The following is a 94,811-nucleotide window of genomic DNA, read 5'->3' on the forward strand; positions in this document are numbered from 1 at the left end:
TTTCTGAAATATTTAAAATATACGTAAATGCAAAATAGCGGGACAGAAATGTACCAAAAAAGCGACGACTAAGACATAAAAAACTGCAAACCCTATCAATCACATACTTATCACTAAAGCAAGCAGCAAGTCGTCCATCTTTAGCGCCTCCGTTGTATAAATTTAGTAAATTTTAGATGTAATTATAAAAAATCTCGTATTAAAAATCGGTTTTACGTAAAATTGCGGCGAAATTTCAAATTTTACCCGTCAAATTTGCTAAAATACCCGCAAAAATCACGCAAGGAGAGCAAATGAAATACGATTTTGATACGCCTGTAGAGCGAGGCGGGACGTATTCGTCAAAGTGGAAAACGAGTGGCGACGAGCTACCGATGTGGGTGGCGGATATGGATTTTAAGGTCGCGCCGGAGATTTTAGAGGCATTGCAAAAACGGCTGGATAACGGAGTTTTTGGATATTCGTACGTGCCGCAGGAGTGGAGCGAGGCCATCTGCTCGTGGTGGAGCAGGCGTCACGACGTCAAATTTGACCCAAGCTGGCTGATTTTTTGCACGGGCGTGATCCCGATCATCAGCTCTGCCGTGCGCAAATTTACGAGCGTGGGCGATAAAATCGTGATCCAAAGCCCCGTCTATCACGTCTTTTACCGCAGTATCGAAAACAACGGCAGGATCGCGCTTACAAACGAGCTAGCATACGACGGGCGCGGCTACGATATCGACTTTGCAGACCTCGAAGAAAAACTCGCCGACCCGCTAACGACGATGTTTATCCTTTGTAACCCGCACAATCCAGTCGGCAAAATTTGGAGCAAGGAAAAGCTAGCCAAAATCGGCGAACTATGCGCTAAACACGGCGTTTTGGTGATCTCCGACGAGATTCATTGCGACATCACGAGCCCCGGCAAAAGCTACATACCCTTTATCCGCGCGAGCGAGACTTGCAAAAACATCTCGATCACCTGCGTTTCGCCGACTAAAGCCTTTAACATCGCCGGCTTGCAAAGCTCCGCCGCTGTGGTGCCAAACCCAAAACTGCGCGCTAAAATGGCAAAAGCCATCAACGACGACGAGGTCGGCGAGGGCAACGCATTTTCTTGTATCGCGGCGATCGCGGCGTTTGAGCGAGGCGAAGCGTGGCTCGAGCAGATGCGTGAATACCTAGAGCAAAACCGCAAAATCGTAAGCGAGTTTTTGCAAAACGAACTGCCGCAGATTAGGCTTGCAGAGCAGGACGCCACGTATCTGCTATGGCTTGACTGCCGCGAAATTTGCGACGACGCGAGCGATTTTCATAAATTTTTACGCCAAAAAGCGGGTCTTTGGCTAAACGACGGCAACGCGTATAGAGGCGAGGAAAAATGCTTCTTGCGCCTCAATATCGCCACGCAAAGATCGCGCGTGCTAGAGGGGCTAAAACGCCTAAAATCAGGCGCTCTGGCCTACGCGAAAAGTAGGGAATAATATATTTACGAAAAATTGGGATAAAATTTAGACCTTTTTGGTATGATTTGCGCGTCCGACAAGAAAACCTCCTTTTTGTAACGGCGCCTCGGCTCCCCCTGCCGGGGCGTTTTTGTCTTATTCATTAAGCTTTTTTAGTTATAATCCTTCTCATAAATTTACCACGCCTAGCTCAAATTTAAGCAAATTTAGCGTTTCAGGCGAAAGGACGAAAATGCTAACTCACATAGACGAAAACAACCGCCCAAAAATGGTCGACGTAAGCGACAAGGGCGTAACTACGCGCATAGCCGTAGCAAGCGGCATCATAAAAATGTCGCGCGAAGCCTTTGACGCGATCAAAAACAACACCGGCAAAAAGGGCCCGGTTTTGCAAACCGCCGTCGTAGGCGCGATAATGGGCGCGAAAAAGACGAGCGAACTCATCCCGATGTGCCATCCGCTGCTAATCAGCGGCATAAACTGCGACATCGAGGAGCTAACCCAAATCTGCGCCTACAAGCTAACCGTTAGCGTTAAGATAGACGGCAAAACAGGCGTCGAGATGGAGGCGCTAACAGGCGTTAGCGTCGGGCTACTAACGATCTACGATATGATAAAAGCGATAGATAAAACCATGCAGATAACAGATATCGCGCTAGAAAGCAAGAGTGGAGGCAAAAGTGGCGACTACGTGCGATCTAAATAAAGAACCAGAAATCATCTATCCAAATTTCTGGGAATACAAAATCATCGTGCTTGATAGTGAAAACGCGCAAGCTATCGTGCAGGGCGTCGTAGGCGAGAGGCAACACAAGATAACGCCGTCAAAATCGAGCAAAGAGGGCAAATACAAAGGCTACAATCTAAGCGTTTTGGTTAATTCTAACCAGGAGCGATTAGAAATTTTTTCCGCGCTAAGACGCGTTTGCAAATACGTACTATAAGGACTTTCATGCAAAATTTAGTCTTCATTCAAACCATAAAAGAGAACAAAAACGACCCGCAAATTTCCGTTTTGATCAGGGAATTTGCGCTAAGCGAGTTTAGAAAAAGCGTCAAAGGCGCAAAAAACGGCGACGAAAACGCGGCTCTAGCTGAAGAGTTTGAGCAAATTTGCGAGGCGCTAAAGGGCGAGGATCTGCTAAACCGCCAAAACGTCGCCAACCTCATCCAAAGCGCGGGCGACGCGCTCAGCGAGGCAAAAGAGCAGTATATCCACCGCCTGATCTACGAAAAAGAGCAGATCGAGCGGCAAATTTACGCGCAAAAAGACGAGATCAAAAATGACGTTCGCGCGCTGCTTGAAAATATGGAAAATTTCATAAAAAGCAGCGACCTGGCGGATAAAGATGAAATTTTAACCGCGATAGACGAAAAAATGCTCTGTGAGCTACAAATGCTGGGAATCCTAAAAGAAACCACCGAGGCGGCGTTTCTAACTGCGATCGAAAAGGGCGACGACGTAAAAGACACGGTCGAGCAAATCGCCAAAAACGTCGTGCTTAGCGCGATAAACGAGGGCGAAGCGAGCAAGGAGCGCATCCTGGAGATCGCAAGGACGGTCTGCGAGGCGGCGAGCGAGATAGCCGACGTCGATCAGGCCTTTGCCAAAGAGCTAATAAGCGGCGCGATCGGCGGCGTAAAAGAGGCGCTTGGCAAGAGGACGGAGAAGTTTATCGAGGAGATCAAATTTGCCCCGGACGGCCAGACGCTGCTTGGCGAGGCTAGAGAATTTGTAAGGCTCGAGGAGAGATTTGTAGCGATGCTGCGCGATATGGCGCGCTCAGATGAGCCGTCTGCCGCCGTGATAAACGAAATCCTAGACGAGTCCATAGATAGCTACTTCGCCAAATTTAAGCGCCTGCAAAACGACGTTTCGCGCCAAATCGAGCTTCAGCTAGAGGAGCTAAAATTTAACGAAAATATCGATAAATTCGCTAGCCTTGCGGGAGCTAAATTTGAGGAGCTAAAGCGCGAGGTCGGTCAAGCCGGCGATAAGCTTAAAGAAAATTTTAACGCCAAAGAACGCATCGAAGCGCTAAAAAAAGAGATAAACGACTTTGAAAAGCGAACCGAGGAGAAGCTAACCGAGATAAGTGCTAGCGAGATCGGCGAAAACCTCAAAGCAAAATCAAAAGAACTAGGCGAAAAGCTCTACAAAGCCGCCGAAAATCTCATAAAAACCGCTAAAGAAAAGATCGGCAAAAAAGAGGATGAGAAAAAGGACGAGTAAGCTAAGCTTGGGCGCGTATGCTTAAATTTGCGCCCGGATTTTACTTACCTGCTACAAACGGCGGCAAATTTGACGCGGTAAATTTGCGCTCAAATTTGACTCCGTCAAAACGCCGCGAAAGTCAAATTTAACCCCAAAGGATCAAAAGTGAGTATCACCTTTTTTGTTAAAAATAAAAAGAAGTTTCTAGTCGGCCTTGCGCCCGTGATGAGCGTGGAGGAGGCGCTGCGGTTGGTGCCAAATTTATCACAGTTTAACGCCGATGAAGACGACGAGGAGTTTGACGCAGATAGCTTTTATGGCGCGAAGCTTGACGAGTTTGACTGCCTCGTTGCCGGCACGGACGGGCTTAGCGGGCGCGGCTTTGAGATCGGATACGAAGACGGCGCCTACAACGTCCGCATCGGCACGCCAAGCACCCGCACGGACTGGAAAATCGCGCTAGAATATCTAAAAAACCTAGCCATAAAAATGGACGGCGAAATCGTGAGCGAGGACGGCGAGAAATTTAGCGCGCAAAATATCGAAAGCTTTAACTATGAGCACGACATACGCGCGGGGCTAGAGGTGATAGAGCAAAATTTGCAAAAAGAGGCGCAAATCAGCACTATTTACGGCATAAGAAACGAAGTGTCGTTTGATAAAAAGATCATGGCTCGCATACTAGGTGCGAAGGATCCAGCGGACGAATTTGGCAAATTTGTAACCGGTATCCAAAATTTGAATGCGTATTTTGCAAATCAGATGTTTTATCGCAGGAACGATAGCGGCGAGATCAGCGGAGATTACGTCCTGTCGCAAGACGTCGTTACCGTGCTGCCGTATGAACCTAGCGTGGAGTATAAAAATTTGCAAATGCTAGGCGATGAGAAAGTCGCGCGGTGGAAGATCGCGATATTTGGCGGAGAGGGCGACGATGAGGAAAAATACGAAATCCTAGCGACGCTGAAATATGAAAGTTTCATCCAAAATTTGCCAAAAGATAAATACAAATTTATCGATGCGAAAAATATCGTCGTAAGCGCGTTTAGCAAGGCAGAATTTGACGAGCTAATCGCAAAATGCGGCGAAGATGGGCTAGCGGACTAAGCGGCTTTTTGCTGGCAGATATCCGACTCCTCGCTTTTAAAAGAGGTACAGTGCAGGGCAAATTTAAGCCGGCCGCTCGATTTAAATTTGCCGATTTCATTTAAAAACGCTCGATACATCGACTGTTAAAGCAAAAGATAAAACATGGCAGTTTTGGGCTAGGCTAATTTATTTTATTCGCAAGCAAGTCCGGTAAAATCAGCTACGGGTTTTGATTTTATACAGTCGTTTCAAATTTGCTCCCCATATTTTGCTTCGCCGACCTTGTCCGTTTTCACCCAAGCCGCGATATAGATGAAAAACGAAGCCACGAGCAAAAAGAAACCAAATACCGCCAAAACACCGCTCGCCCACAGTAGCTCGCCCGCAAAAAACGTGCAAACGTAGATGCGAAAAAGCCCGTTTCTAGTTAGCCTCGCAAGCTCGAAAAAGACCCTCCCCCACACGAACGCGACGTAGCCTAGTAGCAGTAGCGCGATGACGGCGACTAGCTTAGCTAGCGGATGAGCCGCGTCCGCCATATAGGACGCCAGCGTCGCCGTGACGTGAGCGACGAACATCACGATCATCGCCTTGCCGTAGTTTATGTGCAGATCCTCGCTGTGAGCGAGCTTGGCGACTCCGCCTAGCGCCGCGTAGGTTAGCAGTGCGGCTGCTATGACGGCGAGATTGTCCGCGATCTGCAGCGCCAGTCCCGAGTAACTAGCGATAAAGTACGCGTAGATCTTGATCACGGCCGGTACGATGCCCGATGCGATACCCAGCATCCTAGCCCGCTCAAACGCCGCGCTCTCTTTTAACGCAGCCTTCGTCTCCTCGCTTCTGACGTTTTTCGTCGAGCGCTTTTCGCCCTCGTCTGCGATCACAAATACATCTCTCGCAAACGCCCCATCAGGCCGAAACGCCGCTCGCTCGCCGCCGCTAGGTCGCCCCGAGCGCACGTCCTCGAAGCTAAATTTATAGTATTTGCCGTCATCGCCGATTATCGTCGTTTCGTTGATCGCTACGCCCTTCACCAACTCTCCTTTTTGCATTTTTGCCGCCCTGTTTTAGATTAGCCCGCTTGTTTGCGTTTTTAGGGTGCGGGTTATGCCGCCTGTCAAATTTGACGCCAAAGTCCCTAGTCCAGCCAAATTTTACGGTTTAGCCGCAGCTCCTCGACGATACGAAGGAAGCCTCCGATCTCGTCTTTGTAAAATCTATTTGCCCCTTTGCCCACGAGCGGACGGCGCAGATCGGGCTCGAAGTTATCGCGTCCCGTGCGGATCGCCATGCAGATTTTATCGCCGACTAGCACGATATTTATAGGGCGGTGAAATCTCGTTTTTAGCAGTTTTAGATTTTCCATCAGACTAGGCGTGAGCGCATATCTAGCCTCGATCTGATCAGTCGTATAGACGCGAAATAGCCGCTCAAACTCAGCGTCGTCCATCCTCGCACGCTTGCCGCCGTAGTCCTTAAAATCATCCATCCCGCTGCAAATTTGAGTGACGCCCTTTAGCCGTTTAGGAAAATCGGCGACGAACAAAATCCCCGCAAAAAGCACTCTATGCGTCTTGTTTCCGTGTAGATCCTCTTTGATGCTTATCGCCTCTACGTCGCTAAATTTGACCCGCACTCCCTCTATCTGCCCGAAAATCAGGTCGTTGCCCGAGTATTTGTCGATGTCAAAATCATAAATCATATAAAGATAATCGCTCTCTACGCACTCGCCCGGATAATACGCCAGACCGCAGCTCTCCACGATGCTCCTCACGACTTTTCGCTTAAATTTAAAGGTAAAGCTACCCGTGAAAATACTCTCGAAAAAATAGTACATCGCAGCCCCGCAGACCACAAACGCGACCGCGCTAAGGACGGCGTTTTGCGCGGCTAAATAAAGTAGCCAAGCTAGCGCGGCGGCGACAAAGACGCAGGTGAGCTTTAGCCTAAAAAGCGAACGCAAAACCTTTTGCCGCTCAAGCTCTAGCAAGGCCAGATCGTCCATTTTTGCTCCTGTTTTTAATCTAACGCCTTTTGCAAATTTGGCTATTTTGCGGGCTTTAGCCTTTAAATTTGCGTTTTAAACCGCTTAAATTTAAGCTCTTTTCTGTGGGCGGCGACGCTCAAATTTGGATCAAATTTGGCTCAAATTTACCGCCCGCGCCGCTTTTGTGCTCAAATTTAACGAGCCGACGAAGCCCGCTCGTGTTTTCAAGGACGCAGTTAAAGCGCTCAAATTTAACGTCAAATTTGACGAAACGAGCGCAAATTTAGCGGTTAAAAAGCTCGTGCACGTCGTGCGGGTCGTCTTGACCTTTCGGCACCTCGAAAAATGCCGCCTTGTGAAACCTCGCCCAGCTAGCGACGATGTTTGACGGAAACATCTCCACGGCGTTGTTATAATCAGTCACTGCGGCGTTGTAGGCGCGGCGCGCGGCGGAGATCTGCTCCTCAACATCGTTTAGCGTCTTTTGCAGGTGCATGACGTTTTCGTTGGCTTTGAGCTCGGGGTAGTTCTCGACGACGACGTTGAGCTTTGAGATGAGGTTTGACAGCTCGCCGTTTAGCGCAAATCTCTGCTCGTCGCCCGCGGCCTTTTGAATACCGCTTCTAAGCGCGGAGATGTTTTCTAGCAGCTCGCGCTCGTGCGTGATGTACTGCTTGACGGTGGCGACGAGGTTTGGGATGAGGTCAAAGCGCTTTTTTAGCTGCGTATCGACGCCGGATCTGATGTTTGAGACTTGGTTGCGCTTGCCCACCAGCGAGTTGTAGACTGAGATGACTATGAGCGCGAGGACGGCAATGATGCCTAAAACGATGTACATTTTTGCTCCTTTTTTGGGTGCAATTATAGCCAAACGGGGCTAAAATTCGTAAATTTAGGCTTGATTTTGGGCTTTTGGACGGCTGTTTGGGGCTGCTCTTGTGCGGGGTTTTTGATTGTTTGCGCGGTTTGTTTGCACTAGCTCGGCTTGACGGCGGATGCTTTTGTTGTCACTGCTTGCGAGATCAAATCGGCCCTCAAATTTATGCGCTCCGCAAAGCTGCCAATTTAACCATAGCCAAATTTAACGGTAAATTTTAAAAGAGAAAGCAAATTTCATTGCGTTGTTATTACGGTCTTTGCGGCATTGCGTTCGATTTAACGGCCGGCTTTATTGCGGACGAGGATAAGATGTAAATTTGATAAAAATAGAGTTGCGACAAATGGTTTTGGATTTTACGTCAACGCGCTTAACTGTTTGCTTGCAAGCAGTTTTTCTAGTTTGCGATTTTTAAAGAATTTGACGACGTCAAACGCGATCTTGGCAGCCAGAAGCGCCAAAAAAACGTGTCTAAAAGCATAAAATTTGCCTAGATATTTATGCTTTTTCATGAGCTTTAGCGCGAGTGTTTTTATCGCTTCTATCGGTTTTTTGATTGCTTCGCCGATCATTTTGTCCTTTATCTCGTGGACAACGAGAGCGGTAACGGTTTTTAGGTATTTTTTCGTTTTGGGGGCGGGTAAATTTTGCGTCGCAGTTTTGCCGTAAACGCCGTCAACCCAATCCTCAAAATTTTGCCGCGCGTTTTTGCTTTTTAGGAGTTTTTCGCCGGCTTTGCTTATCTCGTAAATCCCTCGCGAGGTCTTTAAAACGATCCTTTTTTCTTGCGGTAAAGCTTGAATTTTGGGGCTATTTGCTATGACGCTTAAAAGCGCGTCCGCTTTACTCTGGCTTGCACCAGTTTCGCGCGATAAAAACTCCGCTATCTCCTTACGACTTGCCTTTTTTCTCTCGTTTAAAAACTGCGCCAACAAAAATAATCCTTGATAATCCATCGCAAAAACTCTCATTATTATATTAAATTGAGAATTATACTTAAAATATCTCAAAATAAAATAAAAGCCAGTATCATTTTGATTTTGGCGCGTTGAGCTATAAACCAAAATTTGAGCTTTTTACGACATTTTTGGCATAAAACAAAGGACTTGAATTTCAAATTTGGGATTAATCTACATAAAAGCGACGGTATTTACGGTAAATTTTACCAAATCGCGCAGAGTAGTCCAGCTAACGCTGGTCGGTAAAATTACAAAAGATAGCAAATTTACCGACTAATCATACGCACAAAAAGTGCGAAATTTAGTTGCCCGTCAGTCTAAATTTGAAGCTTGGGCTTTAGCAAATCAAGCAAATTTAAGCCCAAAGTAGCCAGAAATTGGTGCCAAATTTATCTCGCGAGCAAATCCAAATTTGAGATGGCAAAGGATATATCGCTAAATTTTAGCCATCAAAATTTACTGCGAAAGCAATCTCAAATTCGGCGTCAAATTTATTTTGCTGGCGAGCTTTTTAAGGTAAATTTAACTAACAAAAAACTCCTGCGCAGCCTGCTTGCTCTCAAAAGGTTTCACGCAAATCTCGCGCTCGCCGATCCTAGCTCGCACCGCCGTATCTTTGTCTGCTCTTGTATAGGCAAGCGCCAGCCGCACGGCTAACTCGAGGTCGGCTTCGTTAAATTTAGCATCCACGAAGCTCACCGCGCCCACGATATCGCCGTCAAATTTGATCTGCGTAAATTTTGGATTATTTAGAGCTAGCAGTTTGGCGTTGTCGTTTTCGTCGCGGCCGATGACCATTTTGGTGCCGTTTGTTAGGCGCAGATGTCGTCCGAGGCGCAGTAGCTGCATATCAGCGCTCGTCATATCCGGGTCAAATTTGATGAAATCTTTGATTTTATTCGCAAAGCTCTCGATCGTGAGCAGGCACCCGCCGCCGGGCGTCTCGTACTCGCTAAAGCCAAACTCTTTCGCAAGCGCGAGCTGTCTCTTGCGGTCGCGTCCGCTGATGGCGAGCAGCTTGCTGCGATCGACCCAACCCTCGCGCTCGGGCTTCGTGGGCTTCATCAGCTGCGCAGACATCGGACGCAGGATGAGGTCCTCCTCGTCGCCTGCGGCGTTTTTGACCTGCGCCATCGCGTCGCGCCTCTGGCTCATCGGACGCTGACCGATCACTTCGCCCGTCGCGATAAAGTCCGCACCCTCCGAGCGCATCATCGCAAGCGCCGTTTTAAACATATACCCGTGGCAGTCGATGCATGGGTTAAAGTGCTTGCCGTAGCCGTATTTTGGCGTGAAAAGCACGTCGCGTAGGTATTCGTTTCTGATATCGACCATCTTAAAATCGGCTCCGGCTTCGTTTGCGCGGCGGCGTAAAATTTCCGCCTTTTTCTCGTCGCCGCTAAAGCCGATGTCGATGTGGATCGCAGTGACATCGATGCCTTGAGCTGTTAGCAGCTTGATGGCGATCATGCTGTCCAGCCCGCCGCTAAATAAAACTAACGCTTTCATTTTTTAAGTTCCTCGATAATTTTTTTTATTTTTGATAGTATTTGTTTTTTTTCCTCTAAAGGAATTTGTTTTGCCGAATATTCTTTGTGCAAATTCTCGTAAAATCTCACTTTTAAAATAACTATATTTTTTAAAATTTCATCCTCGTCTTTAAAGGCATCGTAGTTTTCAAACATCAGCTCGCGCACGGCGGGATCGTCCGCGCTGGCCCCCTGCGCGACCGCTTCGTAAATATCTCTGTGACGGACGAAATACTCCGTTTTTAAATTTTCTAAAACAATTTTTTTAAAATTTGGATTTTCGATCATCGTTTTTAAAAACCGAATTTCAAGTATATCTTTACGCCCGCGCTGATTTTTGCCCAAATTTTGCATTTCGTAGGCCTGCATGCGCTCTTTGGCGGCTTGCGTATTTGCGCCTCTAGTTAGCCAAAACGACCCCTCGGCTATCTTTAAAATTTTAGCCACGAGCGGGATGTAGGAGTTTGCGACGATGGGCTTTAGGCTCGCGGTAAAGGCCTGGATCGCTTCTAGCGCTTTTTGCTTTTGCACGGGGCGCGAGAGGTCAAAGCCGCTAGCTAAATGCCTGATGTAAAATTCGCCAATCTCCATGCCGCTTTCAAAAATTTGCCGCAGATACTCTATCTTGCCGGCTACCACCATATCGGCCGGATCTGCGCCACCTTCTATGATGACGACGCTACCGTCGATTTCGTTTTGCGCGAGCAGTAGGGCGGACTTCGTCGCGGCGTTTATACCCGCCTCATCGCCGTCAAAGCACAAGATAACGCTAATCTCGCCGCGTTTTAAAAGCGGCAGGTGCTTGGTCGTGAGCGCAGTTCCAAGCACGGCTACGACGTTGTTAAAGCCCGCCTTGTGCAGCATGATGACGTCCATGTAGCCTTCGGTGATGATGATCTGATTTTTGGTGAAAATTTCTCGCTTTGCTAGGTGGTAGCCGTAAAAAAGAGTCGATTTGTCAAAAACCGCGGACTGGGGCGAATTTACGTATTTAGCGGGGTTGCCGCTGATCGTGCGTCCGCCAAATCCCACCAGCCGCCCCGCATGCGTGTAGATAGGAAAGGTGATTCGGTTTATGAAACTCGCGTAAATGCCGTTTTCGTTTTGCTTTACGATGCCGACTTCTAGGGCTTCTTTGGGTTCGATTTGCTCGTTTTGCAGTAGCCTTATCGTCTGCGCGCTCTCGGGTGCGAAACCCAGCTCAAATTTATCTATCAGCTCGTCTGTTACACCGCGCGAGTACAGATAACTGGCGGCCGCGGGAGTTTTGTAAAGCAGCGAGCGGTAAAAGGCATTCGCGTTTTCTAGGATGTGCTTGTTTTCCTTCGCCGGTTCGCCGCCTCGCACGTAGTTTAGTGTGAAATTTTGCAAACTAGCGATCTTTTCGACGGCTTCGGGGTAGCTTAGCTTTTCGTAGTCCATCACGAATTTGATCGCGTCGCCGCCGGCTTTGCACGAAAAGCAGTGAAATATCCCGCGCGACGGGCTCACGCTCATGCTCGGGTTTTTATCGTCGTGAAACGGGCAGACGCACACGAAGTTCGCGCCACTTTTTTTCAGCGGCAGATAGTGCCCGACGACATCGACGATATCGGTTTGCGCTTTTAGTCTTTCTATTGATTTTGGATCGATCATAAGCGAGATTATACAATCGTTTTGCTATAATCGGCGTTAAATTTGACTTTAGAAAGCGGCATTTTGGATATATTTTTTATCGAATTTAGAGACCCGATTTTCGGTCTCGTGGTGCTAGTCGCCGCGGTGCTCGTGATCGCCGTTTTTAGCTACGCATGGGGCGTTTTTAAGAACAAAGACGAAAAGGCGGAGATCGCGGGATTTTTGAAAAAATTCGGCAAATCTCAGGGTCTGAGCGACGAAAACAAACAGCTTTTGATAAACTCGGGTGCAGATACGGCTACGATGTGCTTTTTGGCGGGGACGTTTTCAAAAAGCGGGTATTTTGAAAAGGCTATCAACGTCTATGCCGTGGCTTTGGAGCGGGCTAAAAACCGCACGGCAAAGGAGCAAATTTTCACCGATCTTGGTCAAACTTATTTTAAGGCGGGCTTTTTGGAGCGCGCAAAGAGCGTATTTTTAGAGGCGCTAAAAATCTCCCCGCGAAATCAAATCGCGCTAAAATCTCTAACGATAATTTTCGAAAAACTAAAAGACTACGAGGGCGCATTGCAGACCCTGGATGCTTTGCAGGAGCTTGGCAGTGACGTGAGAGCGCAGACGGCGTATATCAAGGCGCTGCAAATTTTAGCGGATAAAAGCAAAGATGAAACCGCTAAAATCGGCGAAATTTTAGCCCTAAAGGACGAATTTGCGCTCGTGCGCCGAATGGCGATGGAGAGGCTAAATTTAAGCGGCTCGGCTCTTAAAGATTTTGCCGATTTCCCGCCGCTTGAGGATGTTTTGGATTTGGTTTATTATCAAAACTCGCCCGTAAATTTAACCGATCCCGAGTATAAGAGCCTGTTTTTCGTAAAAGGCATGAGCGACGAGGACGGCGCACCGCTAGGCTTTGAGCTAGAGGTTTTAAAGAAGCTAAAAGCGGCAAACTACGACAAAGCCGCGCTTAGCTTTAACTACGTTTGCAAGAGCTGTAAAAACGCCTTTCCGATGCATTTTTACCGCTGTCCGATGTGTAGCGAGCTAGGCAGCGTGCAAATTTTGCCTCACATCACGGAAAAATCCGATGAAAACAGTATGCCTTTTTAGCGACGGCTCGTGTCTGGATAACCCAGGTCCTGGCGGCTGGGCATACACCCTAGAGTACGGAGAGCACAAAAAAACGGCAAGCGGCGGCGAGGCGCACACGACAAATAATCAAATGGAACTACGCGCTGCGATCGAGGGGCTAAAGGCGCTAAAACAGCCCTGCCGCGTAAAGCTCTACACCGATAGCTCATACGTCGCAAACGCCGTAAATGCGTGGCTAGAGGGCTGGGTCAAAAAAAACTTTAAAAACGTAAAAAACGTCCCTCTGTGGCAGGAGTATCTGGCTGCTAGCGAGCGGCACGAGGTCGAGGCGATCTGGGTCAAAGGCCACGCCGGACACCCGCAAAACGAGCTTTGCGACGAGATGGCGCGCGAACAAGCCGTAAAGATAAAAAATAACTTAAAAGGCGAATAATGCGAAATTTGGAAGAAAAATTAGGATATAAATTTAAAGACGAAAAGCTGCTAAAAACTGCGCTCACGCATAAAAGCGTAAAAGGCGGCGCAAACAACGAGAGGCTCGAGTTTTTGGGCGATGCGGTGATGGATCTAGTGATCGGGGATTATCTTTTTCACAAATTTTCGCGCCTAAGCGAAGGCGATCTAAGCAAACTGCGCGCCGCGCTCGTAAATGAAAAAAGCTTCGCCGAGCTGGCTAAATATCTAAATTTAGGCCAACTCATCAATATCTCGCCCGCCGAGGAGCACAACGGCGGACGGGCAAAAGCCTCGATCTTATCAGACGCCTTTGAGGCGCTGATGGGCGCGATCTACCTAGAAAGCGGCTTTGACGCCGTACGCGCGGCTAGCCTAAAGGCCTTTGAGAGATGCTACCCCGATATAAATTTCGACCGCATGGTAAAAGACTACAAAACCGCGCTGCAAGAGCTCACTCAAGCGCGCTTCGCCGAGATACCAAAATACGTGCTGGTGGGCTCAAAAGGCCCCGATCACAAGAAGGAATTTGAGATCGCGCTGATGCTAAACGAGCGCGAGATCTCGCGAGCCGCGGGCAAGAGCAAAAAAGAAGCCGAGCAAAAAGCCGCTAAAACCGCGCTTGAGATTTTAGGAGAGGGCAAGTGAATACCTTTGGGCGCAAACTAACGCTAACGACGTTTGGCGAGAGTCACGGATCGGCGATCGGCGGCGTGCTAGACGGCTTTCCTGCAGGCGTGCGTATTGATTTAAATTTTATCCAAAGCGAGCTTGATAAGCGAAAGCCGGGCGGCTCTAAATTTGCCACGGCAAGGAATGAGGGCGACCGCGTGGAGATTTTAAGCGGCGTGTTTGAAGGTGTCAGCACTGGCACTCCGATCGGTTTCATCATCCGAAACGAAAATCAAAAATCGGGCGATTATGAAAATTTACGCGAGCTCTTTCGTCCCGGGCACGCCGACTACGCCTACTACCGCAAATACGGCATCCGCGACCACCGAGGCGGCGGACGCAGCTCGGCTAGAGAGACGGCCGTGCGCGTGGCTGGCGGTGCGATAGCTCAAATTTTGCTGGACGAATTTGGCATGAGCGTACAAAGCGGCGTGGCTAGCGTGGGCAAAATTTCGTGCGGCGAGCGGTTAGACTTTGATCTCGCGGCGCGCTCGGAGATATTTTCGCTAGGCAACGAAGAAGCGATGAAAGAAGAAATCCTAAAAGCTAAGCAGGAGCACGACAGCGTCGGAGCTAGCGTCGTTACGGTTATCCACGGCGCGCCGGCTGGGCTTGGCGAGGGGTTATACTATAAATTTGACGCGGCAATTGCGGCTGCGATGATGGGCATAAACGGCGTCAAAGCCGTAGAGATCGGCGAGGGCGTGAGTGCTAGCAAGATGCGCGGCAGCGAAAATAACGACTCGATGGGCGCAAAATATGCGCACGTAAATTCGGGAGGCTCGGCTCGCGGCGTAAATTTGAGTAGCTCGGACGACTCTGCTCTTGACGGTGCGGGTGAGCGGTCAAATTTAAACGGAGACAAATTTGACGAATTTAAAAGCGCTTGCCGCGACTCAAATTCAAACGAGAAATTCGGTTTTACCTCAAATCACGCGGGCGGAACACTGGGCGGCATGACGAGCGGACAAGAGATCGTGATAAAGACGCATTTTAAGCCGACTCCGTCGATATTTTTATCACAGCCGACGCAAAACGTGCGCGGCGAGGACGCCATCTGCGAGCTGCGCGGACGGCATGACCCGTGTATCGGAGTGCGCGGCAGCGTCGTAGCAACTGCGATGGCTAGACTAGTAACGGCTGATATGCTACTTTTAAATTTGAGCGCAAATCTAGCAAATTTAAAGAGAATTTACGGCTAACTCCAAGATAACCGCGCCCTAAACGAAGCGTAGCAAAACAGACGCTACGCGCGTGAAATTTGCGAGGATTTTTACGCATAGCAAAGATGTTTGGCGAATTTATATTTATGATATAAATGGCGAGAAAAACGGCTAACGGACGCATTTGATATAAAAATGTCTCACACGGCGGCTTAGGAAATTTGCTCGCAGGCGCCGTAAAATATCTAAAATTTATGCAATAAATCATAGAAAAATAGGGCACAGCGAGGGGCTAGAAGCGCGTAAATTTAGACTTTTTAATCCTAACGCCAAGCGCAAATACGCCCTCAAAAAATCGCGACAATCAGGCTACGAAGCGCGAAAATCTAAGCCTTAGCACGATATTTACGCGAACAAGTCGGTTGCTAGCATTTACGAGAAATTTTGTAGTTTTTAAAAATATCTTGCGCGAAATAAGCCAAATTTGCTTCATTTTTGTGTTTAAATTTGCGGTATTTTTAACTAAAATTTAGAGTTTTACTGCTACGCCAAGCGGTGGTCGCCCTGAGGTCAACGGCATTGCGACAAGCGTGTGTAAATATCAAATTTACTCTTGTTTTCTTGTAAAATCAAATTTGGCAATTAGGCCGTATCGCGTAACTCGGTCACTCATAAGGTCGCCGATAATACAGTTAAATTTAAAGACATTCCAGTTTTAGTTTTTTGACGTTTATGCGTAAAATTCGTATAATTTATCGTCGCGCAAATGTTCAATCTATTTTACGAAAACAAGGCTACGCAAAGTCAATTTTACTCATCAAACAGTCCGCGCTCAAAGCTTTTTACGCGAAAGCTGCGCCTTTGAAGCGGCGAGTCGCCAAGCCTCGCGATCGCGTCTAGATGCGCTTTTGTGCCGTATCCTTTGTGCGTGGCGTATCCGTAGCCCGCATGCACGCCGTCCCACGCCCTCATCAGCGCGTCGCGGCTTACCTTGGCTAGGATGCTTGCGGCGCTCACTTGTGCTACTTTACCGTCGGCTCCGACCATTGTTTTTATGCCAGTGCCGTAGTTTGCATTGCCGTCGTAGAGCAGCTCGCAGTTCGTAAAATGCGTCATAAATAGCCGCAGCGCACGTCTAAGGCACTCGCTAAGGCCTAGCTCGTCGATTTGCTCGTTTGAAAAATATACGATAAGAAAGTCCGAGTTTTTGATGATCTCGCGAAACAGCCGCTCGCGCCGCTTTTTAGTTAGTTTTTTTGAGTCGTTTAGGCCCGCTATCTCGCGCTTTAGTACGCATGCAGCCACCGCCAAAGGTCCAGCCAGCGCGCCGCGACCCGCTTCGTCGATACCGCAGATTTGGGCGTCAAATTTGTTTTTCATCGGCATGCTTTCAAATAAATTTTGTAAAATTTAAGCTATCAAATTTTGTCTTGCATGTTTCAAGGTTTCCTTTTCTGGCGGAAAAGTTGGCTAAAACAGCCCGAAATTTTGTTTTAAATGCTCTTTGATGGGCTCAAGCGGTAGCGAGATCTCGTTATTTTTACCGCCGGCCGTGCCGTCATAAAAGGTAATGCCGCTTGGCGAAAGCGTAAAATTTTCGCTCGGAGTTATCTTTTCTTTTGCAAAGAGTGCCGTCAAATTTGCATCGTTTGGATCCTTAAAAACGTCACTCAAATTTACCTTTTTTAGGTTTTTGAGCCAGACGGTTTTGCAGATTTTTCCGCTTGCGCCTAGTTCACATATGCTTCTTATTTTACCGTTTTGATACTCGAGGTTATTTAGCGCGTTTGCGGCGTTTTTTGATGGGTCTTTGAGCCATGCCGACTTAAAATTTTCAAGCTTTGCGGCGAGGGATTTTTTGTTATTTTGTGCAAATTTTGGCGAGTAAAAGTCGCTTGCTACGGCTTCAAATCGCGCTGCGTCTCGCCCGATCTCTTGCAGTCCGAGCGCGGCAAAATCATAGCTTGCGACCTGCTTTATCGCGGCTTTTCGCGCCTTGCCTCTGATAGCTAGTTTGCCCGTCAGTTCGCCGTTATCCGCTTTTACGCTTAGATTTAGCCACTCGGTGACCGCGTTTACGGCCATTATATCGGCACCCGATTTGTCGATGCTACCTTTACTAAAGTCGTATCTGGCACCCTCAAAAAATGCGTGACCTTGAAATTTGGGCGGCAAAACGGCGCCCTTGTCGCTAAAATTTTCAAACTCGGCCTCAAGCTCGCTGATGTAGAGCTCAAATTTACTCCCGTCCGCCTCGCCTGCAAATTTATAAATTTTGCCCTCATTTTCGTGCCTGATCTCGTAGCCTAGCGCCAAAACGCAGGCTAAAAATATCGCCGCAACCGCTCTCATAATCACTCCTTTTTATATGCCTAGCGCCCAGCGAGAAAACGGCGCGACCTCGCATTTTATGCCCTCTATGCTCGTCTTTCCCGAGTTTGCCACGCTGATTGCTTGTAGCCTATTTATACCTAAAATTTTTAAATTTGCGTGCAGTTTTTTAAATTTTAAAAAGACCAAATCCGCATCGCTAAACGGCGAGCAAATGATCGCAAGTTTCCTTTTTGGCAGGAAAAAATTAAGCTCTTTTGTATAAAAAATCCGTTCGTTAAATTTGGCCAGCTCGCAAAAAACCGTGTTGTTAAAGTTTTTAGCGAAGTCCTTTTTTAGGCTTAGCGCGCTTTTAAACGCAAAGTCGTTAAAATAAAGCCTTTTTGCGGCGTTTGGTTCGTTAAATTTCTCTACCAGGCTAACCGCGCTCATGTTTTCTAGCTCGCTAAGTGCGCCGTAAACGCTATCTTTTGAGATTTTTCTCGTGGATTTTAACGTGCTAAAAATCTCAAAGACGCTCACATTTTGCGCCTGAGCTTTCGCGCACTCTTTTAGTACGGCTAGCTGTGTGGCAGAGAGTGAGGATTTTAGCGCGGTTTGTAGATTTGCCGCGACGTTTTCGGCGTCGCCAAAGGCCGACGCTGGGCTTCTGCCGTGAAGTAAAAAGTGGCTAAAAAGCGTCTCTGGATCGATCTTTTTCGAAAAAAATGCGATAAACTCCTCGTAGTCTAAAAAATCCAAATTTAGCTCGCTAAAACCGCTCAAATTTGCATCTTTAAACCGCGAAGCGACGATAAAATTTGATAAATTTAGCTCCAAAATCGGTTCAAGTTTTTCCTGAAATCTCTGCTCGAAATCATCGATCGCTAGAATTTTTATCTGCGGATTTTGGCGTAAAAAATCTGGCAAATTTGACAAAATCTCATCCGCATCTATGCGCAGATCGCCTAAATTTATGTACAAAAACTCTTTGCTCTCAAATGCCGACAAAAAGCCCGCGATCAGCGAGGTTTTGCCGCTTCCTATGCCGCCTTTTATCAGCGTTTTTGGCGCTGTGATCTCAAATTTTCTATTTATAAATTTGATGTTTTTTGGTGAATTTTGGTAGAGCGCGGTTAGAGTTTGCATTTTTTGCCTTTTAAATTTGGAAAATTATAGCAAAGTTTCCTTGTAAAGAGGAAGATAGTTAAAATTTGATGTCAAAAAACAAGGGTAAATTTAACGATTTTTAAAAAAAGGGGGGGGTATAGAATGCGTTAAATTTTTATTTGAAAGGCGGATATTATGAAAAAAATTACGGTTTTTGGCCTAATGTTAATAAGCGCTTTGGCGATAGACAATCCGATGGCAAATATACTAAAGGACTATGAAAACAAGTGTAATGCCGGGGACGAGATGGCATGCGGCGTGGCGGGCGGAGTTTATGATTTTGCCTTCGAGGCGTACGGGGTAAAGCAGGACTACGGCAAGGCGATGAAATTTTATAAAAAGGGCTGCGATAATGGAAACTACAGGTCGTGCAATAATCTAGGCTTTATGTACGAAAATGAAAAAGGCGTAAAGAGGGACTACAAAAAAGCGTTTGAGTTATATACTAAGTCTTGCGACATCGGAAACGACGCGCTCGGTTGTAGAAATCTCGGATTTTTGTATATCAATAAGCATGTTTCAGGCATAAATGAGAAGCAAGCGTTTTGGGAAGGAATTGGGCGTGTTGAAAAAAGTTGCGACATCACGCCGGATTTTACTGCTTGCAGCTTTTTGGGCGATGTATACTTAAGAATAAATGAAAAAAACGACGCAATGAAATATTATCAAAGAGGATGTACTACTGGGGCTACCGATAATGTTGTTCAATCTTTTGAAGAAGGCGTTAAACTTTGGCAACTAACCTGCGCAATGTACGAGCTTTTAAAACAAGGCTCAAGGTAATTTTAAAATTTGGACATGGTTTTAATCTGTCCAAATTCTCCCAAAATCAAATCTAAATTTCCAGCATCAAATTTTCAGCCAAATTTACAAAAGCTTCCTTATAAAAAGGAAATAATTTTATTAAATTTCATCAAATTCGCTCAAAATATTGACATTAAAAAGCCATTTGGATAAAATCCGAGTCTCTTACACAAGTAAGAAGTGTCGTATGTTTGCGACAAGTTCTATTCAAAGGAAAGAAAATGGAAAGAATCAGGCTTAAGCTTAAAGCTTATGACCATAGAGTTCTCGACCGCACAGTTGCAGCCATAGTAGAAGCTGTCAAACGAACGGGCGCCGACGTCAGAGGTCCGGTGCCGATGCCTACGAAGATCAAACGCTACACGGTCTTAAAATCACCACACATCAACAAAGACTCACGCGAGCAGTTTGAAATGAGAATTCACGCTAGAATGCTAGATATCGTAGCGGCTACGCCCGATACCGTCGACTCGCTAACAAAGCTTGACTTAGCCCCTGAGGTTAACGTCGAAGTCCGCGCGATGGGCAAATAAAGGCGAGGTGAAAGATGGAATATATCGTAGAAAAAATAGGCATGAGCAGAACGGTTAATAACCCGAGCATCCCTGTTACGCTTCTAAAGGTCGTAAACGCTAAAGTTTGCGAAGTGAGCGAATGCGGCAGCGCGATAGTAGCTTATGCTAAAGGTAAAGCAAAAAATAAAGCCATAGAGGGTCAGCAAAAAAAATATAGCCTAACGGCGGAATTTAATAAATTCGCAACCCTACAAGTCGCCAATAAAGAGGCGGGCGATCTTGATTTTAGTCCGCTTAGCTCGGCTAAAATTTTAAAAGTTAGCTTTAGCTCAAAAGGTAAAGGCTATCAAGGCGTCGTGAAAAGACACGGCTTTGCCGGAGGTCCGAAAAGTCACGGTTCTCGCTTCCACAAAAGACACGGCTCTATCGGTAACCGCGAGTGGCCGGGACGCGTTCAGCCTGGTATGAAGATGGCCGGACACACCGGAAATGAAAAAGTTACCGTTAAAAATGAGATCGTAAGCTTTGATGTCGAAAACGGAATTTTGGTTTTAAAAGGCAGCGTCGCTGGCTATAACGGTGCAATGGGCAGAATAAGGATAGTAAAATGAGTAAAGTTTGCGTATTAAACGAAAAATTTGAAAAAGCTAGCGAGCTTGATCTACCGGCTAATTACGCCCAGATCAATCCGCACAACCTATATCTTTACGTTAAGTCTTATTTGTCCGGTATGCGTTCAAATTCGGCTCACACTAAAACCAGAGCTTTCGTAAGCGGCGGCGGTAAAAAACCGTGGAGACAAAAAGGTCGCGGCGGTGCTAGAGCGGGCTCAACCAGAACTAACGTCTGGGTAGGCGGCGCGGTGGCGTTTGGTCCGAGCAACGAGCGAAACTACTTCCAAAAGGTCAATAAAAAGCAAAAAAGATTGGCGCTTGAGTTCGCGCTAAACGAAAAAGCTAACGCGGGTAAAATTTTCGCGGTAGATAGCATAGAGATCGCAAGCGGTAAAACTAAAGACGCGGCTAAAATAATCAGCGCGTTAAATTTGAGAGACGCTTTGGTTGTAAAAGATCTGCTTGACGACAACACGCTATTGGCGTTTAGAAATCTATCAAACTGCTATCTAATCGATGCGAGCGAGATAAACGCTTACTTAGTGGCGACTTACGGTGCCGTCGTTATCGAGAAGGCCGCACTTGAAACTATAATAAAAGAGGGCTGAAATGGCAGATATAACTGATATCAAAACGATTTTATATACGGAAAAAACTCTCGGTCTTCAAGAGCAAGGCGTAGTTGTTATACAAACTTCGCCTAAGATGACTAAAAATAGGCTGAAAGAAATTTTGAAAGAATATTTTGGGGTAACGCCGCTTCGCGTAAATTCGCTTAGAATCGACGGAAAAGTTAAGCGTTTCAAAGGAAGAGAAGGACAACGCAACGAGATAAAGAAATTTTACGTTCAGTTGCCTGAAGGCTCAAGCCTAGAAAACACGGAGGCGTAAGATGGCGATAAAAACCTATAAACCTTATACACCTAGCCGCAGATTTATGACGGGCCTATCAAGCGAAGATATCACTGCTAAACCTAGCGTGAGAAGCTTGCTTGTAAAGATCCCTGTAAGCGGCGGTAGAAATAGCAACGGAAGAATAACTTCTAGACATAAAGAAGGCGGAGCGAAGAAACTTTATAGAATCATTGACTTTAAACGCCGCAAATTCGGTATCGAAGGTAAAGTCGAAGCTATCGAGTACGATCCGAACAGAAACTGCCGAATTGCGCTTATCGCTTATAAAGACGGCGAAAAACGCTACATCATCAGACCAAACGGACTAAATGTTGGCGATATCGTAGCAGCAGCCGAGACAGGTCTAGACATAAAACCTGGCAACGCGATGAAACTAAGAAATATTCCGGTTGGTACTATCGTGCACAACGTGGAGTTAAAACCGGGCAAGGGCGCTCAGATGGCTCGTTCAGCCGGCGGCTACGCTCAGCTAATGGGTAAAGAGGAAAAATACGTAATGCTTCGCTTGCCAAGCGGCGAGATGAGACAAGTACTCGCAGAGTGCATGGCTAGTATCGGCGTAGTAGGTAACGAAGATTGGGCGAACGTAACTATCGGTAAAGCCGGACGTAATCGCCATAGAGGTATCCGTCCTCAAACTCGCGGTTCTGCGATGAACCCAGTAGATCACCCGCACGGCGGTGGTGAGGGCAAGAAAAACTCAGGCCGTCATCCTGTTACTCCATGGGGTAAACCGACTAAAGGTGCTAAGACTCGCCGCAAGAAGGCTAGCGATAAGCTTATAATTTCAAGAAGGAAAGGTAAATAGAGATGGCAAGATCACTCAAAAAAGGACCTTTTGTCGATGAGCATGTAATGAAAAAAGTCGTTGCCGCTAAAAAGTCTAACGACAACAAGCCGATAAAAACATGGTCTAGACGCAGCACGATAGTGCCTGAAATGATAGGCCTAACGTTTAACGTTCATAACGGCAAGAGTTTCATTCCAGTATACGTTACGGAAAACCACATCGGATATAAACTAGGCGAATTTGCTCCTACGCGCACATTTAAGGGTCACAAAGGCTCAGTGCAAAAGAAAATCGGTAAGTAAGGGGATAAGATGAGCAAATCAATTATTAAATTCGTAAGACTATCTCCGACTAAAGCCAGACTAATCGCAAGAGAAGTACAAGGCATGAACGCCGAATTTGCACTAGCTAGCCTTAGCTTTATGCCAAACCGCGGCGCCAAATTTATCGCTACGGCTATCAGCTCAGCGGTAGCTAACGGTGGATTCGAGCCTGAAGAGGTTATCGTGACAAGCTGCCGTGTAGATGCGGGCCCAGTATTAAAAAGATTTAGACCGCGAGCGAGAGGAAGCGCAAGCAGAATCCGCAAACCGACTTCTCATATCTTAGTAGAAGTATCTAAACCTGAAAAGAAGGAAGCGTAATATGGGTCAGAAAGTAAATCCGATAGGTCTAAGACTAGGAATAAACCGCAACTGGGAGTCAAGATGGTTTCCTGCTAAAGGAACTTTGGCTGAAAATATCGGCGAAGATTACAAAATTCGCGCTTTCTTGAAAAAGAAACTTTACTACGCGGGCGTTTCTCAAATTTTGATCGAGAGAACCGCTAAGAAAATCCGCGTAACCGTCGTAGCAGCTCGCCCTGGTATTATCATCGGCAAAAAAGGCTCTGACGTAGAGAAGCTTAAAGAGGATATCCAAAAGCTGATCAACAAAGAAGTAAACGTAAATATCAAAGAAGAAAGAAAAGCTCAAGCTTCGGCTCAACTAGCTGCGGAAAACGTAGCTATGCAGCTTGAAAAACGCGTTGCATTTAGACGTGCAATGAAAAAAGTTATCCAAGGCGCTCAAAAATCAGGCGCTAAAGGTATCAAAATTTCAGTTGCTGGACGTCTTGGCGGTGCAGAAATCGCTAGAACAGAGTGGTACTTAGAGGGTCGCGTTCCGCTTCACACCCTAAGAGCCAAGATCGATTACGGCGTTGCTGAAGCGCATACGACTTATGGAAACATAGGTATAAAAGTGTGGATATTTAAAGGCGAGGTTCTTCAAAAAGGCGTTCAACCTGAAAAGAACGAAGAAGAAAAAGCCGATAAAAAACCGCGCAGAGCAAGAAGAGGTAAATAATCATGTTGATGCCAAAACGAACTAAATTTCGCAAACAGATGAAAGGCAGAAACCGCGGTAAAGCTACTCGCGGCGCTGATCTTGCTATGGGCGAGATCGGAATCAAAGCCGTAGAAGCAGGCCGCGTAAATTCGCGCCAGATCGAAGCGGCTCGTGTGGCTCTAACTCGCCACGTAAAACGCCAGGCTAAAACTTGGATCAGAGTTTTCCCAGATAAGCCGCTAACCAAAAAACCTCTACAAACTCGTATGGGTAAAGGTAAAGCCGGAGTCGAAGAGTGGGTTATGAACATAAAACCAGGTCGTATAATAGTCGAAATGGCGGGTGTAGATGAGGAATTAGCGCGTGAAGCTCTAACTCTAGCTATCCACAAACTTCCGTTTAAGACTAAAATCGTAACGCGAGAGAGTGAAAATGAAATATACTGATATTAAAGACAAAAGCGTTGCAGAACTTAACGCGTTATTGAAAGAGAAAAAGGTGCTTTTATTTACTTTAAGACAAAAGCTAAAAACTATGCAGCTAAGCAACCCTAACGAGATTAGCGCCGTCCGCAAGGAAATAGCGCAAATCAACACTGCAATTAGCGCTTCAAAGTAAGGGGTGAGAAATGGCATTAAAAAGAGAAATTCAAGGTGTCGTTTTACAAAAGGCCGGCGATAAGACGGCTACGATTTTGGTTGAGAGACGCGTTATGCACCCAAGATACCACAAATTCGTAAAACGCTTTAAAAAATATATGATTCACGACGAAAAGAACGAAACAAAAGCGGGCGATACGGTCGTAGCTATCGAATGCAGACCGCTAAGCGCGAGAAAATCTTTCCGATTAAAGACTATTTTAGCGACGGGGGTTGAGTAATGATACAATCTTTTACGAGGCTTACAGTCGCCGACAATAGCGGCGCGAAAGAGCTAATGTGTATTAAGGTTTTGGGCGGCAGCAAGAGAAGATACGCGACGCTTGGCGACGTTATCATCTGCTCAGTTAAAAAGGCGCTTCCAAACGGCAAGATCAAAAAGGGTCAAGTGGTAAAAGCGGTCGTCGTTAGAACTAAAAAAGAGGTTCAAAGAGATAACGGCTCGCTAATCCGCTTTGACGAAAACGCAGCCGTCATCCTAGATAACAAACGCGAGCCTATCGGTACTCGTATCTTTGGACCGGTCGGCCGTGAGGTTAGATACGCTAACTTTATGAAAATCGTTTCGCTTGCTCCGGAGGTGTTATAATGGCTAACGTTAAATTTAAAGTAAAAAAAGGCGATACCGTTAAGATCATCGCAGGCGACGACAAAGGTAAAACAGGTAAAATTTTATCCGTCCTAGCCAAAAAAGGACAAGTCATCGTCGAGGGCTGCAAGGTAGCTAAAAAAGCTATAAAACCTAGCGAAAAGACCCCAAACGGCGGCTTTATCAATAAAGAGATGCCTATTGATATCTCAAACGTTGCAAAAGTTGAGGGCTGAAAATGAATAGATTAAAAGCTAAATATAACGAGGTCGTAAAGCCTGCTTTGGCTAAAGAATTCGACATCAAAAATCCTATGCTAATCCCTGCGATCGAAAAGATCGTGATAAGCGTAGGCGCTGGCGAATCTGCTAAAGATCAAAAGCAACTTCAAAACATCGCCGATACTATTTCGCTAATCGCCGGACAAAAAGCTGTTGTTACCGACGCTAAAAAATCGGTTGCGGGCTTTAAAGTGCGCGAGGGTTTCCCTGTCGGTGTAAAAGTAACGCTTAGAAAAGAGAATATGTTTGCGTTTTTGGACAAGTTAATCTCTATCGCGCTACCGAGAGTTAAGGACTTTAGAGGCCTTCCAAAAGACGGTTTTGATGGACGTGGAAACTACAACTTCGGTCTTGACGAGCAGCTAATGTTCCCAGAGGTCGAGTATGATAAGATTTTACGCACTCATGGTATGAATATAGTTATAGTCACGACGACAAACAGCGACAAAGAGGCATTCAAATTGCTTGAGCTATTTGGTTTGCCGTTTGCGAAAGGAAAGTAATATGGCGAAAAAATCAATGATAGCAAAGGCTGCCAGAAAGCCTAAATTTGCGGTTCGCGGCTATACGAGATGCCAAATTTGCGGACGTCCGCATTCGGTTTATAAAGATTTTGGAATTTGCCGCGTATGCCTAAGAAAAATGGCTAACGAGGGACTAATCCCGGGTCTAAAAAAAGCAAGCTGGTAAGGAAGAGAAATGTTAAATGACTTAATTTCAGACGGACTAACTCGCATTAGAAACGCCGCAATGAGAAGACTTGAAACTACAAAGCTTCTTCATTCAAACGTCGTCGAGGCTACTTTATCTATCCTTGCGGCTAAAGGCTATATCGAGAGCTACAACGTTGTAGAAGAAGATAAAAAGAAATTTATAAACGTAGTTCTAAAATACGACGAGCACGGCAGAAGCGTGATTAACGAGCTTAAGCGCGTATCAAGCCCGGGTCGCCGCGTTTATAAGGGAAAAGACGAGATCAAGAGATTTAAAAACGGCTACGGAACGATCATCGTTAGCACCAGCAAAGGCGTTTTGAGTAACGAAGAAGCTCACAAAGCTGGCGTAGGCGGCGAAATACTCTGCTCTGTGTGGTAATGGACAACAACGATGCGGGACATCGTTGTTGCATCCTTGAAAATGTAATCTAATTCGGTAGGCTTGTCGTGTTTGCGACGGGGTAGCGTTTTGGATTACCTTGAAATAAAGTTTGAATTGATGGGCTTATTTTTGTAGCAAGACGTCAATTCGACATCATTAAAATGTAGTCTGATTCGGTAGGCTTGTCGCATTTATGACGGGGTAGCGTTTTAGATTACCTTAAAAAGAAGCTTGAAGCGGTGAGCTTGCTGGATTTACAGCAGGGGCATCGTTTTTGAATCTTTAAAATGAAATTTGACTAGGCATCTTTTTGTAGTTTATAAAATTTACGAAAAACTTCCGCCGTCAAATTTATAAAATTTAAAAATGGAAGCTCAAATTTAAAAAGCTTCCCAAATTTAGCTCGATATGCAAATTTATCCAAATTTGCCAAAGCTAAATTTAAAAACGACGATGTCAAATTTGACGCCAAATTTTAGGAAGTAGATCCAAAAAAAGCAAGTCAAATTTGACGAGAAAATTAAAGTGTTTGAAGCGGTTTTTATCGCTTCGATTCATTTCTATTTTTATGGTATTGCGGTATCCATTCGTAAAAGTAGACATACCCTAGACAAGTAAAAAGGAAAAAAATGTCACGTATAGGAAAACAGCCGATAGCTATTCCAAGCGGAGTAGAGGTCAGCGTAGAAGGCAACGTCCTTAAATTTAAAAAAGGCGCTCATTTAAAAGAGCTTGACACAAAAGGGCACGTAGACGTTAAAGTCGAGGATGCTCACATAGTATTTTCTCCAAAGAGCGACGAGAGACAAGATAGAGCCTACTGGGGCACTTATAGAGCGCTTGCAAACAATATCGTCATCGGCATTACAAAAGGCTTTACTCGCCAGCTTGAGATCAACGGCGTTGGTTACAAAGCCGCTGCTAAAGGCCAAGTGCTTGAGCTTACTTTAGGATTTTCTCACCCGATAAATCACGAAGTGCCAAAAGGCGTTGAAATCAGCGTAGAGAAAAACATCATAACTATCAAAGGCGACGATAAGCAAGTTGTTGGCCAGATCGCGGCGCAAGTCAGAGCGTACAGACCGCCTGAACCGTATAAGGGCAAAGGCGTTAAATACGTAGAAGAGCGCATCATCCGCAAAGCCGGTAAGACATCTAAGAAGTAAGGGATAGATAATGACAGCAAATGTATTAAAAAGAAAACTCACTCTTAGAATCAAGAGAAAAAGAAGAATCAGAGCCAAAATTTCCGGCACTGCGGTATTGCCTAGAATTTCTATCTTCAAATCAAACAGAACTCTTTACGTTCAAGCTATCGACGACGTAGCGGCCGTAACTATAGCGGCAGCCGACGGCAGAAAACTAGGCATAAAAGCAAACAAAGAAGGTGCCGTAACTTTGGCTAAAGAATTTGCAAAAACTCTAAAAGCTAAAAAAGTAGAAACGGCATTATTCGACAGAAACGGCTATTTGTATCACGGAGTCGTAGCGGCTTTTGCAGACGCATTACGTGAAAACGGTATCAAACTATAAGGAAAATCGCTATGGAAAAATATAACAGAGAAGAATTCGAAGAAGTAATGGTTGATATCGGCCGCGTTACAAAGGTCGTAAAAGGCGGTCGTAGATTTAGATTTACGGCTCTTGTCGTAGTAGGAAACAGGAACGGCCTAGTAGGCTTTGGCTTCGGTAAAGCAAAAGAGGTGCCGGACGCTATGAGAAAAGCCGTCGACGACGCGTTTAAAAACATCATCGAGGTAAAAAGAAAAGGCTCGACTATACCTCACGACGTAGAAGTTAAATTTAACGCTAGCCGCGTTTTACTTCGCCCTGCTAGCGAAGGTACGGGCGTGATCGCGGGCGGTAGTGCTCGTCCTATTCTAGAGCTTGCGGGCATCAAGGACATCCTAACAAAATCGCTTGGCTCAAACAACTCGGCAAACGTCGTTCGCGCTACTTTAAAAGCGCTAAGTATGCTTAAAGGCTAAGGAGAAGATATGGGACTAGAAAATTTAAAACCTGCCGAGGGCTCGACTAGACAAATCAAAAGACTAGGTCGCGGTCAAGGTAGCGGTCAAGGTAAAACCGCTGGTAAAGGACACAAAGGTCAAAGAGCTAGAAAAGGCTACAATGAGAAAAGAGGCTTCGAGGGCGGTCAGCAACCGCTTCAAAGACGCCTTCCAAAAGTAGGCTTTACTTCTAAATTTGAGAAACCTTACGTAATCAACGTAGAAAAAATCGTTGCGGTAAAAGAGCTAAGCGAGATCACTATCGCTACTATCGCTACCGTGCATAAAATTTCAAGCAGCGTCAAGAAAATCAAATTGATCGGAGTGAGTGCGAAAGATTTGGCTTCGAAAATCAAAGACGAGAACGTAACCGTTAGCGGACGTGCGTAATGAATAAGACATTGACCAACAAGATTTTAATCACGTTGGCATTTTTATTTGCTTACAGGATACTGGCATACGTGCCGGTTCCTGGCGTAAACGTCAATGTTATTAAAGAGTTTTTCGATTCGAATTCCTCAAATGCACTGGGACTATTTAATATGTTCAGCGGTAAGGCCGCAGAGCGCCTCAGTATCATCTCTCTAGGCATTATGCCATACATCACGGCATCGATTATTATGGAGCTTTTAGCGGCTACTTTCCCAAATTTGGGCAAGATGAAAAAAGACCGCGACGGCATGCAAAAATATATGCAGATCATCCGCTATGCCACTATCGGTATCACGCTTGTTCAAGCAGTAGGCGTTAGTATGGGGCTTCAGAGCCTTCACGGTAGAGGTGGAGAGGACGCGATAATGATAGATATGAATTTATTTATCGCGATTGCGGCAGCTTCGATGTTAACTGGAACTATGCTTTTGATGTGGATAGGCGAGCAGATCACTCAGCGCGGTATCGGCAACGGTATCAGCCTTATTATCTTCGCGGGTATCGTTAGCGGCATACCTTCAGCCATCGGCGGAACGGTAAATTTGGTAAATACGGGCGAGATGAACTTTCTTGTAGTTATCGTAATTTTGCTTGTTATCTTGGTCACGGTAGGTATAGTTATCTACGTCGAGATGGGCGAGAGACGCGTACCGGTGAGCTATTCGCGTAAGGTAGTGATGGAAAATCAAAACAAACGCATTATGAACTATATACCTATCAAGGTAAATTTAAGCGGCGTTATTCCTCCGATTTTCGCCAGTGCGATTTTGATGTTCCCAAGTACCATTTTGCAGGCCAGTACAAATCCTTATATCCAAGCTATTCACGATTTTTTAAATCCAAATAGCTATTTTTTCAACTTTTTGACGTTCTTGCTGGTCGTATTTTTTGCATATTTTTACGCTTCGATCGCGTTTAATGCAAAAGATATCAGCGAAAATTTAAAAAGGCAGGGCGGCTTTATTCCGGGCATTAGACCGGGCGAGGGCACTGCGGGTTATCTAAACGAGGTCGCATCAAGGCTAACATTTAGCGGCGCGATTTACCTCGGTCTTATCTCGACGCTTCCTTGGGTGCTCGTTAAAATTATGGGCGTTCCGTTTTATTTCGGTGGCACGTCGGTACTGATCGTAGTTTCTGTTGCGCTTGATACGATGCGAAGGATAGAAGCTCAAATTTATATGAACAAATATCAAACTCTAAGCGCGGTAGGCTTGTGATGGCTATAACCATTATGCAGCCAAACGACATAGAGAAAATGCGAGCGGCGAATAAAATCGTCGCTCAAACCCTCGATTACGTAGAAAGTGTGATCAAGCCTGGTATTTCACTGCTCGAAATAGATAAAATTTGCGACGATATGATAAGGGCTGCGGGCGCAAAGCCAGCGTTTAAGGGGCTTTACGGTTTTCCAAACGCAGCTTGCATAAGCGTAAATGAAGTAGTCATCCACGGTATCCCAAATGAGTACAAACTACAAGAAGGCGACATAGTAAGCGTTGATATCGGCTCAAATTTGAACGGATATTTCGGCGACTCGGCTAGAACTTGGGGCGTGGGTCAAATTTCGCGTGAAGACGAAAAGCTGATCGCTTGCGCCAAAGACGCGTTATACTTTGCGATAGATACCGTAAAAGCGGGAATGCACTTTAAAGAGCTTAGTTTTGAAATCGAGAAATTTATAAGAGCTCGCGGATTTGTTCCGCTAACGGGGTTTTGCGGTCACGGCATCGGTAGACGCCCGCATGAAGATCCGCAAATTTTAAATTATTTAGAAGGCGGGAGCCCAAAATCGGGACCAAAAATCAAAAACGGAATGGTATTTTGCGTGGAGCCGATGATTTGTCAAAAAGACGGCACTCCGGTGATCGGTCCCGACAAATGGAAAGTAACTAGCAAAGACGGGCTAAGAACCAGCCACTACGAGCACTGTATGGCTGTCGTGAACGGACGAGCAGAGATTTTAAGCCTGGCGTAAAATTTTAAATTTTACAAATCGCTTGCGCGACTTGTAAATTTTAAAATTTTAATTTGTGGTGAGTTAAAATTTTAATTTCAAACTTCCGCCGAGTGGCGAAAGTAAATTTAACAAAAAGGAGTTAAGTGGCAAAAGACGACGTCATAGAGATCGACGGCAACGTTATCGAGGCGCTGCCAAACGCGACGTTTAAGGTCGAGCTCGACAACAAACATGTGATTTTGTGTCACATTGCGGGCAAGATGAGGATGCATTATATAAAAATAATGCCTGGAGACCGCGTAAAGGTGGAACTAACGCCTTACAGTCTGGATAAGGGTAGGATAATTTACCGCCATAAGTAAATTAAAAGCTAAATTTGGCTATACTCAGCCCTTTGCGACAAATTGCTGTATGAAGAATTGTTTTCAAAGCCCACCACTTGTTTTGAAAATAGTTGGTTTAAAATTTCGTTAAACCTGATGCAGCCTAAAAGTGGAATAAATTTTTAGGAGACAAGAATGAAAGTTCGTCCTTCTGTAAAGAAGATGTGTGACAAGTGCAAAATTGTCAAGCGCCAAGGCGTAGTTCGCATAATCTGCGAAAATCCAAAACATAAACAAAGACAAGGATAAAGCATGGCACGTATCGCAGGTGTGGATTTACCAAAGAAAAAGAGAATCGAATACGGTTTGACCTATATTTACGGTATCGGTCTTTACAAATCTCGTCAAATTTTAGACGCTACTAAAATTTCTTACGATAAAAGAGTAAATGATCTAACCGAAGACGAAGCCGCAGCTATCCGCAAAGAGATCCAAGAGAATCACGTGGTGGAAGGTGACCTTAGAAAAAGCGTCGCTATGGATATCAAGGCTCTTATGGACTTAGGAAGCTACCGCGGTCTAAGACACAGAAAAGGTCTTCCGGTGCGCGGTCAAAAGACTAAAACAAACGCTAGAACTAGAAAAGGCAAGCGCAAAACAGTCGGCGCTGCGACTAAATAAGGATAAGCGATGGCAAAAAGAAAAGTAGTTAAAAAGAAAATTGTAAGAAAAAGTATAGCTAAAGGTATCGTTTATATAAGCGCGACTTTTAACAATACGATGGTAACGGTTACCGATGAGATGGGAAATGCTATCGCTTGGAGCAGTGCCGGTGGACTAGGCTTCAAAGGAAGTAAAAAATCAACTCCTTACGCAGCCCAACAAGCAGTCGAGGACGCTCTAACTAAAGCAAAAGAGCACGGTATAAAAGAAGTAGGCATCAAAGTACAAGGTCCTGGCAGCGGCAGAGAGACCGCAGTCAAGAGCGTAGGTGCGGTAGAGGGCATAAAAGTAACGTTTTTAAAAGATATAACCCCGCTTCCGCATAACGGTTGCAGACCGCCGAAACGCCGCCGCGTATAATTAGAAATTTAGGAGAATTATTATGGCTAGATATAGAGGACCCGTTGAAAAATTAGAAAGACGTCTTGGTGTGTCTCTTGCGTTAAAAGGCGAAAGAAGACTTGCCGGTAAAAGCGCTTTAGAAAAAAGAAATTATGCACCAGGTCAACACGGACAAAGAAGAAGCAAGATAAGCGAATACGGCTTACAGCTTCGTGAAAAACAAAAAGCTAAATTTATGTACGGCATTAGCGAAAAGCAATTCCGCCGCCTATTCCAAGAGGCTGCTCGCCGCGAGGGAAATACCGGTGCGCTTTTGGTGCAGCTTTTGGAGCAAAGACTAGATAACGTAGTTTACAGAATGGGCTTTGCGACTACTCGCCGTTTTGCTCGTCAGCTAGTTACTCACGGACATATTTTGGTAAACGGCAAGAGAGTAGATATTCCTTCTTACAGAGTTCAAGCGGGTTCTAAAGTAGAAGTTATCGAAAAATCTAAAAACAATCCGCAAATTGTTCGCGCGATCGATCTTACGGCGCAAACCGGCATCGTAGCTTGGGTCGACGTCGAAAAAGATAAAAAATTCGGAATTTTCACAAGAACTCCGGAAAGGGAAGAAGTCGTCATTCCTGTCGAGGAAAGATTCATAGTAGAGCTTTATTCGAAATAATAAGGGGTATAACGATGAGAAAAATTACCACATCAGCTTATATGCCTACCGAAATTTCAGTAGAGAGTATAAGTGAGAATGTCGCCAAAATAACCGCGTATCCGTTTGAGACGGGCTATGCAGTTACTTTGGCTCATCCTCTAAGACGACTTTTATATAGTAGTACGGTTGGATTTGCGGCTACGGGCGTCAAGATAGAGGGCGTATCTCACGAATTTGATTCGATGAGGGGCATGCTCGAGGACGTAGCGCAGTTTATTATAAATTTAAAAAATATCCGCTTTAAACTAAAAAATGAGTCTGAGCGCGAAGTGGTTGAGTATTCGTTTAAAGGTCCAAAAGAGATAAAAGCCGGCGATCTAAAAAACGATGTCGTAGATGTCGTAAATCCAGACGCTTATCTCGCGACCATAAACGAGGATGCGGAGCTTAAATTTTCGGTAATCATCCAAAAAGGTATCGGATACGTCCCAAGCGAGGAGATAAGAGATAATACTGAAGAGGGCTACATAGCCCTTGATGCTTTCTTTACGCCTGTTAAAAAAGCAGTTTACGAGCTAGTAAATGTCCTTGTTGAGGATAATCCTGACTACGAGAAGATTATTTTCACGGTTACGACAGATGGACAAGTGGGCGCGATCGAGGCGTTTAAACATGCTATCGAGGCGATGTATCAGCAGATGTCGGTGTTTAAAGGTGTTTTAAATATCGACGTTTCAGCAGGTCTAAATGCTCAAGCTTCTGGTAGCGAGCATGCAAAGTTGCTTCAAAGCATAGAAGAGTTAAATTTGAGTGCTAGAAGCTCCAACTGCCTTGATAAAGCCGAGATTAGATTTATCGGCGAGCTTGCTTTGATGGATGAAAACGAGCTAAAAGAACTTAAAAATTTAGGTAAAAAATCTCTTGATGAGATCAAAGCCGTTATGCAAGAGATTGGATATCCGGTTGGCGGCGACCTAGGCGGCGGTAAAGAGCAACTCAAGAAAAAAATCGCCGACCTAAAATCACAAATGAGTGCAAAAGAGTAAAAGGAACATAAATGAGACACGGTCACGGATACAGAAAACTAGGTAGGACGTCGGCTCACCGCTCGGCTCTACTTAAAAACTTAGCTATCGCTATCATCAAAAGCGAAAAGATAGAGACGACCTTGCCTAAGGCAAAAGAGTTGAGAAGCTATATCGAAAAACTAATCACTAGAGCTAGAAAAGGCGACAGCAACGCTCACAGAGCAGTTTTTGCTAGCTTGCAGGATAAAGAAACTACGAACAAGTTGGTAAGTGAGCTTGCTCCAAAATTCGTAGGTAAAAACGGTGGATATACGCGCATCGTTAAGACTCGCGTTCGCCGAGGCGATGCCGCTGAGATGGCTTATATTGAGCTAATCAAAGAATAATTTTTAGAGAGCTTCGGCTCTCTTTTATTTTCAAATTTACTCACCATAATTACTTCAAAATCTACTTTTTCTTTTTAATTAAATTTATTTGCTTGCCTATTATTGACGGTTTTTCATATATACTAAAATATTAAAATTCACAGCAAGTTTAAAATAATGTATAGAGTTCTAATCTTCGTCGTAGTTTTACTGATAAATTTGCTTTTAAAAGATTTGCTTACAAATAAGCGCTCGGCATGCCAAATCCAAAAATATCTTAAAGGTTTTGTATATATGACCGCACTTGTATGACTTTTACTTATTATGCTTTTTTGTACTTAAACGGCCACTGTGCTTTTTTAAATTTGTTTTTATACCAGCACCCTATGGCCTTAATATCAAAATTTAACCAAGTTAAAAATAACCGCAAAAACGCCAAACTCATTGCGTATTTAAAATTTTATCTGCTATAATATCTCAAAAATTTAAAAGGTTAAAAATGATCCCATTTACCGACGAAGAGCTACTAAAGCCCGTAAAAGCGAGCTTACAAAAGGTTTTGCCTATGCTTGAAAACGACGGCGGAGGCATAGAGCTGCTAGGCATCAAAAACGGCAAAATTTACGTCCGCCTCACCGGCCACTGCCACGGGTGCGCAGCCAGTTCGACCACGCTAAAATACGGCGTCGAGCGTCAACTGCGCATAGATATCCATCCTCAGCTAGAGGTCGTAAACATCCCTATCGGCGAGGAAGTTAAATTTGATTGATTACAAAAAGGCGGGCCTAAAAGCGTTTAACAAGGGCGAATTTGAGGCCGCCGCGAGCTATTTTTCGCTTGCATACGATAAAAAGCCAGACAAAAAGCTGCTTTTCCTCATTATGCTTTGCTCGCTTGCTAAGATTCGCCGCGATGAGGCAATGACGCTTTTTGAGATATTTAAGCTAAAAGACAAGCTCGGCATGAGTCCGGACGAGCTAGAGGAAATTTTAGGCGCGCTTGAGGCAAAATTTAGCGACGACGAGAGTCTTGAGGAGCAAAATGCGATCAGCTACGCCGATTTTATGGAAGCTGTTAGGCGCGGCGGATTTAAAAGCACCTTCGAGGACATCATGTTTTCCACGCGCGTGATGATCGATAACCGCGACGATTTCCTCGAGTTCTTGCAAAATCTTATCAAAAACGACTTCATCGAAATGGGGCTAAACTACATCGAGACCGCAGCTGTGATGTTTGCCGGCGACGAACGACTAATCGCACTAGCTCGCGAAATCAACAAAAAGGCCGAAAGTGAAAATTTACGTTAAAGAAGGTTTTGTTACCGACAACTCAAACGAATGCGAAGCGGGTTGCTATTTCGTTAAAACGGCGACGAACGCCAAATTTGAAGCAGGCGCCCTGGCGAAGGGTGCAAAAATCATAAATTTGAGCGAATGCAAGCAGCTACTAGGTATCGACGAGAGTATCAAAATCATCGGCATCACGGGCACGAACGGCAAAACCACGACCGCGGCGGTTATCTATGCTACGCTACTAAATTTAGGCTACGGATGCGGCCTGTGCGGCACTCGCGGCGCCTTTATAAACGGTGAACGCATAGATGATAAGGCGCTAACGACGAGCGAAATTTTACGCACGCTTAGCTACCTAAAATCCGCTAGCGAGCGCGGTTGCGAGTACTTCGTGATGGAGGCTAGCTCGCACGCCATCGCGCAAAAACGTATCGAGAGTCTGGAATTTGCGATGAAAATTTTTACGAATTTGACTCAAGACCATCTCGACTACCACGGCACGTTTGAGGAGTATGCGCGCGTAAAGAGCGAGTTTTTCGCAGATGACGCGCCAAAGCTCATAAACATAGACGACCGCGGCGGGATCAAATTTAACCCAGCAAATGCCCTAACTTACGCGCTTCATGCGGACGCGGACTTTGCGCCAGGCGAGTATTCGCTAGAGGGCGGTATCCATGGGGTACTAAAGACTCCTCGCGGACAGATGGCGCTAAGCTCAAATTTGCACGGCGAATTTAACCTTTGTAACCTCATCGCGGCCGTCGCTTGCGTCGCAACGCTGACTGATAGGCCGCTAGAGCAGATCGCACGCGCTGCGTCGAAATTTGACGGCGTCGAGGGGCGTATGGAGGTCGTTAGTCGCGACCCGCTCGTGATTGTGGACTTTGCGCACACTCCAGATGGCATCGAAAAGGTGCTAAACGCATTGCGCCATCGCAAGATCGTCGCCGTTTTTGGCGCGGGCGGCGATAGAGACCGCACCAAACGCCCAAAAATGGGTGCGATAGCGCAAAAATACGCGCACAGACTCGTCGTCACCAGCGACAATCCCCGCAGCGAAGAGCCTGAAAGCATCATCGCCGAGATCTGTGGCGGCCTAGAGATGAACGAGCGCGTAAAATGCATCGCAAACCGCAAGGAGGCGATCAAATATGCACTTGAAAGCCTCGCGCAAGACGAAATTTTAGTAATTTTAGGCAAGGGCGACGAGACATATCAAGAGATCAAAGGCGTAAAGTACCCGTTTAGCGATAAGCAAGTAGTGCGTGAGATTTTGGATGAGCGTACCTAAATCTACGGATAAAACGGCGACGAAACAAAGGCAAATTTGAGTAAAATCGCCTTTGTTTGCACCAAAAATCTGCTTATTTGCTGAGCGGCGTCAAATTTGCCGCTCATCTAAACGCTGCTAATTTCAAATTTAATCACAAATTTAACGCCGGATTTTATCGTAGCGAGCAAGCAAAAATGAATCGCCGCGGCCAAATTTATAGTATAATTTTTCTAAAAAATACAAAGGATAGCCGATGAGAATCGAAATTTTATCAAGCAAAATCCACCGCGCGCGCGTGACGGACGCCAATCTAAACTACGTGGGCTCGGTCACGATCGGACCCGAGCTTATCGAGGCTGCAGGGCTTTGCGAATACCAAAAAGTCGAAATCCTAAACGTCAATAACGGCGAGCGCTTCGCTACATATGTGATCCGTGGCGAGAAAAAGGGTGAGATCTGCCTAAACGGCGCGGCCGCGCGCAAAGTCTGCGTCGGCGACATCGTCATCATTGTGGCCTACGCACTTCTTAGCGCCAAAAAAGCGAGAGATTTCGAACCAAAAATCGTGCAGGTAAACGCGCAAAACGAGATCGTAAAATAGCATGGTATCGCGCCTTGAGGGGGCTTTTCGCCTCGCCGCATCACTACGAAAAATATAAAGCGCAGCTGGGTAAAATAGCTTAGTTTGCTTCGGCTTTATGAGGGACGCAAAATGGCGCAAGACCTTTTTGGCGATCTGCGCCAAAGGTTCGCCCGCGAGGCAGTGCGAGATCTATGAAATCCTTGGCTCCTGCGTGAATGAGATCAGATTCGCCTTGCCCGCCGCAGACTATGGGCAAGGCATTTGCGACGGCTACATCTCGCAGAGCCTCAGAGCGGGCGAAAAGCCCACCCTGAGGCTCAGATAGAATACATAGAATTTGCGAAATTTTACGACTTCGTAAGCCGCGGCGCGCTGCTACCGCCTGAGCACAAAAGCCAGGGCCTTGATGCCATAGCGCGCTATTTAGAGCGCCTCGGTAAATTTGAGATGGAGCCTGGCGAGCAAAGTTTAGAAATTTACGGCCACAAACGCTAGATTTTATACTGAATTTCTTTTGACCTGGTTAAATTTGCCTTATGCGACGCCTGGTAAAATTTGGGCAAAGCACGCGGCAGATATTTTGCAAACGAGCGAATTATTCAAAATTTTGCCAGCTTTTGGCGTTAAATTTGCCGCGGTCGGTAAAATTTGGCGAAAATGGGCAAAACTTGCGCCTAAATTTAAAAGGATTCGCAAAATGATAGCGATTTATTTTGCTCTACGGGCAACACGAAGTATTGCGTGTAGAGATTTATAGAGCGTCTGGGCGGCGATATCCTCGCAGTTTCTATCGAGGATGAAGCCTGCGGCGAGCTATTAAAACACCATGACGACGTCATTCTCGCCTATCCAGTTTACTTTAGCGACCTGCCGCAGATCGTGCGCGAGTTTATTTGCAAAAACAGCGCGAATTTCCGCGGCAAAAACGTCTTTATCATCACTACGATGGAGATTTTTGGTGGCGATGGAGCGGGCTGCGCGGCTAGGATCTTAGGGCGGGCGGGCGCGAAGATAACGGGTGGCACACACGTGAAAATGCCCGCGTTTATCCTCGATGTGGCGATTTTTAGCTATTTGGCGCAGAAAAACGAGCGCCTTATAAATGATGCAAACGCCAAGCTGCAGCGCGTCGCGCGGGCATCTGCCGCAGGCAACCCGCCGCAAGAAGGTCTAGGCGTGCTTGCCGTATTGCGGGGCTTTTGGGACAGCGGCTGTGGATGAAAATTTGGGACAAAACGCCCTTTGCTAGGCGCAAACCGAGCCTCGATACGGCGCGGTGCAGTGGGTGTGGCGAGTGCGTAAAATCCTGTCCGATGCAAAATATAAAAATCGCGCACGGCAAGGCGAGATTTGGCGAGCGCTGCACGCTTTGTTACAGATGCGTGAACAAGTGCAGGCAAAAGGCGATAACGATCCTTGGCAAGGCGGTAAATCTGGAAAAATCGGTCGCGGCGGGGTTCAAAGATATCTGAGACGCATTCGTTTGCATGGGTCTCAGCTCCGCGATAGTTTATTTTGTCTCGCTTTACGTGTGGCTTTTAAAATTTGCCGAAATGATCTAAATTTAGCGCCCGCCGCGCCCACGCTACCTTAAATGCTTTTTTAGCTCCGTGATTTGCCACTTAACTTCGTCTATTATCTATGGCAAATTTCTCAAATTTGCAGAAAAGTCCACGCTAGAAAACTACGCAGGCACGCTTGCAGTAAATCAAAACAGATCAAAACGCGTGCAGGCTATTAAAATAAAATCCTATCATCAAATTTGACGGCTTTTCTAGCTCAAATTTACTCACTCGCACCCGTATCCGCCGCAAATTTCAAGGCGGGAACAAAACTTGCATTGCAGGCTTTAAATAAAGTAAATTTAGCTTAAATTGGCTAAAATAACGCGAAATTTGAAAGGATGTTTATGTTTGAGGGGATAGATTTTTCAAAAATGGGGCAGATGCTCGAGGAGGCTCAAAAAAAAGCGCAAGAAATCGAGCAGGAGAGCCAAAAGCGCGAATTTAGCGTAAAAAGCGGCGGCGGACTCATCAGCGTCAGGGCAAACGGCAAGGGCGAGGTGCTCGATATCAGCATCGACGATAGCTTGCTAGAAGACAAGGAGAGCTTGCAGATCTTGCTCATCAGCGCCGTAAACGATGTGCTAAAGATGATCGAGGACGACCGTAAAAACGCCGCGTCAAGGATGCTGGGCGGCTTTGCCGGCATGGGGCTAGGGCAATGAAACGCGCAGCTATCTCGCGCCGTTTGGACGCGGTTTTGGGGCTCGCGCGGTTAAATTATAGCGGCGCGCTGGGCGATAAGGCGGTAAATTTAAGCGCAAATTTGAACTCAAATTTAGCCCGCAAAATTTACTCTCCGGTTTTTGCGGTTTTTATGATTTGCGCATTTGCCGCGTCGCTTAGAGCCGAGCCGCGCCCGACGCAGGATGATTTTAACGCCTGCTTCGAGAAAAACTTGCCCGCCATGGTAAACGTCGCGGGTAACGGCGGCATCGCGATCACGCCAAATCTAATCGCCGTACCTAAAGGCGAAATTCCCGTAAAAAACTACGTCAAATTTGACCCGTATCTGGGCCTCTATCTGGTCGCCTCGGACGTTAAACTCGAGCCTGTGAAGATGTCTGACGATAACACAACGAAAAAAAGCGACTGGGTCAGCGTCACGCGCGATCTAAACGCGACCGTCTACGGCCACGTAAAGGCGCAGGCACAGGCGTTAGGCGAGCTGGATGTGCTCACGTTTGACGTAAATGGCACGGGCGCCGTGCTAAGTCCGTGCTGCAAGCTACGCGGTATCGCAGTGGGTGGGGATAAATTCGTCCCGAGCCGCTATCTAAGGCACTTTGCGGCATATAAAGACGTGTACTACGGCGACGTCGGCGCTGTATTTGAGGAAAAAGACGGCAAACTCTACGTAAAGAGTGTCGATCCGCTCGGACGCGGTGCGGCGCTGATGGTAGGGGATGAGATTTTGAGCGTAAACGGCGAGAAATTTGAGAGTTTGCGCGAGCTAAACGAGAGGATTTTGTTTGCTAAAAAAGGCGAGCGGCTCAAATTTGAGATCAAGCGCGGCGATGAGGTTTTGAAATTTGGCGTGGCGGTCTCTGACGACGCGGCCAAAAAAGAGCAAAAAGCGCCGATGAAGGCGGATAAAAAGGCCGTCTCTAGCGACGCAAAATCGCAGTCAATACCGCGAAGCAACGATGCTGCGAGCGTGCAAAAGCTCTACGGAATAACATTTGACGAGAAGCTAACGGTAAAAAGCGTGGACGCAAGCTCGGGCGCGGCGAAATTTGGCGTCAGGGTCGGCGATAAGCTGATACAAGTGGGGCAAAAGGCGGTCTCAAGCCGCAAAGAAGCGCTCGGCCTGCTCGCTAAAGGCGGCGGTCAAAATTTGCTATTTAGACGCAACGGCTTTGACTTTTTTTACAACGCGCGGTAGTCGCGGACGGCAAATTTGACGCCTTTGTGGGCTAAATTTTAGAAATTTAGCCTGCGCTTGGAGCCATCAAAAATAAAACGGAGAATAGATGCAAAATCAAAATTTAGCGGTAAAATCAAAAACTAGCGGCAATGATCAAATTTGCCTTCAAAGCGCGGCGAAATCGTCAAATTTGAACGAGTCGCAGGCGCTGCCGAATGATCAAATTTTAGCTCGTAGTTCGCGCGCGAGCTCGTCTCAAAATCGCTCTCAAATTTTAAACTCGACCAAAGCCAAAACTAGCTCCGAAAATCCGACTCAAAGCCCGAAAAACCGATCAAATTTGATCTCGTTAAATGCGGCAAAAGGCTCATGTTTTAGCTCGGGCGCAAATTTACAGCCAAATGCAAACCAAACCGCTCTTAGCGCCATCGATCAGGATGCGCTTTTGGACGAGTTTAAGGCGTTTTTGAGCGCGCATTTGCCAAGCTCGCCTAGCTTTCATCCGTGCTTTGACGAGGCGCTCTCATACACGCTAAAATCTGGCGGCAAGCATTTTCGTGCGATGCTAGTCGCAGGCGTCGTAGTGGCGGTGCGTCCCGAGCGCAAGGAGGCGGCGTTTCACGTCGCACTGGCATTTGAGACGATGCACAGCTACTCGCTCATCCACGACGATCTGCCGGCGATGGACGACTCGGATCTGCGCCGCGGACAGCCTAGCCTGCATGTCAAATTTGACGAAGTGACGGCGATCCTAGCGGGCGACGCGCTAAACACCCACGCCTTTTATCAGATAGCAAGGGCCCCGCTAGATGCGGACGCGCGCATAAAATGCGTCGAGATTCTAAGCCGCAACGCCGGTATCTACGGCATGGCGCTTGGGCAGGCTGTGGATTGCTATTTCGAAAATCAAAAGCTAGGGCTTGAGGAGCTAAAATTTCTGCACATCCACAAGACCGCGCGCCTCATCGCGGCAAGCTTGCAGGCAGGCTGCGTCGTGGCGGGACTAGATAAGGTGGAGGCTGCGCGTATCTACGACATCGGGCTTGATCTGGGGCTGGCGTTTCAGATCGCAGACGACATCATCGACGCAACTCAAAGCGCCGAAACGGCGGGCAAGCCGACGCATAACGACGGCGCGAAAAACTCCTTTACCAACCTGCTTGGCGTGGAGGGCGCAGTGCGGGCTAAAAACGAGCTCATCGCAAAGATAGAGCGCGAACTAGGCGGCGTGCATGCGGGTATCCGCGCTATCGTGACGGGCCTCATCGACAAGCACCTGCGGTAAATTTAGCTTAAATTTGCATTTTAGGCGGTCAAATTTAAGCCGTCAAATTTCGCAAATTTTATCCTTGACTACAAAACGCTATCCAAGCGCCATAAATAAACAACCTCATAAACCGTGCCGATCCCGCCGTAAATTCGGCGTGCGTTTTGTGCTATAATCTTTTAAATTCATCAAAAGGAGAGATGATGAAAAAAATAGCCTTATCGCTTGCGTTTTTGTGTGCGGCGGCGTTTGCCAAAGAGTACGACTACATGCTAGCTAGCACTGCGCAAAAGACTTTTGAGGAGCCGACTTCTAGCTACGAAACCAAGCAAAGCTACGACGCCAAGGCTCGCCGCCTAGAGCTAGTGAGCAGCTCCGAGCTCGCAGACGGCCTAAAGGGCAAACACAAAGAGATCAGCTACTACAACAAAGCCGGCGAGATGACGAAATTTGAAGCCTACAGCTATGATTTTGCCGCGAAAAAATGGATCAAAGTAACCGAATACAAAGCCGATTATAAAAAAGGCGTTCTCACGCAGGAGTCTAGCTCGTTTATCAGAGGCGTGCCGGAAAATGCTAGCAAAATCATCACAAAGTACCTAAAAAACGCTAGCGAGGAGATCAGATACGAGCTGGTAAAGGGCAAATGGCAAAAAGCCGCGCTAACTAAAACCGTTAAGAACGCATACGGCGAGTACGAGCTCATCGTGCTTAGCGTCTGGGACGGCAAAAGATGGCAGCCTAAGTCAAAAACGCAGCTACTCTACGGCGCAGACGGACAAACTCGCGGCTACGAGAGCTGGGACTACGAAAACGGCGCATGGCAAAACCGCGAAAGAAGCACTGTTGCGGGCGACGTGAAGGGCAAATACGAGCAGGTAAGAAGCGTGTTTGAGGACGGCGCGTGGCGCTACGCCGAGATGTCTAGACACGACTACGACGCCTCTAGTGGCAAAGACGTGACGATAAATCTCATCTGGAACGCCGAGCAAAACGCGTGGGAGAACAACGGCAAAAGCGTCTCGGTCGTAGAGGGCGCGGACTTTGAGATGGCGGCGTTTTTGTGGGATAAAGAGCGCAAAGAGTGGAGGCAGGAGTACTCCAACCGCAGCATCTACGACAAGACCGGCGAGCGTCTGCTAACGCAGCGATACGACACGATGGACGGCAGCGAGAAGTTTGTTTATAGCTACAACGAGCGCGGCAATAACGTGAGCGTGGATATCTACGAGCTAGTTAGCGACGAAAACGGCAAAAGATGGGTACAAAATAAGCGCCTGGAAACGACCTTTGAGCCGCACATATTAGCCGACGACGTCGGACACGGCGGCTCGCTGATGTCCTTTGAGGTGCCTAGCAGATACGCGGTGACTAGCTTTAAGCAATTCGTCGCCGCGGATGGTAAATTTAAGCTCGCCTCAGAGCAGACGTGGAAGTATAAAAAGGTCAAATGATCTTTTGCTAGCGGCCCAACTGCGGTAAATTTGACGCTTTGGATTTGGTCAAATTTAACAAGCGCCCGAGCGTCAAATTTAACTCGTTAAATTTTGCTTTCGCATCAAATTTGACGCCGTTTGGGCGGCTAAATTTAAAAAGGAGCGAACGTGAGATTTTTTTGGAAAGCGGCGGCGATGGCGGCGATTTGGATCTTGCCGCTAGCTGCGTCGGGCGAATTTTGCCTAAAAAAGACGAGCTACAAGACGGAGGGCGACGCCGTGCCGCGCTACAAATACGAAACGAGCCAAGCTTACGACGCGAAGACTCGACTGCTAGAAAAAATCTACGACGAAATCAGCGATGAGGGCAAGCGCAGGACGAAAAGCATTGTTAAATTTGACGAAAGAGGCGAGCGCGAGATAGGCAGCGTTGAGTACGATTGGGACTTTGGCGCCGGCAAATGGCGCAAAGCAGGGTTTTCAAAAACAGAGAGGACAAAAGACGGCGCGTTTGTTTATATTGATACGCGCAAGCTAAACCAAGGTCAAAAAACCGTCGAAAAGCGAACGGGCGCGACGGAAATCTCTCAAAATTTCACTCTAAAAAACGGCAAATGGACGCCGACGTATCTAATCAAAAGACTTTATGACGAAAATCACAAAACCACGCTCGTAGCGACCTTTGAGTGGAGTGCCAAGGCCAAAAAATGGACTCCGTACGAAAAATTGATATATCGCTACAAGGGCGATGTTTATGCTAGCTCAGAGGGCTATAAGTGGCAGGGCAAATGGGTGCCGCAGACAAAGCATGTGGCCTTTACGGCTGCGGACGGAGCACGCACCGAGATAAATTTTACGTGGAGCAAGGACGCGTGGCAGCCGCAGGAGAGGACGGTGCAGAAAATAGAGCCCAAGTTTAGGCGCTTTACCGATCTTAGATGCCACTGGGACGCCACAAAGAGCGAGTGGAACGGCTGCTACAAAAACGTGCGCGAGGAGACGGAGCAAGGTCGGCCAAAGTACTCCGCATCGTCGTTTTGGCAGGGGGAGTCGCAGCGCTGGGAGATAGTGTTTGAAAACGAGTTTAGCTACGACGCACGTGGTAACCTGATAAAAAATCGCGAGATGTCAGACGGCGAACGGCGCGAGTATGTCTACGCCTACGACGAGGCGGGAAATAACGTATCCTCAGCGCTTCGCGAGCCCGATGAGAGCGGCAAATGGCGCGAAACGCAAAAGACGGTAAACGTCTTTGAATCGGACATCTTGGCGCGCGACGTCATAGACCGCGGCTTCATCGGCGACTACGTAGCCGCGGGCGAAAACGCGATCAAAAGTAGCAAGCAGTATTTTTTAGACGGCGACGAGTTTAAGCTAAACGAAACGCTTGAGTGGTTTTACGAAAAATGCGAGCCGTCTCGAGAATGAGCCATATATCGTTCAAATTTCGTGTAGTGACGCGATGACGGATTTTGGCGTCTAAATTTGACGCGCGGCGGAGTATGGTTTTTAAATAAAATTTAGGAGAAAACGTGAAAAATTTGGATGAAATTTTACTCTCTTTTGACGAAAATACGCAAAATGTTTTATTTCTAAACGGCAAGAGCGCTAAACACCCCGTTTGGGACGATGCGGACGAGGTTTTCGCAAAGGCGGTGGAGCAAATTTTAGATAAAAGCCTAGGGTTGCAAAAGGGCGTGGACTATAGCAAAACGCCTAAATTTTATGGCGCCCGGCCGCTTGCGTTTATCGGCGTGCATGCGCAGATGATCGGGCGAAAAAGTATAGGATTTTTGCTCACGAGTCGTCATCTTTTGGTTAAATTTGACGCGTCGGCTACAAATGCCGATGAGGTAGCGGCGGCGTTTAGGCTCGGTAAGTATCTGCAAAACGAGCTGGAAAGTCTCGCTTGGCAAGAGCTGGAAAAATGCGAATTTGAAATCGACGGCGAAGTGAAATCAGCTATGAAAAGGGCGCTAAAAGCCGTTTTAAACGCTATTTTTGAGGACGGAGTCCAAAACGACGAGACGAAAATTTCCGATAAACTTTTAGAGCTAGGCCTCGGCGAAGCGCTAAAAACGCCGCTTGACGAGAGCAAGCTATTGTCTAAATCCCTCGGCATTTTTAAGCCTAGTTCGCCGATTTTTCATAGCTTAGATAGCGCGCTTTTTGGATTCAGTAAGCCTTTTGGCGCGATTTTGGACGAGCGCGGGCTCATTAGCCGCGACCTTATGGAAGAGCCCGTTTTTAGCTCGTGGCACGAGATCGCGGGCGCGTCCATAACGGTAAAAGATAGCGAAGAAGACGTCATAATAATCGGCAAAAAAGAGCACCAGATACCTCCCGAGCTAAAGGACAAAAAGGAAAATTTCGCCGAGTTTTTAAAATTTATGGCGGCGCTAAAAGCGTAAAATTTAAGCCGAATTTTCGTATAATCGCATAAAAACTAAGGAGAAAAAATGCTAAAAAAGATGGCTGATACGATAAGGTTTTTGTGCGCGGATATGGTGCAGCAAGCAAACAGCGGGCACCCGGGCGCGCCGATGGGGCTAGCAGACGTCATGGTCGTGCTGGCTAAATTTCTAAATCACAATCCTAAAAATCCAAACTGGCTAAACCGCGACAGGCTCGTGTTTAGCGGCGGTCACGCAAGCTCGCTTGTGTATAGTTTTTTGCATCTTAGCGGCTATGATCTTAGCCTTGAGGATCTAAAAAACTTCCGCCAGCTAGGCTCTAAAACTCCGGGCCATCCAGAGATCCACACAAAAGGCGTCGAGGTCGCGACCGGACCGCTAGGGCAGGGCGTGGCAAACGCGGTGGGCTTTGCTATGGCGGCAAAATACGCGGCCAATCTACTAAACGAGCCTGAAAACGTCGTCATCGATCATAAAATTTACTGCCTCTGCGGCGACGGAGATTTGCAGGAGGGCATCAGCTACGAGGCCTGTGCGGTCGCGGGCAACCTACACCTAGACAACCTCGTGCTGATCTACGACTCCAACAACATCACGATCGAGGGCGACACGAGCATAGCTTGGAGTGAGGACGTGAAGGCGAGGTTTGAGGCGCAGGGCTGGGACGTCGCGCGCATCGACGGCCATGACTACGATCAGATCGAGTTTGCACTAGAGCAAGCCGCCGAAAAAGAGCGCCCGTACCTCATCATCGCAAACACCCGTATCGCAAAGGGCGCGGGCGAGCTAGAGGGCAGCCACCACAGCCACGGCGCGCCGCTTGGCGAGGAGATCATAAAAGCCGCTAAAATCGCAGCCGGCTTTGATCCTGAGCGCAAATTTGCCACCCCCGAGGACGTGCTGATCCGCTTCCGCGCCGCGCTAGAAAAGGGCGACCTAGCCGAAGCTCAGTGGAACAAAAAGGTAGAAAATCTAAGCAGCGAGAGCAAAAATATGCTAAACGCGCTGCTAAATCCTGATTTTAGCAAGATAGATTTCCCCGATTTTACCGGCAAAAAGCTAGCCACGCGCGACAGTAACGGCATCATCATGAACGAGATCGCGCGGGCTCTACCTGGCTTTATCGGTGGTAGTGCGGATCTGGCGCCGTCAAACAAAACCGAGCTAAAAGGCATGGGCGACTTCCCTAACGGCCGCAACATCCACTACGGCATCCGCGAGCACGCTATGGCCGCGATAAACAACGCGGTCGCTAGATACGGGCTTTTCTTGCCGTTTAGTGCGACGTTTTTTATCTTTAGCGACTACCTAAAGCCGTCCGCGCGTATCGCCTCGCTGATGAGCATTAGACACTTTTTTATCTTTACGCACGACAGCATAGGCGTTGGCGAGGACGGCCCGACGCACCAGCCTATCGAGCAGCTTAGCACGCTGCGCGCGATGCCAAATTTCTACACATTCCGCCCAGCCGACGGCAACGAAAACGCGCTTTGCTGGAAAGCGGCGCTAAATTTACGCGCTCCAAGCGCCTTCGTGCTTAGCCGCCAAGGCCTAGCTCCGCTTGAAAAGGGCGAACTAGGCGGCGTAGAAAACGGCGCGTATCTGCTAAAACGCGCGCAAAACGCCAAAATCACGCTAATAGCTAGCGGCAGCGAAGTGGAGCTTTGCGTTAAAGCGGCTGAAATTTTAGCCGCTCGCGGTGTCGGCGCAAACGTCGTCTCCGCACCGTGCTTTGACCTGCTTTGCGAACAGCAGCGCGAGTACGTAGAGCAGATCATAGATCCAGCGACCAAGGTCATCGCCGTCGAAGCCGCAAGCGCGCTGGAGTGGTATAAATTTGCCGATGAGATATACTCGATGAAGAGCTTTGGCGAGAGCGGCAAGGCGGGGGCATTGTTCGAATACTTCGGCTTCACGCCTGAAAAGATCGCGGAATTCGCGCAAGGGTCGGCGAAGTAAAATTGAGCTTTAAATTTGACGGTTTTGGCTTGGGCTAGAGCCGTCAAATTTGAGAACTTTTGAGAACTCATGCCGGGCGAGACCCGCATCAAATTTACGCGGTTTGCTCACGGTAAAATCAAATTTAAAAAAGGGAAAAGATTGCAAAAATACAGGCAAAAAACAGGGCGATTCGCCGACGAAAATTTCATCTTAAATTTAGCTCGCGGCGCGGGTAAATTTGACGCGCAAAAAGGCGCGATCGAGCAAATTTGCGCTAAAGATAAAATCAAATTTAGCGCGAAAAATTCGTTTAAATTTAACCAAAAGGCCGCGTGATGGAGCTTTCGCATATCATCGTTTTGGCCCTAGTTCAGGGCATTAGCGAGTTTTTACCGATCTCTAGCTCGGCTCACCTCGTGCTGGTGCCAAAACTACTTGGCTGGGCGGATCAGGGGCTTGCCTTTGATGTGGCCGTTCACGTAGGCACGCTAGCGGCGATACTTTTTTATTTCAAGGACAGGCTGGCTGGGCTCATGCGTGATTTTTTCGCGTCTATCGCGCGGCGCGAAAAGGTCGGCGATAGCACGCTCGTATGGTCGGTCGGCTTTGCGACCGTGCCGGTGGGGCTTTTTGGCCTGGCGTTTAACGACGCCATCGAGCAGTACACTAGAAACGGGCTCGTGATCGCGGCGATGACGATAATCTTTGGTGTCGTGCTCTACGTCGCGGATAAAAAATCAGGCCTAAAAACCGAATACGAAATGACGATCAAGCTCGCTCTCATCATAGGTCTAGCGCAGGCGATCGCGCTGATACCCGGCGTTTCGCGCTCGGGCGTGACGATGACGGCGGCGCTGATGCTTGGCTTTAGTCACAGCGCAAGCGCAAATTTCTCGTTTTTGCTCTCGATCCCGGTTATCGTGCTAGCAGGCGGCCTTGAGGCGGTAAAGCTGCTAAAAACCCCCGACGCGCTGCCTTGGAGCGACCTTGCTATCGGGGCGGCTATTAGCGGCCTTAGCGCGTATCTGTGCGTGCGGCTGTTTATGGCGCTGATCGCGCGTGTGAGCATGCTGCCGTTTGTGATCTACCGCATGATTTTAGGCGTGTTTTTGTTTGTGATGTTTTTATAAAGATAACTAAATTTGGGCTCAAATTTAAGGTTTGCGGCCCAAATTTGTTTTTAAATTTAAAGCGCAAATTTGACTAAGGTCAGTCAAAATTTAGCTTTTCCAAAACCTCTTTTATCCTTGTGCTTCTACTCTCTACACTATCTTCTTCGCTAAACATCCTATGTTTGCTATGTTCAAACGGCGGCAGGTCTTTGACGAAATCATAAATTTCCTCAAAGCTCAAAATCTTGCCGTGCAGGTCGTAGCTGGCGTTTAAAGCCTTACCTTTTACGTTTGCGATATTTGCGTGGATATGGCCGTAGAGCTGGATCGCGCCGTGGTGACCTGCGTTCCACTCGGCTAGCGGATAGTAAAAGAGCACGAGGCGAAATTTATCCTGCCCGTGCTGCACCGTGATCTCTTTGTATTCGCAAATTTCATCAAAAAGTGCGTTGCCATCTTGTTTTTTCATAGCTAGCAGTTCGTCTTTATGCTTTTTTATCGCTTCATCGTGATTGCCTAGCACTAGGACGTGCTTGCCGTTTAGCTTGCTAAAGATGGATATATTGGTCTCCATATCCTTGTGAAAGCTAATATCGCCTATGTTATAAACCGTGTCGCAGGGATTTACTCTCTCGTTCCAATGGCGAATGAGTGCGTTATCCATCGCCTCTACGCTAGAAAAAGGCCTAAAACACGGATGAAATCTCATGATATTGCTATGTCCGAAATGCAAATCGGAGGTAAAATAAATCATTTTTGCCCCCTTAAATCCACTTCAAATTTCTCGCCGCTTTTTATCTCCATTATCTCTAGCCTTTTAAAAAACACGGCTCCCACGTCCATTGAAAAGACGTTGTTTGCGCGCCTGGTTATTCTATTTTCCTCACTTGCGACGTGCCCGTGAAATATCCTCTTGCCTGTATTATTACTCTCCCAAAATGGCTCTATACTCCACAGCACGTAGTCCTCGTCTTGCTCCTCTTCGCTTTTGTCGCCGTCAAAGGCTGCGTGGACGAATATGCTTTTCTCCGAGCTCACGACGTGAGGCATATTGCCGATAAAATCCTTTAGCCACGAGAGCGCGAAGCTGTTTAAATTTCGCTTGTAGATCGATCTTTTGGTTTTATCGCCGCCGTTTCTAAGCCAAATTTGATGATCTAGCGAGTCGCCGCCAAAATACCCATCCATCATCATTTTTTCGTGATTTCCTAGCACGTGGATCAGCGCGTATCCGTTTCTAACGAGCTCGGCGTATCTTTTGTATAGTCCGATCGTATCCTCGCCGCGGTCGCAGCTATCGCCTAAAATAATAACCAAATCCTTTTTGGTCAAATTTATCTCTTTAATCATCAAATTAAAAAGCCCGAGGCAGCCATGCATATCGCCGAATACGAAAATCCGCGCGTAGTCGTTTTCGTTTATGTGTTTTATCTTTATCATTTTTGGTTCTTGTGCGTAAATTTGTGGAAAATTTTTTGGTTAAGTTTTATAAGATTATGGCAGATGGGAAGGGATTCGAACCCTCGAAAGCTTGCACTTTACACGCGTTCCAGGCGTGCTCCTTCAACCGCTCGGACACCCATCTATGAAGCCTGGATTATAGCTAAAATTTAATAAGCGCAAACTTATATTTGAGATTGATGGAGCTTGCGTATTTGATTTATGCGCGTTTGCCCAGAGCGAAAAACATCCTGCGCGCCTTGCGAATTAAATTGTGCGTTTAACGCGTCGTTAATGCAATGTCGTTTATAATACGGCTTTTAAAAACGAAAAAAGGCAAAAAATGAAAAAAATCCTCATCATCGCAGGCTCATGCAGCAACGGCGGCGCTGGACTACAAGCCGATATAAAAGCGTGCGCGCACTTTTGCTGCTATAGCGCGACCGCGGTCACGGCGCTAACGGCCGAAAACACGGACAAGATCAAAAGCATCGTATCGCTCGATCCGTCCTTCGTTGCCGACCAGCTAGAGATGCTCTCTGCCGAGTTTAGCTTTGACGCCGTTAAGATCGGCATGCTATTTAACGAACCTATCATGGACGTCGTGCAGGGTTTTTTAGAAAAAAACTCTGCCCCCGTGGTGCTAGATCCCGTCTGCGTCTCGAAAATGGGACACAAACTCATCAAAGATAGCGCCATCGAGCGACTAAAAGAACTGATGAAATTTGCCGCCGTCACGACGCCGAACCTGCGCGAAGCAGACGTGCTTTTCGGCGATGATTTTACGAATTTGCCGTGTGACGTGATTGTGAAAAAACACATCGTCGCCGGTAAGAGCATCGATACGCTCTACCGCAAGGACGGCAGCGTGCAAAACTTCGAAACGCCGCTAGCCGACCCGCTAGTCATCATCGGCGCGGGCTGCACGTTTTCTAGCTCGCTAGCTTGCCTACTCGCGCGCGGCCAAAGCCTAGAAAGCGCCATCCAGCAAGCCAAAGAATACATCTATAACGCTATAATCAACGGCATCGATACCAATCTGGGCGTAAGAAAACTGCTAAATCACGGGGTTAAATTTTAAATTTAGCTTGCTTGACGCCGTAAATTAGAGTAAGAATAAAAGAATTTGCGAGGATTTATGAGTATAAGCTACAAAGCGTCTTTTATTATTATTTTTCTAATCGCGGCGACGGCCGTCTACTTAAATTTATACAACGGACGAGAGTTAGCGCGAAACTACGAAAAAAATCGTATCGAGATTTTAGCATTGCGCGATTTTGCGCGTGAGATTAGGCCTCGCGGAGTTTGGTTTGACCTGCGCTTAGACGGAGCCCTGGTTGAGACGTTTAGAGCAGAGAGTGCCGATAAAAACCAAACCGCGGACTTCATCCGCGTAGATAAGCAAACGAGCGTGCAGGAACCACTGCGGATACTTGGCTGGGACGAACAGACTTTTGGCGAACTAAAAGCCAAACTAAAAAGCGCAAACGTCATAGGCGTAAGAATCTGGGACAACGAGGCGTTTGGAGGCGAGCGCAAGACGACGATTTATTATCGCGATGATGGCTTTGGAGTCGCGTATTACGAGATTTTTGACGACGCTTCGGACGAGATACTGCGAGGCGACAAAGAGGCGGGCTGCGACGATAGATTTCATTCAGACGGCGTAGCTTTGCTTTATGGCGGCGGGGCTACCGTGGGTTTTATGTGCGTAAATAAAGACGGCAAAAATATAAAACGTAGATAAAAATCTAAATTTTAGATTTACGCTTTAAATTTGGGGTTTGGTTTGGCGGTTAAATTTGACCCGAAACAAGGATAGATAAATTTACGAGCGGTTTTGTTAAATTTGACTACCAGCAAGAGCCTTTTCGTCTGATGTGATATTTTTGTCATAAACGTCATATTTTTGACCGTCTATCCATATAGTTGTTTGCATCTTTATCTCTCCTTAATTAACTTTATCTCGAGGTATTATGAAATTTATTTGCCTTTCTATCTCGTCTGCTTGTTTGGATGTTAAGCTTTCTATCGCATAAACTCTATAGAAAAAATATTTTCTCTTTTTTGCTATCCATACTTGATTGGGGGCAAATGGAAAATAATAAGTTCTACAATACGCCAAATCCTCGCTTTTGATGATCGTATCGCCGAAAATATATCTGTTTATGACGATCCTGTCGCTGTAAATTTCGATGTAGTTGAAAAATATGAGTTTGTATAAAAGCCTACCCAAAAACAAAGAACCCAGAATGCCCAGCATCTGCATCCAGCCTCTATAATATATCGCGGTCAGCAGGCCTGGCACAAGCAGTAAAAAGCTATAACCAATAAAGTCGATCAGCACCATGAGTGGATTTCGTTTGCCTAGCCTGTAAAGTAGCTCCGACTCTTTATTTTCTTTGCCCGGACTTTCGTTCATATCCTCCGCCTAAAGTCAAATTTTAAATTTATCCAGCCTAGTTTTATGCAAACGGCGAGCGGTTAAAATCGTCAAGTTACGCTACCGTTTAAATTTACGCCGTCTTCCAAATTTGACCCAAATTTGCTCGCTTTTTCAGTCAAATTTAATTCGCAAGCCCCGTCGGCTGCCGTCAAATTTACCTAAAGCTTACCTGCGCGTCGTCCGTGCCGTCTTCTAGCGAGATGTTGTAGCCGCCGGTATTTGGCGGGCGTTTATAGATATCTTGCGGACGGATACCTAGCACCTCGTCGCTGAAAAACACGCACTCACGCTCGCCAGTATCGACGTCGCGCACCCAGATTTTGCCGTCGTCGACGATCTCCTCGTCAAACTCTATCACGCGGTTTTCGTAAATTTTGCCCAGCAGTCGCTCGTGCAGGCGATTCTCGCGCTCAAACTCCAGCTGTGCTTGCAAACACTCCGCCTCATCGATGAAAATCGGCTCCAGCGCGATCTTGTCGCCGTCCAGCACACACTCGAATTTCTCCAGCGTCGAGCAGTCCACCTCGCTGCCGCCCAGCCTCACGACGTCCTTGTTGCGCATGAAGTAGCGGTTGGTGAGGTTGCCCATCAGCGCCTCGTACGCCGTGCCGCCGATCGCGCGTTTGAGTAAAAACTCGTTTTGAAACGCCAGCACCAGCTCCACCTCGCACTCGCGTAGGATCTCCTCGTTTAGCTCGGTGTTTTCGCTCAGCAGCTTTGCCGATTCGTCGAGAAATAGGCTAATGGGCCTTTTTTGCTTCATCGTTACGCGCTTTAAAAGCTCAGGCAAGAAGCTGTTTAGCAGGAAGCTCAGCGCACTTTTGTCGCAGCTTGCGGCGTTAAAGATCACGATCTTGCCGTTATTTAGCAGTCCTGCGATACTCGCGTCGCCCGCAGTGCCCTCGCTCTCGCCGTTTAGCGAGTCGTCGTTCATGAGGCCTAGAAACGGCGACATCATCATCGAGTAGTTGCGAAAATCATCTCTCGTGCGCTCGTCGCCGATGTCCTTGTAGCGGCTCGTCGCGTCCAAAAACTCGTCCGCGGTCGCTATAAACGCGCGGTTTATCATTATCGTTTCGCGGGTGAAATTTAGCGTCGAGGAGTCGAGATTGTCGCAGATGAGGCTCAGCGTGTCTTTAAACTCGAGCATCTTTTCTAGGTCTTGCGAGAGGCGCAGTATCGTAGCGACGTCAAAGGTAAAATCCCGCGCGAGCGTGCGTACGTCGGCGTAAAACGCGTCCGTGTAGCATTCGCTTAGCGGAGTGATTTTTTTGGCAAAAATTTTAAGCGCTTTTAGCACCTTAAAAAACTCCGTCGCGATGCTCGAGCCAAACTCCTCCCAAAACTTCTCTCTTGATTCCATCGGCTTTTTCACGCAGTTTTTAAAGTCTCGCGGCTTCATCGAGGCGATGAGGTTTATCGGCGCGTCTAGCCTGGCACCCACGCTCACGACGTCTTTTAGACGGCCCGCTCTGCGCGCTAGAGCCTTTATTTTGGCGCTCTCGCCGCCTTTATAATCCACGGCAAACACCGTGTAGCCGTTTTGCATGCGGTCGAGTAAATTTGGATATATCATCGCAGTCGTCTTGCCGCTGCCAGTCTCTCCGATGATGGCCGCGTGCGTGAAGTCGCTAGGTATCAGCGCGCCTTTTTTCTCCGCGTTTTCCCGCTTTCTCGTAAAACCCATAATTTTTTGCATATTTTTCCTTGTCGGGGGCGATTGTAACGAAATTTGGTTTAAAGATTTAAATTTGACGGGGCGGCGAGCGGGTTAAATTTGCCGCGGGACAGGATGAGAATCTAGCCCGCAAAACCCGCACCGCAAAAACGCTAGATCAAATTTGAGCTTTAGTGGAGCAGGGCGGGTCGCACTGAAATTTGGCTCAAATTTGCCGCAAGCGGGCGAAACTACTCCGCTTTTTTGCAAACGGCGGCCGAGTGCGTGAGTAGATCGTGCAAATTTAGCGCGTCCTTGCGAAAAAAACAGAGGCAAAGTCCGACCACGCTAACGCCTGAGAGCAAAAAGCAGATGTAACGGAGCAAAACGCGCGCAAAGCCGAGCTTGCGGCTGCTGCGTAGGTCGATGAGGTAGATATTTTGCGAGCGGTAGCCGGGCGTCTGGGCTTTGATCGCAAAAAAGGCGCAGCAGATGAGAGCGACTGCGAAATTTGCCCCAAATATCGCGGTTTGGTTGTGCAAAAAGTCGTCTTTGCCGTCCAAAAAAACATAGGTCGTGAGGTAATATATCGGCATCCCGATCAAAAAAAGATCGGTGATAAAGGCCTTTACTCGCGCGCCGATGGTGGCTAGTTGCGCTTTTTGTTTTGCCAAATTTACTCCTTTTTATTTTCGGGCGCATGTTTTGGATTTGAGCGTCAAAGTTGATCGCGATTGCCCAAATTTACGTGCTTCTACTTTGTTGTGGTAAATTTACGTCTGCTTATGCTGCCGCTTCGGTGCAGTAAATTTGCGGCTCGTTTCCGCGTGTCCGCCGCTTGCGCCGTCTTATCCAGCTGGTCTTGCTCGGTTCTTAAACGGCGCTTTGTCTGCTGCCAGATTATACGTTTTGCCTAGCGTAATCTTTACGATGTCTGCCGTCTTTGTTTGTTTTTGGCGGCATACCAGTTTGCGATGATCAATAATTTTCGACTCGCACATTTTTTCATTAAACCCGCTTGCGTTTGATTTATCGTAGGCTCCGTAAAATTTATAAAGTGCGGATTTTAAATTTAAGGCGTTTATCTCGCGCCAAATTTTAAATTCGTAAATTTAAAGACGCTCTTTCGCGGGGGTAAATTTACCTAAATATAAATTTGACAGCCGCCGCTAAATGTACACGGCAACAACGCAAATTTAACTCTGTCCGCAACCTGCAATATGTATCGACGGGCTTCGTTTTATCGTTCAATATACCGCACAACCAAGTCAAATTTGATTCTCGATCGGTTTGCTTTGATTGACTCCTGCAAAGTCCGTCCAAATTTGCACGACTAATCAAACATGTCCGCGAAATTTGAAAATTTAGTTACCTCTGCTGCCTGGCTTTATCGCCTTGCTTCCATCGGCGCAGAGCGGACAGCTTGCGGGATCAAAAATCTCAAACTCAAAGTTTCCAAGCGCAAAAAACGGCTTGTCGGCGGGTAGTTTGGCGCTTGGTTTTGCGACGCTGCCCGCTAAATTTGCGACCTTGCAAAAGCCGCGATTAGCAAGCGCGGCAAACGCCACCACCTTGCCGCCTAGGCTCTCGATCACGCGAGCGGCCTCCATCGCCGAGCCGCCCGTAGTGATGATGTCCTCGCAAACGATAAATTTCTCGCCTTTTTTCACCTCAAAACCGCGTCGCAGGCTCATCACGCGCTCGACTCGCTCGGTAAAAATAAAGCGTTTTTTCGCCGCGCGAGCTAGCTCGTAACCTGCCAAAATGCCGCCTAGAGCGGGCGAACAGACGCTGTCAAACTCTACGCCCGATTTTTCGATTACGGCGGCTAGCTCGTCCGCTAAAGCGCCGGCTAACTGCGGATCCTCGAGTACTTTGGCGCTTTGTAAATAAAACTGCGAGTGGTTGCCGCTGCTAAGCAAAAAATGCCCCTGTAAATACGCGCCTGCGTCCTTGTAAATTTTTTCTAAATCCATCGTTTTTCCTTTGTAAAATTTGAGCGAATTTTACCCTAAGCGCGCTTAAGCTACTATTTTTTGAGCTTTTATCGGCTTGCGATTTTGCGTTATTATAAGCTTATGCCGAGCAAAAACGGCTAGCAATTTTAAATTTGGATATAAATTTTGGTAAAAGCGAGTATGGCGTGATAAATTTAAAATTTGGGCGAAATAAATAAATGCGCTTTGGGGTGTAGCAAAAGTGGACTAAAATTTATGTTAAATGCGAAATAGCGGAAGGTTTTTATAAAAGAAGCGGCTCGTCAAATTTAACAAGCCGCATGTAAATTTAGACTTTTAAAAGCTCGTTCTCTTTTTCTTTTACGAGCGAGTCGATCTTTGACGTGTAGCTGTCAGTGATCTTTTGGACTTCGTCTTGTCCTTTTTTGCTCTCGTCTTCGGTGATCACTTTATCTTTTTCTAGCTTTTTAACCTCGTCGTTAGCGTCTTTTCTGATGTTTCTGATGCTAACTTTCGCCTTTTCGCCAAATGCCTTAGCGTGCTTGGCGTTTTCTTGGCGCTGCTCGACCGTCATCGGAGGGAAAAATAGTTTCACGCTCTCGCCATCGTTGTTCGGATTTACGCCGATATTTGCCGCAGAGATCGCTGCAGTGATGGTTTTTAGCATCGGTTTTTCCCACGGCGTAATGCTTATGGTGCTAGCATCGCTTGTTAGCACGGTGGCTACTTGGTTTAGAGGAGTTTGGCTACCGTAATAATCCACGTAAATATTATCGACTATGCTTATATTTACCTTGCCTGTGCGAAGCGTGCTAAAGTCGCGCTTTAGACCCTCGATGCATTTGTCGCTATGCTCTTTTTGTTTTTTGTAAATTTCATTCAGCATTTATATCCTTTACTAAAATTTTGGTCGTCGTTTTTCCGTTTACCTTAAGGCTCATTCTCACTTTATAGCGGTCGATCGGCTTGTTAAATTTAAGCGTCATCTGCCCGTTTTCAAGCTTGACTTTTTTTGTTTTTTGCCCTGTCATCGAGAAGTATCCGTGCGTCGCGTTCTCGTCGGTTTTGATGATAAGTTCGCTGATTTTATTGTCTTTGGGATAGTCTTGTGGTAGTATCCATTCGGCTTTTAAAAATTTACTCGCAAGCGCGGACGGCAGGTGAGTGCCGTTCATAGCAGGGATCCTGTCTAGTTCGTGTAGATCGCTGTTTGCCGCGACTGCACCGGAGTTTTGGCTCAGTATCACCTCGATGCCGTGCTCAATTGCTACATCGCGCACTCTGTCGTTATATTCGCCAAAAGGATAAGCAAAATAGCGCGGTTTGTAGCCCATATTTTTTTCAAATTTGCTTATACCGTCCTCAAAGTCGTTTTTTAATTTTTCCTCGTTAAGACCGACCATGTGCAAGTGGCCGTAGGAGTGATAGCCGACTTCGCCGTATTTTTCCATCTCTTTTATCTGCTCAAAGGTCATAAAGTCGCCGTATTTTCGCGCGGTGGCCTCGACGTAGATCATCAGTGCAAACGGATATCCGTACTCTAAAAATACCGGTAAGCCTTTTTCGTAAAAGCTTTTGTAGCCGTCGTCTACCGTTAAAACAACCCAGTTATCAGATACCGGCTCACCGTTTTTGATAGCGTCCACGAGCTTTGAGAGAGGGATGATCTCGTAGCCTTTTTCTTTAAAATAATCAAACTGCTCGCGTAAATTTTTAATAGAGATGTTTGTACTTGGATGCCTATCGTCGTCAAATCTGTGATAGTTAAAGATGTGCGCGTCTGCAAACGCAAGCTGCACCGCTGCAAAAAATGCGAGCGCGGAAACTAATTTTTTCACCAATGCGCCTTATTTTTGCTCGCTTGCTGGAGCTGCAGGAGCATTAGGAGCTTGCGGAACAACTGCCTCAGGAGCTGCAGGTAGCGACGAAGTATCGACGCTATCTATTAGAGATTTGCTGCTTTGCGTGTTGTAAACGTAGCTTAGCGCTAGAGTGTTTAGGATAAATAAAACGCCCACGACGAAGGTAAATTTGGCTAAAAATCCGGCCGGTCCTTTTGCGCCAAATAGGCTTTCGTTGCTACCGCTATATGCACCCAGTCCGATAGAGGAGCTTTTCTGAAGCAAAACGGCGATCGTTAAAACTACCGCGAAAATAAACTGCAATACTAAAAAAAGCGAATCCATTAAAAATCCTTTTAAATTTTCAAAATTAGTCGCGATTATACTAAAAAAGTTTTGAATTTGGGTTAAATTTCTTTTTCTATCTCATAAAGTTCGTAGCGCACGGTCTTAAAAATCTCGGAAATTTTAACGTCGATGAGTTTAAAACACTCTTCTAAAACCCTTGCGCTTTCTTGCGCGCGTTTGATATTGGCGGTTTGCAAATCGTCCAAATTTAGGCGAATTTGCTCCTCTTTAAGGCTTGGTTTTAGTACGTCATTTGTGGCATCGCGAAATTTTATAAATTCCTTTTGCGGGATTTTTGCCTTGTGGCGGAGAGTTTTTATTTTTTTAGCGAGGGCTAGGTCGTCAAAGCCGTAACGTCTGACGTCCTCGACGACTCTAAGCCCTTCTTTTAAGCGGTTTAAATTTGCGTCTATTACGCGGTAGAGCCGCTCTTCGTTAGTCATCTCTACTAAAAATGCCTAAAATTTGAAGTAAAGAAACGAACAAATTCACGAAATCAAGATAAAGAGCGACTGCGCCCTCGATCGGAGTTTCGTAGTTGCCGCGGATGATATTTTGCGTATCGTAAAGGATATACGCGCTAAATAAAACCGCACCCACGCTAGCGATCGCAAGCTGTAAAACCGGGCTGTGGAAAAATATATTTATGATCGCAGCCACGAGTAAAACGATAAGTGTGATGAAAAGCATCTTGCCCATCGCGGTAAAGTCGCGCTTGGTATTCATAGCAAACACGCTAAGTCCGCCAAATGCCACGGTCGTAAGCGTAAAGGCCTGAGCTACTATCGCCGCGCCTCCTGGCATCGCAAAGGTGCGTCCCAAAATAGGCGTAAGCGTAAGTCCGCTAACGAAAGTAAAGGCAAAAAGCAGGATCAAATTTAAGCCCGATTTGCGTTTAGCAAACATTAGGCCCACCAAAAGTCCTAGCTCAAGTATCACAAATAGCCAATAGTTGCCCGCCACCGTAGCTCCCAGCGAGCTATAAAGCCCGACGTAAGCTCCGACGCTGGCGGCTAAAAGCGAAGCCGCGAAAAGCTGATAGGTTTGCTTGATAAACGTGCTAAGCGCGCTTTGCGAATATTCGCTCGCAACCTCGTGCTCTCTTGAGTTTGCATAGTTTCTGTCATATAAACTCATTTTTTCTCCTTTTTTAATTTCTGACGCAAATTTAGCCAAAAATAGGTAAATAAAATATAAAAGATCGCTGAATTTGACATGCGAAAAGCATTTTAAAAAAATTTAACGAACTTTGAAACGTTTTTGATATAATATTTTATAATTTTTTATCGGGAAAGCAGATGCAAGGTATCTTAGACGGCGCCGTCAAATTTATGGAAGAAGATTTTTTAGAGCATAAGGAGCTTTTTGAAAGCCTGGGCGAGAAACAGACGCCGCACACTCTTTTTGTGGGATGTATCGACTCGCGCGTGGTGCCTAGCCTCATAACAAACACGGTTCCGGGCGACCTAGTAGTCGTGCGAAATATCGCAAACATCGTGCCTCCGTACCGCAAAAGCGAGGAGTTTTTGGCTACGACGTCGGCGATCGAGTACGCCTTGCAAACGCTAAACGTGCAAAACGTCATCATCTGCGGGCACAGTAACTGCGGCGGCTGCGCGGCTTTGTGGATGGACGAGGCTAAATTTAGCAAAACACCAAACGTAAAGCGCTGGCTAGATCTATTAGAGCCCGTAAAAAAGCGCGTGCAAAAGCTTTTCGGCGACAATATCGCAAAAAGAGAGTGGATAACCGAACGACTTAGCCTTGTAAATTCGTTTGAAAATCTACTGAGCTACCCCGACGTCAAGGCTAAATTTAAAGACGGAGAGCTAAAAATTTACGCCTGGCACTACATAATAGAAACCGGCGAAATTTACAACTATAACTTCGTAACGAAGAGCTTTAAACTGCTAGGAGTCGAGAAATGAAAAAAATTTTAGTCGCCGTTTTTGCGCTGTGCTTTGGCTTAAATTTACTCGCAAATACCAAAATCGACGACCTAAACGCGACAGACATCCTAAGCGTCGTAAATCAAATCAACGAAGCAAACGCGCAGATCGCAGTTATCAAGGCGCAGTCGGCCGAAAATAACGAAACTGCCGATAAAAACGTGCTTTTTAAAACCGTCTCGGAGAAAAAAGAAAAGCTAATCGAGCAGATCCCTTACCTCATCATGCAAATCGAAATCGACGAGGAGCAGGTGCAGAAATTTAAGCACGAAATGCAAAATTTGGAATCAAAAATCAAACGGCTAAAAAACTCGGACAATCAAAATTTATACGTCAAAAATATGCTCGAGCTCGAGCGAATGCGGCTTGACGGGCTGTTTTACTCCTCGCTTTTAAATTTGGAAAATATCTTTAAAGAAGGCGGCAAAGCCGTGGACGTAAGGCTCGCCGTCGAGGAGACGCTACTTAGCTTTCAGACGGAGTTTTACGCGCAGTTTAAGGAGTTTAAGGATAGTCTAAACGAAGAAGCGCTCGCTGCGCACAAAAGCGAACTAGAGGCGCTAGAAGCGCACAAAAAGACGCTTGAAGAGATACTCCACTACCTGCGCGATAACGCCGAGCTACTCACGTCAAACTACATCATCTCGGAGCTAAATTTAAAAACGGCGATCGATTTTATCAACGAAAAGGCATCGTTTACGAGCAAATTTAACGTCGGCAAGGCGGCAATCATATTCGTCGTATTTTTATTTTTCGTCTCGTTTACGACGCTACTTAGCAGGCTCACGCTGTGGGCTTTGATGAAATTTTTCGTCAAGCACGACTCGGATAGACAGACAAAAGGGCGCATCGTAGAAATCATCAAACGCCCGATGCTACTCACCCTTATCGCATACGCGATAGATATATGCGTCTCGATCGCATATTATCCCGCTCCGATGCCGATAAAATTCGCAAATTTCCTAGCGATTACTTTTGTTATCGCCGTCACTTGGCTCATACTTAGCGTACTAAACGGCTACGGCATGGTGCTCATCAACGAACTCACCAAAAAAAGCGGGCGCAAAGAGGTGATAAATTTGATCCTAAAGATCATCTATTTCATCATCTTCGTTATCGCGCTGCTTATCGTGCTTAGCAAGCTCGGCTTTAACGTTAGCGCCATCATCGCATCTCTTGGTATCGGCGGCCTTGCGGTGGCTCTTGCGACTAAGGATATTTTGGCGAATTTCTTTGCTTCCGTTATGCTGCTCTTTGACAACTCATTCTCGCAGGGCGACTGGATCGTGTGCGGCGACATCGAGGGAACGGTCGTGGAGATCGGACTTAGGAAAACGACCGTGCGAACCTTTGACAACGCCCTTATATTTGTGCCAAACTCCAAGCTAGCTAGCGATCCGATCCGAAACTGGAGCAGGCGAAAGATGGGACGACGCATCAGGATGCTAATCGGATTAGAATACAGCGCCACGACCGAGCAGATCAAAAAATGCGTCGATGAGATCAAACAGATGCTGATTGATCACCCAGATATCGCAAAGGGCGACGATATGGGCTCGAAAAAGGCTAGCCGCTACGACCGCGGTATCGTCTCGATCGACGATCTGGCCGGTTATAAGTCAAATTTGTTCGTTGTAGTGGACGAGTTTGCCGATAGCTCGATAAATATCCTCGTGTACTGCTTTTCAAAGACGATAGTTTGGGGCGAGTTTTTGGCCGTCAAAGAGGACGTGATGCTAAAAATAATGAATATCGTAGAGGCCAACGGGCTTGGATTTGCCTTCCCTAGCCAGAGCCTATACGTCGAAGAAGTGAAAAAATAATTTTAAAGGAGAGAAAATGAGCGAAGAATTTGACTACGAAGAGGAAGATTTGGAGGAGGAATACTCCGAATTTGACGACGAGAGATCTGAAAGATACAGCTACAACTACGACGAGAACGACTACGAATACGGCGACGAAGACGAAGAGGATAGCTACGAGATGTGATTTGCGCTCAAATTTGTCCTAGTCTGGCAAAATTTGCCGGCGGGCCGAATTTGGAGCGTTTAAATTTGAGTTTTAGTCAAATTTGAACTAAATCTTGAGGTAAGACGAGACGGCTGTTTTTGCGTAGGCTCAGTTAAATTTAAACAGGCTTTGCGCCGATATACAAATTCATCCTGCTTTTGATGATTTTTGGCGGTTGTTGCCTTCAAATTTAGACATTTATATCTAGCTTTCGGATTTTATTTAGAGCTTCTAAAAGCTTGGTTACGTCCGTTCCTTTTTCTTGTTCGGCCTTGATAAATTTCTCGAAAAACTCACGCTTTATATCCTTATAAATATAGGTTTGGCTTTTACTAGTAGCGTGGATAGGTTTAAATTTCTTTTCTTTTGCGGCGTCTGCTTGCGCTTTTTCTACGATTTTCTCGTCAAAGTTGCTCTTTTTTAGCGCGATTTTTTGCAGCACGTCTGCGATACTCTCGCCGTTTTTAAACACGTCTTTTAGAAATTTAAAAAACTCTTTTTTGCTCGCTTCGTCTGCGTAGCTCACGCGATCTTCTATATCTTGTCCCAGAAGCGTAATGCGCTCTTTTGCGGGCGTTTGGTCGAAATTTAGCGTGCCGTTTTCGAGCGAAATCTTGACGTTTGCGTATTCGCCTAGGATTTTATTTGCCGCGTACTCGAGCCATTTATCTTTAAACTCCTCCTCGCTCATATCTGAATCCAGCAGCTTTGAGGCCTTAGCGTCCATTATCAGGCCGCTGCCGCTACGCATGCCAAGCCCCAGGCCAAATCCGCCCAGATCCACGTTAAATTTACTCAAAAACTTATCCACGCTAAAGACGTCCTGTCTAAATATATCGGACGGATCGCCCGCGTGCGCGATCAGAGCTCGCGTGCTATCTACGAAGCTTTTTAGCTCGGCGGCTTTTTCTTTGTCGGTACTCGGATCAAGCCCGTTCATCTTACCCCAGATGCTGATTTTATCGTCTCTCGTGTAGCCGCTTAGAGAAAATATCCTCCTTGCAAATACCGGTTCGTCAGGCTTTAGTCCGAGCTCCTTACGCCATCCGTCCTCCAGCTCGTCAAACCTCATTTTCGCACCCAACCACATGCTTAAATTTTTACCCGTTAGCTTTTCTGGATCAATCTTGTCCGCCCAAATTTTTAGTTGGTCGTAGTCTAATTCGCTTGGATTTACCGTATCGTAATTAATCTGTGCCGTCAAATTTGACATCAAATTCGCCGCTTCTTTTTCCTCGCGCGCTTTTAAATTGTGCCCGCGAGCGCCGTTAAAATCGAAATTTGCATTTGCGTTAAATCCGTTTACGCCGCCTATCATCTAAAATCCTTTTAAAATTTGACTTTCTAACGATATCGGCAAAATTCGAATAAAATTTAGAGTAAAAGATAAGAAGCGGTATCAAATTTACGGTCGGTCGCCGAGAGGGTAGAGGCGCTAACGAGCCGCCGTAAATTTGCGCCCGCAGCTACCAATCGGCAAACGCTTGCGTAAATTTATTTTTGCTCAAAATCCTTCCATGGATTTATGTAGTATGTGCCGCGTCCTGCGCGTTTTGCTTTATAAAGGGCGTCATCGGCGCGTTGAAGCAGTAGATCAAACGATCCGTGTCCGATTTGACCCTCTGCGATGCCGGCGCTTACGGATAGCCTGTTAAATAGTGGATTTTCTTGACAAATTTTAAAAAATCGGTCGATCAAAATTTGCACGCGAGATGCGATGCTTTGCATATTTGCGCCGTCTGTAAATATCGATATAAACTCGTCGCCGCCGATACGTACGTTCATTGCATCGTTAAAAATCTCTTTTATTAGATCTGATATTGCGACTAGGGCCTTGTCGCCGGCTTGGTGTCCGTGTTCGTCGTTTACCTGTTTAAAGCGGTCTAGATCCATATAAAGTATGCTCATGCGCGTGGTTTTTAGCTTACTTAAAAAGGCATCCAGCTGGTTGCGGTTGGCTAGTCCCGTAAGTTGGTCGTAATGGGCTAGATGTTCGATGTTTTGCAGATACTCGTACTCTTTCGTCACGTCGCGAGCGATGCCGATGGTGCCGATAATCGTCATTCCGTCAAATATCGGCGTTTTATATGTTTTTAGTTTATTTAGCTTTCCGTCAGCTTTTACTATATCTTCGCTAAGGAGGCTAGTCTTGTTTGCGGCGGCATGATCGGAGCGTCCATAGGCTGTTTTAGATGTATTTTGAGCGCAGTATGCGTTATGGCCGTTAAGGAATTCTTTTACATCTATATATAATCCATCGGCATCCTTAAACCAGATTGTATCTGGAGATGAGTTTATGATGGTTTCTAGCCAGGCTTTTTGCAACCATGCTTCTTTTCGTTCGGCGATTAAATTTAGCGCTTTTTCAAAGTAAAAATCGTCTAAATTTGCAGCTTGCGGCCAAATTTCATCTGCGGCCTCTTTTTGCTCGCTCGTTATCTTTGCGGTATCCTTTGCGTAAATCGCCAAAAAGCCGTTTTCGCCGATACGTTTTTTTAGCTCGGTTAAATTTATCTCGCAATCCTGGCTTGCGATGATTAGATACTGGTGCTCGTCTGGGATGGGCACAGGGATGTCGCAGGCGCTTTTTATGAGTTCAAATTTATGCTCAAAGCGCGGTTTGGACGGTATTTTGTTGTATTGTTCAAATTTATTTTTTACATCTTGGGTTAAACAAATATGCAGTTTGACGCGGTACATGATCCCCCTTTATTTTTTGGTTATGGTACAGCAGGATAGCTTTAACGAGGCTTTCGGGTGGATTTAAGGTATGGAATCAAAATAAATTTATAAATATCGACGGTTAAATTTGGGGGCAAATTTTATGAAAAGAAAGTGGCGGACTTTGCTAAATTTATAAAATTTGACAAAGCCGGCCGTAACCATAAAAACATCAAGAAATTAAGCCTGAACGAATCCAGGCAACTAAAGGAGTGCATAATTTACGGACCGACCGCCGAGCCCTATAGACCCGTGCGGCGCCGTAAATTTGCAAATTTAAATCAGCCTCCGTACATCAGCCTCGGTAACCAAAGCGAGATCTCCGGGATATACGTCACTAAAATAAGTCCGACAAATAGCGTCAAAGTCCATGGCAAGCACGCTACGATGACGTCTTTTAGATTCATGCCCGTTAGGCCGCTCGCGACGAATAAATTTAAGCCCACGGGCGGCGTGATCATGCCGATTTCCATATTTACGATGAGTAGGATACCAAAGTGCACCGGATCCACGCCTAGCGCAGTCGCGATCGGTAGCAGTAGCGGCACCATGATCATAACGACCGATGATGGCTCCATAAACTGTCCCATGATGAAAAGTAGGATGTTTACGATGATTAAAAAGCCTATCTTGCCGATATTTGCGGCTAGGATGCTATCTGCTATCGTCTGCGGGATGTTTTCGCTAGTTAGCAGATACGCAAACACGACCGCGTTTGCGATGATGAAAAATATCATCGCCGTCGTGATGGCAGACTCTAGGCAGATGTCCCATAGGTCTTTAAATTTGATATCCTTATAGACAAATAGCGAAATAATCAGCGCATATATCGCGCTCGCCGCCGCAGCCTCTGTTGGTGTAAAAATGCCGCCGTAGATACCGCCGATAACGACTACTACGATTAGTAGCGCCCAAAACGCCTTGCCGAATTTTTTTACTCGCTCGCTCCAAGGCTCGGGCGTAGTAGCTTTAAATCCGAGTTTTTTCGCTCCGATATAAGTCTGAAGTATCATCATGCCGCCTAGCATCAGCCCAGGCACTACGCCCGCCATAAATAGCTGCGCGATACTGACCTCAGCTGTCACGCCGTAAACGATCATAACGACCGAAGGCGGGATGAGGATGCCTAGAGAGCCCGCGGTTGTGATGCCGCCCACGGCGTATTCTTTTGGATAGCCTGCTTCTTTAATCGCGACAAACATGATAGATCCTATCGCTACGACCGTAGCAGGCGAGCTACCAGAAACCGCAGCAAATATAACGCACGCAAATATCGCGCTCATCGGTAGGCCGCCTGGCAGGTGTCCGACCATGGATTTAGCAAAATCTATAATGCGTCTAGCAGAACCGCCCTTGCTCAGTAAATTTCCAGCTAGGATAAACATCGGAATCGCCATGAGGGCAAATTTGTTGATACCGTCAAAGATGAGCTGAGGTATCGTCGCAACGTCAAGATCGGTAAAAAGAAGCATCGTGATAACCGTGCTAGCTCCAAGCGAAACGGCGACGGGAACGCCTATTAGCATGAGGCCAAACAGCGAGATAAACAAAAATGCGATGGTCATAGGCTCTCCTTAGCTTTTCTTGACCGAGTCGCGTATCATCTCGGCTTCGTTGTTTACGATGACTTTATCCGAAGGCGTCATAGCGATCTGGAAAATTTTCTCTCCGGCACGGTAGCTAGCACCCAAAAACGCTATCGGAAGTACCAGCATCGGCACCCACTGCGGCACGCCTAGATCCACACTCATAAAATCAAGCTCGATCATCACCTGTAGATACTGCACGCTATAAACTACGACAAATATCAAAAATACCGTCGTTAGAATGTTTGCGAAGATGAGGTAGGCCTTGGCGATAGGAGCGGGAAATCTCTCGATCAAAATCGTAACCGAGATATGTATGCCCTTTCTAAAGCCGTAAGCGGCGGCAAAAAACGCTGACCAGATAAAAAGGTAGTTGGTTAGCTCGCCGGCCCACGACCAGCCCGTGTTAAAGCAATACCTCATCACGACGTTAACAAAGGCTAGCAGCGTGCCTGCAGCGATGCCTAGCACCGCCACGGTTTTGTTTACCGAGGCAATGCCGACATCTAAAATCTCAAAAAACTTGCCCATAAAAGCCTACTTCGTATTTATCGTTTTTTCTACTAGGTCTTGACCGATTACGTTGTAAAAGTTCGGATAAATCGGCTTCATAGCTTCCGCCCATTTGCCCTTTTGATCGGCGTTTAGCTCGATGATCTCAAGCTTTTTGGTCTCACTTGCGAATTTTTTAAGCTCGCTTAAAATATGCTCTTCTTCCTTGGCCGTCTCTTCGCGCTCAAACGCCGTAGCTTCTTTTAGAGCTTGCGTTACGTGAGCCTTCATATCATCAGGCAAACCTTTCCAAAATTTCTCGCTCATAACGACTAAATATCCCAAATATCCGTGAGATGAAAGCGTTAAAGAGCTTTGCGCCTCGTAAAATTTGGAGTTGTAGAAGTTTGATAGCGGGTTTTCAGTTGCATCGACTACGCCTTGCTGAAGGGCCGGATAAACCTCTGAAAACGGCAATACTTGCGGGTTGCCGCCGACTACTTTGATCTGCTCTTCAAGCACTTTTGAGCTTTGGATACGGAATTTTTGTCCTTTAGCGTCCGCAGGCTCTACGATAGGCTTTTTGCTAGAGCTAAAATGCTTAAATCCTGCGTCCCAAAAATCAAGCGCGATAAAGCCTTTTTTAGCAATCATATCTTTTAGAGCTTGTCCGACTTCGCCGTCTTGAACAGCGTAAAGATGGGCGTTGTCTCTAAAGATAAACGGCAGGTCAAATAGCTGAAACTGCGGCACTATCGGCGTAAATTTAGAAAAACTAGGCGCAGCCATCTGTACGTTGCCCAGCTTTAGCGCTCCAAAAACTCTATCGTCGTCCATCAGCGATGCGGCAGGATATACCTCGACCTTGATCGCTCCGCCGCTAAGCTCGCCGACACGTTTTGCAAAAAAGTCGGCAGCCTTGCCTTTTGGTGTAGAGGCGGCCACGACGTGGGAGAATTTGATCGTGTATGTTTTGCCTGCGGCAAACGCGCTGCCCGCAAGCGCGCAAGAAAGAAGCAGTGCGGAAAGTAACTTAATTTTCATCTGTGATCCTTTTGTAAAGATTAGCTAAATCAGCTAGGTGCAATTATAATTCATAAAAAAGCGGCTGCGTGAAAATGTTTCGACTTTTTGCAATAAATTTCAAATATATGTGTAAATATGTAACACTATCTCAAATTTGACTGTCAAATTTGAGAGCAGGCCAAAGTAAAATATAATGTTAAAAAGACTAAATGTTACGAAAATACACATTATTTTTATCAAATTTGACCTCCTTGTGCGGCGAGACGAGTTAAATTTGATAAAACGGAAGCATCGGCGGGTTTGTTTGTGCGTTAATAAATTAATTACTATTTTATTGCTATAATACGGATAAATTTTATTACAAAGGAAAAATTATGTTTGAACTTAGAAAACTGCCTTTCGATCCGAAAGCAAACGCCGTCGTAAGCGAGGAAACCTGTAACTATCACCACGGCAAACACCACCAAACCTATATCAATAACCTAAATAATTTGATAAAAGGTACCGAGTTTGAGGGCGCTAGCCTCTTTGATATCTTGGTAAAAAGCTCCGGCGGCCTGTTTAACAACGCAGCTCAGGTCTATAACCACGACTTTTACTGGGATTGTATCGCGAAAAAAAGCCAAATGAGCGACGAGCTAAAGGCACGCCTAGAAAAAGATATTCCAAATTTTAAAGAGGAGTTTTTAAAGGCTGCGACTACGCTTTTTGGCTCAGGCTGGGCATGGCTAGTTTATAATCCAAAGGAGGACAAACTGCAGATCGTACAAACTAGCAACGCGCAAACTCCGGTAACGGACGGCTTGGTGCCACTTCTAGTCGCGGACGTTTGGGAGCACGCATACTACGTAGATCACAGAAATGCGCGCCCGGCGTATTTGGAGAAGTTGTTTGAAAACATCAATTGGGATTTCGTCTCGAGCGCTTACGAGTGGGCGTTAAAAGAGGGGCTAAATTCGGTTAAATTTTACGTTTCCGAGCTTCACGGCGGCGCTAAATCTTGCTGCGGTTGCGGCTGCCATTAATGCCAAAAATTCGCCGGTTTCGCTAGTTTTTTAAGAGCGGCGATAAATTTGCGGTGGCTTATTTTTCTAAACAAGCGTAAGTCCGCGAGTAAACTTAGCCTTGAGCAACGACTCCTTCTTGGCTAAGTTTACTTTATATAAACTATTTTGAAGTAATATTCGAGTCTCATTTCACAAAAAAGGACGAAAATGAAGAAGTTTTTAGTTTCATCTTTGGCGGCTTTTGCTGCAGTTGCTATGCTTAGCGGTTGCCACGCGCACAAAAGCGAGAGCGCAAACAAAGCACAAATCACCAAATCAGAAGCTGAAGTTATTAAATTTACAGGCGTAAACGACCCGAAATACGTCGTTAGACTAAGCTCTACCGATAAATTTAACACAGCCCTGCTAGAAGACAGCAAAGGTCACAAAATCAACCTTAAAAACGCAGTCACTGCAAGCGGCGTAAGACTAGCGAACGACGATATCGGTACAGAGATAACGTTTAAACGCGGCGAAGGTATCCTAAACCTTGCAAAAGGCGGCGAGGATATTTTCTTAAGATACGACGAATAAAAACTTTCCCGCCGAATTTTACGGCGGGACTCTCTCTCCCTCAAATTTACCAAATTTAACTCCCGCAAAATCTCGTCAAATTTGAACTTTCGCTTGTTTTTTATCTTTATTTTAAATTTGCTCAAATTTAATATCTCTTATCAAAAACGGCTTTGTGTTAAATTTTAATAGCCCTCTATAAAATCCCCAAATATACGTGCTTTCAAAGTGATTTTAAACTTAAAAATGACATTTTCAAAATGCCCGTAGAGCAAATTTCGGTCACTAAATTTTAAGCCAACTTTGCCTATACTTTCGTCAAATTTATCATCAAAATTTAACGTAAGGAATGAAATGAAATTTATCCTAAAACGCGACGGCACGAAGCAAGAATACCTCCCGTATAAAATCCAAGACGCGATCAAAAAAGCCTTTGAAAGCGAGTCTAAAGAGTACGACGACAAGGTCTTTTTAGACGTGATGGGGCGCGTGTTTGACAGCGAAGTTTTGAGCGTCGAGGACGTGCAAGACTACATCGAAAAGGCGCTTTTTAACGCGGGACACTTCGACGTGATGAAGAGCTTTATGCTCTACCGCCACACGCACAAGCTTCAGCGCGAGCAAATTTTAGGACTAAACGAAGACACCACCTACATCAACTCCACCCAAACCATCAGCGAGTACATCAACGGCACCGACTGGCGAATTCTCGCCAACTCAAACACCAGCTACTCAAACGCCGGCCTCATTAACAACACCGCGGGCAAGGTCATCGCCAACTACTGGCTAGATAAGGTGTATAGCAAAGAAGAGGGCCTAGCGCACCGAAACGGCGACTATCACATCCACGACTTAGACTGTCTTACCGGCTACTGCGCTGGCTGGAGCCTTAGGGCGCTATTAAACGAGGGCTTTAACGGAGTGCGCGGCAGGGTCGAGAGTAAGGCGCCAAAGCACTTTAGAGAGGCGCTATATCAGATGGCAAATTTCCTCGGCATTTTGCAAAGCGAGTGGGCTGGCGCGCAGGCGTTTAGTAGCTTTGACACATATCTTGCGCCTTACGTTTTCCGCGACAAGTTAAGCGATAAAGAGATCAAAAAGGCGATAACGAGCTTTATCTTTAACCTAAACGTGCCGGCTCGCTGGGGTCAGAGTCCGTTTACCAACGTAACGATCGACATCACCTGCCCGAGTGATCTACGCGATCAGATCCCGACGCGCGAGGATAGGCATATATTTAGCGACCTTGAGGACGATGAGCTAGCTAAAGAGGCGCAAAAACGCGGCTTTAACAAGCTAACCGATATGACCTACCGCGCCTTTGAGCCCGAGATGAACCGCATAGATAAGGCCTTTTACGAGATCATGACCGAGGGCGACAAGTGCTCACAGCCGTTTACTTTCCCGATCCCTACCGTAAATATCACCGAGGACTTCGACTGGGACAGCGAGGTGGCGAAGGTACTTTTTGAAAACACCGCAAAAATGGGTTCGAGCTATTTTCAAAATTTCGTCGGCTCTCAGTACACAGTTGATGAAAACGGCAACCGCATCGCAAACGACAAGGCCTATAAGCCGGGACACGTACGCTCGATGTGCTGCCGCTTGCAGCTAGATTTACGCGAGCTGCTAAAGCGCGGTGGAGGGCTGTTTGGTAGTGCAGAGATGACGGGCAGTATCGGCGTCGTGACGTTAAATTTAGCTCGACTAGGCTATCTATATAAAGGCGATAAAAAGGGGCTCTACACACGCCTTGAATATCTGCTAAATTTAGCTAAATCTACGCTTGAAAAAAAGCGCAAATTTATCCAGGAAATGTACGAACGCGGCCTGTATCCGTATACCGCGCGCTATCTAAAGCACTTTAATAATCACTTTAGCACCATCGGCATCAACGGCATGAACGAGCTTTTAAGAAACTTCACGAACAACAAAGAAAACATCGCGACTGATTTTGGGCGAGAGTTTGCGATCGAGATGATCGAGTTTTTACGCGGTAAAATTCGCGAGTTTCAAGAGAGCACCGGCAACCTTTATAATCTCGAAGCCACGCCTGCCGAGGGCACGACGTATCGCTTCGCCAAAGAGGATAAAAAGCGCTATCCCGACATCATCCAGGCCGGTTTTGGCGAAAATATCTACTACACCAACTCCACGCAGCTACCGGCAAATTTCACCGACGATGCGTTCGAGGCGCTTGATTTGCAAGACGAACTGCAAAGCTCCTACACGGGCGGCACGGTGCTGCACCTATACATGAAGGAGCGGATCAGCTCGGCCGAAGCATGCAAAGACCTCGTGCGCGGCGTGATAAATAACTACAAGCTGCCATACATCACGATAACGCCGGTCTTTAGCGTCTGCGCCAAGCACGGCTACATCAGCGGCGAGCACGAATACTGCCCTAAATGCGACGAGGAGCTTTTGGCTAAATTTAAGGCTGAAAATAGCGTAAAGTAGGCTAAATTTGAGCGGCGAAGCTGGGTTTTGCCCAATGGTGTTTATTGTGTTTGGCTTTTGGTATATTTTAGCCCCATACAAGAATCCGACTTATTGTTTTGCAAAGAACAATCTTTTATAGAATAATAGTATTTTTGTTAAGGATAGAAATGGATTTTAATGGTCAAATCTTAAGAACTTGTGAAATTATAGATAAAAATCTTGCGAATAATAACTTGTGTGATGAACGAGGATTCGTTAGTCAAGTTATCTTATCTCAGCTTAGAAATTTAGTAGAGTATATTTTTCAAAAAATTCACTCCGGCGAAGAAAAAATAGATACTAATGAGTATCAGCAGACAATTAATGAAAATGCTATTAAATACATCAAATCAAAGGGCGGAAATTTTACTTTTTTAATTCGTTTCCATAATTTTTTAGATAAATCTGTCTCGCATTACACACTTAGTGAAAATTCATCTGAACGTTTAATGCTTAAGTATTTTATGTATTTGGTCGAGTGTAAAAATTTTTTAGGAGAGCGATACAATATTGAAGTACTTAGAAATCTTGACAAATTCCCGCTTAATTTAGATAAGAAATTTATGGAATATTATGAAAAGATTGCAGATAAACTAGAAAATCAGGGTATTTTAAATAATTATCATAAAGAAAACGGCGTTTACTACATAACAAAAATAAAGCCATTTATTGTAAAAGGACAAATTTATTATGAAGTAACTTTTGTTAATGCAGTAGATAATTTTAGTAAATTTGATAAATTAATTGCATTTTGTAAATTTAGAGTTTTTGATAATTATGCCGTTAATCTATGATTCATAATGAAAATATAGAAATTTTAGATAAATTAATGCAAGTAAAAATAATTGATTCTTGGGAGGTCGCCATTAGGCCGGCTGAATTGGAAAATTTTGGTAAGATATTTGGGCTTAGTCAAAAAATATATAAAACAAATGAATATAAAGAAATAATGCGATTTTTGACACATAAGAAAATTAGCCTAGTCGATTTGATTGATAGTTATGATTACCAAGATATAAAAAGAAACATTATTTCTAAAGGACAAGTTTCGCATATTTTTGATATTTTAGATAAGGCAAAGGCAGTTACCAAAGATGGTAGAAATACAATTAGGTATTTACTGCATAACTTACGTAATCAAGTAATAAAAAAGCAACTTCCAAATAATGAAGATAGATGCCTATCAGATTTAAAGCTAAATTCAAAATGCTTTCCCTTTGAGGAAATGCCGTTTGCTACATCTTTGATAAATCACAACCCTAGCTTTTATGATTTGTTAGAATGCATATATACAAGCGGAAGAGAGCATGAATTATTTGCTAGAGCGGTCAAAAGCAGGATTGAAGATGGCGGAAGCCTATTTATTGATAAAAAGGAATTTAATTTCAACAATATAGATGGTCTAAGATCTCATTTTAACTCAAAATTATGGACAGGAAACGAAAAGAATCTAAAAGGACATACTGGTAGGAGAATTGAGGAATTTCAAAGTCACTTTTATATCAAAGAATATGTCGAAAAATCTATCGAAATTATTGATGGGCTTGACAAATTGACGCAGGGTGGTATTCAAAACTACTCAAATTCTGCAAAAGAGTGGATAAAGAAAAATTCGACGCTAATTGATGATAAAGAAAAAGAAAATATTGTTATTAATCTATTTGAGAAATCAAAAGTCGCCTTGATTTATGGCGCAGCTGGCACAGGCAAAACAACTTTAATTGATTATGTCTCGCGCTTTTTTAAAGATCATAGTAAAATATTTTTAGCCAATACAAATACTGCTGTAGATAATTTAAAAAGACGTATTACTGCGAGCCTAAATAGTGAATTTAAAACAGTCGCTAAATTAATAGCGGGTACAGACACAAAATGCGATGTTCTAATTATCGATGAATGTAGTACAATAAGTAATGATGATATGCAAAAAGTACTCAATAAAGTAAAATTTAAGCTCATTCTTTTAGTAGGAGACATATATCAGATAGAAGCGATATCATTTGGCAATTGGTTTAAAATCGCTCAGAGTTTTCTTGATAAAGCAACTTTTACATTAGAAAAAACATATAGAACAAAAGACAAAAAACTTTTAAAACTTTGGGATGAAGTAAGAAGTTTTGGTGATTGTATTAGTGAAATTTTACAAAGAGAAAGCTATTCGCAAAAATTAGAAGATTTAAGTTTTGAAGCTAGTGATGATGAGATTGTTTTATGTCTTAATTACGATGGATTATATGGTTAATAACCTAAATACTATTTTGCAAGAAAACAATAAAGCAAAAGCTGTAGAATGGGGTCTTCATAGATATAAGATCGGCGATCCCATTTTGTTTAATGAGGTAGAAAGATTTAAACCGCTTATTTACAATAATATGAAAGGAAAAATTATTAATATCGAGCCTGAAGAAAAACAAATTTGGTTTAGCATCGAACTTGAAAAATCAATAACTGGACTAGATGCACAAAAGTATGATTTTGAGTTATTGGAGAACAGCGATAAATCGGTGATAAAATTTTATGTTAATCAATACGGAACGGCTGATGAGGAGGGGAATCCTGAAAATAATGATGAAGAAACTATCGTACCGTTCCATGTGGCATACGCTATTTCAATTCATAAAGCACAAGGTTTGGAGTACAAAACTGTAAAAGTAGTAATAAGTAGCGAAGTTGATGAAATGATAACGCATAATATTTTTTATACAGCAATAACTAGAGCGAAGGAAAATCTACAAATATATTGGTCGCCTGAAGTCGAAAAGAAAATTTTAGAAAGCTTTAAAAAAAGAAACAGCAATAAAGATATTGATTTTTTACAGAAATTAAAGAAATAAAAGCCGCCCAAAAGACGGCTTAAATTTTATCTCTCAAAAACGAAAACTTTATTTGCTCCGTTTTCTCTCGTCGCGACGTAAAATTTTCCATCCTTGATAGCTAGCGTATGCGCGTCGTTTGTGCCTTTAAAGCCATAAACTTCCACGATCTCTCTGCTGCGCGGATCGAGCTTTAGGATGCTTGAGTATTGCTTCGAGAGTAGATAAACAAACCCGCCTTGCGCATCCATGCCCGTGACGTAGTAGTCGCTTACGTCTCTGCCATCTTTTACACCTAGAGACTCGTCGAAGCTCGGCACGAACTCGGTCGAAAGCAGATTGTCGGCATCGCTAAAGCTTGCCGCGCTTCAGCTCGCTTTGATGTCGTCGGGCACGCTGGCGATGAAAAACTCGCCGTAGAAATCTGAGTGATCCCACAAGAGGATGAACTGCTGTTTGGCGCGCACAGTGGAGTAGCGGTCCTTGAAATCAAGCGTAAAATTTTTGTATCCGTCGCGCAGATAGCGCCACGCTTTGTTTGCTTTCTCCTTGCTTTGATTTGGCACAGGCTTGAAAACTAATGGGTTTTATGTGGACAATTGGACTATTGTTAAATTCTTCCATTTGTCTTGCTGGACCAAATTTTAGCGTATCAAAGAAGCACTTCTTCTTGCCTAGTTGTGGTAGCAGAATTTATCCTAGCTTTTTGCCCAGTATCGTTAGACTCTCGATTTTGCCGCCCATGTCGCAGACTTCTGGTAGTTCGCCCCAGCGCGCAAAGCCGAATTTGGCAAACAAATTTAGGCTAGCGGCATTGCTGGAAAATATCAGCGCGACGATGTTTTTGACGCCAAATTTAGGCGCGTTTTCGAGTATAAAATTTACGAGCCGTCCGCCAAGCCCCTTGCCACGAGCCTCAGGTGCGACGTAGACGCTGATCTTGGCGGTGATGCGGTAGCCCTCGCGCGGATGATAGTCGCTAAGGCTGCCCCAGGCTAAGATTTCGCCTTTTGGGTTTGTGACGCTCGGCTTTTGTGCACCCAAATTTGCGCCCTTCGAGTCAAATTTTCTCTCGCAATCAGCCTCAAAGGTTTCGCCGTCCTCGCTCGTCAAATTTGCGTCGCAAATCTCGCGCAGCACGTATATCGGGCGATTTGCCGCCTCGTGCGCGTCAAACCACGCTTCGCGCTCCTCTATACTAACCGGGCGCAGCGTGGCCGTGGCGTTTTGCTCTAAAACGCTTGCGTTATAAATGCGCGTGATGGCGGCGAGATCGGCCTTGACGGCGCGCGAGATTTCGTATTTTGCGGCGACGAGTTTTTCTTGCATTTTGAGTCTTGTGTTAAATTTAAACGATTTTACGCCAAATTTAATTAAAAACAGCAGCGAAAACGTCAAATTTGAACGTCGGTAAAGGCGCGGGTCTGGCAACCGCAAAAAGGCAAAATTTGCGTCCAAAGGCGAAATCGCCGCAAATTTGAGTTATAATCTCTTTTTAAATTTAACCTTGGATAGAGATTTGAAAATAGCGTTTTTTGACTCGGGTATCGGCGGGCTGAGCGTGCTGGCTGAGGCTCTGCGGCGGTTTAGCGGAGCGGAGTTTTTGTATTTTGCCGACGAGGATCACGTCCCCTACGGCACGAAAAGCAGGGCCGAGATCGTGCGCCTTAGCCTTGATGCGGTCGGGTTTTTGGTCTCGCGCGGCGCGGACGCGGTCGTGGTTGCTTGCAACACCGCCACGAGCGCGGCTATATCGGAGCTCCGTGGCGCATTTAGCGTGCCAGTCATCGGCATGGAGCCCGCCGTCAAGCTCGCTGCGGATAGTTTCGGCACGCGCCCGACGCTGCTCATCGCCACGCCGCTAACGATCGCCGGCGAAAAGCTAGCGCGCCTCGTGGGGCGGCTGGAGTGCGAGACGTGGAGCCTGGCGTTACCGCGCCTTGTGAAGTTTGCGCAGGAATTGGAGTTTGACTCGCCTGCGGTTTGGGCGTATTTGCGGGAGGAGCTAGCTAAATTTGAGCTTGAGCGCCTGGGTTCGCTCGTGCTTGGTTGCACGCATTTTAACTATTTTAAGGACGTTTTGCGCGAAATCTTGCCGTCTCACGTGCGCATCATCGACGGTATCGACGGCACTCTAAACCGCCTTGCAAGCGAGCTAGGCGGTGGGCTAAAGCTTGCTTGTGGCGAGGATTTTTCGGAACTGGCGTGTAAATTTGACGCGGAAGAGCTAGATGCAGGCGGCGGACAGAACGCAAGAGGTAAGAGCAGGCAGTGCGAGGGGAGCGATGAAAGCGCTCGCAGCGAGCAAGGCAAGAAAGGTGGCGACGAGCAGGGTGCAGAAGAGTACGACGGAAACAGCGGTAAAATTTACTATCCAAACGGCAACAGCGTGGAGTATTTTTACTCGGGCAGAGCGCTAGATGCGGCGCAGCTGCATAAAATAGAAGTGTTTTTGAAAAGGCTTGATGCGATGCGGGAGATTAATTAACATCGCACTCGTTATATGCCGTTTTACGTAAGCAAAAAGCGTGATAATTTAATACGTAAATTGGATGTAAGGTGGCAAAATACAACTCAATAAAAATCCATACAAAATCACGCGCGGTTAAATTTGCCGCTTTTAAATCAAATCAAAAAGCCGCCGTTTGAGCGGCGAATTTGAAATAAGAGTTTAAATTTTTAAGATACGACGGACATTGTCTGAGCTTGTTGCACTCCTCTATCCGCCTTACAAATATCCTTAAACACCCACGTGGCCGTCTCAAACGGCCAACCGCAAGCGCTTAAAAGAGCTGACACGCAAGCTAAATTTTACTTTTTAGCTTGCAGATATACGGGCTCGAGCTTGGCCGCGACCTCGCGCAGATCGGCGATACGGCTTTGGCTAGACGGGTGGGTGCTCAGTATCTCAGGCACGCTGCCACCGCTTTTTTGCGACATTTTGACCCACACGTTCACCGCCTCTTTAGGATCATAGCCCGCGCGTGCCATCAGCTCGGTGCCGATGTGGTCGGCCTCGCGCTCGTGGGAGCGAGAAAACGGTAGCGAGATGGTGTACTGTGCGGCCATATTCATAGCGCCGGTAGCTAGATCGCCCAGTCCTGCAGCCTGCGAAACGGCGAAAATGCCGACATTTTTGAGCATATCCGTGCTGGCCTGCTCGCGGCTATGTTCACGCAGTGCGTGCGCGATCTCGTGTCCCATGACTGCGGCTAGCTCGCCGTTTGTGAGCGATAGATTTTTGATGATGCCGCTATACACGACGATACGGCCGCCGGGCATACACCACGCGTTTATCGTGTTTTCGTCGATCACGTTTACTTCCCATTTCCACTTGAGCGCGTCCTCTCTAAACGCCCCGACCTGCGAGATCAGGCGTTTGGCGACGTCTTGCACTCTTTTGGTCATCACGGGATCGATGTTTAGCGCACCCTTTTTACGCGCGCCGCTAAGCGTTTGCACGTAGGCTTTGGCTGCGGCCTCGTTCATCTCCTGTTCGCCGACTAAAAACATCTGGCGTCTGTTTTCGCCCAGCGCGCCGCCGCTAGTCGAGCTAGTGAAGCAGCCCGTCAGCATCGTCGCGGTAAACACGGCGAGTAAAATAATTTTTCTTATCGTCATTTTTCATCCTTTGCGAGATTTTGGCGATTATACCGCTAAAACAGCTATAAATTCGTAAATAGGCGTTTAAATTTGGCTTAACGGCGGCAAATTTGTAAAGAAACGGCGGGTAAATTTGAGTTTTATTTTTGGCGGTTTTACGGATCTGCATTAAATTTGTGCGGGTCAAATTTGGCAAATTTTCGTGCCTGAGTCTGCTTTAGACGGCTCGGACGCGCAAACTAAAATTTAACCGTCTCCCGCGAGCCGTCAAATTTGGTGTGCATCAAATTTAAATAAAGCTAAAAGTTCGTCAAATTTGCCAAATTTGCAGCCAAGCTATCCGTCAAATTTGCGTCCGAAACGCTAAATTTGGGCCGCCGCCGGCGCGAGCGCGAGCCAAATAACCCCGAGTCGTCGCGCAAGCAAAAGCTAAATTTAAAAGAGCCTGATTTACGCCTGCTCGCTTTGTAAATTTTCATCCAGCTTAGCGCGCTTGTACTCGATATTTTTCTCAAATTCCTTAAGCCTTTTGTGGATAGAGCGCAGCTCCGTGATGACCGTCCAGTTGTTCATAAACACCGCAAGCGACCCACGCACCTGAGAAAAGGCATTTACGACCTGCATCATCACGCCCAGAGTTATCGAGCCTGCGAGCACGCTAGGACCCATCGCGATGAGCGGGACGATGACCATGCTTTGACCGAACATATATCTCCAGATATCAAAGTATCCGTAGTGCAAAAATAGCCTGTAATAATTTCGTTTTAGATCGTGAAATAACCCTTCGAGTTTCTCGGGCGCGCCGTAGTTTGCCTTGTCGTCTTCGGCGTATACGAGCTCTTTTCTAAATGCGGCTTCTACCTTTTGGTTGTTGTACTCAAGTCCCGGTAGCTTAATGCCTACAAACCACGAGATCGCTAGTCCTCCGATGCTGACCGTTAGTGCGATCCACACGAGCGAGCCTTCGCTTTTGCCGAGCACCGGTATATCGACCTGACCGCTGAGTGCCCAAAGTATCGGTATAAAGGCGATGAGAGTCATCACGGCGTCGGCTACTTGCGAGCCTAAATTTTCCACCACTTTAGCAAAACGGTAGATGTCCTCTTGGATACGTTGCGAGCTGCCTTCGATGTCGGTTTTGACGTTTCGCCAGTATTTTATGTAGTCAAACGTCATCGCCTCGCGCCACTTAAACGTCCAAAGGCGCGTAAAATAGTTCGTCATCGTCGCAAGCAGGACGTACGGGAAGGCGATCTTGGCAAATCTAAGCACGCAAGTCCAAAAATCCTCTATCGTGTGATCTTTGACGTTTTGCAAGATATCGTAAAAGTCCTTGTACCAGTTGTTTAGAAGCACTATCATCTGCACTTGCGCGTAGGTCGATATTAGCAACGCCGCGAGCCCGAAATACGCCCATACGGCGCATTTTTTATTCGCGAAAAACGACGAAAACATCTATTTGCCTTTAAATTTGAGATTTAGTCGCAAAGTATAGCAAAACCAGGCTAAATTTATGCGCGTTAGATTGCTGTTATGCGTATTACGTTAAAATCCGGCGAATTTTTTACAAAGGATGAAAATGAAAAAGACTATTTTGGGATTTGCGCTACTTACGGCGCTTGCGTCGGCGGTGCTAGGTGGCGAGACGATTGAAGTTTATAAAAGCCCGGACTGCGGTTGTTGCGGAAAATGGGGCGAGATAATGAAAAAAAACGGCTTTGAAATCGTAGAGCACAAAACGAACGCGATAATCGAAACGAAAAACAAATACGGCGTTCCGCTGGAGCTATCTAGTTGCCACACCGGTATAGTCGGAGGTTACGCTATCGAGGGGCACGTACCGGCCGAAGAAATAAAAGCCCTTTTAGCCGCTAAACCGGCTGACGTCGTAGGTATCTCGGTGCCGGGCATGCCGCTGGGAAGCCCCGGCATGGAGCAGGGCGGCATCGTCGAGGACTATGATGTGATCGCGTTTAAAAAGGACGGTACGAGCGAAGTTTTTGCAAGCTATAAAAACGGCAAAAAGGTAAAATAATTTAAAATAGTCGGCGTAAATTTGCCGACTTTTCGCGGTTTTATTCGTTTGTATAAATACGGATTTTGCCAAATCTATCATGAGGCTATTTTTAAAATTTGAGCACCGCACCTCGTCAAATTTAGCGCAAAATCAAGCTAAATTTAACCCCAGCGGCCGTATCATTAAAAATAAATTCGCAAAGGAGTGGGCGTGGCGAGACTAATTTTTATCCTGTTTATTTTGGGGTTTCTTGCGTGGCTTTATATGGGCGGTACGACCAAAACGTTGGCTGATTACAAGGGCATGAGCCGCGAGGAGCTTGAGACGCTGTGCCTTGAGAAAAAGGACAAAAAGGCCTGCCAGAAAATAGCGATCGACTTCGTAAATGGCGCGAAGGCAAACGGCGGCAAACCGCAGTTTTAGAATTAAACGCGTCAAATTTGCTGTTAAATTTGACGGCGTAAACTTGGCTTAAATTTTATAAATTTAACCGTCGGTATTTTTGCGGTGCGGGTTTTGGCGTGTCAAATTTGGACTCAAATTTAAATAAATTTCGCAAATTTGAGCCAAAGCTCGCATAAAATAAGCAATATTTGTATTACAAGTTTAGCGCGGAGGTTAAATTTGCGCTCAAATTTAAGCCGAAAGCAAGGCACGCACGCAACTAAAAGCACCAAAACGCGGCAAAATAGCCCCGCGGCACTCGCTCGCGCTAGAGGCGGCAAAAATGCGCTTTCAGTTTAAAATTCCCGATTTTCTGCTATAATCGCCGCATTTCATTTTAATTTTTTAAGGATTTTAATTGCACCCCAGTAGCGCCGACTCGCTTTTTATGATCGCTCTTGCGATTTTTTTCGTATTTCTAAACGCTTTTTTCGTCTTATCAGAATTTTCCATCGTCAAAGTCCGCAAGACCCGCCTAGAGGAGCTTGTAAAGGACAAAGTGCCAAACGCGAAAACCGCGCTTGATATGTCAAACAATCTCGACACATACCTCTCCGCCACGCAGCTAGGCATCACGCTAAGCTCGCTGGCTCTTGGCTGGATCGGCGAACCTGCGGTCGCTAGACTGATTGAGGAACCGCTAAAAACATACTTTAATCTAAGCGATATTTTAGTCCATACCGTCGGGTTTGCGATCGCGTTTACGCTGATAACGCTCATGCACGTGGTGCTAGGCGAGCTGGTACCAAAGTCCGTCGCCATCGCAAAATCCGAAAAAGCGGTCCTAGCCATCGCGCGTCCATTGCACGTATTTTGGGTTGTTTTCTCGCCGCTTATCAAGACTTTTGATTTTCTAGCGGGCGTTTCTCTTAAAATTTTAGGCATCAAACCAGCCAAGGAGAGCGAGCTAGCCCACTCCGAAGAGGAGATAAAAATCATCGTGGGCGAGAGCCTAAAGGGCGGCGTTTTAGATAGCTTTGAGACCGAGATCATTAAAAATGCGGTCGATTTCTCCGACACGGTCGCCAAAGAGATCATGACTCCGCGCCGCGATATGGTCTGCATAAACAAGCAAAAAAGCTACGAAGAAAATATCAAAGTGATCTTTGACTCCAAATACACGCGCTACCCCTACATCGACGGTAGCAAGGACGCGATACTAGGCATGATCCATATCAGAGATATCTTGCAGATTGATACAGTTAACAAAAAGCACGAATTTGACAGCATCGTACGTAAATTCGTCATCGTGCCCGAAAACCTCTCGATATCTAAAATCCTCGTTATGATGAATAAGCAGCAAATCTCCGCCGCCCTAGTCGTGGATGAATACGGCGGCACGGCGGGGCTTCTTACGATGGAAGACATCATGGAAGAAATTTTGGGCGACTTTAACGACGAGCACGACGACGCCGACCCGCACTACAAAAAGATCAACGAAAATATCTACGAGTTTCAGGGGCGTTTTGACTTAGAGAGCGTCGAGGAGCTGATGGGGATTAGCTTTGCCGATGAGACGGAGGAGCTTACGATCGGCGGATATGTCTTTAATCTCATCGGTCGCTTGCCGGTCGTGGGTGACAAGATCGAGGACGAGAATTGCTACTACGAGGTGCGCAAGATGGACGGCGCTAGCATCTCAAGCGTCAAAGTGCGCAGAAAAATCGAAGAAAAAGAGGACGAGGACTGAGTAAATTTGCGCCTTGCTTTTGCGAGCGGGGCGTAAATTTGAGGGCGGATTTGGCTTTTGAAATTTTAGGCGCGCAAATGGCTTCTCAAATTTAAACCGATCTAAATTTGAAAGACTCTACTTCGTTCGTAAATCAGCTCAAATTTAAGCCGTTTCGTCAAATTTTAGCTTGCCGCATCGCTTTAAATTTGCCGCCGCTCGGCTAAGCCTTGCAGGATTGACGTTAAATTTGCCTCGCTAAATTTACGCTGATTTTTCTGCTGTATCCTCTCAAAAACCCGTAAATTTAATCTAACTTTTTAGCTTATTTTGATAAACTTCGCTAAAATTAACAAGAGATAAAAATTAAATTTTATATTTTGAAATTTATAAAACAAATTTAACATAGGAGGACAGATGAGAGTAGTTCAAGCGGAATTAATCTCCAAAACCGTCAGCGAGCTTTGCAAAGAGGCCTGTTATGTCGTAACGCCCGATATGAGAGCGGCTTTTGAAAAAGCTAAAGAAAACGAGAGCTCGCCGATAGGCAAAGACATCCTAGGCAAGGTACTCCAAAACGCGGATCTAGCCCAGAAACGCGTCGCGCCGATCTGCCAAGACACGGGTATGGCGGTTGTATTCGTCGATATCGGTCAAGACGTGCATATCGAGGGCGGATTTTTAGAAGATGCGATAAACGAGGGCGTAAAAGACGGCTACGTGGGCGGCTACCTACGAAAATCCGTCGTAAACGACCCGATTTTTGAGCGTAAAAACACGACAAACAACACCCCTGCCGTCATAAACGTAAGGATAGTAAAGGGCGACAAAATCCACATAAAAGTCGCTCCAAAGGGCTTTGGCAGCGAGAATAAGTCGGCTCTAAAAATGCTAGTGCCAGCAGACGGCCTAGAGGGCGTGAAAAAGGTATTTTTAGACACCGTTAAGCTAGCGGGTCCAAACGCTTGCCCTCCGATGGTGATCGGCGTAGGCATAGGCGGCACGATGGACAAGGCCGCGCTAATGGCAAAATACGCAGCCGCTCGCTCCGCAGACAGCAAAAACCCCGATCCTAGATACGCCAAACTAGAAGAGGAGCTGCTAGAGCTCGCCTGCAAAACGGGCGTCGGACCGCAAGGACTAGGCGGCGACACGACCGCGGTCAAAGTAAATATCGAGTGGTACCCGACCCACATCGCGGGTCTACCGGTCGCTATCAACATCAACTGCCACGCCGCTCGCCACGCCGAAGCTGAAATTTAAGGAGAAAAGATGTCAGAAGTAAAAAAGATAACCGCGCCGTTTGATAAAGATGTCGTAAAAAGCCTAAAAGCGGGCGACAACGTGCTAATAAGCGGCACCATCATCGCAGCTCGCGACGCCGCGCACAAGGCGCTAACCGAGACTTTGGCTCGCGGCGAGGCCTTGCCCGTAAATTTAGCCGGCGAGACGATCTACTACCTAGGACCAAGCCCCGCAAAACCTGGCGACGTCATAGGCGCTGCGGGACCGACTACTAGCGGACGCATGGACAAATACACTCCGACGATGATAAACGAAGTGGGCATCAACGGCATGATCGGCAAGGGCTACCGCTCTGAGGCCGTCGTCGAAGCGATGAAAAAATCAGGCTGTGTCTATATGGTCGCCATTGGCGGTGCGGGCGCGCTAATCAGCCAAAGTATCAAAAAGTACGAAGTGCTAGCCTATCCCGAGCTTGGCCCAGAGGCGATCGCGAGACTCACGGTCGAGGATTTCCCTGCTATCGTAGCGATAGATAGCGAGGGCAATAACTTCTACGAAGTAGGACAAGCTCCGTATAAAAAAATATAAATTTCTAGGCGCGGGCTATCGCTAGCTAGCGCCTAGATCTACGCGCCGCTCTTTATGGGTAAATTTGAAACCAAACGGCGCGTTAAACCCTCAAATTTTATTCTCACTCTTTAAAAATTTTGCCGTAATTGCTCGGATACGCCGCTCTTAAAGATTTCTTAATCTTATTCTTTAAAGAGTCCCCGTCGCTAAGCTTTACGCCGCCTACTAGGCAATCTTTGTCGCAAATTAGGCGCAAAGTTATATCCCGTTTTTCGCCGAACAGCTCAAATTTTACTCGTACCTCGTTCTCTGAGACCGCCTTTGCGCTAAAGTTTTTGAGCTCGTCAATATCCTGCGCGTCTATAAAAGGATCGGCCTCCAGATCGGACGATACGTGCTCTATGCCGCTCAGACGTCCCAGCGCAGAGCCGAACTGATCGTAAATGAGCCCGTCAAGCTCGGGAGTCAGCCACTCTGAGGTGATAGGCTGTATTTCGCCGTCGCCGTAGTTTGTTTGGTAAAATTCTTTTACCGTTTTTTCCATTAGCGCGGCTTTCGTCGTTTGAGCGCTTAGATTTGCGCCGCCAAGACCGCAAAAAACTACCGCCAAAAGGCAAATTTTAGACACATTTTTCATGGCTTTCCTTTAAATTTAGGTGTTTGAGTGATTTTGGCGTTATTGAGGTTAAATTTTACTCATCTTTGCGGGATTGGGTTTGCCGTAATAAGTTACGAGTCAAATTTGAGCGAACCGGCGTTAATCTCAAATTTACGTTAGCCATCGAGCCGTCAAATTTACTCGGACGGCTCGTTAAATTTAGCAGAGATTACTCTGCGGTGCTGTTTATGTAGCTGTTTTCGGAGATCTGTGTCCAGACCCTGGCCTTTTTCATAAAGGCTTTTTGTGAGTCTAGGATCTCTTTAAACGTCGCGTCTTTGGCCGAGAGCTCGTCTAGGATCTCATCCGTAGCCTTGCGCAGCGCGGCGATGATCTCGGGCGGAAACGAGGCGATTTTCACGTCCGGATGCTCGCTTTTGATTTTATCAAGGACCAGCGAGTTTTGATAGACGGCAGACTCGTACACATCGGCCGCTACGGCCTTGGTCGCAGTCTCTACGATAGCTTGAAGGTCGGCCGGTAGCTTGTCCCAGAGTTTTTTGTTGATGTAGAATTCATTTTCGCTCGCAGGCTCCTGCCAGCCGGTGTAGTAAAATTTAGCCACCTTTTGAAAGCCGAAATTTATATCGATCGCAGGGCAGACCCACTCGACGGCGTCGATCGTGTTCATCTCCATCGCCATGTATAGTTCGCCGATCGGGATCGTGTTTATATTGACTCCCAGCTTTGCCATTATCTCGCCGCCAAGCCCGGTCATGCGTAGTTTTAGTCCCTTTAGATCGTCCGTACTCTTGATCTCTTTTTTAAACCAGCCGCCCATTTGCATGCCGAAATTTCCGCCGTGAAATGTCACGATGCCGTACTCGTTAAAGACCTTTTGCGCGAGCTCCTTGCCGCCGCCGTACGCGTACCAGGCGTCTTGCTCGGCCTTGTTCATACCAAAAGGCACGGTCGTAAAGAGCATGAGTTTAGCGTCCTTGCCCTTATAAAAGTAGCTCGCGGTAAAAGCCGCGTCGTACTGGGCGTTTTTAACCATATCAAGCAGCGCAAACGCCGCCTTATGCTTGGACGGATAGTCGACGCGAACCTCGATACGGCCGTCGCTCATCTTTTCCACGAGCTCTTTAAATTTCTTTGGAGCGTCGCCTAGTACTGGCACGTTGCTCTCGTACGTGGAGGCGAGCTTGATTTTGTACTTTTCCGCTGCCTGCGCGCTGATCATCATCGCCGCGCATAGAGCTAGAGCTGAAAATAGTTTCATTTTTTCTCCTTTCGGTTTTAAATTTACCGATTATAGAGTTTTGTATTATACTTTTTGGTTAATTTTAAAATTTAAGCTGCCAAAATTTAATATATATGAGTAAAAACGTAAATAAATTTCTAAAATGTTACGAAAATTAAATTTTGCCGTTTGCGGATAAATTTGACGATTGTCGTCGTTAGGGCGGTGTCATTTGAGCGATACGACTCGGCGAATTTTGTTTGAGTGGGCGGTAGAAATCGACCTGCGGATACGGCTTTAAACTATTAAGCTACTTTTTCGCGACATGTCAAAATTTAGCAGGCAAAATTTACTCGTGTTTTTTGGGGTACATTGCGACGATTTTATGGGTTGTAAATGCTAAATTTAAGGTGCGTATGTAAAGATAAATTGGCAGGCATTTGTGACAAATCGACTTGGTCTTTTGAACCGCATTTGCGCCGTCGCCGAGTAAATTTAAGCAGCAAATTTGGCAAGACGACTTTTTGATAAATTTACAATGCAAATTTGTGAAATTTGAGCTCTAAAGCGTGCGCTTGAAGCTCGAATTTAAGTCGCCGAGTGCAAAAAACGGCGAGCGAGTAGGTAAATTTAGGAAGAGCTGGAAATGTCGTTGGTGTATAGTGTTTTGGCTAGCGTATTTTGCGTGCGGTTGCCGTTAGCTCCGATTCGTGCTTGCTAGCCTCTTGGCAAAAATATACGACAAAAATGACTTGATTAGATATAAGCAAGCTTAAATTTCCGTTTGGAGATCGGGCGTATTTTCGATCTCTTTGTCGCAAATCTCGCAAAAGCGCGTCAGCAACAAAAATAGCTTCTGGGCGTTTTTTCGCCGAGCCTAGCAAATACCCGCTCGCCCAGCTCATCGCTAGCGCGCACTATAGGGTCTGCTACGTCGTGCCCTTTTTGCGTGAGACTCATCGCGCGCTCCCTTTTATCCGCGCTTTGCTCGCCTATCTGCACTAACCCTTTTTGTCGAAAATCCTTGCAGACGTTAAAGACTGTTTGCTTGGGTATGAACCACTCTTGGCCGATCTTTTTTTGCGTCGAACGGCCGTCTTTTGCGAGTGTATAAAGCACTGCAAATTCGCTGTAGCTAAGCCCAGTTTTAGCAATCAGCATGTCTATGCGTTTGTCGATATCGCCGATTTTTTTGCCCAGTTCGTCGAAGTTGTACATTATTTCCACCCCCCCCTTTTTTTTATATTGGGTGAATTTTAGTAAAATCCAAAAATATTTTCAAGGTTTTTGGATTGACTTTTGGTCCTAAATTTTGCTAATATAGTAAATTTTAAGACTAATATCAAAGGAAATTTATGAAACTCGGTAATTTTTTAAAGGCGTATTTTTTATCGTTCGCGCTGATTTTCGTCGCAGCTGCGCAGGAAAATAAATCGACACAGGAAGCAGCGTCGCAAGCAGAGAAAAATACGGCCGAGCAACAAACTGCTCAAGCGGGCGTAAAAGACGACACTGACGCTAGCGAGCAAAGCGTTCGTCAAGATAAACAAAATCCGGACGCTAGGCAAAATCAAAACGACGAAGCGATAAAGCTCACGGTCGTATCACCCAAAATCGCAAAATTTAGCCCAAAGCTAAATTTACACGGCGAACTGGTCGCTAAAGACGATGTCGCAGTAGGTTCGGCGCTACAAGGTCAACAAATCTCCGAGGTTTTAGTCGAAGTCGGCTAAAATGTGCAAAAGGGGCAAATTTTAGCCCTGCTGGATAATGCCGGCGTAAAAGCGAAATTTGACCAGCAAACCGCTGCGCTAGAGGTCGCAAAGCAAAATTTAAACTCCGCCAAGGCTGCTTTTAGCGAATCTGAGTCCGCGCTAAAGCGAGCTAAAGACCTAGCCGCAAAAAAGGCTATTAGCTCGCAAGAGCTCGAACAAGCAAATGCGAAAGAAGCAAGCGCTAGAGCGAATCTAAACTCCGCTAAAGCGCAAATCTCGCAGATAGACGCGCAGATCACTGAAGCTAAAGACCAACTCGGCAAAGCTAGCGTGATAGCGCCCGTTAGCGGCGTCGTAACGGCCAAAAAAGCCCAAATCGGCGCGCTAACTAGCGGCGAGGCTTTGTTTAACATCGCAAAAGACGGCGTCATCGAGCTATCTGCAGATACGGATGCTAGGGAGCTAGCGCAGATAAAAGTCGGTATGAGCGCTCAGGCTCAAATTTACGACGTAAAAGAGGCTGTGAAAGGCAAAGTGCGGCTAGTGCCCGTGAGCATGGATACGAGCTCACGCCTAGGCAAGGTCAAAATTTCGCTAGATGGCGAGGCGAAATTTATCGGTTCATATGCTAAAGTCGTCATCGATCTGCCCGAATTTAGCGCATTAGCGCTACCTGCGCAGGCTGTTTCCTTTACCGAAAAGGGTGCGTTTACGACTATAGTAAAGGGCGGCAAAGCAGTCAAGCGAAAAATCCAAACCGGACTTAGAGCAAACGGGCTAGTTCAGGTGATTTCAGGTGTCAGCAAGGACGATGAGGTCGCGCTAAAAGCCGCCGCGCTGGTAAACGACGGCGAAGCGGCGCAAAGGAGCGCTGAGTGAAAATTTCGTCTTGGGCGATTCGCCATCCCATCCCGATTATCGTGCTTTTTATCGCGCTTAGCTTAGGCGGCGTAGCGTCGTTTCTGCGCTTACCGATAAACGCAAACCCAAACGTAAATTTCCCTATCGTTAGCGTCACGGTCACGCAGGCGGGCGCGTCGCCTACGCAGCTGGAAAGCTCGACTACTAGGCGCATCGAGAATGCAGTGGGCGGGCTAGCGGGCGTGAGGCACGTTAGCTCTACGATCTCTGAGGGTAGCTCGGCTACCACAGTGGAGTTTGCTATCGAGACGGACGTCGATCGAGCCGTAAACGACGTGCGAAACGCTATCTCGCAGATCAGAGACGAACTACCAGCCGGTATCGATACGCCGATAGTAGAGCGTGTGGACATCGAGGGCGGCGTGCTGGCGTTTTATTCTATAGGAAGCGCAAATTTAAACCAAAGCGAGATATCGCACCTGATAGATAACGAGATAAAAAGGCGGCTGCTAGCGATCCTGGGCGTTCAGCAGGTAAAGCGTCTAGGCGGTGTTACGCGCGAGATCAGAGTGTTTTTGGATCCCGCCGCGCTTAGCTCGCTAAAGATAGACGCCGCTTATATTAGCAAACAGCTTGCACAAAATAACGCCGATTTGCCCGCGGGCAGGACGGTTTTAGACGGTGCGGAAAATAGCCTGCGCGTAACAGGCGGTGCAAAGAGCGTCGAGGAGCTTTCCGATACTCCTATCTGGCTAGACGGCGGCCGAAACGTCCGTCTGGGCGACATCGCTCGCGTTGAGGACTCGCACGCTGAGCCTAGATCGCGCTCTAGGATGGACGGGCTGGAGACGGCGGGATTTAGCGTCTCGCGCTCAAAAGGCGCCAGCGACACGGCCCTGATGCAAAAGGTCGAGGAGGAGCTGGCTAAATTTACCGCAGAGCATGCAGAAGTAAAGATAGACGAGATATATACCTCGGCAAACGAGACTAAGCAAAGCTACGACCAAACGATCTGGATGCTAGCCGAGGGTGCGATACTAACGGTGCTTGTGGTATTTATTTTCTTGCGAGACGCCCGAGCGACGCTAGTGGCGGCCGTGTCGCTACCGCTTTCGATTCTGCCGACGTTTGCGGCGCTTTATCTGCTGGACTACACGCTAAACGGTATCACGCTACTGGCTTTAATGCTAGTTATCGGCATACTCGTAGACGATGCGATCGTGGAGATAGAAAATATCAAAAAGCACTTAACTCTAGGCAAACGCCCCTATCAAGCCGCCATAGACGCGGCTGATGATATCGGCTTTGCGGTGGTTGCCATTACGCTAACGATAGTGGCGATATTTTTGCCAGTTAGCTTTATCGGCGGGGGTATCGGGCAGTACTTTAGGCAGTTTGGCATCACGGTTGCGGCGGCGGTTTTGGCTTCGCTTTTAGTCGCGCGTCTAGCCACTCCGCTACTAGCGGCCTATATCCTAAAGCCCGAGACCAAAGAGGAGCGCGAAGCGAGCAAACTAAAGGCTGCCTATCTAAATTTACTAACTTTCACGCTAGATCACCGCAAATTTACGCTCTTTATCGGCTTTTTGCTACTGCTTGGCTCGTTTGCGCTAATACCGCTTTTGCCGACGGGATTTTTGCCTCAAAGCGACTCGGGCAGAAGTAGCGTAAATATCACGCTAGCTCCCGGATCCACGCTAGAGCAGACCGATGAGAGGCTTTTAAATTTAACGCGCGCCATCAAAGAAAACCCTGCCGTTTGGTCGGTTTTTGCTATCGCTGGAGGAGGTGGCGAAACGCACAAGGGGGAGCTGCTAATCACGCTAAAACCGCACAAGCAGCGCGCCGTTACGCAAAAGGAGTTTGAAAACGAACTGCGGGCGGAGCTGGCTAAATTTAGCGATATGAGATTTGCTTTTGCTAACGAGATGGCTGCGCGCGATATCTCGGTCATCCTAGCAGGCGACGACGCGGATGCACTCTCTCAAACGGCGTCGCTAATAAAATCTCAAATGAACGGAGTTGCGGGCGCGAAAAACGCTCAAGTAAACGAACCGCTGCAAAAGCCGGAAATCCGCGTAAATTTAATCAAAAAAGAGGCCGCAAGGCTGGGCGTGAGCCATCAGACAGTTGGCGAAGCTTTGCGTATCGCTACCGTAGGCGACACGGACGCGGCGTCGGCAAAATTTGACCTGCCGGACCGCCAAGTACCTATCCGCGTTAGCCTAGAGGAGGGTGCTAGAAACGATCTTGAAGTTTTGCGTAAAATTTACGTCCAAAGCGCGACAGGGACGGCCGTGCCGCTCTCTAGCGTGGCAGAAGTTTCGTATTCGCAGGGTGCGGCTAGCATAGAGAGGTTTGATAAACGTCGCAAGATCGCTGTCGAGGCCGATTTGCAACCTGGATTTACCATAGGCGAAGTTTTGGGGCAAATTCATGCCTTGCCCGCGATGCAAAATTTGCCGACAAGCATCTCCTCGCCCGAGTACGGCGATAGCGAGTATATGAGCGAGATGTTTGAGCAGTTTAGTATCGCGCTTGGCTTTGGAGTGACGATGTTTTTGCTGGTTTTGATTGTACTTTTTCGCGATTTTTTGCAGCCTGCTACGATATTTATCGCGCTTCCGCTCTCTATCGGCGGCGCGGCGGGCGGTCTGCTACTTTACGGCGGCGCACTTGATCTATCCTCTGTGATCGGTATCTTGATGCTGATGGCTATCGTGGGTAAAAACTCTATCTTGCTCGTTGATTTCGTCATCGAAAAGCGCCTGCGCGGAAGCGGCGTCAGGCAGGCTTTGCTAAGCTCTGGCGCTGAACGTGCGCGACCTATCGTGATGACTACGATAGCTATGATCGCGGGCATGGCGCCTGCGGTGTTTGCTAGCGGCTCGGGAGCGGCTTTTCGCGCGACGATGTCGGTAGCCGTGATCTGCGGGCTGGCGGCCTCTACGCTACTTAGCCTCGTTTTCGTGCCGACGGTTTATTCTATCGTTGATGACGTGAAAAACTTCCTTGGCAGGCGTCTTTCCAAACTCACGTCCGTAACCGAGCAAGATAAGCAAAACTGGGCGAGGTAAATTTGGCCGATAAACGGCGGCGCTAAATTTACCGGGTTTTTGCGCGGCGTGGTAAGATTGATTAAATTTGGCTTTATTTGGCTTGGGTCAAATTTGAGCGGGTTTTGCAGTCAAATCTAATAATACCCAAGGCACATCGTCTCGGTTAGCTTTATGCGCTTTTCAAGCGGCGCAGGCGAGAAAAACGAGCACTTTTCGATGTAAATTCTGTAGTCGTAGTCAAGTCCGAAGTCGTCGTAAAATTTCTTTAAATTTATAAATTTTATCCCGCAAATTTCGCGTAGATCAAAAAGCGGATAGAGTTTGGAACCGTTGTTGGCGACTAGGTGCGAGGGTGCTAGCGTCGTAAACGAGCAAAATGCCGACGTGAGCACGAGTCCTGCTAGATCGCTACAGCGTGCGGCCGCCTCGCGAAAACGAGCGGGAATGCATTTTTTATGCAGAAAAACGATGCGCGAGTTTTCAAATTTAGCGCAGATCGCGCCGCTCCAAAACAGATACGCATTGCCCGAGATTTCGGCGTTTTTCGCAAATTCGCAGCCAAGAACGTAATCGTCTAAAAACTCGTTTGGAGCAAGGGTGATTTTCATATTTTTAGCGCCTTTTTACGGGAAATTATAGCGAAATTTGCTTTTTTAGCCGTAAATTGGGTAATATTCGCCCAAATTTTACAAAGGACGAAAATGAAAAAGGTTATCTCTACAAAAGATGCTCCGCAAGCGATCGGACCGTATTCGCAGGCGATCGAAGCAAACGGATTTTTGTTTATTTCAGGGCAACTTGGCGTGACTCCTAGCGGCAAATTTGCGGGCGAGGACGTGAGGGCTCAAGCCGAGCAATCGATGCTAAATTTAAAAGCGATTTTGACGCAGGCGGGGCTTGGCTTTGAAAACGCGGTAAAAACGACGATTTTTCTAGCCGATATTGCGGACTTTGCGGCGGTAAACGAAATCTACGCTAAATTTTTTAACGAGCCGTATCCTGCCAGAAGTACGATCGCCGTTAAAACGCTGCCAAAAGGCGGTCTAGTCGAGATCGAGCTCATCGCGGCGACGAAGTAAAATTTAAAATCAAGGGAAAAAATGAAAAAGATTATATTTGCGCTTGCAGTCGTTTTGATTGCGGTTTTGGGCGTCGCGTTTTACGGCTCGTCTAAGGCTAAAGAGTCCTACGATAGGGGCGTGGCTAGGCTAACGGGCGAAACTCTGCGCTTGCCGTTTATCGATCTAAAGGCAAACGTGACGCAAAACGAGTACGACAAAGGGCTGTTTAGCTCGCGTGCGACGCTTACGTTTGAGCTAACCGGCGGCAAAGATCCGGTAAAATTTGAGGCTAAAACCACGCTAAAGCACGGATTTGCCGAGATTTTTAGCGGATTTAAGGCGCACAGCGATATCAAGGCTCTAACGCCCGAAGCTGCCTCCGAAGCTAAAAAGATATTTGGCACGGACGAGTTTTTGAGCGCCGACGTATTGATAAATTTAGATAAAACCCGCGACGTAACGCTAAATTTGGCCGAGATCAAAGTAGAAGAGAGAAATTCGGACTTTGTTATCTCAAAGCCTTTTGCAAAGGCCCAAATCAAAGAAAATAAGATAAAATCCCTAGAAATCGGCGTCGGTAAAGTTAGCGGCGGCGATACGGACGGCGTGGATAAGTTCGATATAGAAAACGCCTCCGCGCTCATCGAGCTTAACGACTTTAAGAGCTTTGACGATCTAATCTCATTTATAAACATACAAACCGCCTACGAAAATATAGCTAAAATCGGAGTAAAGACCGATAAAATGAGCTTTAATAGCGCCAAGGGCTACGATTTTCCAAAATCGGTCGGCATTGCGGGCATTTCTTTTTTAGCGCAGACAAAGCAAAACGCAGACGCAAATCTCCTCGATACCCTTACCGACGTGAGCCTAGGGGCGCTTGACGTGGACGGCAAAAAGGTTCTTGAGCAGCTAAATTTGAGCCTAAACGAGAAAAACGTAAACAAAGAAGCGATGGCGATGTATGTCACCGACCCGAAAGAGTCGGCTCTTTATAAAATTTTGATGAGTAAAAACTACGTGATGGAGATTAAAAATTTTAGCTTTAAAAACCCAAGCGGCAAGGAGCTAAAATTTAACGCCGTAGCCGATGCGTCAGGGCTTGGCTCGGAAAGTAAAACACTGCATGACGACGTAGATATCCAAACGGCGCTAAAAGCGGTTAAATTTGACGGAGAGATAAAGGTGCAAGCCGCGTCTATAACGGAGTTTTTAAGCGCGTATAAGGGGCTGATGGCCGATAGCGACTTTAACCAGATGATGGATGGTATCAAGCCTTTTGAAGAGCGCGTGAATTCGCTTTTTGTCAAAGATGGCGAGTATATGAGTGCGAAATTTAAACACGATGTCGGTAGTGACGATCTGCTGGTAAACGATAAAATTTCGCTCAAAGAATTTATAATGAGCTTGATGGCGAACTAAATTTTCCTTATTTTCAGCGGACGATAGCGCTAAATTTACTGCTTCGTCCGCTAAATAAATTTTGTTTTTGCTTATATATTAAGGTAAATTTCTGCAAAATAAAATTTGATAAAACCCACAACAAAAAATCTCTAAAATTTTTCACACCCCTCCTTTCCTTCAGCTTCTTTTAAGCATCTTCCTTGTATAATTCCAGCTCACGAATTGAGAAACCACCTTTAACTTTC

116 protein-coding genes and 1 tRNA gene are annotated in these 94,811 nt (G+C 46.4%); 79 read left to right on the forward strand and 38 right to left on the reverse strand.

Annotation, left to right across the window (positions count from 1 at the left end; genetic code table 11):
* Window positions 1–293 precede the first annotated feature (293 nt).
* The 5 genes from CSUNSWCD_RS05255 (at window position 294) to CSUNSWCD_RS05275 (ending at window position 4,770) form a co-directional block, all read left to right on the forward strand.
* A complete protein-coding gene (locus tag CSUNSWCD_RS05255; protein WP_009494799.1) occupies window positions 294–1,466 on the forward strand; it encodes a MalY/PatB family protein in 1,173 nt (390 codons plus the stop codon).
* 214 nt (window positions 1,467–1,680) lie between these two features.
* The gene (gene moaC / locus CSUNSWCD_RS05260; RefSeq protein WP_034964408.1) at window positions 1,681–2,154 is read left to right on the forward strand and encodes a cyclic pyranopterin monophosphate synthase MoaC; all 474 of its coding nucleotides are present in this window, start codon (window positions 1,681–1,683) and stop codon (window positions 2,152–2,154) included.
* Window positions 2,129–2,392: an HP0495 family protein gene (locus tag CSUNSWCD_RS05265; RefSeq protein ID WP_009494801.1), complete on the forward strand. Its 264-nt coding sequence runs from the start codon at window positions 2,129–2,131 to the stop codon at window positions 2,390–2,392. Before moaC ends, CSUNSWCD_RS05265 begins: the two co-directional genes overlap by 26 nt.
* A gap of 8 nt (window positions 2,393–2,400) precedes the next feature.
* Entirely contained in the window at window positions 2,401–3,681 is a 1,281-nt protein-coding gene (locus CSUNSWCD_RS05270) for a hypothetical protein (protein ID WP_009494802.1), read from the forward strand.
* Window positions 3,682–3,828: 147 nt separating this feature from the next.
* Window positions 3,829–4,770, forward strand: coding sequence for a DUF4299 family protein (locus CSUNSWCD_RS05275; RefSeq protein ID WP_009494804.1), 942 nt, complete (start codon window positions 3,829–3,831; stop codon window positions 4,768–4,770).
* Window positions 4,771–5,000: 230 nt separating this feature from the next.
* Here the strand turns inward: CSUNSWCD_RS05275 and CSUNSWCD_RS05280 are convergent, their stop codons facing one another.
* Both CSUNSWCD_RS05280 and CSUNSWCD_RS05285 read right to left on the reverse strand, forming a co-directional pair.
* Complete coding sequence (locus tag CSUNSWCD_RS05280) at window positions 5,001–5,804, reverse strand: hypothetical protein (RefSeq protein ID WP_244263913.1); 804 nt, start codon at window positions 5,802–5,804, stop codon at window positions 5,001–5,003.
* 86 nt (window positions 5,805–5,890) lie between these two features.
* Entirely contained in the window at window positions 5,891–6,757 is an 867-nt protein-coding gene (locus tag CSUNSWCD_RS05285) for a DUF3137 domain-containing protein (protein WP_009494807.1), read from the reverse strand.
* Between the two features lie 68 nt (window positions 6,758–6,825).
* Here CSUNSWCD_RS05285 and CSUNSWCD_RS05290 point away from each other — a divergent pair, with 68 nt between their 5' ends.
* A complete protein-coding gene (locus tag CSUNSWCD_RS05290; RefSeq protein WP_009494808.1) occupies window positions 6,826–7,026 on the forward strand; it encodes a hypothetical protein in 201 nt (66 codons plus the stop codon).
* On the opposite strand, the gene CSUNSWCD_RS05295 is transcribed toward CSUNSWCD_RS05290, so the two are convergent.
* The 4 genes from CSUNSWCD_RS05295 to dnaG form a co-directional block, all read right to left on the reverse strand.
* Complete coding sequence (locus tag CSUNSWCD_RS05295; protein ID WP_009494809.1) at window positions 7,023–7,577, reverse strand: LemA family protein; 555 nt, start codon at window positions 7,575–7,577, stop codon at window positions 7,023–7,025. The two genes, CSUNSWCD_RS05290 and CSUNSWCD_RS05295, sit on opposite strands and share 4 nt — an antisense overlap.
* 395 nt (window positions 7,578–7,972) lie before the next feature.
* A complete protein-coding gene (locus CSUNSWCD_RS05300; protein ID WP_244263914.1) occupies window positions 7,973–8,548 on the reverse strand; it encodes a restriction endonuclease in 576 nt (191 codons plus the stop codon).
* 549 nt (window positions 8,549–9,097) lie between these two features.
* Window positions 9,098–10,084, reverse strand: a complete 987-nt coding sequence (locus CSUNSWCD_RS05305; protein ID WP_009494813.1) for an argininosuccinate synthase domain-containing protein — start codon at window positions 10,082–10,084, stop codon at window positions 9,098–9,100.
* The gene (gene dnaG / locus CSUNSWCD_RS05310) at window positions 10,081–11,739 is read right to left on the reverse strand and encodes a DNA primase (protein WP_009494814.1); all 1,659 of its coding nucleotides are present in this window, start codon (window positions 11,737–11,739) and stop codon (window positions 10,081–10,083) included. The genes CSUNSWCD_RS05305 and dnaG overlap by 4 nt, the downstream gene beginning before the upstream one ends.
* Before the next feature lie 63 nt (window positions 11,740–11,802).
* Between dnaG and CSUNSWCD_RS05315 the strand changes: the two genes are divergently transcribed.
* The 4 genes from CSUNSWCD_RS05315 to aroC are packed head-to-tail and all read left to right on the forward strand — an operon-like array spanning window position 11,803 to window position 15,137.
* Window positions 11,803–12,828: a tetratricopeptide repeat protein gene (locus tag CSUNSWCD_RS05315; protein WP_034964442.1), complete on the forward strand. Its 1,026-nt coding sequence runs from the start codon at window positions 11,803–11,805 to the stop codon at window positions 12,826–12,828.
* Complete coding sequence (gene rnhA, locus CSUNSWCD_RS05320; RefSeq protein WP_009494816.1) at window positions 12,806–13,243, forward strand: ribonuclease HI; 438 nt, start codon at window positions 12,806–12,808, stop codon at window positions 13,241–13,243. Before CSUNSWCD_RS05315 ends, rnhA begins: the two co-directional genes overlap by 23 nt.
* The gene (gene rnc, locus CSUNSWCD_RS05325) at window positions 13,243–13,911 is read left to right on the forward strand and encodes a ribonuclease III (RefSeq protein WP_009494817.1); all 669 of its coding nucleotides are present in this window, start codon (window positions 13,243–13,245) and stop codon (window positions 13,909–13,911) included. The genes rnhA and rnc overlap by 1 nt, the downstream gene beginning before the upstream one ends.
* Window positions 13,908–15,137 carry a chorismate synthase gene (gene aroC, locus CSUNSWCD_RS05330; protein WP_009494818.1) on the forward strand — a complete coding sequence of 410 codons (1,230 nt, stop codon included), beginning with the start codon at window positions 13,908–13,910 and terminating at the stop codon, window positions 15,135–15,137. Before rnc ends, aroC begins: the two co-directional genes overlap by 4 nt.
* Before the next feature lie 325 nt (window positions 15,138–15,462).
* On the opposite strand, the gene CSUNSWCD_RS11885 is transcribed toward aroC, so the two are convergent.
* The 4 genes from CSUNSWCD_RS11885 to CSUNSWCD_RS05345 form a co-directional block, all read right to left on the reverse strand.
* Window positions 15,463–15,591, reverse strand: a complete 129-nt coding sequence (locus tag CSUNSWCD_RS11885; protein ID WP_009494819.1) for a hypothetical protein — start codon at window positions 15,589–15,591, stop codon at window positions 15,463–15,465.
* Between the two features lie 317 nt (window positions 15,592–15,908).
* Window positions 15,909–16,478 carry a ribonuclease HII gene (locus tag CSUNSWCD_RS05335; RefSeq protein WP_009494820.1) on the reverse strand — a complete coding sequence of 190 codons (570 nt, stop codon included), beginning with the start codon at window positions 16,476–16,478 and terminating at the stop codon, window positions 15,909–15,911.
* A 90-nt stretch (window positions 16,479–16,568) separates the two neighbouring features.
* Entirely contained in the window at window positions 16,569–17,450 is an 882-nt protein-coding gene (locus tag CSUNSWCD_RS05340) for a hypothetical protein (RefSeq protein WP_009494821.1), read from the reverse strand.
* A gap of 12 nt (window positions 17,451–17,462) precedes the next feature.
* Entirely contained in the window at window positions 17,463–18,557 is a 1,095-nt protein-coding gene (locus CSUNSWCD_RS05345) for an ATP-binding protein (protein WP_009494822.1), read from the reverse strand.
* A 156-nt stretch (window positions 18,558–18,713) separates the two neighbouring features.
* Between CSUNSWCD_RS05345 and CSUNSWCD_RS05350 the strand changes: the two genes are divergently transcribed.
* From CSUNSWCD_RS05350 to CSUNSWCD_RS05575, 47 genes are all read left to right on the forward strand, one after another.
* Window positions 18,714–19,361 carry a tetratricopeptide repeat protein gene (locus CSUNSWCD_RS05350; RefSeq protein ID WP_009494823.1) on the forward strand — a complete coding sequence of 216 codons (648 nt, stop codon included), beginning with the start codon at window positions 18,714–18,716 and terminating at the stop codon, window positions 19,359–19,361.
* Window positions 19,362–19,603: 242 nt separating this feature from the next.
* The gene (rpsJ, locus tag CSUNSWCD_RS05355) at window positions 19,604–19,915 is read left to right on the forward strand and encodes a 30S ribosomal protein S10 (RefSeq protein WP_002947121.1); all 312 of its coding nucleotides are present in this window, start codon (window positions 19,604–19,606) and stop codon (window positions 19,913–19,915) included.
* A gap of 14 nt (window positions 19,916–19,929) precedes the next feature.
* On the forward strand, window positions 19,930–20,508 hold the full coding sequence (rplC, locus tag CSUNSWCD_RS05360) for a 50S ribosomal protein L3 (protein WP_009494825.1): 579 nt from the start codon (window positions 19,930–19,932) through the stop codon (window positions 20,506–20,508).
* Entirely contained in the window at window positions 20,505–21,119 is a 615-nt protein-coding gene (gene rplD, locus CSUNSWCD_RS05365; protein ID WP_009494826.1) for a 50S ribosomal protein L4, read from the forward strand. The genes rplC and rplD overlap by 4 nt, the downstream gene beginning before the upstream one ends.
* A 1-nt stretch (window position 21,120) precedes the next feature.
* On the forward strand, window positions 21,121–21,402 hold the full coding sequence (locus CSUNSWCD_RS05370) for a 50S ribosomal protein L23 (protein WP_002953664.1): 282 nt from the start codon (window positions 21,121–21,123) through the stop codon (window positions 21,400–21,402).
* Window position 21,403: 1 nt separating this feature from the next.
* Entirely contained in the window at window positions 21,404–22,234 is an 831-nt protein-coding gene (gene rplB, locus CSUNSWCD_RS05375; protein ID WP_009494827.1) for a 50S ribosomal protein L2, read from the forward strand.
* A gap of 2 nt (window positions 22,235–22,236) precedes the next feature.
* Window positions 22,237–22,518, forward strand: a complete 282-nt coding sequence (rpsS, locus tag CSUNSWCD_RS05380; RefSeq protein WP_009494828.1) for a 30S ribosomal protein S19 — start codon at window positions 22,237–22,239, stop codon at window positions 22,516–22,518.
* 9 nt (window positions 22,519–22,527) lie between these two features.
* Complete coding sequence (rplV, locus tag CSUNSWCD_RS05385) at window positions 22,528–22,860, forward strand: 50S ribosomal protein L22 (RefSeq protein ID WP_002947114.1); 333 nt, start codon at window positions 22,528–22,530, stop codon at window positions 22,858–22,860.
* Between the two features lies 1 nt (window position 22,861).
* Complete coding sequence (rpsC, locus tag CSUNSWCD_RS05390) at window positions 22,862–23,563, forward strand: 30S ribosomal protein S3 (protein WP_009494829.1); 702 nt, start codon at window positions 22,862–22,864, stop codon at window positions 23,561–23,563.
* A gap of 2 nt (window positions 23,564–23,565) precedes the next feature.
* Window positions 23,566–23,991 carry a 50S ribosomal protein L16 gene (gene rplP / locus CSUNSWCD_RS05395; protein WP_002947109.1) on the forward strand — a complete coding sequence of 142 codons (426 nt, stop codon included), beginning with the start codon at window positions 23,566–23,568 and terminating at the stop codon, window positions 23,989–23,991.
* Complete coding sequence (rpmC, locus tag CSUNSWCD_RS05400) at window positions 23,978–24,163, forward strand: 50S ribosomal protein L29 (protein ID WP_002953667.1); 186 nt, start codon at window positions 23,978–23,980, stop codon at window positions 24,161–24,163. The genes rplP and rpmC overlap by 14 nt, the downstream gene beginning before the upstream one ends.
* Window positions 24,164–24,173: 10 nt before the next feature.
* Complete coding sequence (gene rpsQ, locus CSUNSWCD_RS05405) at window positions 24,174–24,425, forward strand: 30S ribosomal protein S17 (RefSeq protein WP_009494830.1); 252 nt, start codon at window positions 24,174–24,176, stop codon at window positions 24,423–24,425.
* Window positions 24,425–24,793, forward strand: a complete 369-nt coding sequence (gene rplN / locus CSUNSWCD_RS05410; RefSeq protein WP_002947105.1) for a 50S ribosomal protein L14 — start codon at window positions 24,425–24,427, stop codon at window positions 24,791–24,793. Before rpsQ ends, rplN begins: the two co-directional genes overlap by 1 nt.
* Window positions 24,793–25,029: a 50S ribosomal protein L24 gene (gene rplX / locus CSUNSWCD_RS05415; RefSeq protein ID WP_002943173.1), complete on the forward strand. Its 237-nt coding sequence runs from the start codon at window positions 24,793–24,795 to the stop codon at window positions 25,027–25,029. Before rplN ends, rplX begins: the two co-directional genes overlap by 1 nt.
* 2 nt (window positions 25,030–25,031) lie before the next feature.
* Window positions 25,032–25,577, forward strand: coding sequence for a 50S ribosomal protein L5 (gene rplE / locus CSUNSWCD_RS05420; protein ID WP_002953670.1), 546 nt, complete (start codon window positions 25,032–25,034; stop codon window positions 25,575–25,577).
* A 1-nt stretch (window position 25,578) separates the two neighbouring features.
* A complete protein-coding gene (locus CSUNSWCD_RS05425; protein WP_002941532.1) occupies window positions 25,579–25,764 on the forward strand; it encodes a type Z 30S ribosomal protein S14 in 186 nt (61 codons plus the stop codon).
* A gap of 9 nt (window positions 25,765–25,773) precedes the next feature.
* Window positions 25,774–26,169, forward strand: a complete 396-nt coding sequence (gene rpsH / locus CSUNSWCD_RS05430) for a 30S ribosomal protein S8 (RefSeq protein WP_009494831.1) — start codon at window positions 25,774–25,776, stop codon at window positions 26,167–26,169.
* 632 nt (window positions 26,170–26,801) lie between these two features.
* A complete protein-coding gene (gene rplF / locus CSUNSWCD_RS05435) occupies window positions 26,802–27,338 on the forward strand; it encodes a 50S ribosomal protein L6 (protein ID WP_009494834.1) in 537 nt (178 codons plus the stop codon).
* A 10-nt stretch (window positions 27,339–27,348) separates the two neighbouring features.
* Window positions 27,349–27,705, forward strand: a complete 357-nt coding sequence (rplR, locus tag CSUNSWCD_RS05440; RefSeq protein WP_009494835.1) for a 50S ribosomal protein L18 — start codon at window positions 27,349–27,351, stop codon at window positions 27,703–27,705.
* An 11-nt stretch (window positions 27,706–27,716) separates the two neighbouring features.
* Window positions 27,717–28,160, forward strand: coding sequence for a 30S ribosomal protein S5 (rpsE, locus tag CSUNSWCD_RS05445; protein WP_002943402.1), 444 nt, complete (start codon window positions 27,717–27,719; stop codon window positions 28,158–28,160).
* A 9-nt stretch (window positions 28,161–28,169) separates the two neighbouring features.
* Window positions 28,170–28,571, forward strand: coding sequence for a 50S ribosomal protein L15 (rplO, locus tag CSUNSWCD_RS05450; RefSeq protein WP_009494836.1), 402 nt, complete (start codon window positions 28,170–28,172; stop codon window positions 28,569–28,571).
* Window positions 28,571–29,833, forward strand: a complete 1,263-nt coding sequence (gene secY / locus CSUNSWCD_RS05455) for a preprotein translocase subunit SecY (RefSeq protein ID WP_034964415.1) — start codon at window positions 28,571–28,573, stop codon at window positions 29,831–29,833. Before rplO ends, secY begins: the two co-directional genes overlap by 1 nt.
* Window positions 29,833–30,591: a type I methionyl aminopeptidase gene (map, locus tag CSUNSWCD_RS05460; RefSeq protein WP_009494838.1), complete on the forward strand. Its 759-nt coding sequence runs from the start codon at window positions 29,833–29,835 to the stop codon at window positions 30,589–30,591. The genes secY and map overlap by 1 nt, the downstream gene beginning before the upstream one ends.
* A 125-nt stretch (window positions 30,592–30,716) precedes the next feature.
* Window positions 30,717–30,935 carry a translation initiation factor IF-1 gene (gene infA, locus CSUNSWCD_RS05465; protein ID WP_002943098.1) on the forward strand — a complete coding sequence of 73 codons (219 nt, stop codon included), beginning with the start codon at window positions 30,717–30,719 and terminating at the stop codon, window positions 30,933–30,935.
* A gap of 156 nt (window positions 30,936–31,091) precedes the next feature.
* A complete protein-coding gene (gene rpmJ / locus CSUNSWCD_RS11015; protein ID WP_002947091.1) occupies window positions 31,092–31,205 on the forward strand; it encodes a 50S ribosomal protein L36 in 114 nt (37 codons plus the stop codon).
* Window positions 31,206–31,208: 3 nt separating this feature from the next.
* A complete protein-coding gene (rpsM, locus tag CSUNSWCD_RS05470) occupies window positions 31,209–31,577 on the forward strand; it encodes a 30S ribosomal protein S13 (protein WP_009494839.1) in 369 nt (122 codons plus the stop codon).
* Window positions 31,578–31,586: 9 nt separating this feature from the next.
* Entirely contained in the window at window positions 31,587–31,979 is a 393-nt protein-coding gene (gene rpsK, locus CSUNSWCD_RS05475) for a 30S ribosomal protein S11 (protein WP_002947090.1), read from the forward strand.
* 22 nt (window positions 31,980–32,001) lie between these two features.
* Window positions 32,002–32,628, forward strand: a complete 627-nt coding sequence (rpsD, locus tag CSUNSWCD_RS05480; RefSeq protein WP_009494840.1) for a 30S ribosomal protein S4 — start codon at window positions 32,002–32,004, stop codon at window positions 32,626–32,628.
* A 14-nt stretch (window positions 32,629–32,642) separates the two neighbouring features.
* Entirely contained in the window at window positions 32,643–33,656 is a 1,014-nt protein-coding gene (locus CSUNSWCD_RS05485; RefSeq protein ID WP_009494841.1) for a DNA-directed RNA polymerase subunit alpha, read from the forward strand.
* 11 nt (window positions 33,657–33,667) lie between these two features.
* The gene (rplQ, locus tag CSUNSWCD_RS05490) at window positions 33,668–34,024 is read left to right on the forward strand and encodes a 50S ribosomal protein L17 (protein WP_009494842.1); all 357 of its coding nucleotides are present in this window, start codon (window positions 33,668–33,670) and stop codon (window positions 34,022–34,024) included.
* A 478-nt stretch (window positions 34,025–34,502) separates the two neighbouring features.
* A complete protein-coding gene (locus tag CSUNSWCD_RS05495; RefSeq protein ID WP_009494845.1) occupies window positions 34,503–34,772 on the forward strand; it encodes a NifU family protein in 270 nt (89 codons plus the stop codon).
* Complete coding sequence (locus CSUNSWCD_RS05500) at window positions 34,765–35,310, forward strand: hypothetical protein (RefSeq protein ID WP_009494846.1); 546 nt, start codon at window positions 34,765–34,767, stop codon at window positions 35,308–35,310. Before CSUNSWCD_RS05495 ends, CSUNSWCD_RS05500 begins: the two co-directional genes overlap by 8 nt.
* Complete coding sequence (locus CSUNSWCD_RS05505) at window positions 35,294–36,586, forward strand: UDP-N-acetylmuramoyl-L-alanyl-D-glutamate--2,6-diaminopimelate ligase (RefSeq protein WP_009494847.1); 1,293 nt, start codon at window positions 35,294–35,296, stop codon at window positions 36,584–36,586. The genes CSUNSWCD_RS05500 and CSUNSWCD_RS05505 overlap by 17 nt, the downstream gene beginning before the upstream one ends.
* Window positions 36,587–36,821: 235 nt before the next feature.
* Window positions 36,822–37,169: an aspartate 1-decarboxylase gene (gene panD / locus CSUNSWCD_RS05515; RefSeq protein ID WP_009494849.1), complete on the forward strand. Its 348-nt coding sequence runs from the start codon at window positions 36,822–36,824 to the stop codon at window positions 37,167–37,169.
* A 97-nt stretch (window positions 37,170–37,266) separates the two neighbouring features.
* Window positions 37,267–37,476 carry a hypothetical protein gene (locus tag CSUNSWCD_RS11275; protein WP_157788739.1) on the forward strand — a complete coding sequence of 70 codons (210 nt, stop codon included), beginning with the start codon at window positions 37,267–37,269 and terminating at the stop codon, window positions 37,474–37,476.
* On the forward strand, window positions 37,413–37,646 hold the full coding sequence (locus tag CSUNSWCD_RS05520) for a hypothetical protein (RefSeq protein WP_009494850.1): 234 nt from the start codon (window positions 37,413–37,415) through the stop codon (window positions 37,644–37,646). Before CSUNSWCD_RS11275 ends, CSUNSWCD_RS05520 begins: the two co-directional genes overlap by 64 nt.
* A gap of 384 nt (window positions 37,647–38,030) precedes the next feature.
* Window positions 38,031–38,372 carry a hypothetical protein gene (locus CSUNSWCD_RS11705; protein ID WP_009494852.1) on the forward strand — a complete coding sequence of 114 codons (342 nt, stop codon included), beginning with the start codon at window positions 38,031–38,033 and terminating at the stop codon, window positions 38,370–38,372.
* On the forward strand, window positions 38,369–38,623 hold the full coding sequence (locus CSUNSWCD_RS11710; RefSeq protein ID WP_009494853.1) for a 4Fe-4S binding protein: 255 nt from the start codon (window positions 38,369–38,371) through the stop codon (window positions 38,621–38,623). The genes CSUNSWCD_RS11705 and CSUNSWCD_RS11710 overlap by 4 nt, the downstream gene beginning before the upstream one ends.
* 437 nt (window positions 38,624–39,060) lie before the next feature.
* The gene (locus CSUNSWCD_RS05535; protein ID WP_002947064.1) at window positions 39,061–39,378 is read left to right on the forward strand and encodes a YbaB/EbfC family nucleoid-associated protein; all 318 of its coding nucleotides are present in this window, start codon (window positions 39,061–39,063) and stop codon (window positions 39,376–39,378) included.
* On the forward strand, window positions 39,375–40,598 hold the full coding sequence (locus tag CSUNSWCD_RS05540; protein WP_009494855.1) for a DUF7488 domain-containing protein: 1,224 nt from the start codon (window positions 39,375–39,377) through the stop codon (window positions 40,596–40,598). The genes CSUNSWCD_RS05535 and CSUNSWCD_RS05540 overlap by 4 nt, the downstream gene beginning before the upstream one ends.
* 409 nt (window positions 40,599–41,007) lie before the next feature.
* Entirely contained in the window at window positions 41,008–41,865 is an 858-nt protein-coding gene (locus CSUNSWCD_RS05545; protein WP_034964444.1) for a polyprenyl synthetase family protein, read from the forward strand.
* 185 nt (window positions 41,866–42,050) lie between these two features.
* A complete protein-coding gene (locus CSUNSWCD_RS05550) occupies window positions 42,051–43,301 on the forward strand; it encodes a hypothetical protein (RefSeq protein ID WP_009494858.1) in 1,251 nt (416 codons plus the stop codon).
* 150 nt (window positions 43,302–43,451) lie between these two features.
* Window positions 43,452–44,711: a hypothetical protein gene (locus tag CSUNSWCD_RS05555; RefSeq protein ID WP_009494859.1), complete on the forward strand. Its 1,260-nt coding sequence runs from the start codon at window positions 43,452–43,454 to the stop codon at window positions 44,709–44,711.
* 104 nt (window positions 44,712–44,815) lie between these two features.
* The gene (locus CSUNSWCD_RS05560) at window positions 44,816–45,694 is read left to right on the forward strand and encodes a hypothetical protein (RefSeq protein ID WP_009494860.1); all 879 of its coding nucleotides are present in this window, start codon (window positions 44,816–44,818) and stop codon (window positions 45,692–45,694) included.
* A 48-nt stretch (window positions 45,695–45,742) separates the two neighbouring features.
* The gene (gene tkt / locus CSUNSWCD_RS05565) at window positions 45,743–47,656 is read left to right on the forward strand and encodes a transketolase (RefSeq protein WP_009494861.1); all 1,914 of its coding nucleotides are present in this window, start codon (window positions 45,743–45,745) and stop codon (window positions 47,654–47,656) included.
* 141 nt (window positions 47,657–47,797) lie between these two features.
* Complete coding sequence (locus CSUNSWCD_RS05570; RefSeq protein ID WP_244263915.1) at window positions 47,798–47,974, forward strand: hypothetical protein; 177 nt, start codon at window positions 47,798–47,800, stop codon at window positions 47,972–47,974.
* A complete protein-coding gene (locus tag CSUNSWCD_RS05575) occupies window positions 47,974–48,768 on the forward strand; it encodes an undecaprenyl-diphosphate phosphatase (RefSeq protein WP_009494863.1) in 795 nt (264 codons plus the stop codon). The genes CSUNSWCD_RS05570 and CSUNSWCD_RS05575 overlap by 1 nt, the downstream gene beginning before the upstream one ends.
* Before the next feature lie 79 nt (window positions 48,769–48,847).
* Here the strand turns inward: CSUNSWCD_RS05575 and CSUNSWCD_RS05580 are convergent, their stop codons facing one another.
* The 3 genes from CSUNSWCD_RS05580 to CSUNSWCD_RS05590 all read right to left on the reverse strand — a co-directional run bounded on the left by CSUNSWCD_RS05580 (window position 48,848) and on the right by CSUNSWCD_RS05590 (window position 50,335).
* Window positions 48,848–49,504 (reverse strand): metallophosphoesterase family protein, encoded by a 657-nt coding sequence (locus tag CSUNSWCD_RS05580; RefSeq protein WP_009494864.1) that lies wholly within the window; start codon window positions 49,502–49,504, stop codon window positions 48,848–48,850.
* On the reverse strand, window positions 49,501–50,190 hold the full coding sequence (locus CSUNSWCD_RS05585; RefSeq protein WP_009494865.1) for a metallophosphoesterase: 690 nt from the start codon (window positions 50,188–50,190) through the stop codon (window positions 49,501–49,503). The genes CSUNSWCD_RS05580 and CSUNSWCD_RS05585 overlap by 4 nt, the downstream gene beginning before the upstream one ends.
* 57 nt (window positions 50,191–50,247) lie before the next feature.
* Window positions 50,248–50,335: transfer RNA gene (locus CSUNSWCD_RS05590), tRNA-Ser, on the reverse strand.
* A 198-nt stretch (window positions 50,336–50,533) separates the two neighbouring features.
* On the opposite strand from CSUNSWCD_RS05590, the gene CSUNSWCD_RS05595 reads away from it, so the two are divergent.
* Window positions 50,534–51,271 (forward strand): hydroxymethylpyrimidine/phosphomethylpyrimidine kinase, encoded by a 738-nt coding sequence (locus CSUNSWCD_RS05595; RefSeq protein ID WP_009494866.1) that lies wholly within the window; start codon window positions 50,534–50,536, stop codon window positions 51,269–51,271.
* A 57-nt stretch (window positions 51,272–51,328) separates the two neighbouring features.
* The gene (locus tag CSUNSWCD_RS05600; RefSeq protein WP_009494867.1) at window positions 51,329–51,937 is read left to right on the forward strand and encodes a hypothetical protein; all 609 of its coding nucleotides are present in this window, start codon (window positions 51,329–51,331) and stop codon (window positions 51,935–51,937) included.
* A gap of 204 nt (window positions 51,938–52,141) precedes the next feature.
* On the opposite strand, the gene CSUNSWCD_RS05605 is transcribed toward CSUNSWCD_RS05600, so the two are convergent.
* From CSUNSWCD_RS05605 to CSUNSWCD_RS05645, 9 genes are all read right to left on the reverse strand, one after another.
* Window positions 52,142–52,612: a hypothetical protein gene (locus CSUNSWCD_RS05605; protein WP_009494869.1), complete on the reverse strand. Its 471-nt coding sequence runs from the start codon at window positions 52,610–52,612 to the stop codon at window positions 52,142–52,144.
* 178 nt (window positions 52,613–52,790) lie between these two features.
* The gene (locus CSUNSWCD_RS05610; protein ID WP_280101170.1) at window positions 52,791–54,368 is read right to left on the reverse strand and encodes a type IV secretory system conjugative DNA transfer family protein; all 1,578 of its coding nucleotides are present in this window, start codon (window positions 54,366–54,368) and stop codon (window positions 52,791–52,793) included.
* A gap of 176 nt (window positions 54,369–54,544) precedes the next feature.
* Window positions 54,545–54,967, reverse strand: coding sequence for an RDD family protein (locus CSUNSWCD_RS05615; protein WP_009494872.1), 423 nt, complete (start codon window positions 54,965–54,967; stop codon window positions 54,545–54,547).
* Between the two features lie 690 nt (window positions 54,968–55,657).
* The gene (gene pyrE, locus CSUNSWCD_RS05620; protein WP_009494873.1) at window positions 55,658–56,269 is read right to left on the reverse strand and encodes an orotate phosphoribosyltransferase; all 612 of its coding nucleotides are present in this window, start codon (window positions 56,267–56,269) and stop codon (window positions 55,658–55,660) included.
* Window positions 56,270–56,579: 310 nt separating this feature from the next.
* Window positions 56,580–57,137, reverse strand: coding sequence for a ribosome recycling factor (frr, locus tag CSUNSWCD_RS05625; protein WP_009494874.1), 558 nt, complete (start codon window positions 57,135–57,137; stop codon window positions 56,580–56,582).
* Complete coding sequence (locus CSUNSWCD_RS05630; RefSeq protein ID WP_009494875.1) at window positions 57,127–58,089, reverse strand: polysaccharide deacetylase family protein; 963 nt, start codon at window positions 58,087–58,089, stop codon at window positions 57,127–57,129. Before CSUNSWCD_RS05630 ends, frr begins: the two co-directional genes overlap by 11 nt.
* Window positions 58,090–58,098: 9 nt before the next feature.
* Entirely contained in the window at window positions 58,099–58,437 is a 339-nt protein-coding gene (secG, locus tag CSUNSWCD_RS05635; RefSeq protein ID WP_009494876.1) for a preprotein translocase subunit SecG, read from the reverse strand.
* 62 nt (window positions 58,438–58,499) lie between these two features.
* The gene (locus CSUNSWCD_RS05640) at window positions 58,500–58,883 is read right to left on the reverse strand and encodes a hypothetical protein (protein ID WP_009494877.1); all 384 of its coding nucleotides are present in this window, start codon (window positions 58,881–58,883) and stop codon (window positions 58,500–58,502) included.
* Window positions 58,876–59,577 (reverse strand): Bax inhibitor-1/YccA family protein, encoded by a 702-nt coding sequence (locus CSUNSWCD_RS05645; RefSeq protein ID WP_009494878.1) that lies wholly within the window; start codon window positions 59,575–59,577, stop codon window positions 58,876–58,878. Before CSUNSWCD_RS05645 ends, CSUNSWCD_RS05640 begins: the two co-directional genes overlap by 8 nt.
* A 161-nt stretch (window positions 59,578–59,738) precedes the next feature.
* On the opposite strand from CSUNSWCD_RS05645, the gene CSUNSWCD_RS05650 reads away from it, so the two are divergent.
* The 3 genes from CSUNSWCD_RS05650 to CSUNSWCD_RS11430 are packed head-to-tail and all read left to right on the forward strand — an operon-like array spanning window position 59,739 to window position 62,378.
* Complete coding sequence (locus CSUNSWCD_RS05650) at window positions 59,739–60,368, forward strand: carbonic anhydrase (protein WP_009494879.1); 630 nt, start codon at window positions 59,739–59,741, stop codon at window positions 60,366–60,368.
* Window positions 60,365–62,212 carry a mechanosensitive ion channel domain-containing protein gene (locus tag CSUNSWCD_RS05655; RefSeq protein ID WP_009494880.1) on the forward strand — a complete coding sequence of 616 codons (1,848 nt, stop codon included), beginning with the start codon at window positions 60,365–60,367 and terminating at the stop codon, window positions 62,210–62,212. The genes CSUNSWCD_RS05650 and CSUNSWCD_RS05655 overlap by 4 nt, the downstream gene beginning before the upstream one ends.
* A 16-nt stretch (window positions 62,213–62,228) precedes the next feature.
* Window positions 62,229–62,378, forward strand: a complete 150-nt coding sequence (locus CSUNSWCD_RS11430) for a hypothetical protein (RefSeq protein WP_009494881.1) — start codon at window positions 62,229–62,231, stop codon at window positions 62,376–62,378.
* A gap of 211 nt (window positions 62,379–62,589) precedes the next feature.
* Here the strand turns inward: CSUNSWCD_RS11430 and CSUNSWCD_RS05665 are convergent, their stop codons facing one another.
* The 5 genes from CSUNSWCD_RS05665 to CSUNSWCD_RS05685 all read right to left on the reverse strand — a co-directional run bounded on the left by CSUNSWCD_RS05665 (window position 62,590) and on the right by CSUNSWCD_RS05685 (window position 68,242).
* Entirely contained in the window at window positions 62,590–63,717 is a 1,128-nt protein-coding gene (locus CSUNSWCD_RS05665; protein ID WP_009494883.1) for a hypothetical protein, read from the reverse strand.
* Window positions 63,718–63,893: 176 nt separating this feature from the next.
* Window positions 63,894–65,099, reverse strand: coding sequence for a diguanylate cyclase domain-containing protein (locus tag CSUNSWCD_RS05670; protein ID WP_009494884.1), 1,206 nt, complete (start codon window positions 65,097–65,099; stop codon window positions 63,894–63,896).
* Window positions 65,100–65,401: 302 nt separating this feature from the next.
* The gene (locus CSUNSWCD_RS05675; RefSeq protein WP_009494885.1) at window positions 65,402–66,685 is read right to left on the reverse strand and encodes a TRAP transporter large permease; all 1,284 of its coding nucleotides are present in this window, start codon (window positions 66,683–66,685) and stop codon (window positions 65,402–65,404) included.
* A gap of 9 nt (window positions 66,686–66,694) precedes the next feature.
* A complete protein-coding gene (locus CSUNSWCD_RS05680) occupies window positions 66,695–67,237 on the reverse strand; it encodes a TRAP transporter small permease (RefSeq protein ID WP_009494886.1) in 543 nt (180 codons plus the stop codon).
* A gap of 6 nt (window positions 67,238–67,243) precedes the next feature.
* A complete protein-coding gene (locus CSUNSWCD_RS05685) occupies window positions 67,244–68,242 on the reverse strand; it encodes a DctP family TRAP transporter solute-binding subunit (protein WP_009494887.1) in 999 nt (332 codons plus the stop codon).
* 356 nt (window positions 68,243–68,598) lie between these two features.
* On the opposite strand from CSUNSWCD_RS05685, the gene sodB reads away from it, so the two are divergent.
* The 6 genes from sodB to CSUNSWCD_RS11540 all read left to right on the forward strand — a co-directional run bounded on the left by sodB (window position 68,599) and on the right by CSUNSWCD_RS11540 (window position 75,098).
* Window positions 68,599–69,249, forward strand: coding sequence for a superoxide dismutase [Fe] (sodB, locus tag CSUNSWCD_RS05690; RefSeq protein ID WP_009494889.1), 651 nt, complete (start codon window positions 68,599–68,601; stop codon window positions 69,247–69,249).
* A 189-nt stretch (window positions 69,250–69,438) separates the two neighbouring features.
* The gene (locus CSUNSWCD_RS05695) at window positions 69,439–69,804 is read left to right on the forward strand and encodes a hypothetical protein (protein WP_002950507.1); all 366 of its coding nucleotides are present in this window, start codon (window positions 69,439–69,441) and stop codon (window positions 69,802–69,804) included.
* Window positions 69,805–70,137: 333 nt separating this feature from the next.
* Window positions 70,138–72,243: a ribonucleoside triphosphate reductase gene (locus CSUNSWCD_RS05705; RefSeq protein ID WP_009494891.1), complete on the forward strand. Its 2,106-nt coding sequence runs from the start codon at window positions 70,138–70,140 to the stop codon at window positions 72,241–72,243.
* A gap of 149 nt (window positions 72,244–72,392) precedes the next feature.
* Complete coding sequence (locus tag CSUNSWCD_RS11020) at window positions 72,393–73,058, forward strand: hypothetical protein (RefSeq protein WP_009494892.1); 666 nt, start codon at window positions 72,393–72,395, stop codon at window positions 73,056–73,058.
* Window positions 73,055–74,506 carry an AAA family ATPase gene (locus CSUNSWCD_RS11535; RefSeq protein ID WP_009494893.1) on the forward strand — a complete coding sequence of 484 codons (1,452 nt, stop codon included), beginning with the start codon at window positions 73,055–73,057 and terminating at the stop codon, window positions 74,504–74,506. The genes CSUNSWCD_RS11020 and CSUNSWCD_RS11535 overlap by 4 nt, the downstream gene beginning before the upstream one ends.
* Window positions 74,499–75,098, forward strand: a complete 600-nt coding sequence (locus tag CSUNSWCD_RS11540) for an ATP-dependent DNA helicase (RefSeq protein ID WP_051990301.1) — start codon at window positions 74,499–74,501, stop codon at window positions 75,096–75,098. The genes CSUNSWCD_RS11535 and CSUNSWCD_RS11540 overlap by 8 nt, the downstream gene beginning before the upstream one ends.
* A gap of 26 nt (window positions 75,099–75,124) precedes the next feature.
* Here CSUNSWCD_RS11540 and CSUNSWCD_RS10885 read toward each other — a convergent pair whose 3' ends face one another.
* The 3 genes from CSUNSWCD_RS10885 to CSUNSWCD_RS05720 form a co-directional block, all read right to left on the reverse strand.
* Complete coding sequence (locus CSUNSWCD_RS10885; protein WP_009494895.1) at window positions 75,125–75,397, reverse strand: hypothetical protein; 273 nt, start codon at window positions 75,395–75,397, stop codon at window positions 75,125–75,127.
* Between the two features lie 48 nt (window positions 75,398–75,445).
* Window positions 75,446–75,643: a hypothetical protein gene (locus tag CSUNSWCD_RS10890; RefSeq protein WP_009494896.1), complete on the reverse strand. Its 198-nt coding sequence runs from the start codon at window positions 75,641–75,643 to the stop codon at window positions 75,446–75,448.
* A gap of 127 nt (window positions 75,644–75,770) precedes the next feature.
* On the reverse strand, window positions 75,771–76,406 hold the full coding sequence (locus CSUNSWCD_RS05720; protein WP_100223846.1) for a GNAT family N-acetyltransferase: 636 nt from the start codon (window positions 76,404–76,406) through the stop codon (window positions 75,771–75,773).
* A gap of 190 nt (window positions 76,407–76,596) precedes the next feature.
* Between CSUNSWCD_RS05720 and murI the strand changes: the two genes are divergently transcribed.
* The gene (gene murI / locus CSUNSWCD_RS05725) at window positions 76,597–77,565 is read left to right on the forward strand and encodes a glutamate racemase (RefSeq protein ID WP_034964446.1); all 969 of its coding nucleotides are present in this window, start codon (window positions 76,597–76,599) and stop codon (window positions 77,563–77,565) included.
* A 323-nt stretch (window positions 77,566–77,888) separates the two neighbouring features.
* On the opposite strand, the gene CSUNSWCD_RS05730 is transcribed toward murI, so the two are convergent.
* The 3 genes from CSUNSWCD_RS05730 to CSUNSWCD_RS05740 all read right to left on the reverse strand — a co-directional run bounded on the left by CSUNSWCD_RS05730 (window position 77,889) and on the right by CSUNSWCD_RS05740 (window position 80,135).
* Window positions 77,889–78,698 carry a M48 family metallopeptidase gene (locus CSUNSWCD_RS05730; protein ID WP_034964421.1) on the reverse strand — a complete coding sequence of 270 codons (810 nt, stop codon included), beginning with the start codon at window positions 78,696–78,698 and terminating at the stop codon, window positions 77,889–77,891.
* A gap of 281 nt (window positions 78,699–78,979) precedes the next feature.
* Window positions 78,980–79,159, reverse strand: coding sequence for a hypothetical protein (locus CSUNSWCD_RS05735; RefSeq protein WP_009494901.1), 180 nt, complete (start codon window positions 79,157–79,159; stop codon window positions 78,980–78,982).
* Window positions 79,131–80,135 carry a putative transporter gene (locus tag CSUNSWCD_RS05740; RefSeq protein WP_009494902.1) on the reverse strand — a complete coding sequence of 335 codons (1,005 nt, stop codon included), beginning with the start codon at window positions 80,133–80,135 and terminating at the stop codon, window positions 79,131–79,133. Before CSUNSWCD_RS05740 ends, CSUNSWCD_RS05735 begins: the two co-directional genes overlap by 29 nt.
* Window positions 80,136–80,259: 124 nt before the next feature.
* Between CSUNSWCD_RS05740 and CSUNSWCD_RS05745 the strand changes: the two genes are divergently transcribed.
* The 5 genes from CSUNSWCD_RS05745 to CSUNSWCD_RS05770 all read left to right on the forward strand — a co-directional run bounded on the left by CSUNSWCD_RS05745 (window position 80,260) and on the right by CSUNSWCD_RS05770 (window position 84,643).
* Window positions 80,260–80,715 (forward strand): DUF411 domain-containing protein, encoded by a 456-nt coding sequence (locus tag CSUNSWCD_RS05745; protein ID WP_009494903.1) that lies wholly within the window; start codon window positions 80,260–80,262, stop codon window positions 80,713–80,715.
* Window positions 80,716–80,907: 192 nt separating this feature from the next.
* On the forward strand, window positions 80,908–81,120 hold the full coding sequence (locus CSUNSWCD_RS05750) for a hypothetical protein (protein ID WP_009494905.1): 213 nt from the start codon (window positions 80,908–80,910) through the stop codon (window positions 81,118–81,120).
* Between the two features lie 379 nt (window positions 81,121–81,499).
* Window positions 81,500–82,831, forward strand: coding sequence for a hemolysin family protein (locus CSUNSWCD_RS05760; protein ID WP_009494907.1), 1,332 nt, complete (start codon window positions 81,500–81,502; stop codon window positions 82,829–82,831).
* 396 nt (window positions 82,832–83,227) lie between these two features.
* Window positions 83,228–84,073 (forward strand): fumarate hydratase, encoded by an 846-nt coding sequence (locus CSUNSWCD_RS05765; RefSeq protein ID WP_009494908.1) that lies wholly within the window; start codon window positions 83,228–83,230, stop codon window positions 84,071–84,073.
* A 9-nt stretch (window positions 84,074–84,082) separates the two neighbouring features.
* Window positions 84,083–84,643 carry a Fe-S-containing hydro-lyase gene (locus CSUNSWCD_RS05770; protein ID WP_009494909.1) on the forward strand — a complete coding sequence of 187 codons (561 nt, stop codon included), beginning with the start codon at window positions 84,083–84,085 and terminating at the stop codon, window positions 84,641–84,643.
* A 103-nt stretch (window positions 84,644–84,746) separates the two neighbouring features.
* Here the strand turns inward: CSUNSWCD_RS05770 and CSUNSWCD_RS05775 are convergent, their stop codons facing one another.
* The 3 genes from CSUNSWCD_RS05775 to CSUNSWCD_RS05785 all read right to left on the reverse strand — a co-directional run bounded on the left by CSUNSWCD_RS05775 (window position 84,747) and on the right by CSUNSWCD_RS05785 (window position 87,684).
* Window positions 84,747–85,262, reverse strand: a complete 516-nt coding sequence (locus CSUNSWCD_RS05775; RefSeq protein WP_009494910.1) for a YqhG/Tai3 family protein — start codon at window positions 85,260–85,262, stop codon at window positions 84,747–84,749.
* Window positions 85,263–85,452: 190 nt separating this feature from the next.
* Window positions 85,453–86,505, reverse strand: a complete 1,053-nt coding sequence (locus CSUNSWCD_RS05780) for a TRAP transporter substrate-binding protein (RefSeq protein ID WP_034964425.1) — start codon at window positions 86,503–86,505, stop codon at window positions 85,453–85,455.
* Between the two features lie 798 nt (window positions 86,506–87,303).
* Entirely contained in the window at window positions 87,304–87,684 is a 381-nt protein-coding gene (locus tag CSUNSWCD_RS05785) for a MarR family winged helix-turn-helix transcriptional regulator (protein ID WP_009494916.1), read from the reverse strand.
* Window positions 87,685–87,821: 137 nt separating this feature from the next.
* On the opposite strand from CSUNSWCD_RS05785, the gene CSUNSWCD_RS05790 reads away from it, so the two are divergent.
* The 3 genes from CSUNSWCD_RS05790 to CSUNSWCD_RS05800 are packed head-to-tail and all read left to right on the forward strand — an operon-like array spanning window position 87,822 to window position 92,119.
* Complete coding sequence (locus tag CSUNSWCD_RS05790; protein WP_009494917.1) at window positions 87,822–88,199, forward strand: hypothetical protein; 378 nt, start codon at window positions 87,822–87,824, stop codon at window positions 88,197–88,199.
* Between the two features lie 3 nt (window positions 88,200–88,202).
* On the forward strand, window positions 88,203–89,060 hold the full coding sequence (locus tag CSUNSWCD_RS05795; protein WP_009494918.1) for an efflux RND transporter periplasmic adaptor subunit: 858 nt from the start codon (window positions 88,203–88,205) through the stop codon (window positions 89,058–89,060).
* Window positions 89,057–92,119 carry an efflux RND transporter permease subunit gene (locus tag CSUNSWCD_RS05800; protein WP_009494919.1) on the forward strand — a complete coding sequence of 1,021 codons (3,063 nt, stop codon included), beginning with the start codon at window positions 89,057–89,059 and terminating at the stop codon, window positions 92,117–92,119. Before CSUNSWCD_RS05795 ends, CSUNSWCD_RS05800 begins: the two co-directional genes overlap by 4 nt.
* A 116-nt stretch (window positions 92,120–92,235) precedes the next feature.
* On the opposite strand, the gene cheQ is transcribed toward CSUNSWCD_RS05800, so the two are convergent.
* A complete protein-coding gene (gene cheQ, locus CSUNSWCD_RS05805) occupies window positions 92,236–92,709 on the reverse strand; it encodes a cheVAW transcriptional regulator CheQ (protein WP_009494920.1) in 474 nt (157 codons plus the stop codon).
* A 93-nt stretch (window positions 92,710–92,802) separates the two neighbouring features.
* Here cheQ and CSUNSWCD_RS05810 point away from each other — a divergent pair, with 93 nt between their 5' ends.
* Window positions 92,803–93,180, forward strand: a complete 378-nt coding sequence (locus CSUNSWCD_RS05810) for a RidA family protein (protein ID WP_009494921.1) — start codon at window positions 92,803–92,805, stop codon at window positions 93,178–93,180.
* A gap of 21 nt (window positions 93,181–93,201) precedes the next feature.
* Complete coding sequence (locus tag CSUNSWCD_RS05815; protein WP_009494922.1) at window positions 93,202–94,584, forward strand: DUF945 family protein; 1,383 nt, start codon at window positions 93,202–93,204, stop codon at window positions 94,582–94,584.
* Between the two features lie 13 nt (window positions 94,585–94,597).
* On the opposite strand, the gene CSUNSWCD_RS11890 is transcribed toward CSUNSWCD_RS05815, so the two are convergent.
* Window positions 94,598–94,729, reverse strand: coding sequence for a hypothetical protein (locus tag CSUNSWCD_RS11890; protein ID WP_009494923.1), 132 nt, complete (start codon window positions 94,727–94,729; stop codon window positions 94,598–94,600).
* Window positions 94,730–94,811: the final 82 nt, after the last annotated feature.

This window comes from Campylobacter showae CSUNSWCD (assembly GCF_000313615.1).
Taxonomy (GTDB): domain Bacteria; phylum Campylobacterota; class Campylobacteria; order Campylobacterales; family Campylobacteraceae; genus Campylobacter_A; species Campylobacter_A showae_A.

What these genes read in the sequence shown, in the direction of transcription:
- CSUNSWCD_RS05255 (WP_009494799.1), top strand. Translation starts at nt 294, where the DNA reads ATGAAATACGATTTTGATACGCCTGTAGAGCGAGGCGGGACGTATTCG.
- moaC (WP_034964408.1), top strand. Translation starts at nt 1,681, where the DNA reads ATGCTAACTCACATAGACGAAAACAACCGCCCAAAAATGGTCGACGTA.
- CSUNSWCD_RS05270 (WP_009494802.1), top strand. Translation starts at nt 2,401, where the DNA reads ATGCAAAATTTAGTCTTCATTCAAACCATAAAAGAGAACAAAAACGAC.
- CSUNSWCD_RS05280 (WP_244263913.1), bottom strand. Translation starts at nt 5,804, where the DNA reads ATGCAAAAAGGAGAGTTGGTGAAGGGCGTAGCGATCAACGAAACGACG.
- CSUNSWCD_RS05285 (WP_009494807.1), bottom strand. Translation starts at nt 6,757, where the DNA reads ATGGACGATCTGGCCTTGCTAGAGCTTGAGCGGCAAAAGGTTTTGCGT.
- CSUNSWCD_RS05295 (WP_009494809.1), bottom strand. Translation starts at nt 7,577, where the DNA reads ATGTACATCGTTTTAGGCATCATTGCCGTCCTCGCGCTCATAGTCATC.
- CSUNSWCD_RS05305 (WP_009494813.1), bottom strand. Translation starts at nt 10,084, where the DNA reads ATGAAAGCGTTAGTTTTATTTAGCGGCGGGCTGGACAGCATGATCGCC.
- dnaG (WP_009494814.1), bottom strand. Translation starts at nt 11,739, where the DNA reads ATGATCGATCCAAAATCAATAGAAAGACTAAAAGCGCAAACCGATATC.
- rnhA (WP_009494816.1), top strand. Translation starts at nt 12,806, where the DNA reads ATGAAAACAGTATGCCTTTTTAGCGACGGCTCGTGTCTGGATAACCCA.
- rnc (WP_009494817.1), top strand. Translation starts at nt 13,243, where the DNA reads ATGCGAAATTTGGAAGAAAAATTAGGATATAAATTTAAAGACGAAAAG.
- CSUNSWCD_RS11885 (WP_009494819.1), bottom strand. Translation starts at nt 15,591, where the DNA reads ATGAAGCAAATTTGGCTTATTTCGCGCAAGATATTTTTAAAAACTACA.
- CSUNSWCD_RS05335 (WP_009494820.1), bottom strand. Translation starts at nt 16,478, where the DNA reads ATGAAAAACAAATTTGACGCCCAAATCTGCGGTATCGACGAAGCGGGT.
- CSUNSWCD_RS05340 (WP_009494821.1), bottom strand. Translation starts at nt 17,450, where the DNA reads ATGAGAGCGGTTGCGGCGATATTTTTAGCCTGCGTTTTGGCGCTAGGC.
- CSUNSWCD_RS05345 (WP_009494822.1), bottom strand. Translation starts at nt 18,557, where the DNA reads ATGCAAACTCTAACCGCGCTCTACCAAAATTCACCAAAAAACATCAAA.
- CSUNSWCD_RS05350 (WP_009494823.1), top strand. Translation starts at nt 18,714, where the DNA reads ATGAAAAAAATTACGGTTTTTGGCCTAATGTTAATAAGCGCTTTGGCG.
- rpsJ (WP_002947121.1), top strand. Translation starts at nt 19,604, where the DNA reads ATGGAAAGAATCAGGCTTAAGCTTAAAGCTTATGACCATAGAGTTCTC.
- rplC (WP_009494825.1), top strand. Translation starts at nt 19,930, where the DNA reads ATGGAATATATCGTAGAAAAAATAGGCATGAGCAGAACGGTTAATAAC.
- rplD (WP_009494826.1), top strand. Translation starts at nt 20,505, where the DNA reads ATGAGTAAAGTTTGCGTATTAAACGAAAAATTTGAAAAAGCTAGCGAG.
- CSUNSWCD_RS05370 (WP_002953664.1), top strand. Translation starts at nt 21,121, where the DNA reads ATGGCAGATATAACTGATATCAAAACGATTTTATATACGGAAAAAACT.
- rplB (WP_009494827.1), top strand. Translation starts at nt 21,404, where the DNA reads ATGGCGATAAAAACCTATAAACCTTATACACCTAGCCGCAGATTTATG.
- rpsS (WP_009494828.1), top strand. Translation starts at nt 22,237, where the DNA reads ATGGCAAGATCACTCAAAAAAGGACCTTTTGTCGATGAGCATGTAATG.
- rplV (WP_002947114.1), top strand. Translation starts at nt 22,528, where the DNA reads ATGAGCAAATCAATTATTAAATTCGTAAGACTATCTCCGACTAAAGCC.
- rpsC (WP_009494829.1), top strand. Translation starts at nt 22,862, where the DNA reads ATGGGTCAGAAAGTAAATCCGATAGGTCTAAGACTAGGAATAAACCGC.
- rplP (WP_002947109.1), top strand. Translation starts at nt 23,566, where the DNA reads ATGTTGATGCCAAAACGAACTAAATTTCGCAAACAGATGAAAGGCAGA.
- rpmC (WP_002953667.1), top strand. Translation starts at nt 23,978, where the DNA reads ATGAAATATACTGATATTAAAGACAAAAGCGTTGCAGAACTTAACGCG.
- rpsQ (WP_009494830.1), top strand. Translation starts at nt 24,174, where the DNA reads ATGGCATTAAAAAGAGAAATTCAAGGTGTCGTTTTACAAAAGGCCGGC.
- rplN (WP_002947105.1), top strand. Translation starts at nt 24,425, where the DNA reads ATGATACAATCTTTTACGAGGCTTACAGTCGCCGACAATAGCGGCGCG.
- rplX (WP_002943173.1), top strand. Translation starts at nt 24,793, where the DNA reads ATGGCTAACGTTAAATTTAAAGTAAAAAAAGGCGATACCGTTAAGATC.
- rplE (WP_002953670.1), top strand. Translation starts at nt 25,032, where the DNA reads ATGAATAGATTAAAAGCTAAATATAACGAGGTCGTAAAGCCTGCTTTG.
- CSUNSWCD_RS05425 (WP_002941532.1), top strand. Translation starts at nt 25,579, where the DNA reads ATGGCGAAAAAATCAATGATAGCAAAGGCTGCCAGAAAGCCTAAATTT.
- rpsH (WP_009494831.1), top strand. Translation starts at nt 25,774, where the DNA reads ATGTTAAATGACTTAATTTCAGACGGACTAACTCGCATTAGAAACGCC.
- rplF (WP_009494834.1), top strand. Translation starts at nt 26,802, where the DNA reads ATGTCACGTATAGGAAAACAGCCGATAGCTATTCCAAGCGGAGTAGAG.
- rplR (WP_009494835.1), top strand. Translation starts at nt 27,349, where the DNA reads ATGACAGCAAATGTATTAAAAAGAAAACTCACTCTTAGAATCAAGAGA.
- rpsE (WP_002943402.1), top strand. Translation starts at nt 27,717, where the DNA reads ATGGAAAAATATAACAGAGAAGAATTCGAAGAAGTAATGGTTGATATC.
- rplO (WP_009494836.1), top strand. Translation starts at nt 28,170, where the DNA reads ATGGGACTAGAAAATTTAAAACCTGCCGAGGGCTCGACTAGACAAATC.
- secY (WP_034964415.1), top strand. Translation starts at nt 28,571, where the DNA reads ATGAATAAGACATTGACCAACAAGATTTTAATCACGTTGGCATTTTTA.
- map (WP_009494838.1), top strand. Translation starts at nt 29,833, where the DNA reads ATGGCTATAACCATTATGCAGCCAAACGACATAGAGAAAATGCGAGCG.
- rpmJ (WP_002947091.1), top strand. Translation starts at nt 31,092, where the DNA reads ATGAAAGTTCGTCCTTCTGTAAAGAAGATGTGTGACAAGTGCAAAATT.
- rpsM (WP_009494839.1), top strand. Translation starts at nt 31,209, where the DNA reads ATGGCACGTATCGCAGGTGTGGATTTACCAAAGAAAAAGAGAATCGAA.
- rpsK (WP_002947090.1), top strand. Translation starts at nt 31,587, where the DNA reads ATGGCAAAAAGAAAAGTAGTTAAAAAGAAAATTGTAAGAAAAAGTATA.
- rpsD (WP_009494840.1), top strand. Translation starts at nt 32,002, where the DNA reads ATGGCTAGATATAGAGGACCCGTTGAAAAATTAGAAAGACGTCTTGGT.
- CSUNSWCD_RS05485 (WP_009494841.1), top strand. Translation starts at nt 32,643, where the DNA reads ATGAGAAAAATTACCACATCAGCTTATATGCCTACCGAAATTTCAGTA.
- rplQ (WP_009494842.1), top strand. Translation starts at nt 33,668, where the DNA reads ATGAGACACGGTCACGGATACAGAAAACTAGGTAGGACGTCGGCTCAC.
- CSUNSWCD_RS05495 (WP_009494845.1), top strand. Translation starts at nt 34,503, where the DNA reads ATGATCCCATTTACCGACGAAGAGCTACTAAAGCCCGTAAAAGCGAGC.
- panD (WP_009494849.1), top strand. Translation starts at nt 36,822, where the DNA reads ATGAGAATCGAAATTTTATCAAGCAAAATCCACCGCGCGCGCGTGACG.
- CSUNSWCD_RS11275 (WP_157788739.1), top strand. Translation starts at nt 37,267, where the DNA reads ATGAGGGACGCAAAATGGCGCAAGACCTTTTTGGCGATCTGCGCCAAA.
- CSUNSWCD_RS11710 (WP_009494853.1), top strand. Translation starts at nt 38,369, where the DNA reads ATGAAAATTTGGGACAAAACGCCCTTTGCTAGGCGCAAACCGAGCCTC.
- CSUNSWCD_RS05535 (WP_002947064.1), top strand. Translation starts at nt 39,061, where the DNA reads ATGTTTGAGGGGATAGATTTTTCAAAAATGGGGCAGATGCTCGAGGAG.
- CSUNSWCD_RS05540 (WP_009494855.1), top strand. Translation starts at nt 39,375, where the DNA reads ATGAAACGCGCAGCTATCTCGCGCCGTTTGGACGCGGTTTTGGGGCTC.
- CSUNSWCD_RS05550 (WP_009494858.1), top strand. Translation starts at nt 42,051, where the DNA reads ATGAAAAAAATAGCCTTATCGCTTGCGTTTTTGTGTGCGGCGGCGTTT.
- tkt (WP_009494861.1), top strand. Translation starts at nt 45,743, where the DNA reads ATGCTAAAAAAGATGGCTGATACGATAAGGTTTTTGTGCGCGGATATG.
- CSUNSWCD_RS05575 (WP_009494863.1), top strand. Translation starts at nt 47,974, where the DNA reads ATGGAGCTTTCGCATATCATCGTTTTGGCCCTAGTTCAGGGCATTAGC.
- CSUNSWCD_RS05580 (WP_009494864.1), bottom strand. Translation starts at nt 49,504, where the DNA reads ATGATTTATTTTACCTCCGATTTGCATTTCGGACATAGCAATATCATG.
- CSUNSWCD_RS05585 (WP_009494865.1), bottom strand. Translation starts at nt 50,190, where the DNA reads ATGATAAAGATAAAACACATAAACGAAAACGACTACGCGCGGATTTTC.
- CSUNSWCD_RS05595 (WP_009494866.1), top strand. Translation starts at nt 50,534, where the DNA reads ATGAAAAAAATCCTCATCATCGCAGGCTCATGCAGCAACGGCGGCGCT.
- CSUNSWCD_RS05600 (WP_009494867.1), top strand. Translation starts at nt 51,329, where the DNA reads ATGAGTATAAGCTACAAAGCGTCTTTTATTATTATTTTTCTAATCGCG.
- CSUNSWCD_RS05605 (WP_009494869.1), bottom strand. Translation starts at nt 52,612, where the DNA reads ATGAACGAAAGTCCGGGCAAAGAAAATAAAGAGTCGGAGCTACTTTAC.
- pyrE (WP_009494873.1), bottom strand. Translation starts at nt 56,269, where the DNA reads ATGGATTTAGAAAAAATTTACAAGGACGCAGGCGCGTATTTACAGGGG.
- frr (WP_009494874.1), bottom strand. Translation starts at nt 57,137, where the DNA reads ATGCTGAATGAAATTTACAAAAAACAAAAAGAGCATAGCGACAAATGC.
- secG (WP_009494876.1), bottom strand. Translation starts at nt 58,437, where the DNA reads ATGGATTCGCTTTTTTTAGTATTGCAGTTTATTTTCGCGGTAGTTTTA.
- CSUNSWCD_RS05640 (WP_009494877.1), bottom strand. Translation starts at nt 58,883, where the DNA reads ATGACTAACGAAGAGCGGCTCTACCGCGTAATAGACGCAAATTTAAAC.
- CSUNSWCD_RS05645 (WP_009494878.1), bottom strand. Translation starts at nt 59,577, where the DNA reads ATGAGTTTATATGACAGAAACTATGCAAACTCAAGAGAGCACGAGGTT.
- CSUNSWCD_RS05650 (WP_009494879.1), top strand. Translation starts at nt 59,739, where the DNA reads ATGCAAGGTATCTTAGACGGCGCCGTCAAATTTATGGAAGAAGATTTT.
- CSUNSWCD_RS05655 (WP_009494880.1), top strand. Translation starts at nt 60,365, where the DNA reads ATGAAAAAAATTTTAGTCGCCGTTTTTGCGCTGTGCTTTGGCTTAAAT.
- CSUNSWCD_RS11430 (WP_009494881.1), top strand. Translation starts at nt 62,229, where the DNA reads ATGAGCGAAGAATTTGACTACGAAGAGGAAGATTTGGAGGAGGAATAC.
- CSUNSWCD_RS05665 (WP_009494883.1), bottom strand. Translation starts at nt 63,717, where the DNA reads ATGATAGGCGGCGTAAACGGATTTAACGCAAATGCAAATTTCGATTTT.
- CSUNSWCD_RS05670 (WP_009494884.1), bottom strand. Translation starts at nt 65,099, where the DNA reads ATGTACCGCGTCAAACTGCATATTTGTTTAACCCAAGATGTAAAAAAT.
- CSUNSWCD_RS05675 (WP_009494885.1), bottom strand. Translation starts at nt 66,685, where the DNA reads ATGACCATCGCATTTTTGTTTATCTCGCTGTTTGGCCTCATGCTAATA.
- CSUNSWCD_RS05680 (WP_009494886.1), bottom strand. Translation starts at nt 67,237, where the DNA reads ATGGGCAAGTTTTTTGAGATTTTAGATGTCGGCATTGCCTCGGTAAAC.
- CSUNSWCD_RS05685 (WP_009494887.1), bottom strand. Translation starts at nt 68,242, where the DNA reads ATGAAAATTAAGTTACTTTCCGCACTGCTTCTTTCTTGCGCGCTTGCG.
- sodB (WP_009494889.1), top strand. Translation starts at nt 68,599, where the DNA reads ATGTTTGAACTTAGAAAACTGCCTTTCGATCCGAAAGCAAACGCCGTC.
- CSUNSWCD_RS05695 (WP_002950507.1), top strand. Translation starts at nt 69,439, where the DNA reads ATGAAGAAGTTTTTAGTTTCATCTTTGGCGGCTTTTGCTGCAGTTGCT.
- CSUNSWCD_RS05705 (WP_009494891.1), top strand. Translation starts at nt 70,138, where the DNA reads ATGAAATTTATCCTAAAACGCGACGGCACGAAGCAAGAATACCTCCCG.
- CSUNSWCD_RS11020 (WP_009494892.1), top strand. Translation starts at nt 72,393, where the DNA reads ATGGATTTTAATGGTCAAATCTTAAGAACTTGTGAAATTATAGATAAA.
- CSUNSWCD_RS11535 (WP_009494893.1), top strand. Translation starts at nt 73,055, where the DNA reads ATGATTCATAATGAAAATATAGAAATTTTAGATAAATTAATGCAAGTA.
- CSUNSWCD_RS11540 (WP_051990301.1), top strand. Translation starts at nt 74,499, where the DNA reads ATGGTTAATAACCTAAATACTATTTTGCAAGAAAACAATAAAGCAAAA.
- CSUNSWCD_RS05720 (WP_100223846.1), bottom strand. Translation starts at nt 76,406, where the DNA reads ATGCAAGAAAAACTCGTCGCCGCAAAATACGAAATCTCGCGCGCCGTC.
- CSUNSWCD_RS05730 (WP_034964421.1), bottom strand. Translation starts at nt 78,698, where the DNA reads ATGACGATAAGAAAAATTATTTTACTCGCCGTGTTTACCGCGACGATG.
- CSUNSWCD_RS05735 (WP_009494901.1), bottom strand. Translation starts at nt 79,159, where the DNA reads ATGAAAATTTACAAAGCGAGCAGGCGTAAATCAGGCTCTTTTAAATTT.
- CSUNSWCD_RS05740 (WP_009494902.1), bottom strand. Translation starts at nt 80,135, where the DNA reads ATGTTTTCGTCGTTTTTCGCGAATAAAAAATGCGCCGTATGGGCGTAT.
- CSUNSWCD_RS05745 (WP_009494903.1), top strand. Translation starts at nt 80,260, where the DNA reads ATGAAAAAGACTATTTTGGGATTTGCGCTACTTACGGCGCTTGCGTCG.
- CSUNSWCD_RS05765 (WP_009494908.1), top strand. Translation starts at nt 83,228, where the DNA reads ATGAGAGTAGTTCAAGCGGAATTAATCTCCAAAACCGTCAGCGAGCTT.
- CSUNSWCD_RS05770 (WP_009494909.1), top strand. Translation starts at nt 84,083, where the DNA reads ATGTCAGAAGTAAAAAAGATAACCGCGCCGTTTGATAAAGATGTCGTA.
- CSUNSWCD_RS05775 (WP_009494910.1), bottom strand. Translation starts at nt 85,262, where the DNA reads ATGAAAAATGTGTCTAAAATTTGCCTTTTGGCGGTAGTTTTTTGCGGT.
- CSUNSWCD_RS05780 (WP_034964425.1), bottom strand. Translation starts at nt 86,505, where the DNA reads ATGAAACTATTTTCAGCTCTAGCTCTATGCGCGGCGATGATGATCAGC.
- CSUNSWCD_RS05785 (WP_009494916.1), bottom strand. Translation starts at nt 87,684, where the DNA reads ATGTACAACTTCGACGAACTGGGCAAAAAAATCGGCGATATCGACAAA.
- CSUNSWCD_RS05790 (WP_009494917.1), top strand. Translation starts at nt 87,822, where the DNA reads ATGAAACTCGGTAATTTTTTAAAGGCGTATTTTTTATCGTTCGCGCTG.
- cheQ (WP_009494920.1), bottom strand. Translation starts at nt 92,709, where the DNA reads ATGAAAATCACCCTTGCTCCAAACGAGTTTTTAGACGATTACGTTCTT.
- CSUNSWCD_RS05810 (WP_009494921.1), top strand. Translation starts at nt 92,803, where the DNA reads ATGAAAAAGGTTATCTCTACAAAAGATGCTCCGCAAGCGATCGGACCG.
- CSUNSWCD_RS05815 (WP_009494922.1), top strand. Translation starts at nt 93,202, where the DNA reads ATGAAAAAGATTATATTTGCGCTTGCAGTCGTTTTGATTGCGGTTTTG.